Below are 115,343 nucleotides of genomic sequence, written 5' to 3' on the forward strand. Positions count from 1 at the left end.
GACCAGGGAGACGTGCTGCTCGCCGAGCCGGACGGTCACCTCGACGCTGCGGCCGAGCACTTCGGTGACGTAGACGGTGCCGGTGAGCTCGTGCCCGGGTCCGCCCAGCGCGATGTCCCGGGGGCGCATGCCGACCAGGACGTCCGTGCCGGCCGGCGCCTGCGCGCGCACCGGCAACTCCACCTTCCCGTCCCCCGACCGGAAGCTCCCGTCCTCGGTCACCGTCCCCGGCAGCAGATTGATCCGCGGCCGCCCGAAGGCCCGCGCGACCTCCGTGTCGTGCGGCCGGTACCAGATCTCCTCCCGCGTCCCCGTCTGCACGATCCGCCCGTCCCGGATCACCCCGATCCGGTCGCCGAGTGCCAGGGCCTCGACGGAGTCGTGGGTGACGTAGAGGGTGGTCGTGTTCTGCACGGCTCCGATCGCCTTCAGTTCGGCGCGCATCTGCTGGCGCAGTTTGGCGTCGAGGTGGGAGAGGGGCTCGTCGAGGAGGAAGGCACGGGCCGGGCGGACCAGGACCCGGCCGAGGGCGACGCGCTGCCGCTGGCCGTTGGAGAGCTGGCCCACCGGGCGGTCCAACAGGCCGCCGATACCGAGGAGTTCGGCGATGGCCCCGATGCGGTCGCGGGCCTCGGCGGCGGGCAGCCGGTGGCGGGGCGAGCGGAGCGGGGAGGCGAGGTTGTCGTACGCCGAGCGGTGCGGGTAGAGGGCGTAGCTCTCGAAGCACATCGCGACGCCCCGGTCGTACGGCTCGACGCCGGCCATGTCCCTGCCGTCGAGCTCGACCGTGCCGGAGTCGGGCTGCTCGAGCCCGGCGACGGTCTTCAGCGTGGTCGTCTTGCCCGCGCCGGAAGGGCCGAGCAGGCAGAAGAACTCGCCCTCCCGGATGTCCAGTTCGAGCCCGTCCAGGGCCGTGACCCTGCCGTAGGTCTTCCGGATCCCGCGCAGCCCGATCGCGGTCGTGGACTGGTTCAAGACTTCACCGCCCCGAACGACAGCCCCCGCACCAGATAGCGCTGGATGGTGAGGGCCAGCAGCAGCGGCGGTACGACGGACACCAGCGCCGCCGCGGCCGTGAGGTTGTACTTGGGCCGGTCGCCGCCGAGGAAGGACAGCGCGCCCACGGTCACGGTCTGCGCCTCGTTGGAGGTGAGGATGAGCGGGAAGACGAAGTTGTTCCAGGCGAAGATGAAGGCCAGCAGCGACACCGCCGCGATGCCCGGCTTGACCAGCGGCAGGGCGACCTTGAAGAAGGCCTGCTTGCGCGTGTAGCCGTCCAGCAGGGCCGCCTGCTCCAACTCCGGTGTCAGGTCGGCGAAGTAGGACCGCATGATCCACACGATCAGCGGCAGCGTGACGAGCTGCAGCACCCAGATCATGCCGACGTACGTGTCGAACAGACCGAGCTTCTGGTAGAGCACGAACAGCGGGATGATCACGGTGAGTTCGGGCGCGAACCGGAACGACAGCAGCGTGAACATCAGGTTCTCGGAGCCCTTGAACCGCCACCGCGCCGACGCGTACGCGGCAGGCAGCCCGACCACCAGCGACAGCACGACCGCCCCCACCGACACCACCAGGCTGTTCACGAAGAACCGCACGAACGGGATGCCCTCGCTGTCGCCGAGGACGGTCCGGTAGGCACCGAGGGTCGGTGTGAAGGAGAAGTACGTGCTGAAGAGCTGGTTCGCGGGCTTCAGTGAAAGGATCATCATCCAGGCGATGGGGAACAGCGCGAAGACGAAGTAGAGGATGAGCGCGGCATCCGCCAGCCACCCCGACAGGCGCTTTCTGACCTTCACTTGGTCACCTCCGCGGCCTTGTGCTGGATCTTGCCCAGGTGGCGGACGAGCACCATCGCGGCCAGGTACACCACGGCCCACAGCACGATCGTGTAGCTGATCCCGAAGCTGTAGCGCTGGAAGCGGATCGCCTCCAGATAGGCGCGGATCTGCAGGACGACGGTCGAATCACCCGGCCCGCCCTCCGTCAGGGCGTAGATGATGTCGAAGACCTTCAGCGAGTCCATGAACCGGAAGATCACCGCGACCAGCACATACGGCCACAGCATCGGCAGCATCAGCCGCCGGAAGGTGTACCACCAGCCCGCGCCGTCAACGGCCGCCGCCTCGAAGGGAGATGTGGGGAGCGAGCGCAGTCCGGCGAGCGCGAGGATGGCGACGAAGGGGGTGTAGACCCAGACGTCGACGGCGATGGACGACAGGAGCGCGCCCGTCGGGGTGTCGGTCCACTGAACTCCCCCCAGCCCGAAGGGTTTCAGCAGGTGGTTGATGACCCCCACCGACGGCTGGAGCATCAGTTTCCACATGATCGCGGCGATCACCGGGGCGATCATCAGCGGCAGGATCAGGATCTTCTCCAGCACCCGGCCGACGATCGACGACCGGTGCAGCAGCAGGGCGACGGCGACCCCGAGCACGGTCTCGAAGGCGGCTGCCCCCACCGCGTAGAGCACCGTCACCCAGGCCGAGTCCCAGAAGGCCTGCTGGGTGAAGACGGTCCGGTAGTTGTCGAAGCCCACCATGTCCGGCTGCGGCTTGCTCGCCGAGAAGTCGAACAGCGTGTAGTAGAGGCCGAGCCCGAACGGGTACAGGATCCCGCCGGTGAGCAGCAGAGCGGGCACGATCAGCAGGTACGGGCGCAGTCCGCGCCGCCAGCGCGGAACGGCCCGTACCTGCCGTGCCCCCTCCTCGTGTGAGGCCGCCCCGTGGTCGGTCTCCGTGAACGAGGTCGTCTCTGCCATGGGGGCTCAACTCACCTTGGAGGCGAGGTCACTCGCGAGGCCGTTCAGCACCGACTTCGCGTTCTTCCCGCCGTAGATCTCCTGGAGGGACGCGGCCCAGCTGGTGGTCGCGTCGAAGAACTGCGCCTGCGGAGTGAACTGGATCTTCGTCTGGTCGACGACCGTCTCGAAGGTCTCGATGAAGCCCGGCAGGTGCTTCATCTTGTCCTTGTAGGCCGCGTCCTGGCTGATCGACTTCCGCACCGGGTCGATGTGGTTGTCGGTGATGGCCGCCCTGCGCAGGTGCTCCTTGCCGGTGGCCCACTGCAGGAACAGCCAACTGGCGCTCTTCTTCTTGCTCTTGGCGTTCATGCCGAGCGACCAGATCCACATGTTGGTGGCGAGGGAACCGTCCGGACCCTTCGGCCCGGGGTGGAAGGCGATCTTCCCGGAGGCGGGACTCGCCCCCTGCACGGCCTGGAAGTAGGCGGCCGTGTCCGCGTCGAAGAGCATGCCCGCCTTCTTCGCGCCCAGGTCGCTGGAGCACTGGTACCAGGTGTACGACGTCCAGGACGGCGGCCCGCCCTGCTTGACCATGCCGGCCCAGTCCTGGGTGAAGGCGATCGCCTCGGGGGTGTTCATGGCGGGCTTGAGCTTGCCGCCGTTCACGGTGAAGTCGTGCAGGCCGTTGCGGGCGTACATGGTCATGAAGCCGGGGTGGATGGTGGCCCAGCTCCGGGACCCGCGCACGGCGATCCCGTACATGCCGTCGTAACCGGCCCCGGGCGCCTTCCTCTTGATGGCCCCGGCGATCTCGCGCAACTCGTCGAAGGTCTCGGCCGGTTTGAGGCCGAGCTTCTTGAAGACCTCGGTGTTGTAGGCGACGACGTTCGTCTCCCAGCCCCACGGCAGCGCGTACTGTCCGCCCTGCCCGAGCGGCGCGCCCGCCTTGAGCGACCACTGGTCGGCCTGGAGGAGGTTGGGGAAGAAGTCGGCCTGGTCCCATTCGGCGCCGGTGGCCGAGGAACTGCGCATCCAGGGGCCGAGGTCCTCCAGCCACCCGGGCGGCCCGTACTGCCACACCATGTACGCGCCGAGCATGAAGACGTCGTAGGAGGCCCGCCCGCTGGACAGGTCCACGGTGAGCTTGTCGAAGTAGTTGTCCTCGGGGAAGACGTCGTACTCGACCTTGATGCCGGTCTTCGCGGTGAAGGACTTCAGGTCGGCGATCAGGGCGTCCGTGTACGGGTGCTTGTTGAGCAGCGCCTTGACGGTCTTGCCCTTCTCCCGTTTCCAGTCGAAGGAGCCGGTGACGTCGTCCGCGGCCGACCCGTCGCTCTTCTTGTCGTCCCCGCCGAAACCGGCCCCGCAGGCCGCGAGTAACGGGGTCGCGGCGGCCCCCGCGGTGAGAGCGAGGAAGCGTCGCCGGTCGTGCACGTGCGTGTCCATCCGTGACCTCCAGGTGGGGGCTCGGTCCGTCCGGTCCGGTGCTGGGCGCCTTGGGGTAACACGTTGAGTCGACTCGCTAACAGAGGGTGTAACGGCGGAAGTTGCGCGTCAATCCCTCGCGCAAGGGAAATACTCGGGTCAATATCGGGGGAGGGTGTGAAGTTCACAGCCTTGGGTGCGATGCCGCGTGGGCGAGAGCAGGGAGGCCGGGATGGTGGACGAGCGTGAGGCATGGCTCGGGATCGACCTGGGCACGCAGAGCGTCCGGGTGCTGGTGGTCACCGGCGACGGAACGGTCCTCGGCGCCGGCTCGGCCCCGATCGGCGGGCACCGGGAACGGGAGCGGCACGAACAGGATCCGGGTGAGTGGTGGGAAGGGGTGTGCGCGGCCTCGCGGGCGGCGCTCGGTTCCCTGCCGGGCGTACGCATCGGCGGGCTCGCCGTGTGCGGCACCTCCGGGACCGTGCTGCTGACGGACGAGGAGGGGCAGCCCCTGAGCCCCGGGCTCATGTACGACGACGGGCGGGCGGCGGCGGAGGGGGCGCGGGCGCGGGCGGCGGGGCTCGCGGTGCAGGACACCTGGGCGCTGCCGAAGGCGCGGTGGCTCATCGAGAAGTACGGGCGGGGACGGATCACCCACCAGCCCGACGTGATCACCGCACGGCTCGTCGGCAAACCGGTGCCCACCGATTCCAGCCACGCCCTCAAGACGGCCTACGACGTGCGCCGGGAGGCCTGGCCGGACGTCATGGGCCTGCCCCGGGGCGTCCTCCCCGACGTCGTCCGCCCCGGCGCCCTCCTCGGCGAGGTCTGCCCGGCCGCCGCCGAAGCCACCGGCATTCCCGCCGGCACCCCGGTGATCGCCGGGATGACCGACGGCTGCGCGGCCCAGATCGCGTCCGGGGCCCTGCGTCCCGGTTCCTGGAACTCGGTGCTCGGCACGACACTCGTCCTGAAGGGAGCCTCCGCGACCCCCGTCCACGACCCCACCGGCGTGGTCTACAACCACCGTGCACCGGACGGGAGTTGGCTGCCCGGCGGGGCGTCGAGCGTGGGAGCGGGCGTGCTGAGCGCCGCCTTCGCGGGCGCCGACCCGGCGGCCATGGACGCACAGGCCGCCGCCCACGAGCCCTCGGGCGCGGTGGCCTACCCGCTGGTGTCGCCGGGCGAACGGTTCCCGTTCCTCGCGCCGGACGCCACCGCCCTGGTCCTGGGCGAACCGCAGGGCGACGCCGACCTGTGGGCCGCGCTGCTGCAGGGCGTCGCCTTCGCCGAACGGCTCTGCCTGGACTACCTGAACTACCTGGGCGCCCCGCTCGACGGCCCGCTCACCTTCACCGGCGGCGGCGCCCGCAGCCCGTACTGGAACCAACTGCGCGCCGACGTCCTCGGCCGCCCGGCCCGCGTACCGAAACAGACCGAACCCGCCCTGGGCATGGCCGCACTGGCCGCCCACGGAACGGGCTCCGGCCCGCTGGTGGACGTGACCGACCGCATGGTCCGCATCCACACCACCCTCGCCCCCCGCCCCGACCGCACCGCCCTGTTCGCCGAGCCGTACGCCCGCCTGGTCGACGAACTGACCGCACGGGGCTGGCTCCCGGCCTCCGTGGCGGCACACGCACACACCCGGCTCACCCTGGATACTTCCGACTCGTGAGGGACGCATGAGCACGACCCTGCTGCTGGCCCGCCATGGGCAGACCGTCTGGCACGCCGAGAACCGTTACGCGGGGGTGAGCGACGTGGCGCTCACCGACACGGGCCGCGCCCAGGCCGAGACCCTCGGTCGCTGGGCCGCCGCCCATCCCGTCGACGCGATCTGGACGTCCCCGGTGTCCCGGGCCGTCATCACGGCCGAGCCCGCCTGCCGCGCCCTCGGCCTCACTCCGTTCCACGAACCCGACCTGCGCGAATGCGACTTCGGGGTGGTGGAGGGCCGCACGCTCGCCGAGTTCGCGTCCGAGGACCCGAAGGCGGCGGAGGCCTTCCGCGCCGACCCGGTGAACCACCCCTTCCCCGGCGCCGAGGATCCGAAGACCGCGGCCGCCCGGGGTGCCACCGCCCTGCACCGCATCGCCGCCGCGCACGACGGCGAACGCGTCCTGGTCGTCGCCCACAACACCCTGCTGCGCCTGGTCCTGTGCGAACTCCTGTCGATCCCGCTGCGCGACTACCGCCGCGTCTTCCCGCAGTTGCGCAACGCGGCGGTGAGTGAACTCCGCACGCACCGAAGGTCGGTGGGGCTGATCTCGCTGAACGTGCCGTGCGAGACGGATGTGCCGTAGGAGGATGACCGCATGACGGAGATCGACACCTCGGTACCGCATTCGGCCCGCATCTGGAACCACTGGCTGGGCGGCAAGGACAACCGCCCGGAGCCGGACGCGGCGACCACACCGATCGGCCAGCACGGCGGCCTCGGCCGCAAGCCCTGAGCGCCACCGGTCACGGTCGGGCGCATCGGACACAGGGGAAGCCCCCGCGAGTCACGTCCTCGCGGGGGCTTCCGTCATTCCGCCTGCCGGGTGAAGGGTGAGAAGACGATCACGAGGCAGGACGCTTCACCGGATGCTCGGGGTTCTCGGAGCGCTCCGGGGTGCTCAGGGTGCGAGCAGCAGGACGTCCGCGCGGGACTTCGCGGCCTCGTAACGCCGGGCCACGTCCTGCCAGTTGACGACGGCCCACATGGCGTCGATGAAGTCGACCTTCTGATTCCTGTACTGCAGGTAGAAGGCGTGCTCCCAGGCGTCGAAGACCAGGATCGGGGTGGAGCCCTGGCCGACGTTGCCCTGGTGGTCGTAGACCTGCTCGACGACGAGGCGGCCGCTGAGCGGCTCGTGGGCGAGGACGCCCCAGCCCGAACCCTGGGTCGTCGCGGCGGCCTTGGTCAGCTGGGCCTTGAATCCGGCGAACGACCCGAAGGAGTCGACGATCGCGTCCGCGAGGTCGCCCACACCGTCGGCGGCCAGGGGCTCGCCACCGCCGTCACCGGTCATGTTCTGCCAGTAGATGCTGTGCAGGATGTGCCCGGAGAGATGGAACGCGAGGTTCTTCTCCAGCCCGTTGACCGACCCCCACGACTCCTTGTCCCGCGCCTCCGCGAGCTGCTCCAGCGTGTCGTTCGCCCCTTTCACATAGGCCGCGTGGTGCTTGTCGTGGTGCAGCTCGACGATCTCGGGGCTGATCACGGGGGCGAGCGCGGAGTAGTCGTAGGGCAGTTCAGGAAGCGTGTAGACGGGCATGGCGGGTTCCCCTCCGAACCTCTTATTGCAAAAAGCTTGCAACTACAGGTTAGCAACAATAAGGATCTCGGAGGCAACAATCGGAGGCAACAAGAAGGCCCCCACGCGTGTCACGTGAGGGCCTTCCGGCGACGGAGGGGGTGTCAGCGCTCGGCGCGCGCCTTCTGCCAGGCGTAGCCGACCGCGGCCAGGACCGCGGTCATGCCGCCGGTCCAGTAGAGCTGGACCCGCGTCCCCGGCTCCCGGGCCATCAGCACGAAGATCGCCGCCATGCCCGCCAGGGCGACCCACGTCAGCCACGGGAACGCCCACATCCGCACCGCGAGGTTCTGAGGCGATTCGCGCTCCAGGCGCCTGCGCAGGCGCAGTTGGGACACCGCGATGAGGATCCAGACGACCAGGACGACCGCGCCGATCATGTTGAGCAGCCACGGGAAGACGTCGTCCGGGCGCCAGTAGCTGAGCGCGACGCAGACGAAGCCGAAGACGGAGGAGGCGAGGACGGCGGTTCGGGGGACGCCGCCCGACACCCGGCCCAGCACCTTCGGGCCCTGGCCGCGCTCGACCAGGGAGTAGGCGATGCGCGAGGAGCCGTAGATGTTGGCGTTCATCGCGGACAGGAGGGCGACGAGGATGACCACGTTCATGACTTGGCCGGCGCCGGGGATGCCGATGTGCTGCAGGGCGGCGACGTACGGGCCGTTCGCGACGACCGCCTCGGAGTCCCACGGGACCAGGGTGACGATGACCGCCATGGAGCCGATGTAGAAGAGCGCGATGCGCCACATGGCGGTGCGGACGGCGCCCGCCACCCCGCGCACCGGATCCTCCGACTCGGCCGCCGCGATGGTGACCGTCTCCAGACCGCCGTACGCGAAGACCGAGGCGAGCAGGCCGATGACCAGGCCCTCGCTGCCGTTCGGCAGGAAGCCGCCCTCGCCCGTGAGGTTCGCGGTCCCCGGGGCGTCCGTGCCGGGCAGCACGCCCGCGATCGCCAGCACGCCGAGCACCAGGAACAGGCTGATCGCGCCGACTTTCAGGGCCGCGAACCAGAACTCGAACTCGCCGAAGTTCTTCACCGCGGCGAGGTTGGTGACGCAGAAGACGACCATGAAGAGGGCCACCCAGGCCCACTCGGGCGTCCCCGGCAGCCAGCCCGTCACGATCTTCGCGGCGCCGATGCCCTCCAGGCCCACGGCCGTGCAGAGCAGGACCCAGAACGACCAGCCGGCGGTGAAGCCCGCCCAGGGGCCGATGGCGCGTTCGGCGTGCGCCGAGAAGGAGCCCGACGACGGGTACGCGGCCGACATCTCGCCCAGCATCCGCATCACCAGCATCACGAGGAGGCCGGAGAGCGTGTAGGCGATGACGATGGAGGGTCCGGCGGCGGCGATGCCCGCCCCTGAGCCCACGAACAGGCCCGCCCCGATGACGCCGCCGAGGGCGATCATCGAGAGGTGACGCTGTTTGAGGCCGTGGGACAGGGTGGCGTCGGCCGCTTGTGGCGGCGTCTCGACCGTGGTGGTGCTGTTCGGCATGGGCGCGGCTCGTCCATTGCAATAGATGGGCAAAAACGCCCACAGTCTGGGCAGCCTCTCCGCCGAGAAGGAGAGGCTGCCCATTATCCGGACAACGCCGGTACGTGCAGTGACTACGCCGCTACGGAGGTGTAGTGCGAGGCGTCGCCCTCGATGGAGTAGCTCTCCTTGCCCTCGATGCCGACCGGGATGTCACCGGCGACGGTCACCCGGTGCAGGCGGCGCGACAGGCCGTCGTAGTTGTCGACGGCGTAGTGCTGGGTGATGCGGTTGTCGAAGAGGACGAGCTGGTTCGGGGACCAGCGGTGGCGCAGGATGTTCTCCGGCCGGACGACGTACGCCTGGAGCAGGTCGAGGATCTTGCGGGACTCGGACGGCGACAGGCCCACGATCCGCTGGGCGAAGCCGCCGATGAACAGCCCGCGCTCGCCGGTCAGCGGGTGGACGCGGACCACCGGGTGGACCGTGCGGTACTTGATGGACGTGAACTGGGCGCGCTGGGCGGCATGCTGCTCGTCGAGGTCCTCCTCCGGTACGGCGTAGTCGTAGTCGTTGGTGTGCTCCGCCCACAGCCCGTCCGCCAACTGGCGCAGCGACTCGGGCAGTTGGCGGTAGGCGGCGGCCGAGCTGGCGATCAGGGTCTCGCCGCCGTACGGCGGGAGGGTGATGCTGCGCAGGGTGCTGGCCTGCGGCGGGTTGAGGACGAACGTGACGTCGGTGTGCCAGTGGTTGGCGGCGCGGCCGCGCTCGCTGTCGACGGGCAGGACGTTGGGGGCTCCGTCGATGGAGGAGACCGTCGGGTGGGCGGTGGTGACGTCGCCGAGGTGACGGACGAAGGCCTGCTGGCCCTCGTCGTCCAGGTTCACGTCGTCGAAGACCAGGGCCTTGTGGACGTTGAGGGCCTCGCGGACCGCGACGGCCGTCTCCTCGTCGAGGGGCTTGGAGATGTCGACGCCGGAGATCTGGGCGCCTATGTTCGCGGTGACCTTGCGGATTTCGATGCCGGACATGAGGGGTCCCTTTCAGACGAGAGCGGGCTGGACGGGCTGGGTGGACTCGGCGGGCTGGGCCGGACGGGCGTACTGGTTCGCGGGGCGCGGGAGGCCGTAGCGCTCCCGCAGGGTCTGCCGCGGGCCGTATTCGGTGCGGAGCAGGCCCCGGGTGCGGAGGATCGGGACGACCTGGTCGACGAAGGTCTCGAGGCCGGAGGGCAGCACGGCGGGCATGATGTTGAACCCGTCCGCGGCGCCCTGGGTGAACCACGTCTCGATCGCGTCGGCGACCTGCTCGGGCGTGCCGGCGAAGGTGAGGTGGCCGCGCCCGCCGCCGAGCCGGCCGATCAGCTGCCGGACGGTGAGGCTTTCGCGCCGGGCGAGTTCGACGATGAGCGTGTAGCGGCTCTTGGCGCCCTCGATGGCGCTCTCCGGGGGCAGGTCGGCGGGGAGCCGACCGTCCAACTCCAGTGTTCCTACGGGGAGTTGCAGCAGCCTCTCCAGGCGGTCCAGACCGTGCGTGTACACGATGTGGTCCTCAAGGACCTGCTCGTTCGCCCGCGCCTCGGCCTCCGTCGAGCCGATGACCGGCACGATCCCGGGCAGCACCTTGATGTGCCCGGGGTCCCGACCGGCCGCCGCCGTACGGGACTTGAGGTCGGCGTAGAAGGCCTGTGCGTCGGCGAGGGTCTGCTGCGCGGTGAATACCGCCTCCGCGTAGCGGGCCGCGAACGCCTTGCCGTCCTCGCTCGACCCCGCCTGCACGAGCAGCGGGTAACCCTGCGGTGAGCGGGGCACGTTGAGGGCGCCGTCGACGCTGAAGTACGTCCCCTGGTGCCGGGGCGGGTGGATCTTGCTGTCGTCGCCCCAGACGCCGGACGCCTTGTCGGCGACGATCGCGTCGTCCTCCCAGCTGTCCCAGAGCTTGAGCGCGACATCCAGGAACTCGGCGGCCCGGGCGTACCGGTCGGCGTGCGCGGGCTCGTGCTCAAGACCGAAGTTGCGGGCGGCCTCGGCACCGGCGGTGGTGACGATGTTCCAGCCCGCCCGGCCGCCGCTGATGATGTCCAGGGAGGCGAACTTGCGGGCCAGGTTGTAGGGCGAGTTGTAGGAGGTGGAGGCGGTGGCGATCAGTCCGATGTGCTCGGTGGCCGTCGCCAGCGCGGTCAGCAGGGTGAGCGGTTCCAGGGCACCGGCGGGTCGCTGCCCGACACTGCCCCACAGTTGCGGCCCGTCGGCGAGGAACAGCGAGTCGAAGGTGCCGCGTTCGGCGATCCGGGCGAGTCGGACGTAGTGGTCGAGCTCGACGTGTGCGTACGGGTCGCTCTCCGGGAGCCGCCACGAGGCCTCGTGGTGGCCGGTGCTCATGAGGAAGGCGTTGAGGTGAAGGTGCCGGGTCATGCGGTGTCCTTTGCTTCGGACAGGTGCCAGGGGGACTTGAGAGCGCCGGTGCGGAATCTCGGCCGGTCGGCTGCTTTCGGGCGCCGGTGCGGATTTTCAGCCCGTCCGGCGTTTGAGGACGAGGCCCGTTCAGGGCCGAAGCGGGGGCCCGGGGGCGGCAGCCCCCGGTAAACGGCCACTGCAGCCGACGCTCACCGGACGTCCTCCGTCACGCCCAGCGCGGCAAGCAGCCGCGACCGATACTCGCCGCGCGCATGCGCATCGCGGTCGATGGTCAGGTCGAGACCGATACGGCCGGAGTCGAGGACGAGCACCCGGTCGGCCAGCGCAATCGCCTCGTCCACGTCATGGGTGACGAGCAGCACGGACGGCTGGTGCCGCCTCCACAGCTCCCGCAAAAGGGCGTGCATCTTGATGCGAGTCAGCGCGTCCAGCGCCCCGAACGGCTCGTCGGCCAGCAGGAGTTCGGGCTCCCGCACCAGAGACCGGGCGAGCGCGGCACGCTGGGCCTCACCGCCGGACAGCTCGTTGGGCCAGGCCCGTTCGCGGCCCTTCAGGCCCACCTCGGCGAGCGCCTCGCGGCCCTTCTGCTCCGCGTCCTTGCCGTGCAGGCCGAGCAGCACGTTGTCCAGCACCCGGCGCCAGGGCAGCAGCCGGGAGTCCTGGAAGACCACGGACACCCGTTCCGGAGCGGTCAGTTGACCGCTGCCGACGACGTTGTGGTCGAGGTCGGCGATCGCCCGCAGCAGCGTGCTCTTGCCGGAGCCGCTGTGCCCGAGCAGCGCCGTGAACTGTCCGGCCGGAAGGTCGAGGTCGATGCCGTCGAGGACGGTACGCCCCTCGAACGACCGGGTCAGGCCCCGGAGTTGGACGGCGGGCCGGGTCAGCTGCTCAGTGTGCGGCGCCATGACAGCACCCTCCGTTCGATGAGACGGACCGCGCTGTCGGAGATGAGGCCGAAGACGCCGTAGGCGAGCAGGCCGACCAGGATGACGTCCGACTGGCCGTAGTTCTGGGCCTGGAACATCATGTAGCCGAGGCCGCTGGTGGCGTTGATCTGCTCCAGCACCACCAGGCCCAGCCAGGAGCCGGTCACGCCGAGCCGGAGTCCCACGAAGAATCCGGGCAGTGCGCCGGGAATGACGATCTGGCGGATGAACTGGAACCTCGACAGGCCCTGGACCTCGGCGAGTTCGACGAAGCGGCTGTCGATGCCGGACAGCGCGGCGTGCGTGTTCAGATAGATCGGGATGTAGACGACGATGGCGATGATCGCGATCTTGAAGGTCTCACCGATGCCCAGCCACAGGATGAACAGCGGGATCAGACCGAGGGTCGGGATCGCCCGGTTGAGGTTCACCGTCCCGTCGATGAGGGCCTCGCCGACGCGGCTCAGCCCGGACGCCAGAGCGAGGACGACGCCCGCGGTCAGACCGATCGCGAAGCCGTACGCGGCGCGCTCCAGCGAGGTCAGGATGTCGGTGGGCAGCGTCCCGGCGGTCCACAGATGACCGGCCGTCCTCAGCACCGTCCAGGGGGCCGGGATCGCGCCGGGGTCCAGCTGTCCGGCGGCGGAGGCGGCGGCCCACAGGGCGGCGAACAGGGCGGGGCCGATCAGCCGGGAGGCGGGCAGCCGCTTGCCGGGTGAGAGGCCCCGGCGCCGTCGCCGTACCCGCCGGCCCTCCTCCTGCGCCGACGCTGTCGCGGCACTGCTGGTGCCGGTGCTCGTAGTGGTGCCAGTGCTCGTGGTCGCGGTCGTACTCGTGATCATGGCGGTCACCTCCGGTACTGCGCCGGTACGGCCTTGGCGGCGATGGACTCGAAGCGGTGGTCGAAGAGCGAGGAGACGTCGAACTTCTTCACGAAGCCGCCCTGAGCCAGCAGATCGGCGGTCTCCTGCTCCCACTTGATCGCCTCGTCCCAACTCGGCGGGAACAGAGGCTTGTTGGCGAGCTCGGTGATGCCCCGGGCCTGCGCGAGGGTCAGGTTCTGCGTCTTGACGTAGAACTCCTCGTTCCAGGCGTCGGGGTTCTCGTACGTCCAGATCTGGCCCTTGGCCCAGTACGGGATGTACGCGGCGATCGCGGCGGCCTTCGCGGAGTCGTTGAGCACGGAGGTCGGCGCCCACAGCAGGTTGAGCAGGTCGACGACGTCCGTGGTGATGATGCGGGCGCCCTTGGACTTGTACTTCTCCAGATAGGCGGGCACCTGGGTGTTGGCGAGCGGCGCGATGTCCACCTGGCCGGACTGCAGGGCGGTCAGGAACTGGTTGCTGGTCAGCGGGACGAGCTCGACGTCGTCGTACTTCAGCCCGGCCTTCTTCAACGCCCGCAGGAGAACGACACCTTGGGCCTGGCCCTGCGAGAAGGCGAGCTTCCTGCCCTTGAAGTCGGCGACCGACTCGATGTCGCTGCCGGGCTTGGTGGCGAAGAGGTAGTTGGGCTTGCGGGTGATGTTGATCGCGACGATCTTCGCGTCGAATCCCTGGTAGTGCGCCTGGATCGGCGGAATTCCCGCGTTGTTCCCGAGGTCGAGGGACTTGGCGCGGAAGGCGTTGATGACATCGGGTCCGGCGCCGATGTTGAGCCAGTTCGACACCTTGAAGGGCAGGTCCAACTTGGCGAGCTTGAACTGGAGTTGCTGGGTATTCAGATAGGACGCGATTTTCAGGCTGGTACCGGCCGGGACCTTGTCGGCGAGCGGCGCGGACGAGGCGCCCTGGGTGTCGGCGGCGGCACTGCCGCCCGCGCAGCCGCTCAGTCCGGCGACACCGGCCGCGGCGCCGAGCAGGGAGGTGAGGAAGAGCCGGCGGTCGACACCCGACAGGGGGGAGGAAGGCATGGGAGGACTCCGTGAGTTCAGAAGGCAGGAAAGCATGCGGAATTCCGGGCACGCGGAGGCCCAGGGAAAGGGAATTCACGCAGATGCGCAGATGCGCGCAGATTTACGCAGGAAGAAATGAGCGCTTCACACGCGGCAACGTGTCAGCAACAAAGGGTGCGACAGCTCACGAACGGGCTCATGAGCACAATGTTCCTGGTCACGCGCAACTCCTGTCAATATTCGGAGTTTCTGAATTAAATAGCCTCTGGTGAAGCGGCCAGCGGATCCCGGTAGAGCACGTCGAGCGCCACCGAACCGCCGGCCACGGCGAGTACGGAATCCGGGAAACTCGTCGGCACGACGGCGGCCGCACGTTCGTCGCCGACCCCCTCGCGCAGCGCGCCGAGACAGTCCTCCCGGTGAACGATCCCGACCTCGGTCACGACCACCGTCTCCGGATTGAGCACGTCGAGCAGCAGCCGCGCCGCCCGCCCGATGCCGCGCGCCCGCTCCACCAGCAGCCGTACGGCCTCCCGGTCACCGGCGGCAGCCGCCGCGACCACATGCATGGGGTTCACGGAGTCCACGACGCCCGCCTCCCGCGCCCGCCGGCACAGCGTCCGCTCGCTCAACTCGGCCTGGAGGCAGCCGATACGCCCGCAGTCGCAGGGCTCCGTGCTGCCCGGCACCGGCAGATGGGCGATGGCGCCCGCCTGCGAGCGGGGCCCGTGGTGCACCTCGTCGTGGGTGGCGAACGCCGCGTCGACGACGTTGCCGACGAACAGGTGCAGCACGCTCGCGCTGCCCCGCGCCCGCCCGAACAGCCGCTCGGCGTTGACCAACGCCCGTGCGTGCCCGTCCACATGGACCGGCAGCCCGGTGTGCTCGCTCAGCACGTCCCGCACCGCCACGTCCCGCCAGCCCAGCAGCGGGTGTTCGACGACGGTCCCGGACTCCCGGTCGACCCAGCCGCCGACGGCCACGCCGATCCCGAGCGGTCTGCAACGGGGAGCGTCGGCCAGCAGCGCCCGCAGCCCGTCGGCGGCCCGCGCCAGCACCGCACCGGGATCGGTGCCCTGGTGCTTCAGCTCGCGCCGGGCCGCCATCCGGCCGCGCAGATCGAGCAGCGCGACCGTGGTGTAGGGCACCGCCACATGCACTCCGCCGACCACGAACCGTGAGTCGTCCAGGTCGACGGGGACATGCGGACGGCCCACCCCGTTCGACCGCCGGGGCGCCGACGACTCGCGGATCAGGCCCAGTTCGGCGAACCGGGCGCAGTAGTCCGTCACCGACGCCGGCGACAGACCGGTCAGCCGGGCGATGGTGCTGCGGGCCACGGGACCGTGCTCCAGCACGGACCGCAGCACGACGCTCGCGCTGGTCCTGCGCCGGGAAGAAGGGGCGGGGGAAGAAGGGGCGAGGGAGGAGGGGGAGTGGACAGGGGGTGCCGCGGTACGAGCCATGGCGATCATCCTCGGGAACGGGTCCGACACTGCGCCGTCTCATGTGGGGAGGCGCACCGGATCCGCTCCGGCCGCCCCGCTACCGTCGGCGACAGGCGGCCGTGCTCACGCGTCGCAGGTCGATATGACGACGCGACGAGAAGTTCCGTGACTGGGCGGCCATGCCTCGCAGCGTATGGGCTGTCCGCCGGATCCGGCCAGGGCACCGGGCGCTGTTTGGTGGGAACCGACAGTCGGAGTTCACACTCGACACGTGAGTGAAACGTCCCGGCCTCAGTGACCGGTATCACGCCCTGTCAGGTGTAGCGGACACCTTTTGTCAAGAACCCACCAAGCTGCGGATCCTCCCTTTGTCGAGCGCTGACGGTGATCGCCTCGAGTGCCCTGGGTTAGCGTCACTCCGTATCCGACTGTCCACACCCGCGGAGCCCCCATGAGTACCGTCACCGCCGCCCCCGCCCGCACCGGGCAGGTCCTCGCCGACCTCCTGCCCGCGACCCGCGTCCGCGACGTCGCGCTCGTGCTCGGCGGCGCCGCGTTCACCGGTCTCGCGGCCCAGATCGCCGTCCCCGTCCCGGGCTCCCCGGTGCCGGTGACCGGCCAGACCTTCGCCGCGCTGCTGGTCGGCACGACGCTCGGCGCGAGCCGCGGCCTGACCGCGCTCTTCCTGTACGCGCTGGCCGGGCTCGCCGGTGTGCCGTGGTTCGCGGGCGGCGCCTCCGGTGTCTCCGTCTCCTTCGGCTACATCCTCGGCATGATGCTCGCGTCCACCGTCGTGGGTGCCCTGGCCCGCCGCGGCGCCGACCGCTCCGTGCCGCGCATGGCGGCCACGATGCTGCTGGGCGAGGCGATCATCTACGCCATCGGCGTCCCCTACCTGGCCTACGCCGCCGACATGTCCGCGTCCGCGGCCATCGCGGCCGGCCTCACCCCGTTCCTCATCGGCGACGCCCTCAAGGCCGCCCTGGCGATGGGCGTCATGCCCACCGCCTGGAAGCTCGTCGACAAGCGCTGACGCCGAACCGACGTCAGGCGCCGACGTTGTAGTGGGTGCGGAAGAGGTTCGCCGGGTCGTACTGCGACTTCAGCCCGGCGAGCCTCTTCAGCGTTTCGGCGTCGTACAACCCCTCGGTCCGGTCCCCGGCCCCGAAGGCGAAGTTGAGCGCACGGCCGATGGTCGTGTCCGCGAGCAGCGCGAACGCCGGATCCAGTACGGCCCGTGCCGCGTCCCGGTCGCCCACCGTCAACAGCCGCACCAGGAAACGCCCTTCGCGATACGGCACCGAGTTCGGCGCGGGCTGCGCGAGCGCCCCGCTCAGGTGGTTGATCTGCACGACGCACATCGGCCCGCCCGCGTCCGGGCCGACCCGCGCGAGCAGTTCACCGGCGGCCGCCACGTCCAGCTCGCTCAGGACCGCACTGTCCCCGTAGTACGCGTGCGGGAAGTCCGGGTCGCTGTGGATCGTGCAACTCTCGGCGTACGGCATCGCCCGCAGGGAGTCGGCGAGCAGGGGCCCCAACTCCCGCAGTGGGGCCACGAGTTCCTCGCCGCCGGCGCCGGTGTACGCGACGCGCACGGAGACGACGTACCGGCCACGGAGATGCGGCGGCAACGCCGGGATGTCCGGGTACGGCACGGCGGCGAAGGACGAGGTCAGCGTGTCGGGCACGGTCCGCGTCCACTCCTCGTACGCCCGCAGCAGCGCCGCCGGGTCGACTTCGCGTCCGTCGAACGCGAGCGAACCGCCGTAGAGCGTCTTCACGGGTACGAGGTCGATCTCGAGCGCGGTGACGACGCCGAAGTTGTGGCCGCCGCCGAGGAGGGCCCAGTACAGATCGGGGTCGGACTCCCTTGTCACATAACGGAGTTGACCGTCGGCGGTGACGATCTCCAGGGAGCGCACGTGGTCGGCGGCGTACCCGAACTCCCTGGCGAGGATGCCCAGTCCGCCGCCGAGCGTGTAGGAGACGGCGCCGACGCTCGGGGCGGAGCCGTTGAGCGGAGCCAGGCCGTACGGCTCGGCGGCCGCCACGACCTGACCCCAGCGGACGCCCGCCTCCACGCGGACGGTGCGGGCCCCGGGGTCGATGGTCACCTTGTCCATGCGCTTCGTCGTGACGAGGACGCCGCCCTCCAACGCGCCCGGCAGGCCGTGGCCGGTGGCCTGGACGCCGATCGGCAGGTTCTCGGCGGCCGCGTACCGCACGGCGACGATCACGTCATCGGCCGAGGAGGCGGCGAAGACCACGGCCGGGCGCCGGGCGAACCCGGTCTGGAAACCGGAGAGTTCCTCGTCGTAGCCAAAATCGCCGGGGCGGAGGACGAGCGGGTCTGCGGTGCGGTCGGCGTTCTTCATGGCGCGCATCGTGCCCGCGTAACCTGACACATGCCGTCAGCTTTTCCGCCGGACGAAGGCCGGGGCGCTGGTGCACCCCGGCCATGGACCGCTGTTGCGTTGTGCCGCCCGTCAGCCGCGCAGCCCCCGCGGGGTCGGCCGCCGAGTCGACCACCACAGCCCCGCCGCACCGGCCGCGATCAGGGTCGCGCCCGCCGCACCCAGCGGCAGGACGTCCCGCCCGACGCCGGTCTTCGGCAGCTCCTCGCCGCCCGGCGCCACCGGCTTGTTGTCGGTGCCGAGGAGCAGCGGGGTGGCCGGGGCGTTCGGTGACGGGTTCGTCGAACCGAAGGGAACCGGTCCCTGCTGCCAGTACGTCTTCTTCCCGTCACCGGACTGCACGGGCAGACAGATCTTGCCGGTCTTGCTCACGTCGTATGTGGCGTCGACGGCATACGACTTCGATTTGCCGGCCGCCAGATTGTCGATCGGGCAGGAGAACGCGCTGTTCGAGCCCTCCGGAAGATTCTTTTCGTCAATCTGGGAGCAGCCTTGAACGCTCTTGACTGCGAGGCCGTCGAAACCGACGACCAAAAGCTGGATCTTTCCGCTGTCCTTGGTCCCCTCGTTCTTGACCGTGGCGGTAATCGCCGTCTTTTGCGAGCTGTTGTCGACCGAGATCTTCGACGGCAGGAGCGTGGTCAGCTTTACACCTGCCGGTGCCTCGTCGACGGCCTTTCCCCCCTTGCTGCTGCCGGGCCCCTGGTCGTCCGCGCTGGCAGTGAAGGAAAGGATCATCACCGCCGAAAAAGATGCCGCGACCAGCGATCCTGCGATGGTCGTCGTGCGACGAGAACTCATGTTCACATCCCCCTTGGCTGCGCCTGAATTCGCAACACTTGAAGAGCTACCACAAGATTTCTCCGCACTATGCTGGTGCGGCATGAAGTGTGACCATTGTGTTTCAGTCGGGGCGTAGTTGAGGTAGTTGAGGGGGTGCAGCGGATTGCAGGGGAATACGAGGAGCGGCGGAGTTCCAGGGGTGCTGGTGACGGGGCGCTATCGGTTGGTCGAGAGTATTGGCCAGGGAGGAATGGGGCGGGTGTGGCGAGCCGCCGACGAAATGCTCGATCGCCCGGTCGCCGTCAAGGAGATGCGCATAGACGGCCTCGACGCGGAGGACACGCGCACCCGCCGCGAACGTACGTTGCGCGAGGCCAGGGCCACCGCCCGGATCGACCATCCCAATGTCGTGCGGGTCTACGACGTCGTGGACGAGGGCGAACGCCTGTGGATCGTCATGGAGTTGGTCGTCGGCCGCTCCCTGGAACGGATGATGGTGGAGGAGGGGCCGCTGCGGCCGGGCAAGACGGCACGGATCGGGCTCGGTCTGGTCGCGGCCCTGCGGCAGGTGCACGCACGCGGCGTCCTGCACCGGGACATCAAGCCCGGGAACGTCCTGGTGGAGGGAGTCGGCGAGCGCATCGTGCTCACGGACTTCGGCATCGCCGCGATCCAGGACGCCAAGGCGCTCACCATGGTCGGCATGCTCGTCGGCTCCCCCGACTACATGGCTCCCGAACGCATCTCCGGCCGCAAGCAGGGCCCGCCGTCCGACGTGTGGTCACTGGGCGCGACGCTCTGCGCCGCCCTGGGCGGCCGCTCCCCCTTCTCCCGCGACACGACCCTGGCCACCCTGCACGCCGTTCTGTACGAGGAGCCCGAACTCCCCGCCGCGGCCGGCCCTCTGCGGGACGTCCTGGCCGCCCTCCTCGAGAAGGAACCCTCGGTCCGCCCCGGCCTTGAGGACCTGGAGGAGGCCCTACGACCGATCGCGTTCCCGGCGACCAAGCCGACTCTTCCCGTGGGTGGGGGAGAGGGTGGTGAGGGTGCGGCGGGCGAGGCGCGTGGGGTCGGGGCAGGACCCGACCAACTCATGGCTGTGGATGGGTCGTCGGAGCCTCCGGGTGCACCCGGGACCGGCCCGCCGGAGGCAGCCGAGGCGCGCGGCCCGACGGGTGTGCCCACGGCCCCGGGCACCGCGAGCTCCGAAGCCGAGCCGACCGTCGGGGGCGGATTCGCGCCCGTGGCGAACCCCGAGCCGGCGCCGGAACCCGAGCCCGCGGCAGCTCACGAACCCGCGGGTCACCACGAGCACGGGCAGGCCGCGCGCCCGGAGTCCGAGCCTGCCGCCGAGCCGGAACCCGGACCGTCCGCCGGGACCGACGCCCCCGAACTCCCGGACGCCCCGGGCCAGTCGGAGCCGGCCCCTCCCATCCCTTGGGCCCCGGACGAGTCACCCACTCCGGCCTACCTGGACGCCCGTCTCGTACGCGCCGCACGCGACCCCAGGCAACCGGAACCCGAGACCGAATCCGAGCTCGACTCCATCCAGGACGCGATACCGCAGGAACTGCCGGACACCCACGACTTCCGCCGAGACCGCAGCACCCGCATGGCCTCCGACGGCCGCACGGCGGCACATCAAGTCCCCGCCGCCTCCGCTGCAACGGCACCCCCGTCCTCGGAAGCCCCGCAGGCACCCGCCGAACCGCACGAACCCTCCGCGTACGCGGAATCCGGTGAGTCCGCCGCCTACGCGGGGTCCCACGAGCCCTCCGCGCACCCCGATTCGCACAACGCCTCCACCGAGGTCCCCTCCGAACTGCGCTCGGAGTTCCGCTCCGAGACCCCGTCCGCCGGCTCCGCACCCGCCGCCGCCCATCCCGGGCCCCCCGCCTCCCGACGATCCGGCGTCTCCCTCATCCGCGCCCACGGGGTCACCGAGCAGCGCTCCGCGCAGGCGATCGGCACCGGCTCTGCGGCAGCCGTGCAATCAGGCCCGGGACAGAGCGTGCACCCGGGCCCGGAGCAGGGCGTGCACTCGGGCCCCGAGCAGGGCGCACAGCCAGGCGTCGGACAGCGACCACAGCCCAGCATCGGGCAGCGCCCACAGCCCGACCCTCACCAAGGCGCCCTGCCCGGCCCCCGCCAGGGCCCGCCACCCACCTCCGAGCAAGCCACCCGCCCCGCCCTGGGCCCCCACCCGCTCCGCACCGCCGAGAGCGAACTCCGCGGTCCCGCCGTCCCGGTGGGCACCCGCCGCAACCGTCGCCGTGCCGTACTCGTGGCCGCCGCGGGTGTGGTCGCCGCCGGGACCGTCGTCGTCGTGGTGCTCCTGGCGAACTCCGGGTCGCCCGGCGACAACCGCGCGGGCTCCTCGACGTCACCGACGTCCGCCACCACGCCCGGCGACAGCCCGTCGCCCACGGTGGAAGGCACGTCCAGGCCGCCCAGCCTGCCGCCGGGCACGCACCGGGAGGCCGGCGGGTTCGCGTGGGCGACTCCGAAGGACTGGCGGCGGGACCTGAAGACGGGGGCGGAGGTGCACTACACCTCTCCCGACGGCTCACAGGAGCTCGTGGCCAAGTCGTCCATCGCCCGCGGCGACCTGATGGAGACCTGGGAGAAGTCGGAGGAGAACGCCCACCAGGGCCAGGACTACCGGAAGATCCGCCTGGAGAAGACGACGTTCCGCGGCAACCCCGCGGTGGTCTGGGAGTACACCTTCACGCTGAAGGGCGTCCCCTGGCACGCCCGGCTGCTGGGCTTCAACCAGGAGGGGAAGTCGTACCAGATCAACACCTGGTACCAGCCGGAGATCGAAACCCAGGCCCTCAAGACCTACGACAAGGTCAAGGACGGCTTCATCGTGCTGTGAGCGCACGAGAGGGGCCCGCGGTGGTCGGTCACCGCGGGCCCCTGCAGACATGCACGACGCCGTTGACGTCAGCCGTCGATGTCAGCCGGTCTTGACCTTGTCCTGCGCCGTCTCGGACGACGCGGCGCCGACGGCCGCCCGGCCCCCGCGCACCTTCTCCTTGACGACGGCGATGACGAGCACGACCGCGGCGACGAGCAGCGACAGCAGTACGGTCTCGCGCCCGTCGTGCTCCGTGTCCGTGAGCATGTAGCCCAGCACGAACACGATCAGCGCGGCCGTCGCCCAGGTCAGGTACGGGTACAGCCACATCCGCACGACCAGCTTCTCCGGCGACTCCCGCTGGATGATCTTCCGCATGCGCAGCTGCGAGAAGCAGATGACCAGCCAGACGAACAGGGCCACCGCACCACTGGAGTTGACCAGGAAGAGGAAGACCGAGTCCGGGAACTTGTAGTTGAAGAAGACGGCCACGAAGCCGAACACCACGGACGCGACGATCGCGGCCAGCGGCACACCGCGCGAGGTGGTCTTCGCGAACGCCTTCGGCGCATCGCCCCGCTCACCGAGCGAGAAGGCCATCCGGGAGGCCGTGTAGAGGCCGGAGTTGAGGCAGGACAGCACCGAGGTCAGCACGATGAAGTTCATGATCTGACCGGCGTGCGCGATACCGAGCGAGTCGAGGGCGGCGACGTACGAGCCCTGCGCCTTGATCGACGGGTCGTTCCACGGGATCAGGGACACGACCACGAGGATCGAGCCCAGGTAGAAGACCGCGATACGCCAGATGATGCTGTTCGTGGACTTGGTGACCGCCCGCTGCGGGTCCTCGGACTCACCGGCGGCCAGGGTGGCGATCTCGCTGCCCATGAAGGAGAAGACGACGAGCAGGACACCGGTGAGGATGGCGCCGGGTCCGTGCGGCAGGAAGCCGCCGTGTTCGGTGAGGTTGCCGAGGCCCGCCTTGTCGCTGTCGACGCCCGGCAGCACACCGAAGACCGCGAGCCCGCCGACGACGATGAACGCGCCGATCGCGACGACCTTGATCCCGGCGAACCAGAACTCGAACTCGCCGTAGGAACCGACGGAGACGAGGTTGGTGGCGGTCAGCACCACCATCACGATGAGGGCCCAGCCCCACTGCGGGACGGCCGGCATCCAGCCCTCCAGGATCTTGGCACCGGCGGTGGCCTCCACCGCGAGCACCACGACCCAGAAGAACCAGTAGAGCCAGCCGATGGAGAACCCGGCCCAGCGGCCGAGCGCCCGGTCGGCGTGCGCCGAGAACGATCCGGAGGTCGGATTGGCCGCGGACATCTCACCGAGCATGCGCATCACGAGAACGACGAGCGTGCCGACGAGGGCGTACGACAGGAGGATGCCGGGGCCCGCGGTGGCGATACCGGAGCTGGATCCGACGAAGAGGCCGGCGCCGATGACGCCGCCGATGGCGATCATCGACAGATGCCGGTTCTTGAGTCCGGCCTGGAGACCAGTCATGGGGGGAATTCCTTTACGCCGGGTGAGCGGTTCCCGTACGAGCGGTGTACGGGTCGGTCCAGTGAAACGGAGGTAAAGGAATTCGTGAACCTTTGAATCCAGATCGTTACTTGAGGTTTTCTTGAGGTTCAATGGTCGGGTTCATATTTTTCCTGGTCGACACCCCGGGCTGCTGCCCGGAAACAGCCATGTCACACTCGGAGCCATGCGCGTGTATCTCGGCTCCGACCATGCCGGCTTCGAACTCAAGAACCACCTCGTCGAGTGGCTCAGGGCGGCCGGCCACGACCCCGTCGACTGCGGCCCGCACATCTACGACGCCCAGGACGACTACCCGCCCTTCTGCCTCCGCGCCGCCGAGCGGACGGCCGCGGACCCCGAGGCCCTCGGCGTCGTGATCGGCGGCTCCGGCAACGGCGAGCAGATCGCGGCGAACAAGGTGAAGGGCGTCCGGGCCGCTCTCGCGTGGAGCGAGGAGACCGCGGCGCTGGGCCGCCAGCACAACAACGCCAACGTCGTGGCGGTGGGCGGACGCATGCACACGGAAGAGGAGGCGACGAAGTTCGTCGAGATCTTCCTGGGCACCCCGTTCTCCGGCGACGAGCGCCACATCCGCCGCATCGACATGCTCGCGGACTACGAGACGACGGGCGACCTCCCCCCGATCCCGGCCCACCACCCGCAGCAGGACTGACCGCCCCGCGGGGGGCTGGAAAGGAACAGGCACCGTGCCAGAGGGGCACACGATCCACCGGCTGGCGTCGGACTACGCCGACCGCTTCTCCGGCACGGCACCGCGGGTGACCAGCCCCCAGGGCAAGTTCTCCGACGCCGCGGAACTCCTGAACGGCGCCGAACTCACCCGCACCGAAGCCCACGGCAAACACCTCTTCCTGGGCTTCCGGGACACCGACTGGGTCCACATCCACCTCGGCCTCTTCGGCAAGGTCGACTTCGGTGACGCACCCGCCCCACCGCCCACCGACACGGTCCGCCTCCGCCTCGCGAACGACACGTCGTACGTCGACCTCCGCGGCCCGACGACCTGCGCCCTGATCACGGACGCCGAGAAGCAGGCGATACACGACCGCCTCGGCCCCGACCCCCTGCGCACGGACGCCGACCCGCAGTCGGCGTACCGCAGGATCTCCCGCAGCCGTACGACGATCGCCGCGCTCCTCATGGACCAGAAGGTGATCGCCGGCGTCGGCAACGTCTACCGCGCCGAGGTCCTCTTCCGGCACGGCATCGATCCCTACCGCGCGGGCAGGGACATCACCCCGGCCGAGTGGGACGCCGTCTGGGCCGACCTGGTCGAGCTGATGCGCGAGGGCGTCCGCAACAACCGGATCGACACCGTCCGCCCGGAACACACCCCGGAGGCGATGGGCCGCCCGCCGCGCGTCGACGACCACGGCGGCGAGGTGTACGTCTACCGGCGGGCCACCCAGCCCTGCCACATCTGTGGCGGCGAGATCCGCACCGCCGACCTCGCCGCCCGCAACCTGTTCTGGTGCCCGGCCTGCCAGAGGCACTGACCCCGGCCCGGAATCAAAGACCCCGACACCGACCCGGAATCAAAGACCCTGACGCCGTCGGCCTAGAACCCGTGCGGCAGCCAGGGCACGACCGGTGAGCCGAAGGCGAGCGACGCCTCCGCCAGCGCACCTTGCCGCAGCTCCCGCACCAGCCCGGCCCCGGCCAGCGACGCCAGCGTGACACCGCCCAGATACGCCGCCCCCAACTCCCGTACGGACAGGGCGAGATCGGCGGAGTCCTCCGTACGCGCGCAGGACGCACCCTTCGGGTCGCCGGTCAGCCGCCAACGCCCGCTGTTCCAGGGGCAGAACGCGTCCTCGACCTCCAACACCACATCCACCGGCGCCTGGTAGGTGCGTGCCTCAAGAGCCGCCCCGACGTCCACCAGTCGTACGTGCAGCGAGTCCCGGACCAGCAGTGAGCAGCGCCGGACGTCGGAGACCAGGTACTGCCACGGTTCGTCCAGCGGCCGCCGCCGCGCGTCGATCCTCGACGTCAGGTCGATGTCGAACAGGAACCGCCACAGCGCCGCGTGCGCCGCCGGGTCCAGCGCGTCCACGTCCTGCGCCAGCACCGTGCCCTTGGGCCCCGCGGCCTCCCAGTCACCCTTGATCCGGAACCGGGCGTACCCCACGACCTCGCCGTCCCGCTCCGCCAGCACGCACTGCAGCGGCGACGCACCGTCCCGCTCGCTCTCCGGGTCGAGCACCCACAGCTTCTCCCAGCCCGGAATTCGCGCCACCATGCCCGGCCGCCGTGCGACCAGCCGCGCGTACACCGCCTCGCACGCGCCGAGCGCCCCGGCGGGCGAGGCGTATCGCAGCCGTACGTCATCGGTGCCGGGCGGCACGGACAGCCGGACGCGGGTCGTGTCGATCTCGGCGTTGACGTGGTACGTCCCGATGCCGTACCCGAAGCGCCCGTAGATCACGGGTTCGGAGGCCGTCAGCACGGCCAGCGGCTCGCCCCAGGACCGTACGTCGTCCAACTGGCGCCGCATCATGGACGTCAGCACCCCGCGCCGCCGGTGCGTGGCGGCCACGGAGACCATGGTCACACCCGCGGCGGGCACCGCGGCCCCGCCGGGCACCGTCAGCCGGAAGCTGAACGCTCCCGCCGTCCCCACGCACGCGTCACCGTCCCAGACGCCGAGGGAACGGTCCGTCTCGGTGAGCTCGCGCCACAGCGCCCGCTCCTCGGCCGACTCCGGAACCCCGCCGAAGGCGCGGATCAGGTTGTCGTACCACTTGTCCCAGTCGTCCTGGCGCAGCACGCGCAAGTCAGTCCCCATGAACCATGACTACCAGGGCATTGCGGGACGAGCGAGGGAATTTCGTCTTGGCGGACCCGCAACGGCTTTCTGTGAAGTTCACTGTGAAGTTGAACCTCGGACGGGGGACAAGTGGGACCTCCCGTGCCAAGCAGCTGGTCCGATGGATAGGGTCCCGAACTAATGGCAGCAGGACGAGAGCGGCGCGCGGAAGCCGAGACGTTCACGGCCCGGTTGAAGATGCAGTGGCACCGGGCCCGCGTCGGCCTGCGCAGAAGCGCTGTCGACTACTTCCGCGGGGACGGTTCGGACTGGGTCGCGCTGGCCGGTCTGCTCGTCACCGTCCCGCTGATCGCGGCCGTCACGCTCGCCAACTCGGTGTGGTGCTCCCCGGCCGCCCTGGTCCTGCCGATCGTGGCGGGCGGCCTGCTCCTGCGCCCCGCGAGCCTGCTGGGTCTGTACGCGGCCGCGGCCACGGCACTGATCGTGGAGTCGGTGAAACTGGGGCCCTACACGGAGGGCCCTTCACGTGTCACCCCGGGCGTCGTGCTGGTGGTCGCCGCCTGTGGCTTCTTCGGTCTGCTCATCGCCCAGTTCCGCAGCCGGGTCGGCGTGCCCTGGCGGCGCGGCGGCACGATGCTCTTCGACCTGCGCGAACGCATCCGGGTGCAGAGCAAGCTCCCGCAGCTGCCGGTGGGTTGGCACCGCGAGATGGCGCTGCGCCCGGCGGGCGGCCAGTCCTTCTCGGGCGACTTCGTGGTCGCGGCCCGCACCAACGGCGGCCGCACGCTCGAAGTCGTCCTGACGGACGTGTCCGGCAAGGGTATGGATGCGGGTTCGCGTGCGCTGCTGCTGTCGGGGGCGTTCGGCGGCCTGCTGGGCTCGCTGCCCCCGCACGCGTTCCTCCCGGCGGCCAACGGCTATCTGCTCCGCCAGGACTGGGACGAGGGCTTCGCCACCTCGATCCACCTGGTCCTGGACCTGGACTCCGGCGACTACGAGCTGTACTCCGCGGGCCACCCGCCGGGTCTCCAGCTCAGCGCGGGCAGCGGACGCTGGGAGGAGAAGGCGGCCGAGGGCCCGCTCCTGGGTGTGTACGACGGTGCGCAGTTCGACCCCGTGAAGGGCTCGCTCCGTCCCGGCGACGTGTTGATGCTGTTCACAGACGGTCTGGTGGAAACGTCCGACCGCGACATCGTGGAGGGCATCGACCGCCTGACCGGAGAGGCCGACCGCTATGTCGCCGGCGGCTTCCACGGCGCCGCCTGGCACCTCATCGAGGCGGTCGCGAAGGACGTCAACGACGACAGGGCGCTGCTGCTGATCTGCAGGGAAGGGCCGACGGCGACCGCTCAGCAGCCGCCGGTGCACTGAGTCCCGGACACAGCACGGTGGGGTTTACCCCCACCCCGATCCGCCAGCCGCCCTCATCGCCCGTCAACCCTCCGAATCCGTACGTTCGAGACATCACCGAAACGGTGCTCCACCGAAGCGGTGCTTCCTCGCATACGGACCGGAAGGACATCCCACATGGCAGGCGACTGGGCCGTGGAACTGCACGGAGTGCACCGGCGCTACGGCCGGGGCCGCACCGCCGTGCACGCCCTGCGCGGTATCGACCTCACCCTCTCCCGCCGCAGCTTCACCGCCGTGATGGGCCCCTCCGGCTCCGGCAAGTCCACGTTCCTGCAGTGCGCGGCCGGCCTGGACCGCCCCACCGCCGGCACCGTCGGCCTCGGCGGCACGGAGATCACCGGCATGAAGGAGAACAAGCTCACGGCGCTGCGCCGCACCCGCCTCGGCTTCGTCTTCCAGGCCTTCAACCTGCTCCCGTCCCTCACGGTCGAGCAGAACGTCGCCCTCCCGACGCGCCTGGCCGGGCACCGCCCCGACCGCCGCCGCACCGCCGAGGTCCTCGCTCAGGTGGGCCTGTCCGACAAGGCCCGTCGCCGCCCCGGCCAGCTCTCCGGCGGCCAGCAGCAGCGCGTCGCCATCGCCCGCGCCCTGGTCACCCACCCGGACGTCGTCTTCGCCGACGAGCCCACCGGCGCCCTGGACACGACGACGGCCGCCGAGATCCTCTCCCTTCTCCGCCAGGCCGTGGACGCCCACGACGCCACGGTCGTCATGGTCACCCACGACCCGTCGGCCGCGGCCTGGGCGGACCGCGTCCTGTTCCTGGCGAACGGCGAGATCGTCGACCACCTGGACCGAGGAACCCCCGCCCAGATCGCGACGCGAATGACGACCCTCACGAGTCCGCCCGCATACGCGCAAACGGCAGCGTGAATCCGATGACCACTCCCGCCCCCGCCGACGCCGCTCAGCCGATCACCGCGTCGGCTGCCGCCGCGCCCGCGGACGGTGTTCAGCCGATCACCGCGTCGGTTGCCGCCGCGCCCGCGGACGGTGTTCAGCCGATCACCGGGTCGGCTGCCGCCGCACCCGCGGACGGTGTTCAGCCGATCACCGGGTCGGCTGCCGCCGTGCCCGCGGACGGTGTTCAGCCGATCACCGGGTCGGCTGCCGCCGCACCCGCCGACGGTGTTCAGCCTCCACCGGAGCCACCCGCACCCGACACCAACCGGAAGCCCTGATGCTCACCCCCAACGGCCTGGCCCGCGCAGCACTCCGCTTTCGCCCGTCCGCGTTCGTCGGCACCTTCATCGCCTTCGCGATGGCCGCCATGGTCGTGTCGGCCTGCGGCATCCTCCTGGAGACGGGCTTGCGCGCCACCGTCCCGCCCGCCCGCTACGCCGCCGCCCCGGTAGTGGCCGCCGCCGAGCAGACCGCCCCCTACGGCCACGGCGACGACGCGGACAGCGAGCCGGTCCCCGACCGTGCCCGCCTCGACGCCTCCCTGGTCGCGAAGGCGGCCTCAACCCCCGGTGCCCGTACGGCAGTCGCCGACGTCACGTTCCCCGTAAGCGGCCCGCAGGGCACCCTCACCGCCCACAACTGGGCCTCCACCGCCTTCACCGCCGAGAAACTCACCGCCGGCCGCCCGCCGCACCCCGGGGAGGTCGTTCTCGCCGACAACAAGGGCACGGTCGGCGCCCACGTCACCCTCACCACCCCGCAGGGCTCGCACACCTACCGTGTTTCCGGCACAGCCAACACCCTCCCCCACGCTCGAACAACCTCGCGCGGGGGGACCCCCATCGCCACAGCCTGGTTCGCCGACGACGAGGCCGTACGGATCTCCGGCCACCCCGGCCGTATCGACGCGATCGCCGTACTCCCCGAGCCCGGCGTCGCCACCGGCACTCTCGCGTCCCGGGTCGAGCACGCCCTCAGCACCAAGGCCGAAGTACACACGGGGAACGCCCGTGGCGCCGTGGAGGCCCCCGCCCTCGGCGAGGCCAAGGAGATGCTCACCGGTATCGGCGGTTCCTTCGGCGGCGTCGCCACCATGGTCGCCGTCTTCACCGCCGCCGGCACCGTCGCGCTCGCCGTGGGCCAACGCGCCCGCGAATTCGCCCTGTTGCGCGCCATCGGCACCACCCCCCGCCAGATCCGCCGCACGATCGCCACCGAGACCCTCCTGGTCGCCCCCCTCGCCGCCGCCCTCGGCTGCCTGCCCGGAATCGCCCTGGCCCGCTGGTGGTTCGGACAGCTCCAGGACAAGGGCGCGGTCCCGGAGCCCGTCGACCTCTCCGTCTCCTGGATCCCGCTGGTCTCCGCGATCGGCGCGGTCCTCCTGACCGCCCTCCTCTCCGGATACATGGCCGCCCACCGCAGCTCCCGCATCAAGCCGGGCCAGGCGATCAGCGAGGCGTCCGTGGAGCGGCTGCGCCCCGGCTGGATCCGCACACCGCTCGGTATCGCCGCCGCGGCCGGCGGTTTCGTCTGCGCGGGCCTCTCCGCCTCCCTCACCGGCGACGACGCGGCCAACGCGGCGCTCGGCATCGTCGTCCTCTTCATGCTCTCCGTGGCGCTGCTCGGCCCCTTCATCGCCCGCGCCTGCGCCGCCCTGTTCGGGCTCCCGCTGCGCGGCGCGAGCGCCTCCGCCGTGCTGGCGGCCGCCAACTCCCGTACGAACGCCCGCCGTCTGGCCTCCGCGATCACTCCGATCGTGCTCGCCATGGCGTTCTCCTCCGTGCTGATCTTCATGCAGACCAGCACGGACCACGTCACCGCCGACCAGCAGCACGCCGGCATCACCGCCGACCACATCGTCACCGCGGACCCGGGCCTGACCCCGGACGCCGTACGACGGGCCGAGCGCACCCCCGAAGTCACCGCCGCCGTCGGCCTGTTGAAGACCAGCGTGCTCGTCCCGGGCTCCGGCGGCCTGGAGTCGGTCTCCGCACAGGGCGTCACGGGATCGGCGAGCGCCCTGTCCGCCGTACAGGACCTGGACGTCGGGCACGGCCGGCTCTCCCTGAAGCAGGGCGAGATCGCCGTGGACGCGTCGCTCGCCGACAACGCCCACGTCAAGGTCGGCGACCGCCTCCACCTCCGCCTCCCCGACGGCACCAGGGCCGCGCCGGTGGTCGTGGCGACGTACGGACGAGGCATGGGCCTGTCCGAGGTGACGATGAACCGCACCGCCCTGGCCACCCACGTCACCTCCGCCTACGACACCGAGCTGTGGACGAAGGGCGGAACGGCGGCCGGGCTCAAGGCATTCGGCACCGTCCTCGACCGCGGCGACTACACCACCGCCCAGTCCCTGGACCGCGAGCTCAACGCCTGGGCCAACTCCGTGATGGCCGGCGTCCTCGGCGGCTTCGCGGCCGTCGCCGCCGTCAACACCCTGGTGATGACCGTCCTCGACCGCCGCCGCGAACTCGGCACGCTCCGCCTCATCGGCTCCACCCGCCGCCAGGTGCTGCGCATGATCCGCTGGGAGGCCCTCCTGGTCGCCCTCGCGGGCATCGCCCTCGGCACGGCCATCGCGCTGGCCACGCTGGTGCCGATGATGAAGGGGCTGACCGGGCAGGGGCCGTACATACCCCCGCTGGTGTACGGCTCGTTCGCCGGCGCGATCGTCGTCCTCGGCGTGACGGCGGCGACCGTCCCGGCCCGCGCGGCCCTGCGCAAGGAGACACTGGAGGAGTGACCGGAACCTCCCGTACGCCGATGACCCTGGCCGAAGTCGAGGCCACCGCCCGTGCCGCCCACGAAGGGCAGACCGACAAGGCGGGGCGGCCGTACGCCGAGCACCTCCGGGCCGTCGCCGAGGGCGTATGCGCGCGTGGCGGCGACGAGGAGCAGATCGCGGCGGCCTGGCTGCACGACGCCGTCGAGGACGACGCGCTCTCCGAACAGTGGCTGCACGAGGCCGCGTTGAGCCGCCGTACCAAGGACATCGTGCTCGCGGTCACCAAGCGGGCGGGGGAGGGGCCCCAGGAGTACGCCGGGCGGATCCTCGCCACGCCGGGCGCACTGCTGGTGAAGGAGGCGGACCTGGCGCACAACGCGGACCCGGCCCGCCTCGCCCGCCTGGACGACGAGGCGACCCGCACACGACTGACCGAGAAGTACACGCGGATGCGCACACTTCTCGGTCTGGAACAGCCGTCGCTCTAGGCGGCCGGGCGGACTAGGCGTTGGCCATCTCGCGCTGTTGCTGTTGCTTCTTCTCGCGCTGCTCGCGTTCGCGGGCCAGCTCGGCCGCGTCGCGCTTGAAGGCCCACTTCATCTCGGGCTCCATGGCGAACCTGAACACCCGCTGCACGGGAGGCGTGCACAACACCGTGACTATGGCAGCCGCAGCAACCGTCACCGCGATCTCGCCGAGCGGCTTGCGCATCCACCCGTGGTCGAACCAGCCGTAGAAGTCACCGGCCTTGACCACGAAACCGTGCAGCAGATAGCCGTACAGCGTGCCCGCGCCGAGCGCCGTGAACCACATCCTGCGGCGCGGCACCCAGGCGAAGAAGCAGGCGGTCAGCAGCAGCGAGCAGCCGAACAGGGCGAGCACCATGACCGGCCCGGTCCACCACGGAGCCGCCAACTCCTGGGCGGCGTCACGGTGGTAGAACCACGCGGTGTTCATGCGCGGCACCGCCCACCAGCCGAAGACCAGCGCGGCCGCGACGACCGGCACAGACAGGATCCGCATCCTGCGCGTGCGCACCATCTGGAAGTGCTCGGGCTTCATGCACAGGCCCAGCACGAAGTACGGCAGGAACTGCAGCACGCGCTGAAGGTCGAGGTCGTCGCCGATCTCCGGCGAGACCGCCCCGAACATCGCGACACCGAGCGCGATGGGCAGCGGCCAGCGCACGCACTTCCACAGCGGGGTCGTCAGACGCCAGATGAACAGCGCCATCAGGAACCAGGTGAGGTACCAGGGGTCGAGCAGACTGACCGTCATGCTCGGATCGTGGTCGCCGTAGCGCTTGAAGAGGGAGTACGCGGTCTCGAAGAGGACGTACGGCACGAGCACGCCGGTGACCAGGCGCCGGAGGCGGTCGGGGCGCATGTCGAAACTGCGCGAGAAGTAGCCGGAGATGATGATGAACGCCGGCATGTGGAAGCTGTACACGACGGTGTACACGCCTTCCAGGACGCGGCTGTCACCCTTCAGCGGCTCCCAGGAGTGGCCCATCGCCACCAGCACGATCGCCAGGTACTTCGCGTTGTCGAAGAACGCGTCGCGCTGCTTGCCGGGTTTGCGGGTTTTCGTCTGCTGTTCGTGCGGTGAGCGCGGACTCGGCACTCCCGACGCCGGCGACTGTGCCGGAGGGAGCGGCGCTCTGTTGTGGCCGTGAGGTCGCAACGAGTTCGTCACAGACCCTCCCCCCAGAAACTGGGGGAGACGATCCTGAACCTCGCTGCACGTGCGGGGGACGAGGCAGCGTGAAACATCTGAGGCACCCTAGCGTCGTCTGTGGGTTTTCGTAAAACTCTCCACGTCATTCCTGCTTATACGCTTCGGGTACCCGCCATTTGCCCAAGTTGGCACGCCAGTTGACGTGACGGTCAACACACCATTACATGTCCCGGTTGTCACGACTCGTCCTGACTAAACGGCGCATATGACCAGGGGGCGACTCTGGTGGAATGTCCGCTTCATTAGCCTTTAGTGGGGCCGTTGTTGGTGGCTCGGGTGTGCCCGTACCAACAATTCGAAATGCCTACGAACGCGTTGTGTGGACATGGAAACGATCCCGCCGAATTTCCTGTGCGGGTGCCCTCTCGAATTGCTGTGCGGGGGGCGGGTGTTGGGGCTCTCCCGCGGCACGCGTCCGCATGGTCCGGGCAAAGGTCCGGCACAGGTGTGGCCGACGATGCCCCACCTGCCGCATAGAGGGGCCCTGTTGGTGGCACGATGGTTCTGGCGGGAGTGCGCGGGGCTGGCACCCCCGGGCCGGGAGAGCGGACCGACCGTAGGGTGTGATCAGTTGTGGCCATTTCGCTGTCAGTGGTGCTGCTGTTGGCGATCATCCTGGTGGTGTTGATCCGGGGAGGATCGATCAAGGCCGGCCCCGCCATCGTCGCGGTGCTGTTCGGCTTCTTCCTCGCCTCGACAGGCATGGCCCCGTCGATCAACCGTTTCCTCAACTCGATAGCGGAGACGATCAACTCGATCAGCTTCTGAGCCGGCCGACCCGGCCGGCCCCGCCGGGGTCGTCGTCGGCGCCTTGGAGGCGCCGACGGGCTGCGGCGCGCTGATCCCCGCGGTCGGCGGGATCCGGTATGCGCATGACCGCCGGCTCCTCGCCCGCTGCCTCATGCGAAACGATCAGGGCCGGGCCCGGAGGAACATTCCTCCGGGCCCGGCCCTGATACGTAATGGAGCGGGCGACGGGAATCGAACCCGCGTAGCTAGTTTGGAAGACTAGGGCTCTACCATTGAGCTACGCCCGCACAGCACGCGCCGCAGGTCAGGTGACCGCGGCACACAAGGCATCGTAGCGGGTCGGACGTGCTCGGCGCACACTCCGGCGCCGCCCGCGCCGACGTATCGCAGGCGCTCACGAAATGCGGCAGCCGCACTGCCTGCGGGCATGTACCCTACGTTCGCACCAGACGGGGTGTGGCGCAGCTTGGTAGCGCGTCCGCTTTGGGAGCGGAAGGCCGTGGGTTCAAATCCCGCCACCCCGACCACGACCGGTCAACACCGGCCACCCCGCGATCACCTCGCTTGATCGCCTTTGGGGCGTTCGGCGGCTGCGGTTACTATGCAAGCTGCGCGCTCGTGTGTCTCTTCCGCAGGAATCCACCGGACATCCACTGGTGAACCTCCGGACGTCCTCCGGGCGGCTAAATCCGCCGGGCCATTCTGGCTCCGGCAGAAACCAAGAAGTCAGCCACAAGGAGACCGAACCGTGAAGAGCGCCGTGGAGACCCTGAACCCGACCCGGGTTCGGCTCACTGTCGAGGTGCCCTTCGAGGAGCTCAAGGACAGCCTCGACGCGGCGTACAAGAAGATCAACCAGCAGGTCACGGTGAAGGGCTTCCGGAAGGGCAAGATCCCGGCGCGCGTCATCGACCAGCGGTTCGGCCGCGGTGCGGTCCTGGAGGAGGCGGTCAACGACGCGCTTCCGAAGTTCTACACCGAGGCGGTCAACGAGGCCGAGCTCAACGTCCTGGGCCAGCCCGAGGTCGACATCACGGAGCTGAAGGACGGCGAGACGCTGAACTTCACCGCCGAGGTCGACATCCGCCCCGCCCTCGAGATCCCGGACTACTCCGGCATCGAGGTCGAGGTCGACGCCGTCGAGGTCAGCGAGGAGGACATCGACAAGTCGGTCGAGCAGCTCCGCGAGCGCTTCGCCTCGACCTCCCCGGTCGAGCGCGCCGCCGAGGACGGCGACGTCGTCACGATCGACCTGGAGGCCAAGGTCGAGGGCGAGGTCCTGGAGGACGGCGTCGCCAGCGGCGTCTCCTACACCATCGGCTCCGGTGAGCTGCTGGACGGCATCGACGACGCCGTGAAGGGCCTGGAGGCCGGTGGCGAGGCCACCTTCGCCTCCGAGCTCAAGGGCGGCTCGGCGGCCGGCAAGGAGGCCGAGGTCACCGTCAAGGTCACCCAGGTCGCCGCGCGCGAACTGCCCGAGCTGGACGACGACTTCGCGCAGCTCGCCTCCGAGTTCGACACCCTCGACGAGCTGAAGGCCGACAGCCGCAAGCGCCTCGAGAACATGAAGCAGTACGACCAGGCCACGCAGGCCCAGGAGCGCGTCCTGGAGAAGCTGCTCGAGCTGGTCGAGGTCCCGGTCCCCGAGAAGCTGCTCGAGGACGAGATCAACACCCGTAAGCACAACCTCGAGCACCACCAGCTCGGCCAGATGGGCCTCGACCTCGAGAAGTACCTCGAGATCCAGGGCAAGACGGTCGAGGAGTTCGACACCGAGACCAAGGAAGCCGCGGTCAAGGGCATCAAGACGCAGTTCGTCCTCGACGAGCTGGTCAAGCAGGAGAAGCTGAACGTCAACCAGGAGGAGCTCACCGAGCACCTCATGCGGCGCGCGGCCTCCTCCGGCATGTCCCCCGACGAGTTCGCCCAGGCGGTCGTCGAGGGCGGCCAGGTTCCGCTCCTGGTCGGCGAGGTCGCCCGCGGCAAGGCCCTTGCGGTCGTCGTCGAGGCCGCCACGGTCAAGGACACCAATGGCGAGGTCGTCGACCTCGACGACGAGGACGAGACGGAGACGGCCACCGAGGCCGCCGCCGAGTCCACGGACGACGCTGCCGCCGAGGCGGAGGCGGAGAAGACAGAGGGCTGACGCCCGCGGCGCCTTTGAACGTCGTAGGAAGGGCCCTGGGGACGCACACCCCCGGGGCCCTTCTGCCATACGGCCGGGAACGCACCCGGAAGGGGCGCGGGGAACCGCGCGAACGGCCACGGCGGACCCGCAGTCGTCCACGCACCAAAAGTCACCACGGCGCTACGCCCCCGGCGAACAGCCCCTACTCCGGGATTCCTCGAAGGGACCCGCGCGTTAGGGTCCATGAATACGGGGGCAGAGAACCCGGCGAAACCGCCGGAGGCCCCCCGCAGGGAACACGTGAAGACGGCCCGGCGCCGTCGTAAGACGAGCAGGTGGATACGTGACGAATCTGATGCCCTCCGCCGCCGGCGAGCCTTCCATCGGTGGTGGCCTCGGCGACCAGGTCTACAACCGGCTGCTCAACGAGCGGATCATCTTCCTCGGCCAGCCGGTCGACGACGACATCGCGAACAAGATCACCGCACAGCTTCTGCTCCTTGCCGCGGCCGACCCCGACAAGGACATCAACCTCTACATCAACAGCCCGGGCGGCTCGATCACGGCCGGCATGGCGATCTACGACACCATGCAGTTCATCAAGAACGACGTGATGACGATCGCTATGGGCCTCGCCGCGTCCATGGGCCAGTTCCTGCTCAGCGCGGGCACCCCGGGCAAGCGGTTCGCCCTCCCGAACGCCGAGATCCTGATCCACCAGCCCTCCGCCGGCCTGGCCGGTTCGGCCTCGGACATCAAGATCCACGCCGAGCGGCTGCTGCACACCAAGAAGCGCATGGCCGAGCTCACGTCCCAGCACACGGGCCAGACCGTCGAGCAGGTCACCCGTGACTCGGACCGCGACCGCTGGTTCGACCCCGAGGAGGCCAAGGCGTACGGCCTCATCGACGACGTCATCAGCACAGCTGCCGGCATCCCGGGCGGCGGCGGCACCGGGGCCTGATGCCCCCGCACAGCCCCCAGCCGACCGCCTCAGCCCCTAGGAGAGAGACAGTGAACGACTTCCCCGGCAGCGGCCTGTACGACCGCACAAGCGCCGAGTACACGGGCCCCTCCGCGGAGTCCCGCTATGTGATCCCGCGTTTCGTCGAGCGCACCTCGCAGGGCATCCGCGAGTACGACCCGTACGCGAAGCTCTTCGAGGAGCGCGTGATCTTCCTCGGCGTCCAGATCGACGACGCCTCCGCCAACGACGTCATGGCGCAGCTGCTGTGCCTGGAGTCGATGGACCCCGACCGGGACATCTCGGTCTACATCAACAGCCCCGGCGGCTCCTTCACCGCGCTGACTGCGATCTACGACACGATGCAGTTCGTGAAGCCGGACATCCAGACGGTCTGCATGGGCCAGGCGGCCTCCGCCGCGGCCATCCTGCTGGCCGCCGGTACGCCCGGCAAGCGCATGGCGCTGCCGAACGCCCGCGTGCTGATCCACCAGCCCTACAGCGAGACGGGCCGCGGTCAGGTCTCGGACCTCGAGATCGCCGCCAACGAGATCCTCCGGATGCGCGCGCAGCTGGAGGAGATGCTGGCCAAGCACTCCACCACGCCGATCGAGAAGATCCGCGAGGACATCGAGCGCGACAAGATCCTCACGGCCGAGGACGCGCTGGCGTACGGACTGGTCGACCAGATCATCTCCACCCGGAAGATGAACAACGCGTCCGTCCGCTGACGCGGAGGCTGTAATGTCTGCCGCCCCTTGGCGCACGGTTGACCCGGTTTGACACGCTGCACGTCAAAGTGAACCGCGCCAAGGGGGGCCCGAACGGGGGGCCCGGCAAGGTACCGTCGGATTAAGGCAGCACCAGGAGCCGCTGGATCTAGGCGTCTCCCAGGCGAAGGGGAAGCACACCGTGGCACGCATCGGTGACGGCGGCGATCTGCTCAAGTGCTCGTTCTGTGGCAAGAGCCAGAAGCAGGTCAAGAAGCTCATCGCAGGGCCTGGTGTGTACATCTGCGACGAGTGCATCGATCTCTGCAACGAGATCATCGAGGAAGAGCTCGCGGAGACGAGCGAGGTGCGCTGGGAGGAACTCCCCAAGCCCCGCGAGATCTACGAGTTCCTCGAGGGCTACGTGGTGGGCCAGGAGCCCGCGAAGAAGGCCCTCTCCGTGGCGGTCTACAACCACTACAAGCGCGTCCAGGCCGGCGAGAACGGCGGCGGCAACGGCCGTGACGACGCGATCGAGTTGGCGAAGTCCAACATCCTGCTGCTCGGCCCCACGGGCTCGGGCAAGACCCTCCTGGCCCAGACCCTGGCCCGGATGCTGAACGTCCCGTTCGCCATCGCCGACGCGACGGCGCTGACGGAGGCGGGCTACGTGGGCGAGGACGTCGAGAACATCCTGCTCAAGCTGATCCAGGCGGCGGACTACGACGTCAAGAAGGCCGAGACCGGGATCATCTACATCGACGAGATCGACAAGGTCGCGAGGAAGAGTGAAAACCCTTCCATCACCCGCGACGTGTCGGGCGAGGGCGTGCAGCAGGCCCTGCTGAAGATCCTCGAAGGTACGACGGCCTCGGTCCCGCCGCAGGGTGGTCGCAAGCACCCCCACCAGGAGTTCATCCAGATCGACACGACGAACGTCCTGTTCATCGTGGGCGGCGCGTTCTCGGGCCTGGAGAAGATCATCGAGTCCCGGGCGGGCGCCAAGGGCATCGGCTTCGGGGCGACGATCCGCTCGAAGCGCGAGCTGGAGGCCAAGGACCAGTTCGAGGACGTCATGCCGGAGGACCTGGTCAAGTTCGGCATGATCCCCGAGTTCATCGGTCGCCTCCCCGTCATCACCTCGGTCCACAACCTGGACCGCGAGGCCCTGCTCCAGATCCTGGTGGAGCCGCGCAACGCCCTGGTGAAGCAGTACCAGCGCCTGTTCGAACTCGACGGTGTGGAGCTGGACTTCGAGCGCGAGGCCCTGGAGGCCATCGCCGACCAGGCCATCCTCCGCCAGACCGGCGCCCGCGGCCTGCGCGCCATCATGGAGGAAGTCCTCCAGGGCGTGATGTACGAGATCCCGTCCCGCAAGGACGTGGCCCGCGTCGTCATCACGGCGGACGTCGTCCACTCGAACGTCAACCCGACGCTGATCCCGCGGGACGCGCGCAACGGGCGGGGGCCGGGGGAGCAGAAGACGGCCTGAGTGGTCCCATACATCCGAGAGGTGCCCGGTGCTGAAGGAAGCGCCGGGCACCTCGTCTGTCTCGGACAACGGACGAAAGGATCACGCCAGGTTGACGCCGAGCCCGGGAGCGGCGCCCGGTTGGTGATCTAGTGGACCCGACCGCATCGATTGCCAGTTGAGTGATCGGTGGAATGAAAACGGGAGGGATCCACATGAGGCTGCTGAAGGCCAAGAGACTCTTGGCTGCAGCGAGCGTGGTGGCCGCAGCGGGAGTCGTGCCGCTGGTGATGGCTACGCCGGCGAGTGCCAACCAGAGCACGTGTGTGAACTACATAGGGGACCACGGCTACATAGTTGGTCCGAAGGTCCGGGCGGCGTGCAGTCACGGGCACACCGGCCCTGCTCCGAGCACGCTGTGTGTGACCGGCCTCATCAACGCCGGCGTGCACGACGACGACGCGTTGCCTGCCTGCCGTGTGGCCTGAACGGCCGAAACGCTGAGCAGGAAACAGGGGCGTCCCACGCCATTTCGCGGGACGCCCCTGGTCGGTAGGTACGTTACTGAACAGGGATCAAGCCTTGACGCGGACGTCGTTGCGGAGCTTGGCCGCAATGGACGACGTGTTGTCCACCGAGCCGCCGTTGCCGGAGGCGAAGTCGGCGATGCTGACCGCCGTGACCACGGCGACGGTGCTGTGGTCGCCCCAGACGCACATCGGCATCTTGATGGTCTTGGCGGCGCCGGCGCCCGAGGTCGATGAGTCATTCTGGATCTCGGCCACCTGGCACTTCATGATGCCGTTGGAGAAGCCGGACGGGTGGACCGTCTCGGGGCTGCCGATCATCTTGCCGCCGGACTCGCTGTCCTTCTGGGACTCCGACTTGACCTTGGCGAACATGGCATCGACGACGGCCTCGGGGTCGTCGATGGTGCCGTAAACACCGCTGAAGGAAAGGTTGTTCGCGCTGAGGCCGGTGCCCTTCGCATAGCCCGCGCTGACGTCCTTCGGGTCCTTCACACCCCACTTCTCGAAGTCCGCCTTGTCATCGGCCGTCATCGAGTCTGCGGAGCCGGCGCCGTCCGACTTCTTGTACTCGCCGTTGATCACCGTCGCCGGCGTCGTCAGCTTGTGCGCCCCGTCGTCGGTGATGCCCGAACCGCCGCCGGCGCCGCCACCCCCGCCGATCACGAAGTACGCCCCGACCCCGATCGCGGCCACGACCGCCACCGCGCCGATGATCAGGCCCGTCTTCTTGCCGCCACCACCGCTGGGCACGGGCGGCTGCGGGACCGTGTACTGCTGCTGGCCGTACGGGTCCTGGCCGTAGGGAGGCTGCTGGCCGTACTGCGGGGCCTGCGGCGGCACGCCCTGCGGGGGCTGCTGCGGGTAGCCGTAGCCCGGCTGGGCCGGAGGGGCCTGCTGAGGGTAGCCATAGCCGGGCTGGGGGGCCTGCGGCGGCTGCTGGCCGTAGGGGCCCGGCTGGCCGTACGGCCCGGGCTGCTGAGGCTGCCCGCCGTACGGGCCCGGCTGGTTGTGACTCATTACTGGGTTCCCCTCCAGATGCTTACGTGTTCCCGACATCCTGGCGTAGAGCGGGAGTGCGCGTTCCATCGGGGGGCGCACCGTTACAGAACAAACGCGTTTCGGGACACCCCCGAGACACCCCTAAACTGAGCCCGTGACCGAGAACGCTCAGCAGCAGCCACCAGCGCCCAACACCGAACTGCCGACCCAGTACGCGCCGGCCGACGTAGAGGGCCCGCTGTACGAGCGCTGGGTGGAGCGTGGTTACTTCGAGGCGGACGCGAAGAGCGAGAAGCCGCCGTACACCATCGTCATTCCGCCGCCGAACGTCACCGGCTCGCTGCACCTCGGGCATGCCTTCGAGCACACCCTCATCGACGCAGTCACCCGCCGCAAGCGCATGCAGGGCTACGAGACGCTGTGGCAGCCGGGCATGGACCACGCCGGCATCGCGACGCAGAACGTCGTCGAGCGCGAGCTCGGCAAGGAGGGCAAGTCCCGCCACGACCTGGGCCGTGAGGCGTTCGTCGAGCGCGTCTGGCAGTGGAAGGGCGAGTCCGGCGGGCAGATCTCCGGGCAGATGCGGCGCCTCGGTGACGGTGTCGCCTGGTCCCGCGAGCGCTTCACCATGGACGAAGGGCTGTCCCAGGCCGTTCAGACCATCTTCAAGCGGCTCTACGACGACGAGTTGATCTACCGCGCCGAGCGCATCATCAACTGGTGTCCGCGCTGTCTCACCGCGATCTCCGACATCGAGGTCGAGTACCAGGACGACGACGGCGAGCTCGTCTCGATGAAGTACGGCGAGGGGGACGACACCATCGTCGTCGCCACCACCCGTGCCGAGACCATGCTCGGTGACACCGCCGTCGCCGTTCACCCCGAGGACGAGCGCTACAAGCACCTGGTCGGCAAGCTCATCAAGCTGCCGCTGACCGACCGTTCCATCCCCGTCGTCGCCGACGAGCACGTCGACCCCGAGTTCGGCACCGGCGCCGTCAAGGTCACCCCGGCCCACGACCCGAACGACTTCGAGATCGGGCAGCGGCACGACCTGCCGGCCATCACGGTCATGGACGAGCACGCGGTCATCACCGCGCACGGCCCCTTCCAGGGCCTGGACCGGCTGGAGGCCCGCTCCGCGATCGTCGCCGCGCTGCGCGCCGAGGGCCGGATCGTCGCCGAGAAGCGGCCGTACGTCCACAGCGTCGGCCACTGCTCGCGCTGCAAGACCACCATCGAGCCCCGCCTGTCCATGCAGTGGTGGGTCAAGGTCGGCCCGCTCGCGAAGGCCGCCGGTGACGCGGTCCGCGAGGGCAAGGTCAAGATCCACCCGCAGGAGATGGAGAAGCGGTACTTCGACTGGGTCGACAACCTCCACGACTGGTGTATTTCACGGCAGTTGTGGTGGGGTCACCGCATTCCGGTCTGGTACGGCCCGGAAGGTGAAGTCGTCTGCGTCGGCCCCGACGAGGAGCCGCCGAGCGGCGAGGGCTGGCGTCAGGACACCGACGTCCTCGACACCTGGTTCTCCTCCGGCCTGTGGCCGTTCTCCACGCTCGGCTGGCCCGAACAGACCGAATCGCTCGCCAAGTTCTACCCGAACTCCATCCTGGTCACCGGCTACGACATCCTCTTCTTCTGGGTCGCCCGGATGATGATGTTCGGCCTGTACGCGATGGACGGCACCCCGCCGTTCCACACGATCGCCCTGCACGGCATGGTCCGCGACCAGTTCGGCAAGAAGATGTCGAAGTCCTTCGGCAACGCGGTCAACCCGCTGGACTGGATGGACAAGTACGGCTCCGACGCGCTCCGGTTCACGCTCGCGCGCGGTGCCAACCCCGGCGTCGACGTCCCGATCGGCGAGGACTGGGTCCAGGGCTCCCGCAACTTCGCCAACAAGATCTGGAACGCCACGCGCTTCGCGCTCATGAACGGCGCGACGGTCGACGGCCCGCTGCCGGACGCGTCGGAGATGTCCTCGACCGACCGCTGGATCCTCTCCCGCCTCAACTCGGTCGTCGCCGAAGTCGACGCGCTCTACGAGGACTACCAGTTCGCGAAGTTGTCGGACGCCCTCTTCCACTTCGCGTGGGACGAGGTCTTCGACTGGTACGTCGAGCTGTCCAAGACGACGTTCCAGGCGGGCGGCGAGCCGGCCGAGGTCTCGAAGCGCGTCCTCGGCGAGGTCCTCGACGTCACCCTCAAGCTCCTCCACCCGGTCGTCCCCTTCGTCACGGAGACGCTGTGGACCACCCTCACCGGTGGCGAGTCGGTCGTCATCGCGACCTGGCCGCAGGACAGTGGCTTCCGGGACGCGGCCGCCGAGAAGGAGATCGAGACGCTCCAGTCGGTCATCACCGAGGTGCGCCGCTTCCGCGCCGACCAGGGTCTGCAGCCGGGCCAGCGCGTCCCGGCCCGCCTGACCCTCGACGGCACGGCGCTGGCGCCCCACGAGGCGGCCATCCGCCAGCTGCTGCGCCTGCAGCCGGAGGGCGACTCCTTCACGGCCACGGCGACCCTGCCGGTCGGCGGCGCGGAGGTCGCCCTGGACCTCTCCGGCACGATCGACGTGGCGGCCGAGCGCAAGCGCCTGGCGAAGGACCTAGCGGCCGCCGAGAAGGAGAAGGCCCAGGCGAACGCCAAGCTCGGCAACGAGGCCTTCCTCGCGAAGGCCCCGGACAACGTCGTGGACAAGATCCGCGGCCGCCTGGCGAAGGCGGACGAGGACATCACGCGGATCCTGGCCCAGCTGGAGCGCCTGCCGGAAGCGTGAGTCATTCACGCAGCGGGCGTGAGTCGTTTTGCGCAACTGCAGGCGCCCGGCACTGTCTCAGTGCCGGGCGCCTGCAGTTCCCCGAGGGGTGCGGGGAACTGCGCGATCAGCCACACACAACCCGCACCTGCCCGACCATCCCCAGCCACCCCACTCCGTGGGCACTCTGTCAGTCGCCCTCCGTAGACTGACCCCGTGAGCGACCAGAACCAGCCCGACCCCTTCGACGAGATCGTCGCGACCGAGACCGACCGGGACCCCGACCTCGCGGTCATCGAGGCCGGCAGCCGCACCCTGCGTACCCAGGGCGGCCCGCCGCAGGCAGACGTGCCCGGGCGGCCGGAGGACCCCGAGGTCGACAAGGCCCTGCGCGAGGTCGAGGCGGAGCTGGCCACGCGATGGGGCGAGACCAAGCTGGAGCCGTCGGTCAGCCGTATCGCCGCGCTGATGGACGTGCTGGGGGAGCCGCAGCGGTCGTACCCGTCCATCCACATCACGGGGACCAACGGCAAGACCTCCACCGCCCGCATGATCGAGGCCCTCCTCGGCGCCTTCGAGCTGCGCACCGGGCGCTACACGTCGCCCCACGTCCAGTCGATCACCGAGCGCATCAGCCTGGACGGCGCCCCCATCTCCGCCGAGCGCTTCGTCGAGACGTACGAGGACATCAAGCCGTACATCGAGATGGTCGACGGACAGCAGGAGTACCGGCTGTCCTTCTTCGAGGTGCTGACCGGCATGGCGTACGCCGCCTTCGCGGACGCCCCCGTGGACGTCGCGGTCGTCGAGGTCGGCATGGGCGGCTCCTGGGACGCCACCAACGTCATCGACGGGGACGTCGCGGTCGTCACGCCCATCGACCTGGATCACACCGACCGGCTCGGCGAGACGACCGCCGCGATCGCCACGGAGAAGGCCGGCATCGTCAAGCAGGACGCGACGGTGATCATGGCCCAGCAGCCCGTCGACGCCGCCCAGGTGCTGCTGAAGAAGGCCGTCGAGGTCGACGCCACCGTGGCCAGGGAAGGGCTCGAGTTCGGGGTCGGCGCCCGGCAGGTCGCCGTCGGCGGACAGATGCTCACCCTGCGCGGCCTCGGCGGCGAGTACCCCGAGGTGTTCCTCCCGCTCCACGGCCCCTACCAGGCCCACAACGCCGCCGTCGCGCTCGCCGCGGTGGAGGCGTTCTTCGGGGTCGGCTCCCAGCGGCCCGAACCGCTCGACATCGACACCGTCCGCAAGGCCTTCGCGGCCGTCTCATCGCCGGGCCGGCTCGAAGTCGTACGGCGTTCGCCCACCGTCGTCCTGGACGCCGCCCACAATCCGGCCGGCGCCCGCGCCACCGCCGAGGCGGTCGGCGAGGCCTTCGACTTCAGCCGGCTGATCGGAGTCGTCGGCTCCAGCGGCGACAAGAACGTACGGGGACTCCTGGAGGCCTTCGAGCCGATCTTCGCCGAGGTCGTCGTCACGCAGAACTCCAGCCATCGCGCCATGGACGCGGACGAGCTCGCCGCGATCGCCGTGGAGGTGTTCGGCGACGACCGGGTCCAGGTCGAACCGCGGTTGCCGGACGCCCTGGAGGCCGCGATCACCCTGGCCGAGGAGGAGGGCGAGTTCGCGGGCGGCGGCGTACTCGTCACCGGCTCCGTCATCACGGTCGGCGAGGCCCGACTGCTCCTGGGAAGGGGCTGACAGCCCGTGCGTACGCTCTGTGCATCGACCCTGATCGGCGAGTTCTTCGTGATCGGCTTCGCCGGCCTGGTCGCCATGAAGGACCCCGATCTGGCCACGTCGACGGTGTGGACGGTCAGCGGCATCGCGATGTTCCTGTGCGTGGCGCTGTGCGGCGTGGTGACCCGGCCGACGGGGATCGCCCTCGGCTGGGCCCTCCAGGTCGCCCTAGTCGCCTCCGGTTTCATCGTGTCGTCGATGTTCTTCCTGGGCGCGATCTTCGCGGCGCTGTGGTGGGCCTCGGTGCACTACGGAAGAAAGATCGACGAGGCCAAGGCCCGCTTCGCGGCGCAGGCCGACTCCTCCACACCTGACGCTGCGTAAGTGCCGCTCGGGCCCGCCCGGTAATCTCAGGGCCTGTCGTCACCCCGCACGACCCTTGATCCTTTAGGAGCCCGTAGTGACCCAGCGCACCCTCGTCCTGCTCAAGCCCGACGCGGTTCGCCGTGGCCTGACCGGCGAGATCATCAGCCGTATCGAGCGCAAGGCCGGCTGGCAGATCACCGCGCTGGAGCTGCGCACCCTGGACCAGGACACCCTGGAGCAGCACTACGGCGAGCACAAGGGCAAGCCCTTCTACGAGCCGCTGGTGGAGTTCATGGCCTCCGGTCCGGTCGTCGCGCTGATCGTCGAGGGCGAGCGGGTCATCGAGGGACTGCGCGCGCTCGCCGGCCCGACCGATCCGATCGCCGCCGCCCCCGGTTCCATCCGCGGCGACTACGGCGTGATCGTCCGCGAGAACCTGATCCACGCCTCCGACTCCGAGGAGTCCGCCCAGCGCGAGGTGAAGATCTTCTTCCCGGGCCGCGCCTGAGCGACGGGACGATGAATTTCTGAGTGGCCGTCAAGCCGCTCAAGTGCCTGACCTGGGGCGGCCGAGTTTTTCCGGCCGTCCCCTGGCATATGCGTGCCGATCGGGGGAACGAGTGCCCCCGATGGGCCGTCTCCACAAGCGAGGCGACACTTCATCTGCTGACAATGGCGAAGACCCTCGCGCAGTGTTCGTGCAGGCGCGTCTACGATGGAAGCCTTCACGTCACAGCACCCACTTCGCCGACCTGAAAAGCCCTCAAAAGCTCCCAGGAAGGCCAGACGAATCCTGATGGGGAACTCAATGTCGTTCATCGGCCGTGACATGGCTGTCGACCTCGGGACCGCCAACACGCTGGTGTACGTCAGGGGTCGCGGGATCGTACTCAACGAGCCGTCCGTCGTCGCGATCAACACCAACACCGGTGGCATCCTCGCGGTCGGCGCCGAAGCGAAGAAGATGATCGGGCGGACCCCTGGCAACATCGTTGCCGTACGGCCGCTGAAGGACGGCGTCATCGCCGACTTCGAGATCACCGAGCGGATGCTCCGCTACTTCATCCTGAAGATCCACAAGCGGCGTTATCTGGCTCGTCCGCGGGTCGTCGTCTGTGTGCCCTCGGGCATCACGGGCGTCGAGCGCCGCGCCGTCATCGAGGCGTCGTCCCAGGCCGGCGCCCGTCAGGTGCACATCATCGAGGAGCCCATGGCCGCGGCCATCGGTTCCGGCCTGCCGGTCCACGAGGCCACGGGCAACATGGTGGTGGACATCGGCGGCGGCACCACGGAGGTCGCGGTCATCTCGCTCGGCGGCATCGTCACCGCCCAGTCCATCCGCGTCGCGGGCGACGAACTGGACAACGCGATCATCCAGCACATCAAGAAGGAGTACAGTCTCCTCCTCGGTGAGCGGACGGCCGAGCAGATCAAGATCACGATCGGTTCGGCGTACGACCTAGACGATGACCAGCACACCGAAATCCGCGGCCGGGACCTCGTTTCCGGGCTGCCCAAGACCGTTGTCATCTCCGCCGCCGAAGTGCGCAAGGCGATCGAGGAGCCCGTCAACGCCATCGTCGACGCCGTCAAGACGACCCTCGACAAGTGCCCGCCGGAGCTGTCCGGCGACATCATGGACCGGGGGATCGTGCTGACGGGCGGCGGTGCGCTGCTGCGCGGGCTCGACGAGCGGCTGCGCCGGGAGACCGGCATGCCGATCCACATCGCCGAGGACCCGCTGGACAGCGTGGCGCTCGGTTCGGGCAAGTGCGTCGAGGAGTTCGAGGCGCTCCAGCAGGTGCTGGACGCCAGCCCGCGCAGATGACGTAACTCTTCGATTCCGCCGTACGAGATGATCTCCTCTCGTGCGGCGGATCGTTGATATGGAGGCATAAGCTCGCCCAAAAGCCTCTGAACACCTGAACACCTCAACCTCTGCACATTCCTATGAGGAAGGCACGGCCGCCGCACGTGAGGGACACACGAGAGAGCCGGCTGCTCCTGGTGCTGCTGATCGCGATCGCGTTCGCGCTGATCACGGTGGACATCCGCGGCGGGGAGGACTCACCGGTCGACGGTGCCCGCCAGGCCGCGGCCACGGTGTTCGGCCCGATCGAGGACGGGGTGTCGTCAGCGGTCAACCCGGTCGGCAACGCCGTCTCCGCGGTCCGCGATTCGGGCACCCGGCACGACCGGCTCGCCCGCCTGGAGAAGGAGAACGCGGCCCTCAAGGCCAAGCTCGGCAGCGACGACCGCAACTCCAGCCGCCTCAAGCAGCTCGACAAGATGCTGAAGGTGTCCGCCGAGGGCCAGTACGGCATCAAGGGCGGCCAGGTCATCGCCATAGGAGCGGCCCAGGGCTTCTCCTGGACGATCACCATCGACATCGGTGCCAACGACGGCATCAAGCGGGACATGACCGTGCTGAACGGAGACGGTCTGGTCGGACGGGTCACCACCGTCGGCCCCGACACCTCGACCGTTCTCCTCGCCAACGACCCTGACTTCACCGTCGGCACCCGCATGGAGGGCAGTGACGAACTCGGCTTCGCCACCGGGCAGGGGGACCGCGCGCTGCGCGTCGAACTGCTCAACAGCAAGGCGGACGTGAAGAAGGGCGACCGGCTCGTCACCTTCGGCTCCGAGGCCGACAAGCCCTTCGTGCCGGGCGTCCCGGTCGGCGTGGTCTCCCGCGTCGACCCGTCCGGCGGCGACCTGACCCGCACCCTCTACGTCACGCCGTACGTCAGCTTCACCAAGCTCGACATCGTCGGCGTCGTCGTCGAGGCCCCGAAGAAGGACCCGCGCGACACGGTGCTCCCGAACAAGCCCAAGCCGACCCCCACGCCGACGGTCACCGTCACGGTCACCCCGTCCGCGAACGCGTCCCTCGACGGCCAGACCGAGCAGCAGTAGGAGCTGAATCCCCATGCGCGTCAACCGGATCCTGCTCTCCTCGGCTCTGATCGTCGTAGCCCTGGTGGTCCAGGTCAGCGTCCTAGCCCGGCTCCATCTGCCGGGCGCCGTCCCCGACTTGCTCCTGCTCACCGTCCTCGGCCTCGCCCTGGTGTACGGCCATGTCGGCGGCGCCCTCGTCGGCTTCGGCGCGGGCCTGCTCGCCGACCTCGCCCCGCCCGCCGACCACGCCGCCGGGCGCTACGCCCTGGTGCTGTGCGTCATCGGCTATCTCGCCGGGCTGGTCAAACCGGAGAACGGTCGGCTCAAGTCGGCCACCGGCCCCATGCTCGTCGTGGTCGCCGCCGCCATCGGCTCGACCCTGCTGTACGCCGGTGTCGGCGCCCTCGTCGGCGACACCGCCGCCCGCCATGTCGGCCTGGTCAGCCTGCTGTTCACGGCCGCCGTGTACGACCTGCTGCTCGCCCCGTTCGTGGTCCCCGGGATCATGGCCCTGGCCCGGCGCGCGGACAACGATCCGCTCGCCGAGGCCAACTCCTCGTCCAAGAAGGCGACCGACATCTCCTCCGGCTGGATCTCCGCCGGGACGGGACTCAAGGTCGGCGGTCAGCGCGGCGGCCTCGGCGGCCTGAAGACCAGGGCCCGCACCCGTACCACCCGCGTGGGCCGCATCAAGGGGGTCAAGCGGCTGTGATCGCGCGGGAGTTGACGGCGGGCATTCACAGCTCCGTCGTATATGACACATACACGCACTGAGAGGGGGAGGCAGCCACAGTGACCAATGCCCGCCCGTCTCCCGCCACCACCCTCGAAGGAATGGGCTTCGCCCATGACTAATATTCCGGAGACCGGACGGACCCCACGGGTCCAGATCCGGCTCATCGTCATCCAGATCCTCGTCCTCTCCCTGCTCGGCACCCTCGGCGGCCGGCTGTGGTACCTGCAGATCCGCGAGGGCAACGAGTACGCCAAGGAGGCGTCCGGCAACCACGTCCAGCAGGTCGTCGATCCCGCCGTACGCGGATCGATTCTGGATGCGCGCGGCGTGCCGCTCGCCGACAACGAGACCCGCCTCGTGGTCTCCGCCTCCCGCACCGACCTGCTGAAGATGAAGGACGACGGCAAGGCGGTCCTCACCAAGCTGGCCGGGGTTCTGGGCTTGAAGCCCGCCGAGGTCATGCAGCGGGTCCGGCTGTGCGACGCCAAGACGCCGCAGCCCTGCTGGAACGGCTCGCCCTACCAGCCGATCCCCATCACCGACGAGGCCACGCCCCGCCAGGCCATGCAGATCCGCGAGCGCTCCGAGGACTTCCCCGGCATCACCGCCGAGCCCGAGGCCCTGCGCCGCTACCCCGCGCCCGGCAAGGCCAACACCGCCCAGGTCCTCGGCTACCTCTCGCCCGTCACCGACGACGAGATCCAGCAGGCCAAGGACACCGACTCGCCCTACCTGCGCTCCGACCAGGTCGGCCGCAACGGCCTGGAGCGCGAGTACGACAAGGAACTGCGCGGCAAGGCCGGCGTCACCCGCTACGAGGTCGACAACCTCGGGCGCGTCATCGGCAAGGCCAAGGCGGATGCCGCCCAGCCCGGTTCGAACCTCGTCACCAGCATCGACTCCCGCGTCCAGCGCGTCGCGGAGTACGAGCTGGACGAGGCGATGAAGGGCGCCCGCAAGCAGTTCGACTCGATCACCGGCGAGAACTACAAGGCAGACTCCGGCGCCGTCGTCGTGATGGAGGCCAAGACCGGCCGCATCGTCGCCATGTCGTCCGCGCCCACCTACGACCCGAACGTCTGGGTCGGCGGCATCTCCGCCAAGGACTACAAGAAGCTCACCGGCAAGGGTTCCGACTACCCGCTGCTGAACCGCGCCATACAGGGTCAGTCCGCGCCCGGTTCGACCTTCAAGGTGGTCTCCACGGCCGCCGCGGTCGAGGCCGGCTACGAATGGGACGGCGGCTACCCCTGCACCAGCTCGTACTCGGTGGGCGGTCAGGTCTTCAAGAACTTCGAGGGAGAGAGCTTCGGCCCCATCTCGCTCGGCCGGGCGCTCGAGGTCTCCTGCGACACCGTCTTCTACGGCCTCGCCGACCGCGAGTGGAAGAAGGACGGCGGCATCAACCCGAAGAAGGGTGAGCCCAAGGACTACTTCTACAAGGCCGCCCACCAGTTCGGCCTCGGCAAGGAGACCGGCGTCGACCTGCCCAACGAGGTCACCGGCCGCGTCCCGGACCGCCAGTGGAAGCTCGACTACTGGAAGGCCAACAAGGTCGCCTGGTGCAAGAGCGGCAAGAAGGACGGTTCCTACGTCGAGAAGATCGCGTACGAGAACTGCCTCGAGGGCAACAAGATGCGCGAGGGCGACTCGATCAACTACTCCATCGGCCAGGGCGACACCCTCGTCACGCCGATCCAGGAGGCCATGATCTACGGGGCGCTCGCCAACGGCGGCACCGAGTACGTCCCGACCATCGGCAAGGCGATCATCAGCGCCGACGGCAAGACCGTCAAGGAGATCAAGCCCAAGGTCAAGGCCAAGCTCCCGGTCAGCCAGGCCACGCTCAAGGGCATGAACAAGGCCCTCGCCGGCGTCGTCACCAGCGGTACGGCCGCCTGGAAGTTCCAGGGCTGGCCGCAGGACAAGATCGAGCTGCACGCCAAGACCGGTACCGCGGAGGTCTACGGCAAGCAGACGACCTCCTGGCTGGCCACGTACAGCAAGGACTACACGATCGTCATGACCATCGCCCAGGCCGGTACGGGTTCCGGCGCCTCGGGTGAGGCGGTGCGCAACATCTACAGCGCCCTGTACGGCGTTCAGTCCGACGGCTCGGTCGACAAGAAGAAGGCACTGCTGCCCACCCCGCAGAAGGGCCTGCCCAAGGTCCAGACGGACGGCACGATCGCCTCCCCGAAGGTTGCCAAGGACCCGGCCAAGGACCTGAAGAAGGCCATGGAGAAGGGCGCGACCGCCCCGGACGGGACCCAGCCGCCCGCGACCACCGCCTCGCCGACGTCGACGAACCGGAACACCCGCAGGCGACCTCGTAAGAGGGGAAGCCGGAGGATGCTCACATGACCGGTGCCAACAGCTTCTCCGTCTCCGGGTACGGACCCCGGCGCGCGGGCTGGACGCGGATCCTCGCCCGCGACTCGCTGGCCCGCCGCCTGGACTGGCCGATACTGCTGGCCGGGCTCGCGCTCTCGATGATCGGCTCGGTCCTCGTCTACTCGGCGACCCGCAACCGCACCGAGATCAACCAGGGCGACCCGTACTACTTCCTCATCCGCCACATCATGAACACCGGCATCGGGTTCGCCCTGATGGTCGGCATCGTCTGGGTCGGCCACCGCACCCTGCGCACCGCCGTCCCGCTCCTGTACGGCGCCTCGGTGTTCCTGATCCTGATGGTGCTCACCCCGCTCGGCTCCACCGTCAACGGCGCGCACTCGTGGATCGTGCTCGGCGGCGGCTTCTCCCTCCAGCCCTCGGAGTTCGTGAAGCTCACGATCATCCTGGGCATGGCGATGCTGCTGTCGGCCCGGGTCGACGCGGGCGACAAGAAGTACCCCGACCACCGCACGGTTCTGCAGGCCCTCGGCCTGGCCGCCGTACCGATCCTGATCGTCCTGCTGATGCCGGACCTCGGGTCGGTCATGGTCATGGTCATCATCATCCTCGGCGTGCTGCTGGCCTCCGGCGCCTCCAACCGCTGGGTCTTCGGACTGCTCGGCGCGGGCACGATCGGTGCGATCGCCGTGTGGCAGCTTCACATCCTGGACGAGTACCAGATCGCCCGCTTCGCGGCCTTCGCGAATCCCAGCCTCGACCCCGCAGGCGTCGGCTACAACACCAACCAGGCGCGGATCGCCATCGGTTCGGGCGGGCTGACCGGCGCGGGCCTCTTCCACGGCTCGCAGACCACCGGCCAGTTCGTGCCCGAGCAGCAGACGGACTTCGTCTTCACGGTCGCGGGGGAGGAGCTGGGCTTCGTCGGCGCGGGCCTGATCATCCTCCTCCTCGGTGTGGTCCTGTGGCGCGCCTGCCGGATCGCCCGCGACTCGACCGAGCTGTACGGCACGATCGTCGCCGCCGGGATCGTCGCCTGGCTCGCCTTCCAGACCTTCGAGAACGTCGGCATGACCCTCGGCATCATGCCGGTCACGGGCCTGCCGCTGCCGTTCGTGTCGTACGGCGGCTCGTCGATGTTCGCGGTGTGGATGGCGGTGGGGCTGTTGCAGTCGATCAAGGTGCAGAGGCCCATGTCGGCGTAGGAAACCACCCCTTGCCTCTGGGTTTCCCCGGTATTCATCCCCGGGGGGCCCTGCCGTTCACCGGCGAATCCCACTAGATTCGGGTCATGGCGGACACAAAGCGGGAGATCGAGCGGAAGTACGAATCCGAGGACAGCGGACTGCCCGACCTGACCGGCGTCGCCGGCGTCGAGACCGTCGTGGACAAGGGCGTCGCGCATCTGGACGCCACCTACTACGACACCCCGGACGAACGCCTCGCCGCGGCCGCGATCACCCTGCGCCGCCGCACCGGCGGGTCCGACGCGGGCTGGCACCTGAAGTTCCCGGTCGCCCCCGGCGTCCGCGACGAGATCCAGGCCCCGCTCTCCGACACCCTCCCGCGCAGCCTCGCCGGCCTGATCCGCTCCCGCGTCCGCGACGCCGAGCTGCTGCCCGTCGTCCGCCTGCTCTCCGACCGCGACGTCCGCGACCTCGTCGACTCCGAGGGCCGGCTGCTCGCCGAGGTCAGCGTGGACGCCGTACGCGCCGAACGCCTCACCGTCGACGGGGGCACCGCCCAGTGGACCGAGCTGGAGGTGGAGCTCGCCGACGGCGGCGACCCGGCCTTCCTCGACAAGGTCGACAAGCGGCTACGCAAGGCGGGCGTACGACCGTCCAAGTCGGCGTCGAAACTGGCCCGGGCCCTGGCCGAGACGACCCCGAAGAAGAAGCGCAGGAAGCAGCCCGCCGCCCGGGAACCGGTGACCGCCGGCGACCACGTCCTCGCGTACGTCCGCGAACAGCGGGACGCGATCGTCACCCTCGACCCGGCCGTACGGCAGGACACGTACGACTCCGTGCACCGCATGCGCGTCGCCACCCGCCGCATGCGCAGCGCCTTCCGCTCGTACGGCAAGGTCCTCGACCGGACCGTCACCGACCCCATCGGCGACGAACTGAAGTGGCTGGCCGGCGAGCTCGGCGTGGACCGGGACGCGGAGGTGCTGACCGAGCGCCTGACGGCGGCCCTGGACGAGCTGCCCAGGACGCTGTTCTCCGGCCCGATCCGCACCCGGCTGCGCACGTGGACGCACGCCCGCCGCGGCGGATCGAGGCGTCGGCTGACCGGCGTCCTGGACTCCAAGCGGTACCTGGCGCTGCTCGACGCGCTGGACGCGCTGGTCGACGATCCGCCGCTGCTGGAGGCCGCCGCCGGCCAGCCGGAAAAGGTGATCGCCAAGGCCGTACGGAAGGACTTCCGAAAGCTGTCCGGCCTGGTGGAGCAGGCCGTCGCTCTGGAGCCCGGCCAGGACCGCGACCTCGCCCTGCACGAGGCACGCAAGAAGGCCAAGCGGACTCGGTACTCGGCGGAGGCGGCCGCGCCCGGCCTCGGCAGCCCGGCATCCGCGCTGGCCAAGTCGATGAAGTCCCTGCAGAGCCTGCTGGGCGACCACCAGGACAGCGTCATGACCCGCCAGACCCTGCGCGAGCTGTCCGCCGTGGCACACGCGGCGGGGGAGAGCTCGTTCACGTACGGAGTGCTGTACGGACGCGAGGAGGCGACGGCGGCGGCCGTGGAGAGGGATCTGCCCGGTGCCTGGCAGGAGGTCAAGGGCGGGATGCAGGTCTGAGGGGTCTCGGAGCGGTCCGAACGGTCTCCGAGCGGTTTGGGCGGTCAGGGGGGCCGCGTGGTTCGCGTTAGGCTAGATGGTCACCCCTGTCGGTCCAGTCCATTGAGTCCGTGCAGTCGTTCAGTCCGTTCAGTCCATCCCACGAAGGTTCGCGAGATGTCTGCCGAAGTCGCTGCGGCCGCTGAGTCTGTGTTCCCGCAGCTCGAAGCTCTGCTCCCGCATGTGCAGAAGCCGATCCAGTACGTCGGCGGAGAGCTCAACTCCACGGTCAAGCCGTGGGAGTCCTGTGACGTCCGCTGGGCGCTCATGTACCCGGACGCGTACGAGGTCGGGCTGCCCAACCAGGGCGTCATGATCCTCTACGAGGTACTGAACGAGCAGGAGGGCGTCCTCGCCGAGCGCACCTACAGCGTGTGGCCGGACCTGGAGGCGCTGATGCGGGAGCACGCCGTCCCGCAGTTCACGGTGGACAGCCACCGGCCGGTCGGCGCGTTCGACGTGTTCGGGCTGAGCTTCTCCACGGAGCTCGGCTACACGAACATGCTGACGGCGCTGGACCTCGCGGGCATTCCGCTGGAGTCGCGCGACCGCGGCCTTGACGACCCGATCGTGCTGGCCGGCGGCCACGCGGCCTTCAACCCCGAGCCGATCGCGGACTTCATCGACGCGGCGATCATCGGCGACGGCGAGCAGGCCGTGCTCGACATGACGAAGATCATCCGCGAGTGGAAGGCGGAGGGCCGGCCCGGCGGCCGCGAGGAGGTCCTCTTCCGCCTCGCGAAGACGGGGTCGGTCTACATCCCGGCGTTCTACGACGTCGAGTACCTCCCCGACGGCCGTATCGCCCGCGTGGTCCCCAACAAGTCGGGCGTCCCGTGGCGCGTGTCGAAGCACACGGTCATGGACCTGGACGAATGGCCGTACCCCAAGCAGCCCCTCGTCCCCCTGGCCGAGACGGTCCACGAGCGCATGTCCGTCGAGATCTTCCGCGGCTGCACGCGAGGCTGCCGCTTCTGCCAGGCAGGCATGATCACCCGCCCGGTCCGTGAACGCTCCATCACGGGCATCGGCGACATGGTGGAGAAGGGACTGAAGGCGACGGGCTTCGAGGAGGTGGGTCTGCTGTCGTTGTCGTCGGCCGACCACTCGGAGATCGGCGACATCGCGAAGGGCCTGGCGGACCGGTACGAGGAAGACAAGATCGGCCTGTCCCTCCCCTCCACCCGCGTCGACGCCTTCAACGTGGACCTGGCGAACGAGCTGACCCGCAACGGCCGCCGCTCGGGCCTGACCTTCGCGCCCGAGGGCGGCTCGGAGCGCATGCGCAAGGTCATCAACAAGATGGTCTCGGAAGAGGACCTGATCCGCACGGTCTCCACCGCGTACGGCAACGGCTGGCGCCAGGTGAAGCTGTACTTCATGTGCGGCCTGCCGACGGAGACCGACGACGACGTCCTGCAGATCGCCGACATGGCGATGAACGTGATCGCCGAGGGCCGCAAGGTCTCCGGCCAGAACGACATCCGCTGCACGGTCTCGATCGGCGGCTTCGTCCCCAAGCCCCACACCCCGTTCCAGTGGGCGCCCCAGCTGTCGGCGGAGGAGACGGACGCCCGTCTCACCAAGCTCCGCGACAAGATCCGCGGCGACAAGAAGTACGGCCGCTCGATCGGCTTCCGCTACCACGACGGCAAGCCCGGCATCGTCGAGGGCCTCCTCTCCCGCGGCGACCGCCGCATCGGCGCCGTCATCCGCGCGGTCTACGAGGACGGCGGCCGCTTCGACGGCTGGCGCGAACACTTCTCCTACGACCGGTGGATGAGCTGCGCCGACAAGACGCTGCCCGCCTTCGGCGTGGACGTCGACTGGTACACGACGCGCGAGAAGACGTACGAGGAGGTCCTCCCCTGGGACCACCTCGACTCGGGCCTCGACAAGGACTGGCTCTGGGAGGACTGGCAGGACGCCCTCGACGAGACGGAGGTCGAGGACTGCCGGTGGACGCCCTGCTTCGACTGCGGGGTGTGTCCGGCCATGCAGACCGAGATCCAAGTCGGGCCTACGGGTAAGAAGTTGCTGCCGCTGACGGTCAAGAAGGGTGCTCCGACCAGCGGTCACGCTCACTGACGTGAGCGAGGCGTTGCGGCGCATCGTGGAGGCCTGGGGACGGCAGCGAGGAAGAGGCGGCTGCCGTCCTGCGGGCGCTCGGGGCTCAGCGTGGGCGCCGGGCGGGCGCGCGGGAGACGCCGAGAACGCCTCTGCCGTCGCCTGGGGTCCCTTTGCTCGTCCACTCGGAAGTGGAGTGGGTCTGAGGGCTGGAAGCCCTTGGAGCCCATGGTTGGTGGGCCTGATGACTATGGACGGGGTGAGCTGTCCGCCGTGACGCGGAGACGTCGACATGTCGTTCCGGAGCGAGCTGGACCACGTCGACCCAGGATATTCGCTGGTCAGACGCCCTACCTTCTGGCTTCCCGGTCATGCTTGAGACGGATGATGCTGCCCGGGATTTAGCGGGCTTCGTGCTGTCAGAGACTGGAGCACTGATCGAGACGGCGGACCGCTGCGGCCATGCGTCAGGCTCGACGTGGAAGGCGCCATGGTCGCCCCTGGTAGAGACTTCACGGACCTCCAACGTCTCCCTCTAGACCGAGCTCGGACCGTCTCGCATCCCTTGACGGCCACCGTCGACTATCGGACCAATATGGATAAAACGCTCACGAAATGACGTTTTTGCGTGGTTCGCTCTGGCAGAGTCGCTGCGTGTTCAGGGGTGCGTAAAGCAAGGTGCCCCAAGCGCCCAGTGACCAGGGAAATGCCATGAGCGACACAGGAGGCTCCTCCGGCCGGAACGCAGACCGGAGTACGGACCGTAGTACCGGGGACGGTCCTGCGTCGCCGGCGCCCCCGGCCCCGGGCGCGGTGAGTCCGGCTCAGTCGGCCCCGGGTGGGCCGGGCGGAGGGCACGCCGCGTCCGCGGGGCCGGACGAGGGGCCGAGGCCGCCGTCCTGGCGGGCGCTGATCACCGGCCTGCTGATGGCCCTCGTCATGGCCACCATCATGGTCACGACCTACGTGTCGGCGCAGCATGCCGTGGTCGCGCGCGATCTTCCGTGGGGTGTGACGGGCAGCTCACCGCTGACCACAAACGTCCAGGAACACGTCTCGCTGAAGATCCACCACTACAAGGACCAGGCCGCCCTGGAGGACGCCGCCAACCGCACCGAGATCTACGGCGGCTTCGTGACACAGAGCAACACCGTGGTGATCGCCGAGGCCGCGAGCCTGGTCGCCCCCGGCCAGATGCCCGCTCTCTACGAGAAGGCCGCCAAGGCCCAGGGCCGGCATCTCGCCTTCAAGGTGACCAACAAACTTCCCAAGGAGGACCCGCTCGGCGTGGTCCCGGGCATCGCCGTGTTCGTGCTGCTCGTGGCCGGCTACCTGGGCTCCACCCTCGCCATGCAACGCACCGGCGCTGCGGCAGCCCGCCGCCGCGTCCTCAGCCTCATCGGCTACGCGATCATCGCCGGCCTGGTCTTCGACGTGATCATCGGTCCGATCCTTGACGCCTACCCGGACGTCGGCACCAACTTCTGGCCCCTGTGGGGAGAGTTCACCCTCATGTGCCTGGCCGTCGCGCTCTTCGCCGCAGCCCTGCAGAGTCTGATCGGCCCGATCGGCACCCTTCTCACCGTCGTCATCGTCGTCTTCTTCGGCAACCCCTCCACCGGCGGAGTCAACGGAACCGCCTACCTGCCGGCCTTCTGGCAATACCTCGGCCCCGTCCTGCCCCCGTGGAACGGGGCAACCCTGGTCCGCAACACCCTCTACTTCGACGGCAACGCCATCACCCAGCAGCTCATCGTCCTGAGCATCTACGCCGTCGTCGGAGCCGCACTCGTCACCATCTCCACCTACGGCCACCTGCTGTGGTGGCGCGGCACCAAACGACGCCCGCCCATCAGCCCCGAAGAAGAGGGCGGCATCGCCGCCATCCCACCCGCATGAACCGGCCGCGCCCCGCATCCCGCCGCCCAGACCGGGCCGGCCAGGTACCAGGCCACACCCCCGCAGGCTGCAGCGACGGCTCGGACCGACGGCGTCTCGCCCGTCTTCCCCTCCCGCCTGAATATCCAGGCTCGGCCCGTGGGACAGCCTGAGCAGCGCGCCGAGGGCGCGGGACCGTTCACCACCCGGCTCACCTGGCACCCTCCCGGCGGCGGCACCGCCGTGTGGGACTCCCGGCTCGCGCGCCGACGCGGCGTACTCGCCGTCCGTCCCCACGGTGCGGCGGCAACCCGGCACATCCGTGCGGACGCTGTCGCCATCGCCCGCCTGCGCCGACTCAACGCCATCGCGGCGATCGCCTTCGTCATCGGCGGGGCCCTCTTCGCCGCCGGCGCGGCCGTCGCCCAGTTCGGCTCCGGCGACGCCACCGAGTGCGCCTCGATCTACTTCGCGGGCGGCCTGTTCTTCAGCACCGGCGGGTACGTGTCACTGCTCCAGGTGATCAACGCGCCCCGCCACGAAGGCGGCGGCGAAGGCCGGCTGGTCACCGGCCGCTGGCGGTGGTGGAGTTACGAGCCGATGCGGGTGGACTGGCTGAGCACCTTCGTCCTCTTCGCGGGCACCCTCGTCTTCGCCGTCGACCTGCTGGACTCCTTCCTGCAGGGCCTGAAGGTCCACCAGGTCAACCGGCTGATCTGGGTGCCCGACGTGATCGGCTGCGCCCTCTTCCTGGTCTCCGGCCACCTGGGCTTCGTCGAGATCTGCCACGGCCGGCCCTGTCTCCGCCCGCACAACCTCGGCTGGCGGATCGTCGCCGTGAACCAGCTCGGCTCCGCCCTCTTCATGGTCTCCGCGCTCGCCGCCTACACCCGCCCCGCTACCGACAGCCTTGTCAACGCCGACATCGCAAACTGGGGCACCCTCACCGGCGCCCTGTGCTTCTCCCTCGCCGGCCTCCTCCAACTCGGCGAACACCCATAGAGGTCGCAGGCGAGGCGACGCCGAGCTCTGCCTCACCGTCGCAGGCGCATGGTGCTTCGCGAAGCTGGTCAGCAGCCATAGTTCAGAGAGGAGTGCTGGTGCCGTAGGTGTCGTGGTCGGTCATCGGTGCCTGACCCTAGGCGACTGGAGCTTCCAGCCCCGTTGCGTGGGGCGGTGTGTCCGGCCATGCAGACCGAGATCCAAGTCGGGCCTACGGGTAAGAAGTTGCTGCCGCTGACGGTCAAGAAGGACGCTCCGACCAGCGGTCACGCTCACTGAGGTGAGTGAGGCGCTGGCGCGGATTGTTGATGCCCTGGCGGGGGCGAGCGAGGACGACGTAGCCGCTGCCCTGGCTGCTGTCGGCGTCTCCGGGCGTCAGCAGTCGACACCGCAGCCCAGGCCTCAAACGCCCTTGCCGGGGCCTGGAGGCTCTTCGGACATCCACTCAGCGGTGGAATGGGTCTGAGCCCGCTACGGGCCTACGTACGGCGATGTGACCTTCTGAGTCCCTTTCCTGATCGGAGGGGGCTCAGTGGTTTTGGGCCCTCGACAGTGACTGAAGTACGGCCTTCTCTGCTGATACGAGGCCCGCGCATGGCGCGGGCACACGTCGCCTCAGCGGCGCGGCCTGCGCGCGCGAGCCGCTCGGGAGCCGGGTTGACCCTCGACCTTGTTCAGGGACCAGAGTGCTGGGTGTGGAGAACGACATGCGCAGCATTGGCGAGATGGCCCGCGAGAGCGGGCTGGGCGTGAGCGCCCTGCGGTTCTACGACCGTGCCGGTGTGTTGGTCCCGGCCTGGGTGGATCCGGTGAGCGGTTACCGCTGGTACGAACCCGAGCAGCTCGAAGAGGCCCGGCTGCTGGCCCGCTTGCGCCGGGCCGGGATGCCGCTGGCGGACATCCGGCTGGTGCTGGCCAGCTGGTCCGGCGCGGACACCGATCTGGTCCGGAAACTGCTCGAGGCGCACCTGCGCCGTCTCGAACAGGGGCTGTCAGATGCCCGCAGCGAGTTCTCCGCGCTCCGAGGACTACTCGATCACAGGGAGAATGTCATGACTTCGCTCCGCATCGCCCCCGTCCGGCTGTCCATCGCCGCTCCCGAGCTGGCAGCCGCGTTGGATACGGTTCGGTTCGCGGCGAGTACCGACCCGGAGCTGCCGATGCTCGGCGGGGTCCTGTTCGATATCGAGGGCGAGACCCTCCATGTCGTGGCCACCGACCGGTACCGAATGGCTGTCGCACATGCCGGTATCGGCGGGCACGACGGAAGCCGAGTGCAGGTCATCGTGCCCACCCCGCTCGCCGACGCGATGCGGGCACTGTTGGACAGCGAGGGACCCGTGCGGCTCTCTGTCGACGGTGACCGCGTGACACTGGAGGCCGGGGACAGGCAGGCGGCTGGTCAGTGCCTCGGCCACGACTTCCCCGACTACCGTCGTCTCCTCCCCGTGGCCGGCGGACGCCGCACCCTCGTCGAGGTGGCGGACTTCCGCAAGGCCCTGGAGACCGGTCCTGTCCGTTCCGGCGAGGCCGGAGCCCATGACCTCAGCGTGCTCAGCGTGGACGACGGCGGCACGATGACCCTCTGCACCGATGGTGACGACGCCCCGAACCGCGTCGCAGTCAACCGTGAGTTCCTGCTGGACGCGCTGGCCGCCGGGGCCCGGGACCGACTGATTCTGGAGCTCGGCGCCCCCACGGCGCCGATCGCGATCCGCCAGCCCGACAACGAGGGCACCTTCTCGCTCCTGATGCCGGTCCGCCTGGAGGACTGACGGTACGTTCACCCTGATCCGGCCCTCCCCGGCCGACCGGACGGAGCCGAATCAGGGTGTCGGGGAACCCGCAGATGGACACCCACATCCAGATCGGCCCGACCGGGAAGCAGCTGCTGCCGCTCACGGTCAAGAACGCGGCTCCTGCGGCCGGCGGGCACTCGCACTGAGGTGGAGTCGTGCGGGCTTGTGAGCCCCCTCCCGGAGGAGGAAGGGGCTCAGCCGTACGTCATCCGTAGTCAGGTCGGGGCAGATCGGAGCAGATGAGGTCAGATGCCGGCGGAGCCCGTGCCATAGAGCGCCGCGATGTCCTTGGATGCCGCCCAGCGGCTGTAGGTGGGTGACTGGGGCCAGTCCTCGGGTGAGTCCTGCCATTCCTCCTGGCGTCCGTACGGCAGGAGATCGATCAGGGCGAAGGTGTGGCTGAGTTGCTCGGTGCCCCGGCCGTTGGTGTGCCAGGTGCGGTAGACGGTGTCGCCGTCGCGGAGGAACACGTTGACCGCGAATCCTCCGTCGGGTGGTGCGCCGACGTCCGTCCCGAATGAGCTGTCGGCGGTCGAGTACCACGCCATCCGGTTGCCGACCCGCTGCTTGTAGGCGAGGGCCTCCTTGATCGGGCCCTGGGTGACGATGACGAAGCGCGCATCGTAGTTGTCCAGGAACTCCAGGCGGGTGTACTGCGAGGTGAACCCCGTGCAGCCCGGGCACTGCCATTCCTGGCCGGCGAACCACATGTGGTTGTAGACGATCAGTTGGCTCCTGCCGTCGAAGATGTCCGCCAGCCGAACGGGGCCGTCCTCGCCCTCGAGGGTGTAGTCGGGCATCTCGACCATCGGCAGCCGGCGGCGCTCGGCGGCGATTGCGTCGAGCTCCCGCGTCGCGGCCTTCTCCCGGGCACGCAGTGCCTCGAGCCGGTGCTCCCACGTGGCGGCGTCAACGACGGGTGGTAGTGCGTGGTCGTGGTCGGTCATGGTCCCCTCACAGAGCTCGTGCGCGACTTTCGCTTGTGCAGAGGCAGACCGCCGACGGCTCCGGAACTCATCGGTCGGCGCCGTCGCCTGACCGGCTGCTCTCGGCTCGCGGGGGTTCCTACGGCTTCCTAACGTGGCGATAGCCGCTACGGAGGAGGCAGATGTGCCGGCGAGTGAGCCGCCTGGAGGGGGTCCGTCCGTGGCGGTCCTCCTGGTGATCGCGCTGGGGGACGGCGGCGAGAGCACCACTTCTGCGACCCAGTGCGGCCACCACCGGGAAGGCATCACAGGGAGAGAAGCACGCATCCTGAACTGGAGACCGACGTGCGCCCCGGCCAGACCGCCCAGGGTGAGTCCCCGACGACGCTCAAGAGCGCGACGGGCCGACTGCCGCGGTATGTGTCCTACGCTCACCACATCGCACGGTTTCTCCCGCCTGTGCAACTCCCCGACGGAGGGCCAATGGCAGAGTCGAGCAGTCTCCTCGCAACGGCACTGCAGGAGCACCTGAAGTACTACCGGGCGCTGAGCGAGCACCTCCCTGATCTGGAGGGCGAAGTGATTGCCGCAGCGCACGAGGCCATCCGTGACCTGACCTCGCCCGTCGCATACGAGGACGTGCCGTCCTCGGCGTACGCGCCGGTGCTGGAGGCTGTCGCAGCCGCCATCGAGTATTGCGAGTTCACGGGGCACCCGGAGGGTGTCCAGTACTACACGTACTGGCACGCGCTGTTGCTGGCCGACCAAGAGCTCCGCACGAAGATCTGAGTGCGGCGCGGCCGTTCACCGGACAAGCACCCCGTGCTGTCCCGGCCGGTACTCCGCGCGGAGCACGGCGCGGGCCGTCGCGAGGATTTCCTCGTCCGTTTCCACGCCGGAGCCCGTCAGCACCTGAAGCAGCCGGGTCCACCACACATCGGGGTCCGTCTCGTACGCGTCGAGTACGCGTACGCCGTAGCCTCCCCTGCTGTTGCCGCCGTTCTCGCCCAGGCATCGGCGGACCTCCTCCCTGAGCCCGGTGTAGAGGCCGTGGACGGTTCCGCGCGCGGAATCCGTGAGTCCGGCCGCCGCCCCTGTGGCCAGCGCGACGGCCACCAATTCCACTTCGGTCACGGGGACCCTCTCAGTTGTGCGGGTTGTGCGATGTCGTGTCCGTCACCCTGGCCGGGGGTGCTGCAATGCCGATGAATTTCCGATGATGTGCGGAAGCGGAGGCTTCGGGTGGACGGCGGATCTCCTCAGCTGCTTCGGATCGAGGTGCTCGGGCCGTTACGGGCGTGGCGGGGCCGGACACCACTCGATCCGGGGCCCGTCAAACGGCAGGCCGTGCTGGCCGCGTTGCTGCTCCGCCAGGGGGCCGTGGCCAGCCATGCGCAACTGCTCGACGCGGTGTGGGGGACCGAGCCGCCCGCAGGCGGTCGCAAGGTGCTGCCCACGCACGTCAACTCGCTGCGCAGGGTGCTCGACACTCAGGGCACCCAGCCGGCGAACTCGCTGATCCGCAGCGGCAAGGGCTGGTACCGCTTCGTCGTCGAGCAGGTCCGGCTCGATACGGCGGACCTGGCCCAGCGGAGCGACGAGGCGATGCGCACCCTGGCGTCCGGCGACCTGGCCACCGCGGCGGATCAGCTGTCGGCGGCGCTCGGACTGTTCCAGGGCGAGCCCTTGGCCAACCTGCCGGGACCGTTCGCGCAGGACGAGCGGCAGCGGCTGTGGGAGCGCCGCCGAACCCTTCGGCTGGAGCGGCTCAAGTGCCTCGTACTGCTGCGTCGGTTCGGCGACGCCCTCGACGACCTGGCCGGCCCCTCCGGCCCGTCTTCGTCCGACCGCTACGACGAGTCGCTGCTGGCGCTGCGCATGCGCGCCCTGTACGGCTGCGAACGTCAGGCGGAGGCTCTGAACGCCTACGAGGACATGCGTGTGCGACTGCGTGACGACCTCGGAGTCGATCCCGGCGAGGAACTCCGCCGGGTGTACGAGGCGGTGCTCCGTCAGGACGACGCCTTCCTCCTGCCAGCGCCGGCTCCCCCCGCGCACACGCGCTCCCACCTCGTCCTGCGCAACGATCGGGCGGCTGCCGAGCCGACGGGACCAGGGTCGCCGGGGCGGCCGGCTCGCCCACCACGCGACAGCGCCCCGGCGGAACTGCCGCACGATGCCGCGGGATTCGCCGGCCGTGACGACGAACTCGCCAGACTGCACGCGCTCCTCCCGCCCGAGCAGGGCCAGGGGCCGGCGAACACCGTGGTCATCTCCGCCATCGGCGGCGCCGCGGGCATCGGCAAGACCGCGCTGGCGGTGCACTGGGCGCACCAGGTACGGGATCGCTTCCCGGACGGGCAGCTGTATGTGAACCTGCACGGGTTCGATCACGATCGGGAGCCGCTCGAGTCGGGGGAAGCGCTTGAGTTGCTGCTGCGGAGCCTGGGGCTCGCGGCGGCGGAGACCCCTGCCAATGACGAGGCGCAGGCACGTCTGTACCGGACGCTGCTGGCCGACCGGCGCCTGCTGGTTCTGCTGGACAACGCTGCTTCGGCGGAGCAGGTCAGGCCGCTGCTGCCGGGCAGCCCCTCCTGCTGTGTCGTCGTCACCAGCCGCAACCGGCTCGGCGGCCTCGTGGCACGTGACGGGGCGCACGCCCTGCCGTTGGACCTTCTCCTGCCGGCCGAGGCCCGCGCAGTGCTGAGCAAGGCACTCGGCGCGGATCGCGTCTCCGCCGAACCGCTCGTGGCGGACGAGTTGATCCGGCTGTGCGGCAGCCTTCCGCTGGCGCTGCGCGTGGCTGCGGCCAGGCTGACGGGCGATCCGGGCCTGCGCCTGGCAGATCTGGTCACCGAGATGTCAGAGGGCAACCGGCTGGAGGCGCTCGATCAGGACGGCGACGACAACTCCCCTTTGCGGACGGCCTTTTCCGCGTCGTACCGAGTCCTGGCGCCTGTCGCGCGCCGGTTGTTCCGACTGCTCGGCCTGTTCCCCGGTCCGGAGTTGACCGCCGACATCGCTGCCGCCCTCCTGGACGTACCGCTGCCGCAGGCCCGACGTCTGCTCGGCACCCTGGCCGCCGCCCACCTGATCGAACCCGTGACGGTGGGCCGGTATCGCTTCCATGACCTCCTTCGCGAGTACGCGCGGGAGAGTGCGCAGGTGGAGGAGACGGCGGCCGATCGCGGCGCTGCTCTCGAACGCGTCCTGATCTGGTACCTGCACGCCGCTCGCACCGTCGGGGGAACCTGGCTCCTCCCGGAGCTGCCGCGCGACCTCGGCCAAGGCGATCAGCAGGGCCTGCCGTCCGCCGCCGAAGCCACACAGTGGCTGCAGGCCGAGGGGGCAAATCTGCTCGCCCTCATCAACCAGGCCGCCCGCCACGGCCCGCGCGCCGTCTCCTGGCATCTGGCGAACGCACTGTTCGGGTACTTCTGGCTTCATCTGCCGCGCGCGACGTGGCAGGCCACCGCACAGACGGCGCTGGACGCGGCCACGGCCGAAGGCGACCTGTTCGGCCAGGCAGTCATGCACAGCAGCCTCGGGCTGGTCCAGTCGGACTGGGGGCATGGCAGGCAAGCGCTGGAGCATCACGCGCGCGTACGGGACATCAGTCGGGAGCTCGGATGGGCGACAGGCGAGGCAGCGGCTCTCGGTGGCAGAAGCCTTGCGGAATGGAGCATGGCGCGCCTCAACAGTGCGCATGAGCATGTCACCACCGGCCTGCGGATCACCCGTGAAGCCGGAAACCGCCACCTTGAAGCACTGGGGTTGGTCGTCCTCGGTGTGGTCTGCCGGGATCTGGGCCGACTGCACGAGGCCGCCGATCACCTCGAACTGGCCATCATCCGCAATCAAGAGATCAGCTGGTGGGACAACAGCCTGGCTCTGCAGAATCTGGGCTGGGCGTACTGGGAACTCGGTCGTCTGGCCGACGGCCTTGACGTCCTCGGTGCCGAAGTGACCGCTGACGAGAGGCGTGGATACCGCAACGGGCGCGCCATGATGCTCGACGCCGTTGCCAAGATCAATATTGAGTTCGGCCGTCACGACGAGGCGCTGGAACACGCTGAGCGTGCGTTTGCCTTGGCCAAGGACAGAGGACGGCGCTGGATTCAGGCCAGCATCCTCAACACCGTCGCCGCCGCCCACCGACAACTGACACATTTCGACCGATCGGTTCAGGCCGACAGTCAGGCCCTTGCCCTCGCACGCGAGGCGAGGTTCCGACGCCCCGAGGTGGACAGCCTCCTGGGCCTCTCCCTCACCCACCAACAACTGGGCCTCCCCGACCAGGCCCGCAGCCACGCCGAGCAGGCGCTGAGCCTGGCCCGCGACCACTCGTTCCGTGTGGTGGAAGGCCAGGCCCTGACAGCACTGGCCCGGATCGCGGAATCCGAGACCGCCTACGCCACAGCCGTCGCACTCGGCCAACAAGCCCTGGCCATACACCGTCAGACCGGCCACCGACTCGGCGAAGCCCGCACCCTGCTGGTCCTCGGCCGCTCCCTCGAAAAATGCCAGGACGCTTCCGCCGGCTCAATGAGGCAGCAGGCACGGGACATCTTCTCGGCCGTCGGCGTGCCGGTGAACGAGTGCGATGGCCTCGCCCGGTGACGTTCGTACAACGGTGGGCGGGGGCGCGCCCCGTGCGGGATCCGTACGGGCGGCCCCGGCGTCTACGTGGATATGGACCTGCAGAAGCCGCCCGCCGGGCCACCGGAACAGCAGCCCGAGCAGCAGTCGCCCGAAGGATGTCTCGTCGTCGCGATCCGCCTGCCCGTGCGGATCGTCGTGCTCGTGCTGGTTGTGCCGGTGCGGATGGTGTGGGACGCGCTCGTCGTGGCGGGGCGGTTTCTGAGGGACACGGTGCTCCGGCCGGTGGGGCGGGCGCTGCTGTGGGTCGCGCGGGCGGCGTTCGTGTGGCCGATCGTGGGGCTCTGGCGGTACGTCGTCGTACCCCTCGCGAAGGGACTTGCCTGGCTCGGGAACGTGCTCGTCGTCGTGCCCGTGGTGTGGCTGTACCGGCACGTGCTGACGCCCCTGGGGCACGGCCTCGTCCGGCTGGTGCTGGGGATCGGGGCCGGATTGGCGTGGACGTACGCGCGCGTGCTGACGCCGCTCGGACACGCCCTGATGTGGGTGCTCAAGGGGCTCGGCGCGGTGCTCGTCGCGATCGGGACCGGTGCGTACGCCGCTGTGGCCTGGCTTGTGCGGTACCTCCTCGTCGTACCGGCTCTGTGGGTGTACGAGTGGGTGCTCGCGCCCGTCGGACGCGTGATCGCGTGGTGTGCGCAGGGGCTCGTGCGGGGTGTGAGTCTGGTCGTCACCGGTGTCGGTCTGGCGCTGTACTGGATTACCCGGGTGTTGTTCGTGCTGCCTGCTCTTGCTCTGTGGCGATGGGTGCTTGTGCCCGTCGGACGCGTGATCGCGTGGTGTGCGCAGGGGCTCGTGCGGGGTATGAGCCTGGTCGTCACCGGTGTCGGTCTGGCGCTGTACTGGATTACCCGGGTGTTGTTCGTGCTGCCTGCTCTCGCCCTGTGGCGTTGGGTGCTCGTGCCCGTCGGGCGCTTCCTCGCCGTCGTCGCGCGCGAGGTGGGGGAGGCGCTCGGGCATGCCTGGCGGGTCGCCGGGCGGATCTCGCTGGCCGTGGGGCGGGCTGTCGGGACCCTCTTCCGGTGGATCTTCGTGGAGCCGGTGCGGTGGGCCTACAGGACCGTTCTCACTCCTGTCGGGCATGTCGTGCGGGATGTCGTCCTGCGGCCCGCTGCCGAGGCCGCGCGCAGTGTGGGACGGGCCACTCGGCTGGCGCTGGCCTCCGCCCGGGAGACCGCGCGGCAGGCGCGGGCCGACTTCCGGCGGATGCTCTTCGGGGAGCCCGAGCGGATCGAGGCTGTGGACCGGCGGGAACCTCTGGGCCACGAGACACGTACTCTTGGTAGCAGTACGACCGCTCTCACGAAGGACTGAACGACACTGGGCAAGCGACAGCCCGAAGGCCCGCCGCCCGCACCCGCGGTGCAGCGCATCCGACTGCGCTACACCAAGCGCGGCCGCCTCCGGTTCACCAGCCACCGTGACTTCCAGCGCGCCTTCGAGCGTGCGCTGCGCCGTGCCGAGGTGCCGATGGCGTACTCGGCGGGGTTCACGCCGCATCCGAAGGTGTCGTACGCCAATGCCGCACCCACCGGCACGGGCAGTGAGGCGGAGTATCTGGAGATCGCCCTCACCGAGGCGCGGGATCCGGACAAGCTCAGGGCGCTGCTCGACGAGTCGATGCCCGCCGGGCTCGATGTCATCGACGCGGTCGAGGCCCGGACCTCCGGGCTCGCCGACCGGCTCACGGCTTCCGTGTGGGAGTTGCGGCTGGACGGTGTGGATCCGGCGGAGGCGGAGCGGGCCGTCGCGGCCTTCACCGCCGCCGACGCCGTCGAGGTCCAGCGCAGGACCAAGAATGGCCTGCGGACCTTCGACGCCCGCCCCGCGGTCGTAGATCTTGAAACGCATTGTGAACAGGCTGATAGGCCGACCGACCAGCCCTGTGCGATACTGCGGCTGGTTGTTCGGCACGTGACGCCTGCCGTACGACCCGACGACGTCCTGTCCGGTCTCCGCGCCGTGGCCGACCTGGCGCCGCCGGTCCCCGCAGCGGTGACCAGGCTGGCGCAGGGGCTGTTCGATGAAGAGACCGGCACGGTGACCGACCCGCTCGCGCCCGACCGCGAGGCAGCGACGGCCCCAACCATGGCCGATCCCGCTGCCGCCGCGAAGGCGCCGGCGTAAGGAAGGTCCTGCGAAGGACGTACGTCGAAGCGCCGCCCTCGTACTCGGGAGCCACCTGGGTCGGGCAGCGCACCCGACCAGAAGACTTTCGCCAGGCCGTACGCATTCGGTGTACGGAACCGGCGAGACAGGACACAGAAAGCTCCCGTGCGGCGCCCGCGCCCCGGACGGCGGCACCGCGCATCGCGCGAGCCGCGGACGTCACCGGCGATCAACGCCGGACCAGGTGCGGCGCCCGGGAGCCTGACGGGAGAAATGCCCGCATGCTCGAACCGACCGAACCCACTGAGGGTTCCGAACTGAACACTCCCAGCGACACCTTGCCGCCGCGTCGTCGGCGCCGTGCCGCTTCACGCCCGGCGGGACCCCCCGTCGCGGCCGCCTCCGAAACCCCGGAGGACATCGTCGCGCCGGCCATACCGGCCGACAGCGACGACAAGGCCGACGAGGACGAGGCTGCCGAGGTTGCGGTCACGGCCGAGGTCGAAGAGGCCGAAGTGGTCGAGGAGACCGAAGAGGTCGCCGAGGAGGCCGCGCCTGCCGGGCGTACGCGTCGACGTGCGACCCGTCGTGCGTCCGCGCCTGCCGGAGCTCCCGCGGCCGCCGAGACGGTCGAGACCGTTGTGCCCGCCGCCGCTCCCGCAGAGACCGCCGCGGTCCAGGAGAGCGCCGAAGTGGCCGGTGAGTCCGCCGAGGACGCCGCTCCGCGCCGTGCCCGTCGTCGGGCCACGCGTCGCGTGTCCGCGCCGGTCGGGACGCCCGCCACTGCCGAGGACACCGAGACACCCGCCGTGGCCGAGGTGCCTGCCGCTGAGGCCGGCGTGCCCGCCGAGACCGTTGAGGCTGCCGAGGACGCCGGCCCGCGCCGTGCCCGTCGTCGTGCCACGCGTCGCGTGTCCGCACCGGTCGAGGAGACGGCCGTGACCGACGTGGAGCCCGTCGCCGAGCCGGTTGCCGAAGAGGCGCCGGCGCCCGCTGCCGAGGCGCCCGTCACCGCCCCTGTCGCCGAGCCGGCCGATGAGGACGCCGCCCCGCGGCGCGCGCGTCGACGTGCCTCGCGCAAGGCCGCGACCGGGTTCTCCGAGCCCGCGCGGACCGCAGGTGCCGCTGAGGACACCGAGAACGAGGAGGGCGAGGAGCCGCGTCGGCCGGCGCGGCCTGCCGTCGCCGTGTTCCAGGCGCCCGTGTTCACCGAGCCGAAGTTCCAGACGCCGGAGCGGGCCGCCGCCGAGGCAGCTGCCGTGGCCGTGGCCGCCGAGCCGGAGGAGCTTCCGGAGGAGCCGGCCGGGACGCGGCGCCGTCGCCGTCGTCGTGGACCCGCCTTCGAGGAGACCGAGACGCAGGTCGTCGAGACCGTCGTGGAGGACGAGCCGGAGGAGGCCGAGGAGTCGGCCGAGGACTCCGCCGAGGGCGACGACTCCGAGGACACCGGTTCGCGCCGCCGCCGTCGCAGGGGTGGCCGTCGCCGCCGTCGTGGCGAGTCCGCCGAGGCGGGTGGCGAGGACGAGTCGGAGGAGTCCGACGAGGCCGCCGCGCAGTCCGGCGAGGACACCGCCGACCAGGTCGAGGACGACGAGGACGACGACGAGAACGGCGGCTCGAGCTCCAGCAGCCGTCGGCGTCGTCGCCGGCGCCGTCGGTCCGGTGACACCTCCGTGGACACGGAGCCCGGCGAGGGCGACCCCGAGCGCACCGTCGTGAAGGTCCGCGAGCCGCGCAAGCCCTCCGACCCGTCCGACGAGGTGCAGTCCATCAAGGGCTCCACGCGTCTGGAGGCCAAGAAGCAGCGCCGTCGCGAAGGCCGCGAGCAGGGTCGCAGGCGCGTCCCGATCATCACCGAGGCCGAGTTCCTGGCCCGCCGTGAGGCCGTCGAGCGCGTGATGGTGGTCCGGCAGAGCGGTGAGCGCACCCAGATCGGCGTCCTCGAGGACGGCGTGCTCGTCGAGCACTACGTCAACAAGGAGCAGTCGACCTCGTACGTCGGCAACGTGTACCTGGGCAAGGTCCAGAACGTGCTGCCGTCGATGGAGGCCGCCTTCATCGACATCGGCAAGGGCCGCAACGCCGTCCTGTACGCCGGTGAGGTCAACTTCGAGGCGCTGGGCATGGCCAACGGCCCGCGGCGCATCGAGTCCGCCCTCAAGTCCGGCCAGTCCGTGCTCGTCCAGGTCACGAAGGACCCGATCGGGCACAAGGGCGCGCGGCTCACCAGCCAGGTGTCCCTGCCCGGCCGCTACCTGGTCTACGTGCCCGAGGGCTCGATGACCGGCATCAGCCGCAAGCTGCCCGACACCGAGCGGGCCCGCCTGAAGACCATCCTCAAGAAGATCGTCCCCGAGGACGCGGGCGTCATCGTGCGCACCGCCGCCGAGGGCGCGAGCGAGGACGAGCTGCGCCGCGACGTCGAGCGACTGCAGGCGCAGTGGGAGGACATCCAGAAGAAGTCGAAGAACGGCAACGCCCCGACGCTGCTGTACGGCGAGCCGGACATGACCGTCCGGGTCGTCCGCGACATCTTCAACGAGGACTTCACCAAGGTCGTCGTCAGCGGTGACGAGGCCTGGGAGACCATCCACGGCTACGTCTCGCACGTCGCCCCCGACCTCGCCGACCGGCTGTCGAAGTGGACCTCCGAGGTCGACGTCTTCGCGACGTACCGGATCGACGAGCAGCTCGCCAAGGCCCTGGACCGCAAGGTCTGGCTGCCCAGCGGCGGTTCGCTGGTGATCGACCGGACCGAGGCGATGGTCGTCGTCGACGTCAACACCGGCAAGTTCACCGGTCAGGGCGGCAACCTCGAGGAGACCGTCACCAGGAACAACCTGGAGGCGGCCGAGGAGATCGTCCGTCAGCTGCGGCTGCGCGACCTCGGCGGCATCATCGTCATCGACTTCATCGACATGGTCCTGGAGTCCAACCGGGACCTGGTGCTGCGGCGCCTGCTCGAGTGCCTGGGACGCGACCGTACGAAGCACCAGGTCGCCGAAGTCACCTCGCTGGGGCTCGTGCAGATGACCCGTAAGCGGGTCGGCCAGGGGCTGCTGGAGTCCTTCTCCGAGACCTGCGTCCACTGCAACGGCCGCGGTGTCATCGTGCACATGGAGCAGCCGACCTCCGCCGGTGGCGGCGGCAAGCGCAAGAAGCGCGGGCGTGGCGGCGACGGACACGTGCACGAGCACGAGGCCGCCGTAGAGGCTCCCGAGGAGACCGAGGCCGAGGTCGCTGCCGAGGTCGCGGCGCCGGTCGCGCTGTCCGAGCCGGCCTTCGAGCCGGACGAGGAGCTGTACAGCAGCGTCGCCGAGGCGGAGGCCGCGGTCGGCCGTGGCCGTTCGCGGCGCCGGGCGAGCCGTCGGGCCTCGGCTCCGGCGGGTGCGCCGAGGCGCGAGGAGCACCAGCGCGAAGAGGCGCGGCGCGAGGAGACGAAGGCCGAGGCTCCGACGGCTCAGGCCGTGACGGCCGAGGCGGAGGTGGAGCGTCCGGTGCAGCCGGAGCGCGCCGCCGAGGCGCTCGCCGAGCCCGCGGCCGTGGAGGACGCGGTGGTCGAGTCCCCGGCCGAGGCCGCCGAAGAGGCCGCGCCCAAGGGGCGTGCGCGCCGTCGTGCCACCCGCAAGGTGTCCGCGCCGGCCGGGTCGCCCGCGGGGGCCGAGGCCGCCGTGGTGACGGTCACCGAGACCGCGCCGACGGCTGCGACGCCCGAACCACAGGCAGCGGAGCAGGCTCCGGCGGAGGCGCCCGTCGAGGGTGCCGCTCCGGCCCGCCCGCGGCGCCGTGCCGTGCGCAAGGCCACCGCGCCGACCGCGTCCGAGGAGACGGCCGTGGTGGTCGTCCCGTCGGGTGCGGAGGAGTCGGCGACCGCGCAGGAGAGCGCCGAGGAGGCTGCTCCGGCCAAGAAGACGGCCCGTAAGACGGCCAAGAAGGCCACCGCGAAGAAGGCCGCCACCAAGAAGACCGCGGCCAAGAAGACGGCCACGAAGAAGGCCACGGCCACGAAGGCGGCGAAGACCGCCAAGTCGGCCACGGCTGCCAAGTCGGCGTCGAAGAAGACCGCGGCGGCACAGCAGACGCTGTCCTCCGTCTCGGCCGCCGCCGACGAGAGCTGATCCGAAGGGTGTGCGGCCGGTCCACGTGACCGGCTGCACACCCTTGGGGCCCGGCCCGGTTTGACCCCCTCGCCCACGGCCCCGTAACCTTGACCGTCGGCGTGTCCGCAGGTACAGACACGCCACATCCCCGTAAACCTTCTTCCTCCAGAGCACCGGGTGTTACCGCACTGGGTGCTGCGGAGAGGCCGCTCGCGTTCCGGGCGGCTGGACTGCGGGGGTGCCGTTCCCCGAGCGAGAGAGTGAGATCCGCGTGTACGCCATCGTGCGCAGCGGTGGTCGCCAGCACAAGGTTGCTGTCGGCGACATCGTTGAGGTTGACAAGATTTCCACTGCCAAGGTTGGCGACACGGTCGAGCTCTCGACCCTGCTCGTTGTCGACGGCGACGCTGTGACCAGCGACCCGTGGGTCCTGGCCGGCATCAAGGTCCAGGCCGAGGTCGTGGACCACCACAAGGGCGTCAAGATCGACATCCTTCGCTACAAGAACAAGACCGGTTACCGCCGTCGTCAGGGCCACCGCCAGCAGTACACGGCGATCAAGGTCACTGAGATCCCCGCGGCTGCGAAGTAAGGGACTGAGGAGAGATGGCACACAAGAAGGGCGCATCGTCCACCCGTAACGGTCGTGACTCCAACGCTCAGCGCCTCGGCGTGAAGCGCTTCGGCGGTCAGGTCGTCAACGCGGGTGAGATCCTGGTCCGCCAGCGCGGCACCCACTTCCACCCGGGTTCGGGCGTCGGCCGTGGCGGCGACGACACGCTGTTCGCGCTGAACGCCGGTGCGGTGGAGTTCGGTACCCACCGTGGCCGCAAGGTCGTGAACATCGTTCCGGTCGCCTGATCGGAAGCTTTTCGCGAGGCGGACCTCACTTCCCGGTCGGGAAGGCGGGTCCGCCTTTCGCGTGTTACGCAAGAGATAGATCCGTACGTTTTTGAAGTGCTGGAGGCACCCAAGATGACCACCTTCGTGGACCGCGTCGAGCTGCACGTCGCCGCGGGTAACGGAGGCCACGGCTGTGCCTCCGTCCACCGTGAGAAGTTCAAGCCGCTCGGCGGCCCGGACGGCGGCAACGGCGGCCGTGGCGGTGATGTGATCCTGGTCGTCGACCAGTCGATCACCACACTCCTCGACTATCACCACAAGCCGCACCGCAGCGCCACCAACGGCAAGCCCGGTGAGGGCGGCAACCGCTCCGGCAAGGACGGCGAGGACCTGGTCCTGCCCGTGCCGGACGGCACCGTCGTGCTGGACAGGGCGGGTAACGTGCTGGCCGACCTGGTCGGCCACGGCACCTCGTACATCGCCGCGCAGGGCGGCCGCGGCGGGCTCGGCAACGCGGCGCTGGCGTCGGCGCGACGCAAGGCGCCCGGCTTCGCGCTGCTCGGTGTGCCCGGCGATCTGCAGGACATCGTCCTGGAGTTGAAGACCGTCGCCGACGTGGCGCTGGTCGGCTACCCGAGCGCAGGCAAGTCCTCGCTGATCTCGGTGCTGAGCGCGGCGAAGCCGAAGATCGCGGACTACCCCTTCACGACGCTCGTCCCGAACCTGGGTGTGGTGACGGCGGGTTCGACCGTGTACACCATCGCGGACGTGCCGGGACTGATCCCGGGCGCCAGCCAGGGCAAGGGGCTGGGGCTGGAGTTCCTGCGGCACGTGGAGCGGTGCAGTGTGCTGGTGCACGTGCTGGACACCGCGACGCTGGAGTCCGAGCGTGACCCCGTCTCCGACCTCGACGTCATCGAGGAGGAGCTGAAGCAGTACGGCGGGCTCGACCGGCGGCCGCGGATCGTCGTCCTCAACAAGATCGACGTACCGGACGGCAAGGACCTCGCCGAGATGGTGCGGCCGGATCTGGAGGCGCGGGGGTACCGGGTCTTCGAGGTGTCCGCCGTCGCTCATCTCGGCCTGAAGGAGCTGTCGTTCGCACTCGCCGACCTGGTGGGGAAGGCGCGGGCCGCGAAGCCGAAGGAAGAGGCGACGCGGATCGTCATCCGGCCCAAGGCCGTCGACGACGCGGGCTTCACGGTGACGCTCGAGGACGACGGGCTGTTCCGGGTGCGGGGCGAGAAGCCCGAGCGCTGGGTGCGGCAGACCGACTTCAGCAACGACGAGGCCGTCGGATACCTCGCCGACCGGCTCAACCGGCTCGGTGTGGAAGAGCAGTTGATGAAGGCGGGGGCCCGGTCGGGCGACGGTGTCGCCATCGGTCCCGAGGAGAACGCCGTCGTCTTCGACTGGGAGCCGACGGTGATGGCCGGGGCGGAGATGCTGGGCCGGCGTGGCGAGGACCACCGGTTCGAGGCGCCGAGGCCTGCGGCTCAGCGACGCCGGGACCGGGACGCCGAGCGGGATGAAGTACAGCGGGGCTACGACGACTTCGAGCCCTTCTCCGAGTAGGGCGGGCGGCGTCGGTGACGCCGTGACCGGGGGCTGCCGCCCCCGGACCTCCGCTTCGGCCCTCAAGGGGCCTTGTCCTCAACGCCGGACGGCTGACTGATGCCGTCCGGCGTTGAGTGGGTTGGGCCTGTTGCGAAAGTCCCGTCGTCCGCCCGTAGGGCGGGCTCTGCGGCGTCCGGTGCGTGCTCTCGGCGTGCCGGGTGCAAGCCCTCGTACTGGATGTACTTGGGCTTGTGCCCGGTGCGGCGAGAGTGCGTGCCGGGCGTCGCGGGGCAGGCGGGACTTTCGCAACAGGCCCTAACGGCAGGGGAAAACGCGACGGACTGCAGGGCAACCAACCTGTGAGCCGGTGAGTCGTACTGGGCAACGCGGATGAGGATCTTGGATCCCGCCGCCGTCAACTGCCCTTCCCCTCCCCGGAGTCGATGTGTCCGAGCCCGTTGTCGTGCCCAGATCGCGGCGTGCCCTGGTGGTCGCGATCGCCCTGCTCGCCGGGACGGCCGTCGTGTCGCCGGTCGCCCATGCGCAGTCCTCGGCCGTGAAGAGCGTGCGGCAGGACTTCAACGGGGACGGGTACGAGGACCTTGCCACCGGGGCGCCGTACGCCACGGTCGGTGGCAAGAAGGGCGCCGGTTACGTCGCCGTCGTGTACGGCTCGGCGCACGGGCTGAACCTCGCGAGCAAGAGGGTCTTCACGCAGGCGACCTCGGGTGTGCCCGGCACTCCCGAGGCGGGCGACTCCTTCGGTGCCCATCTCACCGCCGGTGATCTGGACGGCGACGGCTACACCGACCTGGTGGTCCCGGCGGCCGGGGAGGAGTGGACGCAGGGCGGGGCGGCCCGGCACGGCAGTGTGACCGTGCTGTGGGGCGGGAAGAGTGGGCTGTCCGGCGGAACGATCCTGCCGCCGACCACCATCCCGTACACGTCCCGGATCACCGCGGGCGACTTCGACGGCGACGGCCATGTCGACCTGGCGTTGGCCGAGGGCGTCAGGTTCGGCCCCTTCACCCGTGGCGGCGCGGCCGCCCGGACCCAGGACATCTCCGTCACCGACGGCGACCGGGAGCTGCTGGATCTGGCGGCCGGGGACGTCGACGGCGACGGCATCACCGATCTCGTGTCACTGACCAGGCCGTTCGACTTCGACGACCCGGACGACATCAACGTCGACCACGACCTCCACTACCTGCGCGGCACCCGGGACGGTCTGGCCCCGCTCACCACGCTGAAGGACAGCCGGGGCGTGGACATCGAGGGCGGCGAGAGCATCGCGCTCGCCGACCTCGACGGAGACGGCCGCGACGACGTCGTCTTCGGCCGCCCCCGGCCCGCCAACTCGGGTGACGAGCCTGCCGACCCGAGCGAGTACGGCTCACGGGTCGGCATCGTCTTCGGTACGGCGCAGGGCCCACAGGCCGGGGATCCACGCATGATCGACCAGGACACACCCGGCGTGCCCGGCGTCGGCGAGCCGGGCGACCTCTTCGGCGCGGACGTCGCGGCCGGCGACGTGAACGGCGACGGCTACGTCGACATCGCGGTCGGCATCCCCGGTGAGGACTTCTCCGGGGTGCAGGACGCGGGCACCGTCGCCGTCGTACCCGGCAGCGCGTCCGGGCCGACCGGTGCCGGTACGAAGGTGTTCAGCCAGAACACGGCAGGCGTTCCAGGCACCGCCGAGCGTGCCGACGGCTTCGGGGAAGCCGTCACCTTCCTCGACGGGGACCACGACGGACGTACGGATCTCGTCGTCGGCGCCCCCGGCGAGAACGCCGATGCCGGCTCGGTCTGGGGCTTCCGGTCCAACGCCTCCGGCGTCACCACCACGGGCTCCGTCTCCTTCGGCGCGACGGCCCTCGGTACGAATCCTCAACTCGCCCGTCTCGGCGGGGAGTTCACGCACTGATTTGCTCAGTACCCCCCACAACGACAGGAGCACCATGAGCAAGCGCACGTTCGGCCGCGGTATCGGACTCGCGGCCGCGATAGCCGTCGCCGGAGCCGTCGTCACCCCCGTGACCGCGTCCGCCGCCGACGCCTCGACGGCCACGGCGAAGGCATCCACCGACTTCAACGGCGACGGCTACGCGGACGTCGCCGTCGCCGCCCCCGGGGCCAAGGTCAACGGCCATGCCCGTGCCGGATACGTGGCGGTGGTGTACGGCTCCGCGAAGGGCGCAGCCCCCTCGCACAAGCAGGTCATCAGCCAGGACACCGCCGGCATCCCGGGCGCCGCCGAGGCCGACGACCGCTACGGCGACAGCCTCGCCGCGGGTGACCTGAACGGCGACGGCTACGCGGACCTGGTGATCGGCGCGCCCGGCGAGGGCGTCGGCGACGTCACCTACGCGGGCACCCTGGCCGTGGTGTGGGGGAGTGCCGAGGGCCTGTCCGGCGGCACCGCCGTCGCCACCGGCACCACCGACCACCACCTCGACGTGACCACTGCGCTCGGCGACTTCGACGGCGACGGTCACCTGGACATCGCGACCGGGGACCGGATCCTGTACGGGCCGTTCGACCGCACCACCGGCGCCGCGCGTACGAGCGGCCTCGCGCTCGACTCCGACTACTTCATGGACGATCTGGCCGCCGGTGACGTCGACCACGACGGCATCACCGACCTGATCGGGCTCATCCACGACCACAACAACGACGACACGGCCGACCCGGACGCCAAGCACCGCCGCGCGGTCTACCTGCACGGCACGGAGGACGGCCCGGCCGCCCCGGTCACCCTGAAGAACTCCGACGGCACGCTGTTCCGCGGCGGCGAGAGCCTCGGCCTCGGCGACGTGAACAAGGACGGGTACGCCGACCTCGTCATCGGCCGCCCCAACGACGGTTCCGGCGAGTCCACGTCGGTCGACCCGCTGCTGAAGGGCGGTCAGGTGGGCGTCGTGTACGGCTCGGCCGCCGGCCCCGACACCTCGCGTACGACGAACGTCACGCAGGACACCCCGGGCGTGCCCGGCGCGTCCGAGTGGGGCGACGGATTCGGCCGGGGCATCTCGGTCGCGGACGTCAACGGCGACGGATACGCGGACGTCGCCGCCGGGTCTCCGACCGAGGGCCTCGGCGGCGTGTACGGGGCGGGCCAGGTCACCGTCCTGCGCGGCGGTGCCTCGGGCCTCACCGGCACCGGTGCCGTGTCCTTCAACCAGGACACCGCGAACGTCCCGGGCACGGCCGAGCGGAACGACTTCTTCGGCAGCAGCACCGCCCTGGTCGACACCAACCACGACGGCCGCGCCGAGCTCTACGTCGGCGCCTCGGGCGAGAACACCTTCGACGGCGCCGTCTGGACCTTCCGCAACCCCGGCACGGGTCCCGTCGCCTCCGGCTCGACGAGCTTCGGCGCGGGCACTCTCGGCACCGTCGCGGACGACGCCGGCCTCGGCTCGACCTTCGCCCGCTGACCCGCTTTCGGGGCCGACGGCGACCACCTCCTCGTAACGACCGGAACAGGAGAGCGGCATGAGCAGACACAGGGGGGCATGGCGTACGGGTCTCGCCGTCGTCATGGCCACGGGCGCCGTCGCCCTGCCCGCGGCCCACGCGGTGGCCGACAGCAAGCCCGCCACCGCCCAGCTGCGGGACGACTTCAACGGCGACGGCTACGCCGACCTCGCCGTGGCGGCGCCCTCGGCGACCGTCGGCGGAAAGACGCAGGCCGGGTTCGTCGCCGTCCGCTACGGCACCGAGCACGGCTGGGTCACCGGCGCCAAGAAGGTGTTCACGCAGAACAGCGCGGGCGTGCCCGGCACCGCCGAGAAGGACGACCAGTTCGGCAGCGCGCTCACCACGGCCGACCTCGACAAGGACGGGTACGCCGACCTGATCGTCGGCGTCGGCGGCGAGGACACGGACTCCGGAGGCACCAACTCCGGCTATGTCGAGGTCCTTTGGGGCAGCGCCAAGGGGTTGTCCGGCGCCTCCTCCTTGGCCACCGGAAAGAGCGCCTACGACCGCCTCGGCACCCAGGGCCGTCTCGCGGTCGCCGACGTCGACGGCGACGGGGCGACCGACGTGGTGACCGTGCAGAACGAGCACGACCTGCGCCTCCTCAAGGGGCCCTTCGGGCGGGACGGTTCGTACGGGAGCGAGCAGGTCGTGAAGGACCAGTACTCCAGCCGCGTACTGGACCTGGCGGCCGGCGACGTCAACGGCGACGGCATCACCGACGTCGCCGCCACCGAGAACGACGAGGACGAGTACGACTCCCGCCGGGTCGTCTACTGGCTCGGCACGCAGCAGGGCCTGACGCCGTACACCCTGGTCTACGACATCGACGGCGCCGGCCTGCAGGGCGGCGAGAACCTCGACATCGGCGACATCAACCGGGACGGCTACGACGACATCGTCGTGGGCCGTGCCGTCGACGGCTACGACAGCGACCTCGACAACCCGTACGTCAAGGGCGGCCGTATCGCCTGGATCCCGGGCACCCCGGACGGACCCGACGGCGTCAAGGCGGTCTTCCTCAACCAGGACAGCGCCGGAGTGCCCGGCACCGCCGAGCAGGGCGACCACTTCGGCACCGACGTCCAGATCGGCGACGTAGACGGCGACGGGTACCCCGACGTGCTCACCGGTGTGCCCGGCGAGGACCTGGGTTCGGTCGCCGAGGCGGGCGCCGCCGTCCTCCTACACGGCAGCGCGAGCGGACTGACCGGCACCGGCGCCCAGGTCGTCACGCAGAGCACCGGCAACGTGCCCGGGACCGCAGAAAAGGGCGACTTCTTCGGCAAGGCCGTGCACCTCGGCGACTCGAATGACGACGGGCTGGCCGATGTCGCCGTCGGCGCACCGGGGGAGAACGCCAACTCCGGATTCGTCTGGGTCTTCCGCTCCGGCCCGACCACGCTCGTGACGCCGAACGGGACGGGCCTCGTCGGCAACACCCAGCTCGGCACCGACGGCACGAACGCGAAGTTCGGCTCGAACTTCTCGTACTGAACATCCCTGCGGTACGCGTCAATTGGTGAGACGCCAGACCCGTTGTGACCGGACCACGTTCATCCCGTTGTTCCTGTGTCGCAACGGGTCTTCTGTTGTCTGCCCATTTGTCATGCACGCGAAGGCTCTCGTTCAGCCGGTGGACCGCCCGGTTGCATGAGCCTTGCACGTGTCCAAGAGGCTTGAGAGGCAAGGGAGTTCGCCGATGACCGGAGCAGTCTCGCCCGACCGACGCCGCTTTCTGACCGCCGGTGCCGCCGTCCTCGGCGCCGCGGCCTCCGCCCAGCTGTGGCTGCCGGGCACCGCCCGAGCAGCCGAAAGTACGCTGCCCGACGGTGTGTTCAGCCTCGGCATCGCCTCGGGCGACCCGCTGCCCGACGGCATCGTGCTGTGGACCCGGCTCGCCCCCGACCCGCTGAACGGCGGTGGGATGCCCGACCGCGTGGTCCCGGTGGAGTGGGAGATCGCCGAGGACGACCGGCTCAGAAAGCCGGTGCGCCGGGGCATCGCCCAGGCCCGCCCCGAGTACGGGCACAGCGTTCACGTGGACGTACGCGGTCTGCGCCCGGACCGCTCGTACTGGTACCGCTTCCGGGTCGGCGGCCAGATCTCGCCCACCGGCCGCACCCGCACCGCGCCCCACCCGCACAGCAAGGGCGGTTCGCTGCGCGTCGCGCTCGCCTCCTGCCAGAACTGGCAGCACGGCTACTTCACGCCGTACGCCGACATGCTCCAGCAGGACCCCGACTTCGTCCTGTTCGTCGGCGACTACATCTACGAGTCCACGCCGGCCTCGACGGGTCCGCGGCGGCACGAGGGCACGGGAGAGCCGTTCACCCTGGTCCAGTACCGCAACCGGTACGCCCAGTACCGCACCGACCCCGATCTCGCGGCGATGCATGCGAACGCCCCCTGGGTGGTCACCTTCGACGACCACGAGGTCGACAACGACTGGGCGGGGGAGATCCCGCAGGACCCCGCCAAACAGTCGCACGACGCGTTCGTGGCCCGGCTGACCGCGGCCTTCCAGGCGTACTACGAGCACATGCCGGTCCGCGCCTCCGCGATCCCGACCGGCCCGCACATCCAGATGTACCGCCGCCTGGAGTTCGGCCGCCTCGCGCGCCTCAACGTTCTCGACACCCGGCAGTTCCGCAGCGACCAGGTGACCAGCCAGGCGGACGCCGAGAACCCGTCGCTCACCATGCTCGGCGCCGAGCAGAAGGAATGGCTGCTGGACGGGCTGCACGACTCGCCCGCCCGCTGGAACCTCGTCGCCTCGCAGATCATGATGGCCGAGACCGACCTGCTGCTCGGCGAGGGCAAGCTCTGGTACTACGACGCCTGGGACGGCTACCAGGTCGAACGCAACGCCCTGCTCGACGAGTTCGCCGACATCCGCAACCCGGTCGTGCTCAGCGGCGACCGCCACCTCACGATGATCAGCGACCTCAAGACGGACTACGCCGACCCGGACTCCGAGGTCGTCGGCGCCGAGTTCGTCGGTACGTCCATCTCCAGCAACGGCGACCAGGACCAGGCCGCCTTCCACGCCCAGTGGGACCCGCTGAAGGCGGACAACCCGCACTGGAAGCTGATCGACGCCCACCGCGGCTACCACCTCTTCGACATCGACCGGCACGGCATCGACGCGCAGGTGAGGGTGGTCGACACGGTCGTGCAACCGACGGCGACGCCGAGCACGCTGGCGCGACTGCGGGTGGAGAACGGCCACCCCGGAGTCGAACTCGCGTGACGCCCGCGCCCGACGGTGTCTGAGGGTGTCTTCGTGAAGTCTGTGTGACGGGAGCCTGGGACTCATCTGTGTCCCAGGTCTCTCTCAGGTAAGTCTCAGGTGTGACTCTTACCGTCCCTTAACCATGGAGACGGACTGTACGAAAGATGAAGCCCGGGTGGAGGGTCCCGCCCCGCTCCCCGCCGGCACCCGGCTGTTGCACATCGGCCCGCACAAGACCGGGACGACCTCGATCCAGGGCGCGCTGTTCGCCGCGAAGGACCAACTGCCCGCGCACGGCGTGGAGTTCCCCGGCGACACCCGGCACCCCATGGAAGCGGCACTGGCCGCCTGCGCCCGGCCCGCGATGATCGGCGACACCGTGCCCACCGACCGGCACTGGACGAAGCTGCTGCAGCAGGTTCGCGCGAGCGGCAGGCGCACGTCCGTGATCAGCAGCGAGTTCTTCGCCGACGCGGAGGACGACGCGACGATCGGGCGGATCGTCGAGCAGCTCGGCGGCGACCGCGTGCACATCCTGATCACCCTGCGCCCGCTGGCCAGGATCATGCCCTCGCAGTGGCAGCAGTACGTGCAGAACGGGCTGCGCATGGGCTACGAGGACTGGCTCACGCACATGCTCGAGAAGGCGCCGTACGAGCAGCCCAACCCCAGCTTCTGGCGCCGGCACCGGCACGACCGGCTGGTCGAGCGCTGGGCGCGGGTGGTCGGCCCGGAGCGGATCACCGTCGTCGTGGTCGACGACCGGGACCGGGACGGACTGATGCGCACCTTCGAGGCGCTGCTCGGACTGCCCGGGAATCTCCTGCAGCCCGTTCCGGACACGGCCAATCGCTCCCTTACCCTCGCCGAGACCGAAATGCTGCGGAATCTTAATAAGGAATTCCGCGGCAATGGACTGCCGGACGAGCTGTATTCCAAGCTCGTTCGCAACGGCGCGGTCATGCATATGAAGAACGCGTGCAGCCCCACCCCGCAGGACGTGAAGATCGTGACCCCCCGGTGGGCCGTCGAGGCCGCGGCCCGGATCGCCGCCGAGATGATTGACCACATCGCCCGTATGGGGGTACGCGTCCTCGGTGAGCCCGCGCTGCTGTCCGCCGTACCGAAGCCCGTCGGCCAGGAGCCGCAGGAACCGCGCATCGCTCCCGAGGTGGCCGCCCACGCCCTCTACGGGGCACTCGCCGCGGCCGCCGCGGCCCCCGTGCGGCACACGGCTGCCGCGAAGGCGCGTACGGTTCACCAGACCTCTTCCAAGGAACTCGTGAAGGTGCTCGGTCACCGGTGCCTGAAGAAGCTGCGGCGGCACTGACTCGCTGTGCAGTTACTCACAGCAATTCCACGGGTGCTCGCGGAGGGGGCCACACCGTCACCAGCAGTGCAAGGTGAATGACAGATGGCGCGCACATATGCAGCGAACGGCGCTCACCTTGCACAGCGGTAACCGCAAGTGGGACCATTTCCCCGTTCCCTGTCGCCCCAAGGTAGGTCCTCTGTGTCCCAGCACATAGCCAAGCCCCGTACCACCGCAGTGATCCTGGCCGGTGGTACCGGTCAGCGGGTGGGTCTTTCGATCCCCAAGCAGCTGCTGAAGATCGCCGGCAAGGCAGTCATCGAGCACACCCTGACCACCTTCGAGAACGCCGACTCGATCGACGACATCATCGTGCTGATGGCGCCGGGGTACGTGCCCGACATCGAGAAGATCGTCGCCAAGGCCGGGTTCAAGAAGGTCAAGAAGATCATCGAGGGCGGCTCGACCCGGAACGAGACCACCGAGCGCGCCATCGAGGCACTCGGCGAGGGCCTGGCCGAGGGCGAGGACCTCAACGTCCTGTTCCACGACGCCGTGCGCCCCCTGCTCGCGCAGCGCGTGATCGACGACTGCGTGGTCGCGCTGGAGCGCTACCAGGCCGTCGACGTCGCCATCCCGTCCGCGGACACCATCATCGTCACGCGCACGCACGGCGAGGACGGCGAGTTCATCACCGAGATCCCGGACCGCTCCCGGCTGCGCCGCGGCCAGACGCCCCAGGCGTTCAAGCTGTCCACGATCAAGCGGGCCTACGAGGTCGCCGCCGGCGACCCCAACTTCCAGGCCACGGACGACTGTTCCGTCGTACTCAAGTACCTGCCGGACGTGCCGATCCACGTCGTCGCGGGCGACGAGTACAACATGAAGGTCACCCAGCCCGTCGACGTCTTCATCGCCGACAAGCTGTTCCAGCTGGCCTCCACGGCCGCGCCGGAACAGGTCAGCGAGGAGGCCTACCGCGAGCTGCTGACCGGCAAGACGATCGTGATCTTCGGCGGCTCGTACGGCATCGGCAAGGACATCGCCGAACTCGCCGGGTCCTACGGCTCCAAGGTCTACGCGCTCGGCCGCTCCACCACCGGCACGCACGTGGAGAACCCGGAGGAGGTCGACGACGCGCTGTCCAAGGCGTACGCGGAGACCGGCCGGATCGACTACGTCGTCAACACCGCGGGCGTGCTGCGCATCGGCAAGCTGGCCGAGACCGACAACGCGACCATCGAGGAAGCGCTGAAGGTCAACTACCTCGCGCCGGTGCAGATCGCCCGTTCGGCCTACAAGTACCTGGCGGAAACCAAGGGCCAGTTGCTGCTGTACACCTCCAGCAGCTACACCCGCGGCCGCGCCGAGTACAGCCTCTACTCCTCGACCAAGGCCGCCATGGTGAACCTCACCCAGGCCCTGTCCGACGAGTGGGCCGGCGATGGCATCCGGGTCAACTGCATCAACCCGGAGCGCACCGCGACGCCCATGCGCACCAAGGCTTTCGGCCAGGAGCCCGCGGGCTCCCTGCTCTCCTCCGAGGCGGTGGCCGGCACCTCGCTCGACGTGCTGCTGTCCGAGCTGACCGGGCACGTCATCGACGTCCGCCAGCAGGACCCGACGGCGGGCGCGGCGAAGGCCTCCGGCTTCGAGGCGGCGCTGGCCTCGGTTCTGGACCGCCAGGACGGCGTGTAATAATCGACCGTAATTAGTCTTCGGTAATTCAGGCCTCTGCTTCCCGGTGTTAATGCAGTGCATTGACCGGGCGCTCGCAGAGGCCTGAATCCGTACATCCGACGAATTACCACAAACCCTGCGCACTCAAGAACAAAACCGGCACTCCCCCTCCCAGAGCAGGTTCTCAGTGATAACCACCGCTATTCGCGTCGCCCGGGTGGGCAGCGCGGCCGAGCTGGCCGCGGCGGCCCTCATGATGCTGGGCTTCCCGGCACTCATGCTGGCCGCGCTCATTCCGAGCGTTTACGCCTTCGCGGCAGCGGCCGCCGTGACGTACCTGGCGGACCACTATCTGCACCGCAAGGGCAGCTATCTCGTCAACCGGCTCAGCAAGGTCCGCGCCGGCCTGTCGATCCGCTTCCTGATCCGACAGCTGCTGCTGATCCTGCTGCTGGCCCGGCTGTCCCTCGCGGACAACCTGATCTACTACGGCGCCGTCGCCTGCTTCATCGCGTTCTACGGCCTCCAGGCCCCGCACGGGGCCCTGGTCACCCTGATCCGCAACCGCCGCCGGATGCCGGTCGCCACCCGCAACGTCGACCTGAAGTCGCGGATCCGTATCCCGGACGCCCCGCCGCGCGGGCTGCTGAACCGCTCGGCCGAGAAGATGCTCCACCTCGACCTCGCGGCCGTCGCCGGCATCCTGGTCGCCGCGGAGGTGGAGTCGTCCCTGCCGGGCTTCATCGGTATCGGCGTCACCGTGTTCCTGGGCTGCCTGTACGTCCTCGCGCTGATCCCGTACGTCCGCGGGAAGAAGATCCCGCCGAACGCGGAGAAGGTGCTGGAGGCCGTCGACAACTGGCTGCGGGAGTACAAGCCGGAGACGGTGCTGTACTTCTCGGGCTCCAAGGACTCGGCGTACCAGGTCAACATGTGGCTGGAGACGATGGAGCAGCTGGACTCCAAGCCGCTGGTCGTCCTGCGCGAGCGCGCCCTCCTGACCAACCTGGCGCCCACCACGGTCCCCGTCATCTGCGTGCCCGGCGGTGTGCACCTGATGAACATGGACCTCTCGAACGTGCGCGTCGCGCTGTACGCGGCGAACGTCGGCAAGAACATCCACCTGCTGCGCGTCCCCACCATGAAGCACGTCTTCATCGGCCACGGCGACAGCGACAAGCTGGCCAGCGTCAATCCGTTCAGCAAGGTGTACGACGAGGTGTGGACCGCCGGGCGCGCGGGCCGCGACCGCTACGCCATAGCCGATGTCGGCGTCCGCGACGACGACATCGTGGAGGTCGGCCGCCCGCAGCTGGCGCCGATCGAGACCCAGCAGAACGTGCCCGAGGGTCCCCGCGGCGCAGCCGCCGACGGACGCTGCCCCACGGTGTTGTACGCGCCCACCTGGGAGGGATGGGACGGCGACCCGGGCAACACCTCACTCGTGCTCGCCGGCGAGAACATCGTGAAGAAGCTGCTCAAGGCCGACCCGCCGGTCCGCGTCCTGTACAAGGCGCACCCGTTCACCGGCACCGTCAGCAAGGAGACCGGCGCCGCGCACCTGCGCATCGTCGCGCTGATCGAGAAGGCCGCGGCCGAGCGCGCCGCCGACTCCCGCTTCACCGCGGACGCGGACGTGGCGAAGGCCAAGGACGAACTGTCCCGTATCGAGGCACGTCTGGCCGAGCTGACCGGCGCCGCGAGCGACAAGGGCGACGAGGCCGAGGCCACGCGTGACGGCGTCGTCGACCTCAAGAAGTACGAGGAGGTCGCCCGGCTGCGCGGCGAGTGGAACGACGCGTACTGGCGTTCCTTCGCCGGCTTCGAGCACCGTGTCATCTCGGGCGCCGAGCCGCGTCTGTTCGACTGCTTCAACGTCTCCGATGCGATGGTCTCCGACATCTCCTCCGTGGTCTCCGACTTCATCGCGAGCGGCAAGCCGTACGCGGTCACGGACTCCGCCGAGCTGGGCGTCGAGGAGTTCAAGCGGCAGAACACCGCCGTGCGCGCCGCCACGATCCTGTCCAACAGCGCCGCCGAGCTGGGCGAGTTGCTCAGCGCGGTCCGCGACCCCGCCGCCGACCCGCAGGCGGAGGACCGCAAGGAGCTGAAGCAGTATCTGCTCGGCCCGGACGAGCCCACGTCCATCGAGCAGTTCAACGCCGCCGTGGCGGACCTGGCGCTCAAGGCCCAGACGCGCAACCTCGGGCAGGAGTCCCGGGCCACCGCGGCCGGTGCCGCCGGGGCCGACGAGTTGTCGGACGCGTTGTCTGCGCAGCCACCCACTGTGTGAAAACGGTGAGAACGGCCCGGTTTTCGAGGAGTGATCCTCGAAAACCGGGCCGTTCTACGTATGTCTCGGTATCCGTACCACCTGTCCGTTCACCATGTGACCTGAGTCACGAAAGGCCGTCTTTGAGGCAACCGCTTGCCCGGGTCGTCCGTCTTTCTAAGTAGCGAATGAGGCGATACGGGGGAAATATCCCGTTGATGAGGGGGAAACACGTGACCGTGGCGCAACCTGACGTGAGCGTCGTCATCGGTGCGTACGAAGCGATGCCGTACCTGGTCGAGTGCCTGGCGTCAGTCGAGGCACAGACCATCGACCCGGGGCGCATCGAGGTCATAGCGGTGGACGACGGGTCCACGGACGGGACGGGGGAGTACCTGGAGGAGTTCGCGCAGCGCGTGCCCATGCCGGTCACGGTGATCCGGCAGGACAACTCGGGCGGCCCCAGCGGCCCGCGCAACGTCGGCCTGGGCAAGGCCGCCGGGCGCTACGTCTTCTTCCTGGACGCCGACGACCGGCTCGGGCCCGAGGCGCTGGAGCGCATGGTCGAGATGGGCGACCGCAACGGCACGGACGTGATCCTCGGCCGTGTCGAGGGCATCAACCGCAAGCCCCCGCAGTCGATGTGGGGAAAGACGCTCGAGCGTACGGACGTCTTCTCCTCCAACATCAAGTTCACACTGAGCGCGCAGAAGCTGTTCCGCCGCGAGTTCCTCGAGCGGCACGGAATGCGCTTCGACGAGTCGATGTGGACCGGCGAGGACGCGCTGTTCACGATGGAGGCCTATCTGCGGGCGAGCGGCGTCTCCTTGATCGCCGACTACACCTGCTACTACCTGGTGGGCCGCGACGACGGCAAACACGTGACGAAGAGCGGGAGTTACGTCCTGCGCTTCGACTCCGCGCGCGCCCTCATGAACCTGATAGCCGAGCACGTCCCCGCCGGGGAGCGCCGCGACGGGCTGCTCATCAGGCCCTTCCTGGTGACGCTGCTGCCGCAGTTCGGCCCCAAGTACCTCAAGGACAGCGAGAAGACGCGGCGGCACAAGTTCGAGCTGGCGAAGCCGCTGATGGAGGAGTACTGGAGCGAGGGCGTCGCCCGCCGCCTCAAGGTCGAGGAGCGGCTGCGGCTGCACCTGGTCGCCGAGGAGCGGCCCGAACTCCTCAAGGAGGTCGTGGAGTTCGTCAGGGCGAAGAAGCAGGCGGCCGCCCTCCTGGAGAAGAAGGGCCACCACGTCTACCTCGTCTACCCGTTCTTCCGCGACGCGGCGGCCGGCATCCCGGACTCGGTCTACCTCGCCGCACCCCGCGAGGCCCGCGCCTTCCCCGGCTACCGCGAACACTCCGCGGCCTCACTGCTGCGCAGGGCGGCCCGCAAGGCCCGCCGGATGCTCACGGCTCCCGGCGGGACGGCTGTGGCGGCCTGACGGCGCGCCAGGAGCGGGGAGTCGGGCGCGGGCGGTCAGAAGCGGCCGGGGCGGTGCTACTGCCGCCCCGACTGCAGCGCCCGGCGGATCGGGCGGCCCACGACCCGCCTGGCGCGGCGGTAGACGGACGCCGACGCCGCCGTACCGGACGTGGCGGCGCCCCGCTCCAGCTCCCGCTTCAACTGGGCGTTGTCCAGCGACAGTTCGGCGATACGGCTGTGCATCCAGCCGAACCGTGAGGTGAGCGAGGCCAGGTCGGCGTCGTTCCAGGGGCGGACGCCGGCCGGGAAGGTCAGCTCCTTCATGCGGGCCTCGAAGGCCGCGCCGCCGTCGCCGTGCGTGAACGTGTTCTCCAGGCCGTTGCGGTCCAGGAACGCCGTGAACCGCTCGAAGCGCTCCAGATGACCGCCGGAGAAGCCGGTGAAGTCGGCCTCCTCGTAGAGCTGAGCGGGGTCGAGCTCCGCCGTCAGCTTGTCGATGCGGCGGTGCGGGATGTCGAAGTAGCGGCACAGCTCCAGGGTCCGCGAGTCGCCGCACAGCACGGTGGCGGGCGTGCCCGCGAGCAGCGCCGCGATGTTGCCGTGGATGCGGGAGCCGAAGGAGAAGTCGTACCCGCGCAGGTCGTCGATCCAGGTCACCGGGTCGACGTAGACCCGGACCTTGTCCTCCCGGTACATCGGGTGGTCGGGGTGTGTCGGGATCGCTGTCACCCGGGCGTTCGGATGGGACAGGTCCCGCCAGTGCAACTGGCGCGCGTCGCTGAGGTTCTGGCCGATGAACGTCAGGTGCGGATAGCGGGCGTGGGCGCGGGCGATGACCTTGTCCAGGCCCTGCTTCTGCACCGCGCTGTGCGAGCCGTTGACCGCGATCCGGGAGTCGCCGCTCAGGGCCGACGCCCGCTTGGTCACGGCGAGTTCCTTGCCGTACATGAACAGCGAGGGGCAGCCGATCACCTCGACGTCGCGGAACCCGAGGTCCTTCAGGTACTTCTCGGTGAACTCGCCCCGCACCCCGATCGAGGCGCTGCGGTCGAGCACCGCGGAGACGAACTCGCGCACCGACGGCTCCATCGGCTTCAGCCGCGCCGCGTTGTAGCTCAGCCCGGCCTGCGCGCCGATGCCCAGCACCACGACCGGGATCCGCAGCCTGCTGATCAGCCGCGTCAACCGCTTCAGCTGGGGCTCGAACGACGGCCGGAACGCGTTGGCCAGCGGAACGACGAAGGCGTCGTACTCCTCGTTGATCCGGTCGGCCGCCGCCACCTCGGTCCGCACGCCGTTCGAGACGACCTCGGTGCCGGGTGTCTCGAGGATCTTGTGGGAGGCGTCACTGAAGATCAGATTGCCGGAGTTGGTGGCGATGACGTCCTGATGGAGGGCCTCCTCCACGGGAAAGACGTCGTAGGGGCTCTTCCCCGAGCGGAGGAGGATGCGCTTTTCGCGGTTAGGTGTGGGTGGCACAGAGTTCAAATTAGATTTACCTGCGCTTTGATTTCTACAGGCAACCAGTGCAACCTTTTTGCCGTATGCGACGCGTGAGCAAACGGTTACGTGGCGCCTGTCCGGGGACTGGACCGGCGCGCAGGACCCGGTCCCCTTCGCGTAGATTGCCGGGCGGGGAAGCCCGGGTGTGCGAGGGAACGGAAGAACAAGGTGGCAGGGGCAAGGCAGGCCGTGCGCGAGGCCCGCAGGATCGTCGTCAAGGTGGGTTCCTCGTCGCTGACCACCGCGTCCGGCGGCCTGGACGCCGACCGGGTCGACGCGCTCGTCGACGTCCTGGCCAAGAGCCGCAGCGGGGGAGAGAAGGAGATCGTCCTGGTCTCCTCCGGTGCCATCGCCGCGGGCCTCGCGCCGCTGGGCCTGCGCCGCCGGCCCCGGGACCTCGCCCGCCAGCAGGCCGCCGCCAGCGTCGGCCAGGGCCTGCTCGTCGCGCGCTACGCCGCCTCCTTCGCGCGCTACGGCGTCCGCGTCGGCCAGGTCCTGCTCACCTCCGACGACATGAGCCGCCGCGCCCACCACCGCAACGCCTCCCGCACCCTCGACAAGCTGCTCGCGATGGGCGCGTTCCCGATCGTCAACGAGAACGACACCGTCGCCACCGACGAGATCCGCTTCGGCGACAACGACCGCCTCGCCGCCCTCGTCGCCCACCTCGTCCACGCCGACCTGCTGGTGCTGCTGTCCGACGTCGACGGCGTGTACGACGGTGACCCCAGCAAGCCCGGTACCTCGCGGATAGCGGAGGTCCGCGGGGCCGAGGATCTCGCGCACGTCGAGATCGGCAGCGCCGGAAAGGCCGGCGTCGGCACCGGCGGCATGGTCACCAAGGTCGAGGCGGCCCGGATCGCGGCCGCCGCCGGCATCCCCGTGGTGCTGACCAGCGCGATCCACGCCGCCGACGGGCTGCACGGTGGCGACACCGGCACCTACTTCCACCCCGCCGGCAAGCGCTCCGCCGACCGGATGCTGTGGCTCCAGCACGCGTCCACCCCACAGGGCTCCCTCACGCTCGACGACGGTGCGGTGCGGGCGGTCGTCGAGCGGCGCAAGTCGCTGCTGCCGGCCGGAATCGCCGCCGTGGAGGGCGAGTTCAGCGCAGGGGACCCGGTGGAGCTGCGCGACACCGAGGGGCACGCGGTGGCCCGTGGGCTCGTCAACTTCGACGCCAAGGAGATCCCCCAGCTGCTCGGCCGCTCGACCCGGGAACTGGCACGCGAGCTGGGCCCGGCGTACGAGCGCGAGGTCGTGCACCGGGACGACCTGGTGATCCTGCATCCCTGACGCCCGTCAGCAGCGGAGCAGGGGGAACGCCTTGCTGAGCGGCCCGCCCCTGGGTGGACGTTCCGCGCCGTCTTCCCGGAGGCCGACCCCGGGACCCCCGGCCGAAAACGGGGGGAACGCCCGTTTCACACGTCGCCCTGAGGTGGACGTTCCGCAAAACCGCCCCACGAACCCTTGCGGCCTGCTCAACTTTGTCTCAGGGACACATTCCGCGCGAGCATCGCTCGACCGTTGCGTAAGGAGGCCGTCGTGAGACGAGTGCGCCCTGGGGCGGCGGCGTCCCGCGATGGCGCCGCCTCCCGCGCGGTCGGCGAGGAGCGCGCCCTGACCAGCGTCTCGGCCGGCGACCGGTACGAGGAGCCGGCCGAGCTGCCGCGCCTGTGGCATGTCACCCTCAGCGTCTCCGGCGAGGAGGCCCCCCTGAACGAGGTGCGGCGCGGCCTCGAGCAGCTCGCCCACGACCACCCCTTTCTGCTGACCAGCAGATATGCGGGCGACCACGCGGAGATCCGGTACTGGGAGGAGGCCCGCGACCTGCACGACGCGGCCGCCGTCGCCCTGCGCCTGTGGGGCGAGCACCGCCAGACCGCCAAACTGCCGCCCTGGGAGATCGTCGGCCTGGAGGTCATCGACCGCGAGACCTACCACCAGCGGATCGCCGAGGGCTACGGCCCGCCGCCCGCGAGCCCGGTGGGCGTCCACCCCTACTGAAATCGGCGCATGTCCTTTTCGGTGGTTCGGTGCGGTCCGCGAGGTCTGCGAGGTCCGCGAGGTCTGCGGGGCTTGTCTCGGTGTTTGGAATGCCCGCTGGACGCGCCCGTCCGGCGCACTAGGCTTCCCTCATGACCACGCTCTCGCCGTACGACTCCATGTCCCCGGTCACCCGGGCCGCCTACCGTGCCAAGGCCGCCGCCGCCGACCTCGCCCCGCTGCCGCGCGCGGTGAAGGACGACGCGCTGCTCGCCATCGCGGACGCGCTGGAGGTCCGTACGAGCGAGATCGTCGAGGCCAACGCCAAGGACATCGCCAAGGCCCGCGAGGCCGGTACCAGCGAGTCCATCGTCGACCGGCTGACGCTCACCCCCGAGCGGGTGCGCGCCATCGCCTCCGACGTCCGCGACGTCGTCGCGCTGCCCGACCCGGTCGGCGAGGTCATCCGCGGCTCGACCCTCCCCAACGGCATCGACCTGCGCCAGGTCCGCGTCCCCCTCGGCGTGGTCGGCATCATCTACGAGGCCCGCCCGAACGTCACCGTCGACGCCGCCGCCCTCTGCCTGAAGTCCGGCAACGCGGTGCTGCTGCGCGGCTCGGCCTCCGCGTACGAGTCGAACACCGCCCTGGTGAGGGTCATCCGGGACGCCGTGGGCGGCGCCGGGCTGCCCGCCGACGCCGTGCAGCTCGTCCCCGGAGAGAGCCGCGAGAGCGTGCGCGAGCTGATGCGCGCCCGCGGCCTGGTCGACGTCCTGATCCCGCGCGGCGGCGCCTCGCTGATCCAGACGGTCGTCTCGGAGTCCATCGTCCCCGTCATCGAGACCGGCACCGGCAACTGCCACGTCTACGTCGACGGCCAGGCCGACCTCGACATGGCGATCGACATCCTGATCAACTCCAAGGCCCAGCGGCCCAGCGTCTGCAACGCCGCCGAGACCCTCCTCGTCCACCAGGACATCGCCCCCGAGTTCGTGCCGCGCGCTCTGGACGCCCTCGCGGAGGCCGGGGTGACCGTCCACGCCGACCCGCGCGTGCTGGCATATGCCAAGGGCTCCAAGGCCACCGTCGTCGAGGCCACCCCGGAGGACTGGGACACCGAGTACCTCTCGTACGACATCGCCGCCGCGGTCGTGGACTCGCTGGACAAGGCCGTCGAGCACATCCGGCTGTGGACCTCCGGCCACACCGAGGCGATCGTCACCACCTCCCAGCAGGCCGCCCGCCGCTTCACCCAGCTGGTCGACTCCACCACGGTCGCGGTCAACGCCTCCACCCGCTTCACCGACGGCGGCCAGTTCGGCTTCGGCGCGGAGATCGGCATCTCCACGCAGAAGCTGCACGCGCGCGGCCCGATGGGGCTGCCGGAGCTGACGAGCACCAAGTACATCGTCACCGGCGACGGGCACATCCGGCGCTGAGCCGATGCGCCCCTGCGGGAGCCGGCGAGCGGGCCGGTGGGGGCGCATATGCGTCGGGCACGCGCGCCCGGTACGCGCCCGTGCGGCACGAGAGATGTCTCAGCAGGCAGATGAATTTCCATACCGTCTGCCCAAATTGACCCCCCAGGTCTACTCTGGATGCGTGCCGGAGGACGTGGGGGGCACGCCGTTCCCTGACGGCTGGGAGCCCGACGACGACCACGACCGCGGGGTGTCGGACGAAGAGTTCGCCTCCGTGGTCTTCGACGAGGCCTTCGTACGGGCGGCCGTGGTGCACGAGCCGACCGCCGTCGAACGCCTCCTTGCCGCCGCCCGGGCGAGAGCCGAGGCCTCCGAGGCGGAAGCCCGCCGGGCCCACGGCAGGCGCGAGCGCTACGAGGACGGGTACGGCCGCGAGAACCGCACCGGTTTCGGCCATGATCCCGATCTCGACGACCTGGACGACACCGACGTCCTCGAAGGCCGCTACGGCGCCCCGGGGACGTACGGAAAACAGGTCCGCTGGCACCGCCCCGTCGCCTGGATGCTCGCCCTCGTGATGGGCATCGGCATGGTCGCGCTGGCCTTCGCGGCGGTCTACCGGGGCGCCTCCGCGGGCAGCCGGGACCAGGTGCCGCCGCCCGCCTCGACCGGCCTGGAACAGGGCAGCGCGGCGCCTCCCTCCGCCTCCGCCGACTACTCTCAGCCAGCCGTCTCGGTGATCCCGCGCAATCCCTGAGCGGCGCCCGGAGCGCCCCCTGCGCGCTCACTTCCGGTCCTGGTGAGAACCTGTCAGAACTTGTCGTGTACCAGGGCGTTTACCGGGGCTCCCGGAGACCTACTCTGAAGATATGGGAGGGCCTGGAGACCCACCCGAGGGGACACCCGAGGGCGCCCCCGGGGGTGGTGGAGAGGACGAGTACCGATCCGTCGTCTTCGACGAGTCGTTCGTTCGCGCTGCCCGCCTCCAGGAGTTCTCCGCGCAGGAGCGCATGGCCGACCACGCGCCCGCCGTACGCCGCCGCCCGCCTCTTCGCCGGGGCCTGTCCCGGCAGGCGCTGATCCTGGTCCTGCTGATCGCTGTGGCCTTCGGGACCGCCATCTACATGGGTGTACGGCACCCCTACCAGACCCCCGCCGCCCGGCAGCCCGTCGAGCCTCTGCGGATGACCGTCATCCCGCTCTCCCCGCAGGGCAAGGTGCCCGGGGCGGTCGATGCCGAGTATCTGTACGCGCACAGCCCCGCCGCGCAGTTCCGCATCGGCGCCGAGGGCATACCGCTGCCCGCCTCGCGGCGCACCGCGCACTTCTCGGACAGCCAGGTCGTGGCCGCGCTGACCACGGCCAAGGACTACATCGTCCGCTCCTCGCTCTACCCCGAGGTCATCACTGGCCAGGAGGTCCGCCCCGTGCGCGTCATGCTCGACGGCGACCAACTCGACCAGTTCGACCAGAGTTTCGAGCATCCGACGGCCGACGGCCGGCACCAGCCCACCGGATGGCTGGTTCGCTTCGACCAGACCCGCGCCGAGCTCGCCGACCGCAAGATCCGGGTCCAGGGCACGCTGCAGGCCGCCGAGACCGACTCCGCCACCCTCGAGGTCACCGCGGACCACACCTTCGTCTACGCGCTGAAGCCGACCGGCGCCGACGCCAAGGCCCAGGTCTCCCTGTTCACCGTCCGGCGCGAGCTGCACTTCCGCTTCGACCGCGACGACCTCCGCCTGCACCAGGCCCAGCTCGTCGTCTCCTACGTCCAGGCCGGCCCGCTGTCCTGCGCCGAGGACTCGACCAACCACCTCCACCCGCTGCTGGCCGGCCAGACGGCCAGGGCGGGGGGCCCGGCGGGCACCGACCCGTATGCGACGGGCGGCGCCACAGCCCTGTGCGGTTCACTGGCGACGAGCGCGCAGCCGAGGGTGTGACCGGCCGGCCCGAGGCGTGAGGTGCAGCCCCCGAGGTGTTGAGTGACCGGTTGTGACTGCGGCTGTGACCGACCGGCGGGCGCTCCTGTCCCGCCGGTCGGTCACAGCCGGTCATGAACCGTCCGCGTCAGGCGCCGTCGCGCGGCGGAGTGTCCGTGGGCGGCTCGTCCTCCGTGTCCGTGTCCGTCGACGGCCGGTCCTGCGCCGGAGCCGAGCCAGCGAAGCCGCCGAAGCCGCGCCGCACCCGCCCGCCCAGGTCCCCGGCCCCACCGGTGATGTCGCTGACCAGCTTCATCAGCGGGTCCTTGGAGCTCTTCACATTGCTCGCGTAGCTCGCCGCCGACTCGCGGAACGAGTCCGAGACCGAGGTGTCCTTGTCCTCGTCGCGCCGCGGGTAGTGGCCGTCCATGATCCGCTGGTAGTCCCGGGACTCGGCCCACTTCTTCAGCTCGGCCGCGCGGATGGTGGTGAACGGGTGGGACCGCGGCAGCAGGTTCAGGATCTTCAGCACCGAGTCGCGCAGGTCGCCGCCCGCCTCGTACTCCTCGGCCTGCTGGAGGAACGCGTCCACGTTCATCTCGTGCAGGTGGTTGCCGCCCGCGATCTTCATCAGCCCGCGCATCGAGGCCTTCAGGTCCTGGCCCACCAGCAGGCCCGCCCGGTCCGCGGACAGTTCCGACTTGCGGAACCACTCGCGCAGGGCCGTCACGATCGCCATGATCGCCAGGGTGCCCAGCGGGATCCAGGCGACCCGGATCGCCAGGTTGGTCAGGAAGAGCAGGATCGTGCGGTACACGGCGTGGCCGGAGAGGGCGTGGCCCACCTCGTGGCCGATGACCGCCCGCATCTCCTCCTCGTCGAGCAGCTCGACGAGCCCCGTGGTGACGACGATGATCGGCTCGTCCAGGCCGATGCACATCGCGTTCGGCTGCGGGTCCTGATTGACGTACATCGGCGGGACCTTCTCCAGGTCCAGGATGTAACAGGCGTCCCGCAGCATGTCGTTGAGATGTGTGAACTGCTGGTCCGAGACCCGCACCGAGTCGGACAGGAACAGCAGCCTGAGACTGCGTTCGGGCAGCAGGCCGCTGAGCGCCTTGAAGACCGTGTCGAAACCGCTCAGCTTGCGCAGCGCCACCAGTGCGCTGCGGTCGGCCGGGTGCTCGTACGCACGCGAGGAGATCCCCGGGAAGCGCCGGCGCTGCCTGCTCGGTACGTTCTCGTGTCCGTTGTGCTCGTGGCCGTCGTCGGACATGTCTTCCCCCATGTGCGTGTGAGTGGCCCTTTGCGGACCTTTGTGCGGCCCTTTGCGCCCCCGAAGCAAGCCCCAGCCTAGGCGGAGTTACCGTGGACGGGCACTACACCGAAGGAGTCCATCACCATGGAGCACAACCCCGCAGCCGCCTGGCTCGTCGAGGCCACGAGCGCCGCCCAGCACCAGGGGCCGGGGGATCTGCTCCGGGTCGTACTGATCGTGATGATGGTGGGTTGCGCGCTGACCGGGTGGTTCCTGTTGCGGGGTTACAAGCAGAAGGACGACTGAGAACCGGTCCGAGTTCCCCAACGGCGGAGTCGGCGTGATGGCCGGTGAGGCGCCCGCTTACGATGGGCCGACATCTTTATCCCGCCCACACCGGATAGGTACTGCCGAAGATGAGCTTCCACAGCACCGCTGCCCAGTTGGTCACCCTCGCTGCCGAGGGCGAGGAGCACGGCGGCAACCACGAGAGCCTCAGCCCCTATGTCACCGGTGGCGGCGCCCTGTTCATCCTGCTGCTCCTGCTGTGGATCACGACCCGTTTCAACCGCGACCGCTGAGCCCCTCCCGGGTCGCCCCGGGGACCGGCCCTGCCGGACCTCCCAGGCCGGGCCGGTAGGGTCTGCACGCATGGGAGAGCAGGACATGCCTACCGGTCCGGCGAACGACACGGCCAACGGCACGGAGAACCGCCCGGAGAGCGCCACCGGCGCACAGCCGCGTCTGGCGAGCGGCTCCGGCAACGGCCCGTCGAATCCGGGCAAGCGCCGCCTGGGTGTCATGGGCGGAACGTTCGACCCGATCCACCACGGGCACCTCGTGGCGGCCAGCGAGGTCGCCGCGCAGTTCCACCTGGACGAGGTGGTGTTCGTCCCGACCGGCCAGCCGTGGCAGAAGACCCACCGCCATGTCTCCCCGGCCGAGGACCGCTACCTGATGACGGTCATCGCGACCGCCGAGAACCCGCAGTTCTCGGTGAGCCGCATCGACATCGACCGCGGCGGTCCGACCTACACCGTCGACACCCTGCGCGACCTCCGTGCGCTCAACCCCGACGCGGACCTCTTCTTCATCACCGGCGCCGACGCCCTCGCCCAGCTCCTGACCTGGCGCGACAGCGTCGAACTGTTCTCCCTCGCGCACTTCATCGGGGTCACCCGCCCCGGCCACCACCTGACCGACCGCGGTCTCCCGGAGGGCGGCGTCTCGCTGGTCGAGGTTCCCGCACTGGCCATCTCCTCCACGGACTGCCGTGCGAGAGTCGCCAAGGGAGACCCCATCTGGTACATGGTGCCGGACGGGGTCGTGCGCTACATCGACAAGCGCGAGCTGTACCGCGGCGAGTGAGCCGAGAGGGGCACCGGTGAACGACCGATACGACGCGGGATACAACGGCGACCACGACGACCGGTACGAACTCGTCGGCTACGACGAGTACGGCCGGCCCGTGTACCGGCAGTCCCCGCCGCAGCAGGCTCCCCAGCAGCCGTACGACCCGTACGCGCAGCAACAGGGCTACGGATACGACCCGTACGCGACCGGTCAACAGCAGCCGGTCCCGCAGCAGTACGACCCCTACGGCACCGGCCAGCAGCCCCCCGCGCCCTCCTACGACCCCTACGGCACCGGTGCGCCCCAGGGCGGCCAGGCCGGAGCGCCGTACGACCCCTACGGGCGGGCCGCGGCCAGTGGTCAGCAGCCCCGTGTCGCCGAGCAGACCGCCTACATCCCGCAGCAGGCCGGCCCGGCAGAGCCGGCGCAGGACGCGAGGACCCCGGAGCGGCCCGAACGGGACTACCGCACCGAGCAGTTCGCCTTCGTCGAGGATCCCGACGCCGAGTCCGAGGACGTCATCGACTGGCTGAACTTCACCGAGAACCGCACCGAGCGCCGCGAGGAGGCCAAGCGCCGCGCCCGCAGCCGCCTCGTCGCCCTCGTCGTGGTCCTGGCCCTGGTCGCGGTCGGCGGGGTGGGCTATCTCTGGTACGCGGGGAAGCTGCCGGGCCTGTCGTCGTCCAAGTCCAAGACCGGCACCGCGACGGCTGCGGGCGCCCAGAAGCGCGACGTGATCGTCGTCCACCTGCACAACACCACGAAGGGCGGCACCTCCACGGCGCTGCTCGTCGACAACACCACCACCAAGCAGGGCACCACCGTCCTGCTGCCCAACTCCCTTGCCGTGACGGACGACGACGGCAACACGTCCACCCTCGCCAAGTCGGTCCAGGACGACGGCTCCTCCGGCACCCGCGAGGCCCTCGACACGGTCCTCGGCACCGACATCGAGGGCACCTGGCGGCTGGACACCCCCTACCTGCAGAACCTCGTCGACCTCGTCGGCAACATCGACGTCGACACCAACGCCGACGTACCGGACCCGGCCGCCACGAAGAAGGGCGGCGCAGCCCTCGTCCACAAGGGCAAGGACCAGACGCTCAGCGGCAAGATGGCCGTCGCCTACGCCACCTACCGCGCCTCCGGCGAGGCCCAGAACGCCCAGCTGCAGCGCTTCGGACAGGTCATGCAGGGCGTGCTGCGCAAACTGTCCTCCGACCCGACGGGCGCGACCACCACCGTGCAGACGCTGGCGCAGATCCTGGACCCGTCCCTGACCGACAAGGACCTCGGCACCTTCCTCGCCAAGCTCGCCGACCTCGCCAAGGGCGGCGACTACAAGACCGCCCTGCTGCCCGTCCAGACCGACGGCACGCTGAGCGCGCAGGCCAGCGGCAGCGTGGTCAAGGACGTCCTCGGCGGCACCGCCAAGAGCCCCGACGAGGGCGCCGCGACCCGGGTCTCCGTACAGAACGCCAGCGGTGTGAAGGACAACACAGAGAAGGCCCGCGTCGTCCTCCTCAACGGCGGCTTCACCTTCCTGGAGGGCGGCACGGCCCCCGCCACCTCGGCCTCGTCCAAGGTCGTCTACACCGACACCGCCGACAAGGAGAACGCCACCGAGGTCGCCAAGACCCTGGGCCTCCCCGCAAGCTCGGTCACCAAGGGCAAGGTCACCTCGAACGCGGACGTCTCGGTCGTCCTCGGCCAGAACTACAAGCCGTCCTCGTCCTAGGCCGTCGGCCCGGGATGCAGCAGGAGACGACAGGAGACACAGGGGCCGCCCCACGTGATCCCCTAATCACGTGGGGTGCGCCCGGCGGTCCGTGAGACCCTTGGTGTCAAGTGACCGCCGACCGAAAGCCTCGTAGTGACCGCGACTGACCGTTCCATCGAGCTCATCACCACCGCCGCTCAGGCGGCCGCCGACAAGCTCGCGCACGACATCATCGCCTACGACGTCAGCGACGTCCTGTCGATCACGGACGCCTTCCTGCTGGCCTCCGCGCCCAACGACCGCCAGGTCAAGTCGATCGTCGACGAGATCGAGGAGCGGCTCCAGAAGGAACTCGGCGCCAAGCCGGTGCGCCGCGAGGGCGACCGCGAGGCCCGCTGGGTCCTGCTCGACTACGTCGACATCGTCGTCCACGTCCAGCACAGCGAGGAGCGAGTCTTCTATGCCCTGGAGCGGCTGTGGAAGGACTGCCCCGAGCTGGAGCTGCCCGCCGACGCGAAGGCCACCCGGGGCAAGGCCGAGGAGCACGCGAAGCTGCGTGCTGCCGAGGAGGCGGCCGACCTGGGCGGTGAGTGGTGATGAGCGCCACCGGTGAGGTCTCCGGCGGCAGGCCCGGCCGGGGACGCCGCGTCATCCTGTGGCGGCACGGCCAGACCTCCTGGAACGTGGAGCGCCGCTTCCAGGGCACCACGGACGTCGCGCTGACCGAGGAGGGCGTGGCACAGGCCCGCCGCGCCGCCCGGCTGCTCGTCTCCCTCAAGCCCGACGCGATCGTCGCCTCCGACCTCCAGCGGGCCGCGAACACCGCGGCCGAGCTCGCGGGGCTCACCGGCCTCGAGGTCACCCACGACGAGGGGCTGCGCGAGACCTACGCGGGCGTCTGGCAGGGGCTGACGCACCAGGAGATCATCGGGCGGCACGGCGAGGAGTACGCCGCGTGGAAGCGCGGTGAGCCGGTCCGCCGCGGCGGCGGCGAGCTGGAGACCGAGGTGGCCGAGCGCGCCGCCCCCGTCGTGCTGAAGCACGCCGAGAAGCTCCCCGACGACGGCACCCTCGTCGTGGTCAGCCACGGCGGGACGATCCGCACCACCATCGGACGCCTCCTGGGTCTGGAGGCCCACCACTGGGAGAGCCTCGGCGGTCTCTCCAACTGCTGCTGGTCCGTCCTCGGCGAGGGCGCTCGCGGCTGGCGCCTGCTGGAGCACAACGCCGGCACGCTGCCCGAGCCGGTGCTCGGCGACGACGACTGACCCCTCTGTGGCCTGCTCGCACCGGATTTCACTTTCCGGCAGGTCGCAGGCTAAAGTTCTTCTTGTTCGCCCCGCGGAGCGGGAAGAACCAAGGGGCTATAGCTCAGTTGGTAGAGCGCCTGCATGGCATGCAGGAGGTCAGGAGTTCAATTCTCCTTAGCTCCACAGATCGACACTCTGTTGAGTTGTCAAAGATCGATTGATGAGGATCCCATCCCTTCAGGGGTGGGATTTTTCATTGCGCCCAGGACTCACTGGACGGCGGCCACAACTGCTCCCTTCGCTCCCTCAGCAGTGCCGTGCGCTGTGCGGTCTCCTCGTCGTCCGGTGTATAGACGACGATCCGGCACTCCGGCATGCCGTTGACCGACAGGGACACCGACGTCATCCGCAGCTCGCCCCCGCTCGCGTGCCGGAAGACCTTCACTCGCCGCCCCGGCTCCGCCACGTCGCCGCTGTCCCACAGCCGGGCGAACAACGGGCTCACCGCCGACAGCCGCCGTATGAACTCCTCCCAGACCGGCTCCCCGGCATGCAGTCCGTACGCGGCGCGCAGGGTCGCCACCATGACCGGCAGCTCGGTCTCGCGGAACGCCAGCGGGCAGTCGTCCTCCGGCACCGTGAACAGCTTCCACAGCACGTTGGCGGGGCGGCCCGACGGTATTGGCTCCGTGAAGAACAGGTCGCGGTAGACGGAGTTGGCGGCCAGGATGTCGTAACGCGAGTTGTAGACCACCGCCGGGCGCGGGTCGAGGGCGTCGATGATGCCCTGGATCTCCGGGCCCACCCGCTGCGCGAGGGACTCCGGCGCGGACGCGTACGGCACCTCGGCCAGATGGTAGAGATGCTCCCGCTCCGGCGGATCCAGCCGCAGCGTGCGCGCCACGGCGTCCAGGACCTGCGCGGAGGCGTTGATCGGTCTGCCCTGCTCCAGCCACGTGTACCAGGTGACGCCCACGCCCGAGAGCTGGGCGACCTCCTCGCGGCGCAGTCCCGGTGTGCGGCGGCGCAGGCCCGGCGGCATGCCCACGTCCGCGGGTGTCACCCGGGCCCGCCTGCTGCGCAGGAACGCGGCCAGCTCGGGCCGCCGTCGGTGTGTGGTCGTCATCGTCACGTCCCCCCTCGTCACGACCATCCTCGATGCCGGACTTGTCCCCTGCCAGGTGCTGTCAGTACCAGCATCGGTGGGCTCTCGGCACCCGTACCGGGGTGTCGTCACGCTCAATGGCATGACGACCACACCCAGGACGGAGCCGGATCCCGCACCGGCTTCAAGTCCTGCATTCAGTAAAGACCCTGCCACTGACAATCGGCCCCGGCGGCTGCTCGCGCTCGTGCTCGCCGCCCAGTTTATGGCGCTGCTCGACGTGTTCATCGTGAACGTCGCGGCCCCCACTATCGGCACCGAACTCCACGCCTCGGGCGCCGACTTGCAGCTGGTGATCGCCGGATACGCCATCACCTACTCGGTGCTGCTGATCACCGGCGCCCGGCTCGGCGACCGGCTCGGCCACGGCCGCGTCCACCTGGCCGGGCTCGCCCTGTTCACGGTTGCCTCGCTCGCCTGCGGCCTGGCCCAGGGATCCACTGAACTCATCGTGTTCCGGCTGGTGCAGGGCGCCGGCTCGGCCGCGATGATCCCGCAGGTGCTCAGCCTGATCCAGCGCAACTTCACCGGCGAGGCCAGGGCGAAGGCCCTCGGCGCTTACTCGGCGGTGATCGCGGTCGGCGCGGCTGCCGGGCAGGTGGTCGGCGGAGTCCTGGTCAGCGCCGACCTGTTCGGCACCGGCTGGCGGCCCGTGTTCCTCGTCAACGTCCCGGTGGGCGTCGTACTGCTGGTCGTCGGCAGGCGCGTCCTGCCGCGGGACGGAGCGGGGGAGCGGGGCCGCGGCCTCGACCTGCCCGGCCTGGTGCTGCTCGGCGCGGCCGTGTCCCTCTTCACGGTGCCGCTGGTGCTCGGGCAGGAGGAGGGCTGGCCGCTGTGGTCCTGGCTGTCGCTGGGCGCCGCCGCGGTCCTGTTCGCGCTGTTCTGGGGCTACGAGTCGCGGCTCGCCCGGCGCGGCGGCGCCCCGCTCATCGCGCCCCGCGTCCTGCACCACCCCGGCATGGGCCTCGCGGTGTTCCGCATCCTGGCGGTCATGGCCGTCAACGGCGGCTTCCTGTTCGCGCTCACGCTGCACATCCAGGGCGGCCTCGGCTACAGCGCCCTGCGGGCGGGCCTCACGTTCGCACCGACCGCGGTCGTCTTCGGCGTGGTGGGTCTGACCTGGCGCCGGTGGCCCGCGTCCTGGCAGCGCCTGCTGACCCCCGCCGGGTTCGTGCTCACCGCGCTGTCCGTGGCGGGAGTCGGACTGGTACTGAAGGGCGGAGACGAGGGAGGCGCGCTGCTGTACGTGGCGTACGCCGGTGTCGGCATGGGGCTCGCGCTCGGCTTCAGCCCGACCCTGACCCGGGCCCTGGCCACGGTCCGGCCCGAGGACGCTGCCGACGCCAGCGGCCTGCTCGCCACGGTCGCACAGCTCGGGCAGCTGACCGGAGTCGCCGCATTCGGCACACTGTTCCTGAACCGGCTTGAGTCACTTGGGGCCCCGGAGGCGTATACCTCTGCGGAGGCGCTTTTGGCGTGCATGTTCGCGCTGGCCGGGACGGCCGCGGTGGGTGCCGTGTCCGGACTGGTACTGAGGCGTCGCTGACCGTATTGGTCTGGCCGTGGCAGAATCAAACGGCCGGAAGGGGGCGCGGCCCGACGGGAGGGAGCAGTGATGCCTGCGAGCATCCTCGAGGAGGTCGGCCACCTCCTCGAAGCGGCGTCGACACGGGATACGGTCACCCGTCTGAGCTGCCCTTCCTGCGGTTCCGTCCATGTCGCCCAAGTCCTCGGCGACAACGGCGGAATCTCCTACGTGTGCACGGCCTGCGGCCACAGCTGGAGCTGATCGATGGGTGCGCACAGGCGAAAGTGCGATTGGTGTGGCAGCGGTACGCCGATCGTCCGTGACATGGAACCGGTCAACCCCGACTACCAGTACTGGTGCGAGGAGTGCGCGCGGGCGCTGATCATAAAGGGCGACCCGATCGAGACGTACCGCGAACTGGAGGGCGAGCCGATCTACGGCCGCCTCCTGGAGGAGCACTGCACGCTCAAGCGGTTCTATTCGTTCGTCACGGCTTGACCCCGGCCGGGGCACCGAAACGATTTGGTGGTGGGCGGGGTCCACCGTGTAATGTTGGCGTCGCCGCCGGGGGAAACCCCCGGAAGCACCGCAAGGGGCTATAGCTCAGTTGGTAGAGCGCCTGCATGGCATGCAGGAGGTCAGGAGTTCAATTCTCCTTAGCTCCACAGAAGTTGAAGGCGGGTCATCCGATCGGATGACCCGCCTTCTTCGTGTGCTCAGCGGCCCAGTGCGCGCCGGCCGCGTCGCTCGGACAGGACCGGCAGGTTGCGGGCCGGGGCGCGGTCGCGCGGGGATTCCTCCTCGAGGCGCAGGGCGAGCGCCGGGCAGCGGCGCACCGCGCGCACGGCCTTGGCCTCCGCGTAGCGCGGCACCTGGGCCTGGGCGACGGTCGGGAAGCCGTCGGCGCCGAGTTCGAACACCTCGGGGAGGATGTCCGCGCACAGACCGTGGCCGCGGCACAGGGTCCAGTCGACGTAGATCTTCTGGCGGCTGGGGCCGTTCTCCTCGGCCTCTGGGCCACCCGAGATGCCCGCAGGCATCTGGCCGCCCTCGAAGAGCGGCAGAACGCCCTCCACGGGCCGTCCGCAGCCGTTTCCGAGGACGTGCGCGGCCAGGTCGTCGGTGAACGCCTTGATGGTCGACTCCAGGAACATCGCGGAGCCGTCCGGGTGCGAGCACGCACCGCGCCGCTTCACGTTCTTGGCGACCTGCTTGAGCGCTTCCAGGGCGGCCGGGCCGCCGCCGCCCAGGATGTCGGCCATGCCGCGCGCGGCGGCGGGCAGACCGAGGTAGCAGGGACCGCACTGTCCCGCGCTCTCCTCGGCCAGCCACTGCGCCACGCGCAGCGACTCGCCCAGCGGACAGGTCTCCTGGGTGATCGGCAGGATCGCGCCGGCGCCGAGCGCACCGCCCACCGCGTCCAGGGAGTCGCGGGAGACGATCGCCTCGTTGACTGTCGCCGCGTCGATCCACTTGCCGTGGTAGCCACCGGTCAGCACGCCCTGCGGGACCGGCGGGGCGCCTGCGAGCTGCAGGACGTAGCGCAGCGGCACGCCGGTGGGGACCTCGATCACCATGGGGCGGGCTACCGCGCCGGAGACCGTCAGCATGACGGTGCCCGGCTCGTCGTAGAGACCGGTGTTGCCGTAGCGCTCCGGGCCGATGCGGGCGGCGATCGCCAGTTGGGCGAAGGTCTCGGCGTTGGACAGCAGGGTGGGCGCGCCGCCGACGCCGCTCTGCGAGGCGCTGATCTTGCGGCCGGGCGGGATCGCCGGGCCGCCGTCGATGGACCGGATCAGCGACGCTGCCGCTCCGGTGACCATGCGGACGGGGTTGCGCTGCACGCGCGCGCGTAGAGCCGATCGGCGCCCGTTGCTCAGGCCGCGTTCGGCGAGCGCGGCCTCCATGGAGCGCTGCGTCGACTCACGGGTGACCCCCACCACGAGCGTGCGGGCACCCAGCGCCTCCGCGACCAGCAGCGCGCCGTCCAGGATGAGGTGCGGGGCACGGTTGATCAGCACCGTGTCCTTGCGGCAGGCCGGCTCGTCCTCGCTTCCGTTGACGACGACGACCGGTCGTACGCCGCGCTTGATCGCTGCTTCGGCGACCGAGCGCAGCTTCTTGTGGAAGGGGAAGCCCGCGCCGCCGCGGCCCTTCAGGTTGATGTTCTCGGCGAGCTTCGCGAGCTGCTCGCCGCCCAGGGGTTCGAGCGGCCCGTGCACCTTGAGGTGCATGGGCAGGTCGAGCCTTTCGACAAGGTCGAAGCCAGACGTGAGTTGCGGAAGACCGACTACGCGGACTTCTGGAACGTCGGGCAGGGCCTCGTTCACCTATAGCCTCCGGAAGGCGTGTTCCAAGGTTCGCCCGAACCCGGTGCGTCGAAGGAATCACCGGGCGATGGTTCATTGGCGGGACCGCTGTTGTACGTGTCGTTCGGGTTGTACGTGCCGTAGAGGTTGTTCGTCTCACCGGTGTCGTACACGTCACTTCCGCCGTACCCGCCGGCGCCCGGATTGCCATAGGTCGGGATGTTGTATCCGGTGTCCTGCATGGGGTCGTAGGCCGACGGGGGCGCCTCGCCGACCGGCGGGGGCGAGGGGACCGGCCAGCTGCCCGAGGTGCTGCCGTCGACGCGCGGGATCGCCTCGGTGGCCTGCATGTCCAGGGGCACGTCCATGCGCGCGGTCTGGTCGGCGTAGGGCTGCTGGCCGTGCTGCTGGGGTGTGACGGCCCGGTAGGCGGCCGCGAAGCCGCCGGTGGACTCCGGGGTCATGGTGCGCGACGAGGGGGCGTCGTAGAAGCCGGCTCCGGTGGAGGTCATCGGGTCTGCGGGCGACTGCTTCGGCACCCGCGCGTTCTCGTAGCCCGGCAGCGCTGAAGGGCTCTCGCTCGCCCGCGCGCGGCTCGCGTCGAGTTCCTCGGCGCGGGCGGTCACCGGGTCATTGCCCAGGAGCGCGGCGAGCCGGGCGGCGACCCTGCGCTTGAACGGCCGGGGAGCCGCCCGCAGGGCGAGGGCGCCGGCCACCGCGACCAGGCACAGCTCGTACGAGATCATGAAGAACGGCTTCGCCGCGCGGCCCGCGAACAGGCCGTGGACCAGCGCCGCGCACCAGGCCGGGTAGGCCAGCATGTGCATGGCACGCCAGCGCGCCGCGACCGGCGCGGGGGAGGCGAACTTGTTGCGGAGGGCGCCGGTGACGCCCACGAAGATCATGAGCAGTCCGGCCAGCGAGCCCAGGCCGATGAGTCCCGCGGTGCCCTTGACGCCGAGGCTGAAGGGGATCAGCGCGGCGATCAGCACGGTGTGGTCCAGCGCCAGTTTGACGGTGATGTGCACCAGCAGGAACGCGATCGAGGCGACGGCGGTCACCCGGTGGATGCCCTGCGCCACGATCCGCTGACGCGTGTTCAGGATGAGCCGGTCCTGGGCCACCAGGCCCCAGATCACGGAGCAGCTGAGGGACACGAGCGACAGGACGCCCGCGCCGAAGTTGAGGAAGTCCTGCAGCCAGCTGCCTCCGAGCAGCACGACGACGGGTATGAGCAGCAGTACGACAGCCGACGCCACCCCATAGGCCGACCGGCCCGGTTTGGGGAGCGAGGCGTTACTACGACGAGGGTTCATGGGGGCAACTCCGAGCAGTTCGGGAAGGCGGTCCCGCTGCCGCACTCTAAGCGGCGCCATACCGGCGGGTACGACGTTTGAGTTATTGCGTTGTTATCAAAGGGCAGTGAGCTTGTTGTGATGTCCCGGTGTTGGGCGTTACGCGAAGTAACCTTTGGCCTTGGTTCAGTTTTTGTCGGGTGGGACCCGTGCCAAGGAGCCATACGGAAGCGCGTCGCATCGTGCTCAAGCGCTGCGGTACCCTAACGCCATGCGTGCCGTACGCCTTCTGCTTAGCGGGCCGCGCTGATCAGTCCCCGACCACCGGTGATCGGATGGTTCGGAATCGGCGCGGCGTCCCCTCCTGTGCGAGGGGATTTTTCATTTCCGCTGGCAGAGACGATCGATGGAGCTTAAGGATCATGAGCGAGACGAACCCCGCTGCCACCGCCGAAGTGGCCGCGCCGCACCGCTACACGGCCGTCGTCGCGGCCGAGATCGAGGCACGCTGGCAGGACTTCTGGGACGCCGAGGGCACGTATGCCGCGCCGAACCCCAAGGGCGACCTGGCGGGTGACCCCGCGGTCGTCGCGCGGCCCAAGAAGTTCATCATGGACATGTTCCCGTACCCCTCGGGTGCCGGCCTGCACGTCGGCCACCCCCTGGGGTACATCGCCACCGACGTCTTCGCGCGCTTCCAGCGCATGACGGGCCACAACGTCCTGCACACCCTGGGCTTCGACGCCTTCGGCCTGCCCGCCGAGCAGTACGCCGTGCAGACCGGCACGCACCCGCGTGTGTCCACCGAGTCCAACATCGAGAACATGAAGGCCCAGCTGCGCCGGCTGGGCCTGGGCCACGACAAGCGCCGGTCGTTCGCCACGATCGACCCGGACTACTACAAGTGGACCCAGTGGATCTTCCTGCAGATCTTCAACTCCTGGTACGACGACGAGGCCGACAAGGCCCGCCCGATCTCCGAGCTGATCGCCCAGTTCGAGACCGGTGAGCGTGCCGTACCGGGGCACACGCGCGCGTGGCACGAGCTGACCGCTGTGGAGCGCGCCGACGTCCTGGGCGAGTTCCGCCTGGCGTACGCCTCCGACGCGCCGGTCAACTGGTGTCCCGGCCTGGGCACCGTGCTGGCCAACGAGGAGGTCACCGCCGAGGGCCGCTCCGAGCGCGGCAACTTCCCGGTCTTCAAGGCCAAGCTGCGCCAGTGGAACATGCGCATCACCGCGTACGCCGACCGCCTGCTGCAGGACCTGGAGGCGCTGGACTGGCCCGAGGCCATCAAGCTGCAGCAGCGCAACTGGATCGGCCGCTCCGAGGGCGCCCGCGTCGACTTCCCGATCGACGGCGAGCGCATCACGGTCTTCACCACGCGTCCCGACACCCTGTTCGGCGCGACCTACATGGTGCTGGCGCCCGAGCACCCGCTGGTCGAGAAGTTCACCCCGGCCGCCTGGCCCGAGGGCACGCACGACGTGTGGACCGGCGGTCACGCGACCCCGGGGGAGGCCGTCGCCGCGTACCGCGCGCAGGCCGCCTCCAAGTCCGACGTCGAGCGGCAGGCCGAGGCCAAGGACAAGACCGGCGTCTTCATCGGCGCGTACGCGACCAACCCGGTCAACGGCGACCAGGTCCCCGTCTTCATCGCCGACTACGTCCTGATGGGCTACGGCACCGGCGCGATCATGGCCGTACCGTGCGGCGACCAGCGCGACTTCGAGTTCGCGCGCGCCTTCGAGCTGCCGATCCACGCCATCGTCGAGCCGACGGACGGCCGGGGCACGGACACGTCGACGTGGGAGGACGCCTTCGGGTCGTACGACGCGAAGATCATCAACTCGTCCAACGACGACATCTCCCTGGACGGCCTGGGCGTCGTCGACGCCAAGGCGCGCATCACCGAATGGCTGGCGCGCAAGGGCATCGGCGAAGGCACCGTCAACTTCCGCCTGCGCGACTGGCTGTTCAGCCGCCAGCGCTACTGGGGTGAGCCCTTCCCGATCGTCTACGACGAGGACGGCACCGCCCACTCCCTGCCCGAGTCGATGCTGCCGCTGGAGCTGCCGGAGGTCGAGGACTACTCGCCGCGCACCTTCGACCCGGACGACGCGCACACGTCCCCGGAGACCCCGCTGTCCCGCAACGCGGACTGGGTCAACGTCACGCTGGACCTGGGCGACGGTCCGAAGCGGTACCGCCGCGAGACCAACACCATGCCCAACTGGGCCGGTTCCTGCTGGTACGAGCTGCGCTACCTGGACCCGCACAACAGCGAGAAGCTGGTCGACCCGGAGATCGAGCAGTACTGGATGGGCCCGCGCGAGGGCCAGCCGCACGGCGGCGTCGACCTGTACGTCGGCGGCGCCGAGCACGCCGTGCTGCACCTGCTGTACGCGCGCTTCTGGTCCAAGGTCCTGTTCGACCTGGGGCACGTCTCCTCCGCGGAGCCGTTCCACAAGCTGTTCAACCAGGGCATGATCCAGGCCTACGTCTACCGCGACAGCCGCGGCATCGCGGTGTCGGCCGCCGAGGTGGAGGAGCGCGACGGCGCGTACTACTACGAGGGCGAAAAGGTCTCCCGGCTGCTGGGCAAGATGGGTAAGTCCCTGAAGAACGCGGTCACTCCGGACGAGATCTGCGCCGAGTACGGGGCGGACACGCTGCGCCTGTACGAGATGGCGATGGGCCCGCTGGACGTGTCGCGGCCGTGGGACACGCGCGCGGTGGTGGGACAGTTCCGGCTGCTGCAGCGGCTGTGGCGCAACATCGTCGACGAGGCGACCGGCGAGGTCACCGTCGTCGACGCCGAGGCCGACGAGGACACGCTGCGTGCCCTGCACAAGGCGATCGACGGGGTGCGCCAGGACCTGGAGGGACTGCGGTTCAACACCGCCATCGCCAAGGTCACGGAGCTGAACAACCACCTGACCAAGGCGGGCGGCGCGCTGCCGCGCTCCGTCGCCGAACCGCTGGTGCTGCTGGCCGCTCCGCTGGCCCCGCACATCGCGGAGGAGCTGTGGCGCAAGCTGGGCCACACCGGCTCGGTCGTCCACCAGGACTTCCCGGTTGCCGACCCGGCGTACGTCGTCGACGAGAGCGTGACCTGCGTGGTGCAGATCAAGGGCAAGGTCAAGGCGCGGCTGGAGGTCTCGCCGGCCATCTCCGAGGAGGAGCTGGAGAAGGTCGCGCTGGCCGACGAGAAGGTCGTCGCGGCGCTGGACGGCGCGGGGATCCGGAAGGTGATCGTGCGGGCGCCGAAGCTGGTGAACATCGTTCCGGCGTAGGCGCCGGCGGGCCGGGGCCTGAGCGCCTCGGGGTAGTCCCCTACGGGCAGGTTCGGGGTTCTTCTGGAACTCCGGGCCTGCTCGTCTCGTTTACCTTTGAAGAGCGGCGCGCCGCGTGTCGTGACGGTCGGAGGAGGAGCGACGTGGAAGCAGTGATCGCAGTGTTCGCCCTGCTTTTCGTCCTCTTCCTGGCACTCGGCGTCTATGCCACGGTGAAGGTGGTCGGCGCCGCCAAGCGCGGCGTGGACCGCACGATCACCCAGGCCCGCCGCACGGTCGAGGACCACACCCTGCGGGCCAAGTCCTTCGCCCAGCCGGGAGCGGCGGGCGAGCTGGCCCAACTGCGGCTGAAGCTGCGCACGTCGATGCGCGCGACCCAGGACGCGCTGCACGCGGGCGTGAATGACGACGAGTCCCTCAAGGAGTCCCTGGGCCTCTTCGAGCGGCTCAGCGCGCACGGGCGCGAGCTGGACGGTGAGCTCAAGCGCCTGGAGGCCGAACCGGACCGGACGACGCTCGCCGAGCGGCTGCCCGGCCTGCGGGAGCGCACCGAGCGCATCACTCAGTCGGCGGACTCACTGCGCTGGGCGGCCCGCGACCGGGCCCGCCGCTTCGCCGACGACGACCTGGACTCGCTGAGCACGCAGATAGACGTCGAGGCCGGTGCCCTGCGGCACTGGACGTCGGCGGAGCCCGCGTCGCCCACGTCGCCCACGCCGCCGTGGCCCGAGGCGTCGGCCGCCGACGGCGCCACATCCCAGCAGACCTGGCCGGAGACACCCCGCTCACGCACGGCCGAGGAGCCGACGCGAGCCGCCATCACCCCGCCGGTGCGGCGTCCCGCCTACCCCTGGCAGAAGAAGACCCGCCCCGAGAGCACTACTTGATCCGGTCAAGGGCATACCAGGTGAGAGGGGCCGGGCTGCCGCCCGGGCGCTACGGCAGGTAACCTCCAGCTCATGTCCCGCCATGTCGCGATCGTCACCGATTCAACGGCCTACCTGCCGCCGCGGACGATGGAGCGCCACGGCATCACAGCGGTGCCCCTGACCGTGGTCCTCGGCGACCAGGCGCTGGACGAGGGCACGGAGATCTCGACGCGTTCCCTGGCCCAGGCACTCCAGAAGCGGCGCCCTGTCACCACCTCGCGGCCCAGCCCCCAGCTCTTCGCCGAGACCTATCGCAAGGTCGCCGAGTCCGGTGCGACCGGCATTGTCTCCCTCCATCTGTCGGCCGAGCTGTCGGGCACGTACGACGCGGCGGTCCTGGCAGCGCGCGAGGCGCCGGTGCCGGTGCGGGTGGTGGACACCGGGACGGTCGCGATGGCACTCGGGTTCTGCGCGCTCGCCGCGGCGGAGGTGGCGGAGTCGGGCGGCACGGTCGACGAGGCCGTCACGGCCGCTGAGAAGCGGGCCTCCGGCACGTCCGCGTACTTCTACGTCGACACCCTCGACTATCTGCGCCGCGGCGGCCGGATCGGCGCCGCCCAGGCCCTGTTGGGTTCCGCGCTGGCCGTGAAGCCGCTGCTGCAGCTGGACGGCGGCCGGATCGAACTGCTGGAGAAGGTCCGCACGGCGTCGAGGGCGATCGCCCGCCTCGAGGAGATCGTGGTCGACCGGGCCGGCGGCGCACAGGTCGACATCGCCGTGCACCATCTCGCCGCCCCCGAGCGGGCCTCGGCCCTCGCGGACCGGTTGCGGGCGCGGGTGCCCGGGCTGGCCGACCTGCATGTGAGTGAGGTGGGGGCCGTGATCGGGGCGCATACCGGCCCTGGGCTGCTGGGGGTCGTGGTTTCGCCGCGCTGACGGCGCCCCTGCGATGGCCTGCCGTGTTCTGCTGGAACGTCGCGTCGTTCTGGCGGGTTACCTCACCCGTGCGGGTGGCGGAGTTATCCACAACTGGTCGGTAATCCCCGGGAATTGAGCAAGATCATCGCGAAGTTGCGAAGTGCCCGATCCTCGTCGCATGGCACTTCGATCACGTTCACGTACAGCGACTGCGACCAGTGGCCCGGGGCGCGGCCCTGCCTCCGACGGCCGGATCCGTCACCGCCACCCCGTGGCCCGGAGCCGATCCCGGCACCGGCCCCTGAACCGGCATGCGTCGGCGGAGGAGCTCCGGCGGCGTGCGGAGGTGCTGTTCCCCGAACGGGCCGGTGAGTGGCGGGAGTCGGGGGCTGGGCCGCCGTTCGACCCGGTGACGGAGGAGGAAGACGAGGAGTTCGACTTTCCTCCGGACGTCCCCCGCGGCGGCATGCCCGTAGATCCTGTAGATCCCGTAGAACCCCTGGATCTCCTGGAACCCGTAGAACCGGTAAATCTCGTAGATCCCGTCGATCCCGACTGCGGGGGAGATCGTGCCGGAAAGGTCTGGCGGGCGCGGGCCGGGCTTGCTCTGCGGGAGCGGATGCCGCTGTGGCTGCAGGCGCGGTGTGGGCTGGAGCGGCGGAGTGTGATCGCGCTCGCGGCGCTGCTTGTCGTTGCCGCCGTCTTCGCCGTTCAGCACTTCTGGGTCGGGCGGACGCAGTCCGTGCGGGCGCCCGAAGTGGTGCGGGCGGTGGCTCCGTTCGGTGAGCGGAAGGGGAGTGGGGAGTCCGAGCCGGACGGTTCGGCCGGGGCGCCGAATGCCGCGGGCACGGCCGGGGCGGAGATCGTCGTGGACGTCAGCGGCAAGGTCCGCGAACCCGGGATTCATCGCCTGCCCGCCGGTTCGCGTGTCGTCGACGCCCTGCGCGCGGCTGGTGGGGTGCGTCCCGGCACGAGCACGGACGGGCTGAACCGGGCCCGCTTTCTTGTGGACGGAGAGCAGGTCGTCGTGGGCGGTCCCGCCGCCGCGGCGCCGGGTTCGGCTGGTGCGGTCGTCGGGGGCTCGTCCGGTTCGGTGGCGGGAGCTGCTCCCGCGGCTCCGGTTGCGCTCAACACCGCCACGGTGGACCAGCTGGACACCCTGCCGGGCGTCGGCCCTGTGCTGGCCCAGCACATCATCGACTACCGCACGCAGCACGGCGGCTTCCGCTCGGTGGACGAGCTGCGCGAGGTCAACGGCATCGGAGACCGCCGTTTCTCCGATCTCCGAAATCTCGTACGGCCATGAGGCGCGCACCCGGTCTTCCGACCCCGCGCGCGGCCGTCCACGCCGCCTCCGGAGGGCGGCTCGGAGTGGCCCACCCCCGGCAGGAAGGACCGACGGACCTGCGACTCGTGCCGCCCGCGCTCGCGACCTGGGCGACGGCTGCGGTGATGCTGGACGCGACGTCCGGGTGGGTCACGCTTGTCGCGGCCGTGTGCCTGACCGTGGCGGTGGTTCTGCTGGCGGTACGGCGGCGACGGCGAGTGCGAGCGGGTTCGCTGAGTCCAAGCCCAAGTCCAAGCCCAAGCCCGGGTCCGAGCCCGGGTCCGAGTCCGAGCCCGGGTCCGAGTCCGAGCCCAAGTCCAGGCCCGAGTCCAAGTCCAGGCCCGAGTCCAAGTCCAGGCCCGAGTCCAAGTCCGGGGTCAGGGCCATGGCCGCGGGTCTCGGTTGCCGCCGTGCTGCTCTGTGTCGCCGCGGCTGCCGTCTCCGCGGGGCTGCACGGAGCCGATGTGCGGCGGGGGCCCGTGCCCGGGCTGGCGCGGCAGTACGCCACCGTGACCGCCGAGGTCGAGGTCACCTCCGACCCTCGGCTCACCCGGCCCCGGATCAGAGGGGACCATGCCGCTCCGGCCTCCGTGCTGATGGACGGGGAGGTGCGGCGCGTGGAGCAGGCGGACGGGACGGCGGTGGTGACGCGGGCACCCGTGCTGGTGATCGCCGACGTGGGGGCACGTGGGGCTGGAACGGAGACCTCCGCCGAGGGGGCACCACGGTCGCCCTGGCTCGAGCTTTTGCCCTCCACGCGAGTGCGGGTCGTCGCGCGGTTGGCGCCCGCGGCGGTGGGCGGTGATCGGGTCGCCGGCGTACTGCGGGTGCGGGGGAAGGCCGCGCCGGTCGTGGTGGGAGGGCCGTCGGGGGCGCAGCGGTTCGCGGGGCGGTTGCGGGCCGGGCTGCGGGAGGCGACCGACGGGCTGCCGGCGGACGCCAGGGCACTGCTGCCGGGGCTGGTCGTCGGGGACACCTCGCGGATCACCCCGGAGCTGGACGAGGCTTTCAAGGAGACCGACCTCGCGCACACGCTCGCGGTGTCCGGGAGCAACCTCACGATCATTCTCGCTCTGCTCATCGGGCCGCCGGGCATGGCGCAGCTGGTGGAGCGCCGTGGGCTCGCGCCCCGGCTCGGCATCCCGCTGCGGACGACCGCGCTGCTCGGGGGAGCACTCACGCTCGGGTTCGTGATCGTGTGCAGACCGGATCCGAGTGTGCTGCGGGCCGCGGCCTGTGGGGTCGTCGTGCTGCTGGCCCTGGCGACCGGACGCCGCAGGTCGCTCGTCCCGGCGCTGGCGACGGCGGTCCTGCTGCTCGTGCTGTACGACCCCTGGCTGGCCCGGAGTTACGGCTTCCTGCTGTCCGTGCTGGCCACCGGCGCCCTGCTCACGCTCGCTCCGCGCTGGAGCGAGGCGCTGCGGCGACGGCGGGTCCCGCCGAGGCTGGCCGAGGGGCTGGCCGCGGCGGCCGCGGCGCAGGCGCTGTGCGCGCCGGTCGTCGCCGTGCTGTCGGCGCGGGTGAGTCTGGTGGCGGTGCCGTGCAATCTGCTCGCGGAGATCGCGGTGGCGCCTGCCACGGTGCTGGGCTTCGCGGCGCTGGCGACGGCGCCGGTGCTGATGCCGGTGGCCAAGGCGTTGGCCTGGTGCGCGAGTTGGCCCGCGGGCTGGATCGCTGACATCGCCCGGACGGGGGCCGCCCTGCCCGGCGGGGGAGTGGACTGGCCGGGCAGCTGGGGCGGGGCGGGGCTGCTCGCCCTGGTCACGGTGGCCGTTCTGCTGCTCGGCCGGCGGATGCTGGGACATCCCTGGGTGTGTGGCGTCTGCGGGGTGCTGCTGGTGCTCGTCGTCGTGCAGCCGCCGCCGTTGACCAGGG

The 115,343-nt window shown here is 69.9% G+C and carries 92 protein-coding genes, 4 tRNA genes and 1 pseudogene (2 of these 97 cut by a window edge); 70 read left to right on the forward strand and 27 right to left on the reverse strand.

All coding sequences use genetic code 11. The annotated features are described in order from the left end of the window. The 4 genes in view from OG303_RS31930 to OG303_RS31945 are tightly spaced (at most 6 nt apart) and all read right to left on the reverse strand, a layout consistent with a single transcriptional unit that may run on beyond the window. Positions 1-975, reverse strand: the 5' portion of a protein-coding gene (locus tag OG303_RS31930) for an ABC transporter ATP-binding protein (protein ID WP_405872728.1). It extends 135 nt beyond the left edge of the window; the window shows 975 of its 1,110 coding nt (coding positions 1-975); its start codon is at positions 973-975; its stop codon lies off the left edge, out of view. Further along, complete coding sequence (locus OG303_RS31935) at positions 972-1,802, reverse strand: carbohydrate ABC transporter permease (RefSeq protein ID WP_405872729.1); 831 nt, start codon at positions 1,800-1,802, stop codon at positions 972-974. Before OG303_RS31935 ends, OG303_RS31930 begins: the two co-directional genes overlap by 4 nt. Beyond that, entirely contained in the window at positions 1,799-2,764 is a 966-nt protein-coding gene (locus OG303_RS31940) for a carbohydrate ABC transporter permease (RefSeq protein ID WP_405872731.1), read from the reverse strand. The genes OG303_RS31935 and OG303_RS31940 overlap by 4 nt, the downstream gene beginning before the upstream one ends. 6 nt (positions 2,765-2,770) lie before the next feature. Further along, positions 2,771-4,192, reverse strand: coding sequence for an ABC transporter substrate-binding protein (locus OG303_RS31945; protein ID WP_405872732.1), 1,422 nt, complete (start codon positions 4,190-4,192; stop codon positions 2,771-2,773). Between the two features lie 211 nt (positions 4,193-4,403). On the opposite strand from OG303_RS31945, the gene OG303_RS31950 reads away from it, so the two are divergent. The 3 genes and pseudogenes from OG303_RS31950 to OG303_RS31960 form a co-directional block, all read left to right on the forward strand. Continuing rightward, complete coding sequence (locus tag OG303_RS31950; RefSeq protein WP_405872733.1) at positions 4,404-5,852, forward strand: FGGY-family carbohydrate kinase; 1,449 nt, start codon at positions 4,404-4,406, stop codon at positions 5,850-5,852. 7 nt (positions 5,853-5,859) lie between these two features. Beyond that, positions 5,860-6,480: a histidine phosphatase family protein gene (locus tag OG303_RS31955; protein ID WP_405872734.1), complete on the forward strand. Its 621-nt coding sequence runs from the start codon at positions 5,860-5,862 to the stop codon at positions 6,478-6,480. 12 nt (positions 6,481-6,492) lie between these two features. Further along, positions 6,493-6,585, forward strand: a pseudogene (locus OG303_RS31960) (SAM-dependent methyltransferase); the annotation flags it as partial. Positions 6,586-6,795: 210 nt separating this feature from the next. Here the strand turns inward: OG303_RS31960 and OG303_RS31965 are convergent. The 9 genes from OG303_RS31965 to OG303_RS32005 all read right to left on the reverse strand — a co-directional run bounded on the left by OG303_RS31965 (position 6,796) and on the right by OG303_RS32005 (position 15,820). Continuing rightward, positions 6,796-7,437 carry a superoxide dismutase gene (locus OG303_RS31965; protein WP_405872735.1) on the reverse strand — a complete coding sequence of 214 codons (642 nt, stop codon included), beginning with the start codon at positions 7,435-7,437 and terminating at the stop codon, positions 6,796-6,798. Between the two features lie 143 nt (positions 7,438-7,580). Further along, entirely contained in the window at positions 7,581-8,975 is a 1,395-nt protein-coding gene (locus OG303_RS31970; RefSeq protein ID WP_405872736.1) for an amino acid permease, read from the reverse strand. A 113-nt stretch (positions 8,976-9,088) separates the two neighbouring features. Next, positions 9,089-9,985 (reverse strand): TauD/TfdA dioxygenase family protein, encoded by an 897-nt coding sequence (locus OG303_RS31975; RefSeq protein ID WP_405872737.1) that lies wholly within the window; start codon positions 9,983-9,985, stop codon positions 9,089-9,091. A 12-nt stretch (positions 9,986-9,997) separates the two neighbouring features. Then, entirely contained in the window at positions 9,998-11,368 is a 1,371-nt protein-coding gene (locus OG303_RS31980; RefSeq protein WP_405872738.1) for an LLM class flavin-dependent oxidoreductase, read from the reverse strand. Positions 11,369-11,559: 191 nt separating this feature from the next. Beyond that, positions 11,560-12,276, reverse strand: coding sequence for an ABC transporter ATP-binding protein (locus tag OG303_RS31985; RefSeq protein ID WP_405872739.1), 717 nt, complete (start codon positions 12,274-12,276; stop codon positions 11,560-11,562). Then, a complete protein-coding gene (locus OG303_RS31990) occupies positions 12,252-13,139 on the reverse strand; it encodes an ABC transporter permease (RefSeq protein ID WP_405872741.1) in 888 nt (295 codons plus the stop codon). The genes OG303_RS31985 and OG303_RS31990 overlap by 25 nt, the downstream gene beginning before the upstream one ends. 5 nt (positions 13,140-13,144) lie before the next feature. Then, positions 13,145-14,209, reverse strand: a complete 1,065-nt coding sequence (locus tag OG303_RS31995) for an ABC transporter substrate-binding protein (RefSeq protein WP_405872742.1) — start codon at positions 14,207-14,209, stop codon at positions 13,145-13,147. 236 nt (positions 14,210-14,445) lie between these two features. Then, positions 14,446-15,657, reverse strand: a complete 1,212-nt coding sequence (locus tag OG303_RS32000; protein ID WP_405872744.1) for an ROK family protein — start codon at positions 15,655-15,657, stop codon at positions 14,446-14,448. A gap of 79 nt (positions 15,658-15,736) precedes the next feature. Continuing rightward, positions 15,737-15,820, reverse strand: a complete 84-nt coding sequence (locus OG303_RS32005; protein ID WP_405877590.1) for a putative leader peptide — start codon at positions 15,818-15,820, stop codon at positions 15,737-15,739. A 270-nt stretch (positions 15,821-16,090) separates the two neighbouring features. Here OG303_RS32005 and OG303_RS32010 point away from each other — a divergent pair, with 270 nt between their 5' ends. Next, positions 16,091-16,672, forward strand: coding sequence for a biotin transporter BioY (locus tag OG303_RS32010; protein ID WP_405872746.1), 582 nt, complete (start codon positions 16,091-16,093; stop codon positions 16,670-16,672). 13 nt (positions 16,673-16,685) lie between these two features. Here OG303_RS32010 and OG303_RS32015 read toward each other — a convergent pair whose 3' ends face one another. Then, positions 16,686-18,014 carry an FAD-binding oxidoreductase gene (locus OG303_RS32015; protein ID WP_405872748.1) on the reverse strand — a complete coding sequence of 443 codons (1,329 nt, stop codon included), beginning with the start codon at positions 18,012-18,014 and terminating at the stop codon, positions 16,686-16,688. A gap of 111 nt (positions 18,015-18,125) precedes the next feature. Beyond that, positions 18,126-18,854: an LPXTG cell wall anchor domain-containing protein gene (locus tag OG303_RS32020; protein WP_405877592.1), complete on the reverse strand. Its 729-nt coding sequence runs from the start codon at positions 18,852-18,854 to the stop codon at positions 18,126-18,128. A 232-nt stretch (positions 18,855-19,086) separates the two neighbouring features. On the opposite strand from OG303_RS32020, the gene OG303_RS32025 reads away from it, so the two are divergent. Beyond that, positions 19,087-21,714 (forward strand): protein kinase domain-containing protein, encoded by a 2,628-nt coding sequence (locus OG303_RS32025; protein ID WP_405872749.1) that lies wholly within the window; start codon positions 19,087-19,089, stop codon positions 21,712-21,714. Between the two features lie 81 nt (positions 21,715-21,795). Here OG303_RS32025 and OG303_RS32030 read toward each other — a convergent pair whose 3' ends face one another. Next, positions 21,796-23,214 carry an amino acid permease gene (locus OG303_RS32030; protein ID WP_405872751.1) on the reverse strand — a complete coding sequence of 473 codons (1,419 nt, stop codon included), beginning with the start codon at positions 23,212-23,214 and terminating at the stop codon, positions 21,796-21,798. Positions 23,215-23,419: 205 nt separating this feature from the next. Here OG303_RS32030 and OG303_RS32035 point away from each other — a divergent pair, with 205 nt between their 5' ends. Then, a complete protein-coding gene (locus OG303_RS32035; protein WP_405872752.1) occupies positions 23,420-23,908 on the forward strand; it encodes a ribose-5-phosphate isomerase in 489 nt (162 codons plus the stop codon). Positions 23,909-23,942: 34 nt separating this feature from the next. Beyond that, on the forward strand, positions 23,943-24,752 hold the full coding sequence (locus tag OG303_RS32040) for an Fpg/Nei family DNA glycosylase (RefSeq protein ID WP_405872753.1): 810 nt from the start codon (positions 23,943-23,945) through the stop codon (positions 24,750-24,752). 62 nt (positions 24,753-24,814) lie between these two features. Here the strand turns inward: OG303_RS32040 and OG303_RS32045 are convergent, their stop codons facing one another. After that, positions 24,815-26,044, reverse strand: coding sequence for a GNAT family N-acetyltransferase (locus OG303_RS32045; RefSeq protein WP_405872754.1), 1,230 nt, complete (start codon positions 26,042-26,044; stop codon positions 24,815-24,817). A gap of 162 nt (positions 26,045-26,206) precedes the next feature. Between OG303_RS32045 and OG303_RS32050 the strand changes: the two genes are divergently transcribed. The 5 genes from OG303_RS32050 to OG303_RS32070 all read left to right on the forward strand — a co-directional run bounded on the left by OG303_RS32050 (position 26,207) and on the right by OG303_RS32070 (position 31,558). Beyond that, positions 26,207-27,397: a PP2C family protein-serine/threonine phosphatase gene (locus OG303_RS32050; protein WP_405872755.1), complete on the forward strand. Its 1,191-nt coding sequence runs from the start codon at positions 26,207-26,209 to the stop codon at positions 27,395-27,397. 156 nt (positions 27,398-27,553) lie between these two features. Further along, complete coding sequence (locus tag OG303_RS32055) at positions 27,554-28,312, forward strand: ABC transporter ATP-binding protein (RefSeq protein ID WP_405872757.1); 759 nt, start codon at positions 27,554-27,556, stop codon at positions 28,310-28,312. 5 nt (positions 28,313-28,317) lie between these two features. Then, on the forward strand, positions 28,318-28,620 hold the full coding sequence (locus OG303_RS32060; protein ID WP_405872759.1) for a hypothetical protein: 303 nt from the start codon (positions 28,318-28,320) through the stop codon (positions 28,618-28,620). After that, positions 28,620-31,088 (forward strand): FtsX-like permease family protein, encoded by a 2,469-nt coding sequence (locus OG303_RS32065; protein ID WP_405872760.1) that lies wholly within the window; start codon positions 28,620-28,622, stop codon positions 31,086-31,088. The genes OG303_RS32060 and OG303_RS32065 overlap by 1 nt, the downstream gene beginning before the upstream one ends. 20 nt (positions 31,089-31,108) lie before the next feature. Beyond that, complete coding sequence (locus OG303_RS32070; protein WP_405877594.1) at positions 31,109-31,558, forward strand: HD domain-containing protein; 450 nt, start codon at positions 31,109-31,111, stop codon at positions 31,556-31,558. A 13-nt stretch (positions 31,559-31,571) separates the two neighbouring features. On the opposite strand, the gene OG303_RS32075 is transcribed toward OG303_RS32070, so the two are convergent. Beyond that, the gene (locus tag OG303_RS32075) at positions 31,572-32,765 is read right to left on the reverse strand and encodes an acyltransferase family protein (protein WP_405872762.1); all 1,194 of its coding nucleotides are present in this window, start codon (positions 32,763-32,765) and stop codon (positions 31,572-31,574) included. Between the two features lie 615 nt (positions 32,766-33,380). Here OG303_RS32075 and OG303_RS32080 point away from each other — a divergent pair. Beyond that, the gene (locus tag OG303_RS32080; protein ID WP_016435177.1) at positions 33,381-33,575 is read left to right on the forward strand and encodes a hypothetical protein; all 195 of its coding nucleotides are present in this window, start codon (positions 33,381-33,383) and stop codon (positions 33,573-33,575) included. Positions 33,576-33,770: 195 nt separating this feature from the next. Here OG303_RS32080 and OG303_RS32085 read toward each other — a convergent pair. Continuing rightward, positions 33,771-33,844: transfer RNA gene (locus OG303_RS32085), tRNA-Gly, on the reverse strand. Between the two features lie 163 nt (positions 33,845-34,007). Here OG303_RS32085 and OG303_RS32090 point away from each other — a divergent pair. From OG303_RS32090 to OG303_RS32115, 6 genes are all read left to right on the forward strand, one after another. Continuing rightward, positions 34,008-34,084, forward strand: a tRNA-Pro gene (locus OG303_RS32090). Between the two features lie 221 nt (positions 34,085-34,305). After that, entirely contained in the window at positions 34,306-35,703 is a 1,398-nt protein-coding gene (gene tig, locus OG303_RS32095; RefSeq protein WP_405872764.1) for a trigger factor, read from the forward strand. Positions 35,704-36,040: 337 nt separating this feature from the next. Then, positions 36,041-36,649 carry an ATP-dependent Clp protease proteolytic subunit gene (locus OG303_RS32100; RefSeq protein ID WP_405877596.1) on the forward strand — a complete coding sequence of 203 codons (609 nt, stop codon included), beginning with the start codon at positions 36,041-36,043 and terminating at the stop codon, positions 36,647-36,649. A gap of 50 nt (positions 36,650-36,699) precedes the next feature. After that, positions 36,700-37,380, forward strand: coding sequence for an ATP-dependent Clp protease proteolytic subunit (locus tag OG303_RS32105; RefSeq protein ID WP_405872766.1), 681 nt, complete (start codon positions 36,700-36,702; stop codon positions 37,378-37,380). A 181-nt stretch (positions 37,381-37,561) separates the two neighbouring features. Beyond that, positions 37,562-38,851, forward strand: a complete 1,290-nt coding sequence (gene clpX, locus OG303_RS32110) for an ATP-dependent Clp protease ATP-binding subunit ClpX (RefSeq protein WP_405872768.1) — start codon at positions 37,562-37,564, stop codon at positions 38,849-38,851. A 194-nt stretch (positions 38,852-39,045) separates the two neighbouring features. Further along, positions 39,046-39,318, forward strand: a complete 273-nt coding sequence (locus OG303_RS32115) for a hypothetical protein (RefSeq protein WP_405872770.1) — start codon at positions 39,046-39,048, stop codon at positions 39,316-39,318. A gap of 87 nt (positions 39,319-39,405) precedes the next feature. Here the strand turns inward: OG303_RS32115 and OG303_RS32120 are convergent, their stop codons facing one another. After that, entirely contained in the window at positions 39,406-40,377 is a 972-nt protein-coding gene (locus OG303_RS32120; RefSeq protein ID WP_405872772.1) for a hypothetical protein, read from the reverse strand. 136 nt (positions 40,378-40,513) lie between these two features. Here OG303_RS32120 and OG303_RS32125 point away from each other — a divergent pair, with 136 nt between their 5' ends. The 14 genes from OG303_RS32125 to OG303_RS32190 all read left to right on the forward strand — a co-directional run bounded on the left by OG303_RS32125 (position 40,514) and on the right by OG303_RS32190 (position 60,722). Next, on the forward strand, positions 40,514-43,138 hold the full coding sequence (locus tag OG303_RS32125; RefSeq protein WP_405872774.1) for a valine--tRNA ligase: 2,625 nt from the start codon (positions 40,514-40,516) through the stop codon (positions 43,136-43,138). 195 nt (positions 43,139-43,333) lie between these two features. Further along, on the forward strand, positions 43,334-44,827 hold the full coding sequence (locus tag OG303_RS32130) for a bifunctional folylpolyglutamate synthase/dihydrofolate synthase (protein WP_405872776.1): 1,494 nt from the start codon (positions 43,334-43,336) through the stop codon (positions 44,825-44,827). Positions 44,828-44,833: 6 nt separating this feature from the next. Continuing rightward, entirely contained in the window at positions 44,834-45,190 is a 357-nt protein-coding gene (locus OG303_RS32135; protein ID WP_405872778.1) for a DUF4233 domain-containing protein, read from the forward strand. Positions 45,191-45,266: 76 nt separating this feature from the next. Then, positions 45,267-45,680, forward strand: coding sequence for a nucleoside-diphosphate kinase (gene ndk / locus OG303_RS32140; RefSeq protein ID WP_405872780.1), 414 nt, complete (start codon positions 45,267-45,269; stop codon positions 45,678-45,680). A 300-nt stretch (positions 45,681-45,980) separates the two neighbouring features. Next, positions 45,981-47,000, forward strand: a complete 1,020-nt coding sequence (locus tag OG303_RS32145; RefSeq protein WP_405872782.1) for a rod shape-determining protein — start codon at positions 45,981-45,983, stop codon at positions 46,998-47,000. Positions 47,001-47,146: 146 nt separating this feature from the next. Then, positions 47,147-48,091 carry a rod shape-determining protein MreC gene (mreC, locus tag OG303_RS32150; protein ID WP_405872784.1) on the forward strand — a complete coding sequence of 315 codons (945 nt, stop codon included), beginning with the start codon at positions 47,147-47,149 and terminating at the stop codon, positions 48,089-48,091. Positions 48,092-48,104: 13 nt separating this feature from the next. Then, a complete protein-coding gene (gene mreD / locus OG303_RS32155) occupies positions 48,105-48,785 on the forward strand; it encodes a rod shape-determining protein MreD (protein WP_405872786.1) in 681 nt (226 codons plus the stop codon). A gap of 135 nt (positions 48,786-48,920) precedes the next feature. Continuing rightward, positions 48,921-51,173: a penicillin-binding protein 2 gene (gene mrdA / locus OG303_RS32160; RefSeq protein ID WP_405872788.1), complete on the forward strand. Its 2,253-nt coding sequence runs from the start codon at positions 48,921-48,923 to the stop codon at positions 51,171-51,173. Beyond that, complete coding sequence (rodA, locus tag OG303_RS32165; RefSeq protein ID WP_405872790.1) at positions 51,170-52,369, forward strand: rod shape-determining protein RodA; 1,200 nt, start codon at positions 51,170-51,172, stop codon at positions 52,367-52,369. The genes mrdA and rodA overlap by 4 nt, the downstream gene beginning before the upstream one ends. 86 nt (positions 52,370-52,455) lie before the next feature. Continuing rightward, positions 52,456-53,961 (forward strand): CHAD domain-containing protein, encoded by a 1,506-nt coding sequence (locus tag OG303_RS32170; protein WP_405872792.1) that lies wholly within the window; start codon positions 52,456-52,458, stop codon positions 53,959-53,961. A 156-nt stretch (positions 53,962-54,117) separates the two neighbouring features. Beyond that, entirely contained in the window at positions 54,118-56,088 is a 1,971-nt protein-coding gene (locus OG303_RS32175; RefSeq protein ID WP_405872794.1) for a TIGR03960 family B12-binding radical SAM protein, read from the forward strand. A gap of 792 nt (positions 56,089-56,880) precedes the next feature. Beyond that, the gene (locus tag OG303_RS32180) at positions 56,881-57,966 is read left to right on the forward strand and encodes a hypothetical protein (protein ID WP_405872796.1); all 1,086 of its coding nucleotides are present in this window, start codon (positions 56,881-56,883) and stop codon (positions 57,964-57,966) included. Between the two features lie 138 nt (positions 57,967-58,104). Continuing rightward, positions 58,105-58,947 (forward strand): hypothetical protein, encoded by an 843-nt coding sequence (locus OG303_RS32185; protein ID WP_405872798.1) that lies wholly within the window; start codon positions 58,105-58,107, stop codon positions 58,945-58,947. A gap of 707 nt (positions 58,948-59,654) precedes the next feature. Beyond that, positions 59,655-60,722, forward strand: coding sequence for a MerR family transcriptional regulator (locus tag OG303_RS32190; protein WP_405872800.1), 1,068 nt, complete (start codon positions 59,655-59,657; stop codon positions 60,720-60,722). A 269-nt stretch (positions 60,723-60,991) separates the two neighbouring features. On the opposite strand, the gene OG303_RS32195 is transcribed toward OG303_RS32190, so the two are convergent. Continuing rightward, on the reverse strand, positions 60,992-61,693 hold the full coding sequence (locus OG303_RS32195; protein ID WP_405872802.1) for a DUF899 domain-containing protein: 702 nt from the start codon (positions 61,691-61,693) through the stop codon (positions 60,992-60,994). 462 nt (positions 61,694-62,155) lie between these two features. Between OG303_RS32195 and OG303_RS32200 the strand changes: the two genes are divergently transcribed. Beyond that, complete coding sequence (locus tag OG303_RS32200) at positions 62,156-62,461, forward strand: hypothetical protein (protein ID WP_405872804.1); 306 nt, start codon at positions 62,156-62,158, stop codon at positions 62,459-62,461. A gap of 15 nt (positions 62,462-62,476) precedes the next feature. Here OG303_RS32200 and OG303_RS32205 read toward each other — a convergent pair whose 3' ends face one another. Further along, positions 62,477-62,806, reverse strand: coding sequence for a hypothetical protein (locus OG303_RS32205; protein ID WP_405872806.1), 330 nt, complete (start codon positions 62,804-62,806; stop codon positions 62,477-62,479). A gap of 213 nt (positions 62,807-63,019) precedes the next feature. Here OG303_RS32205 and OG303_RS32210 point away from each other — a divergent pair, with 213 nt between their 5' ends. The 15 genes from OG303_RS32210 to OG303_RS32280 all read left to right on the forward strand — a co-directional run bounded on the left by OG303_RS32210 (position 63,020) and on the right by OG303_RS32280 (position 88,367). Beyond that, the gene (locus OG303_RS32210) at positions 63,020-66,292 is read left to right on the forward strand and encodes an AfsR/SARP family transcriptional regulator (protein ID WP_405872808.1); all 3,273 of its coding nucleotides are present in this window, start codon (positions 63,020-63,022) and stop codon (positions 66,290-66,292) included. A 72-nt stretch (positions 66,293-66,364) separates the two neighbouring features. Continuing rightward, a complete protein-coding gene (locus OG303_RS32215; RefSeq protein ID WP_405872810.1) occupies positions 66,365-67,645 on the forward strand; it encodes a hypothetical protein in 1,281 nt (426 codons plus the stop codon). A 48-nt stretch (positions 67,646-67,693) separates the two neighbouring features. Further along, the gene (locus OG303_RS32220; RefSeq protein ID WP_405872812.1) at positions 67,694-68,458 is read left to right on the forward strand and encodes a TIGR03936 family radical SAM-associated protein; all 765 of its coding nucleotides are present in this window, start codon (positions 67,694-67,696) and stop codon (positions 68,456-68,458) included. A 263-nt stretch (positions 68,459-68,721) separates the two neighbouring features. Next, on the forward strand, positions 68,722-72,558 hold the full coding sequence (locus OG303_RS32225; protein WP_405872814.1) for a ribonuclease E/G: 3,837 nt from the start codon (positions 68,722-68,724) through the stop codon (positions 72,556-72,558). A 253-nt stretch (positions 72,559-72,811) separates the two neighbouring features. Then, a complete protein-coding gene (rplU, locus tag OG303_RS32230; RefSeq protein WP_007381993.1) occupies positions 72,812-73,132 on the forward strand; it encodes a 50S ribosomal protein L21 in 321 nt (106 codons plus the stop codon). Positions 73,133-73,146: 14 nt separating this feature from the next. After that, positions 73,147-73,401, forward strand: coding sequence for a 50S ribosomal protein L27 (rpmA, locus tag OG303_RS32235; RefSeq protein WP_019063244.1), 255 nt, complete (start codon positions 73,147-73,149; stop codon positions 73,399-73,401). A 114-nt stretch (positions 73,402-73,515) separates the two neighbouring features. Beyond that, positions 73,516-74,958 carry a GTPase ObgE gene (gene obgE, locus OG303_RS32240; protein ID WP_405877598.1) on the forward strand — a complete coding sequence of 481 codons (1,443 nt, stop codon included), beginning with the start codon at positions 73,516-73,518 and terminating at the stop codon, positions 74,956-74,958. A 427-nt stretch (positions 74,959-75,385) separates the two neighbouring features. Then, complete coding sequence (locus OG303_RS32245; protein ID WP_405872816.1) at positions 75,386-76,867, forward strand: VCBS repeat-containing protein; 1,482 nt, start codon at positions 75,386-75,388, stop codon at positions 76,865-76,867. Positions 76,868-76,901: 34 nt separating this feature from the next. Beyond that, a complete protein-coding gene (locus OG303_RS32250) occupies positions 76,902-78,380 on the forward strand; it encodes an FG-GAP-like repeat-containing protein (RefSeq protein WP_405872817.1) in 1,479 nt (492 codons plus the stop codon). 58 nt (positions 78,381-78,438) lie between these two features. Further along, positions 78,439-79,920 (forward strand): FG-GAP-like repeat-containing protein, encoded by a 1,482-nt coding sequence (locus OG303_RS32255; protein WP_405872818.1) that lies wholly within the window; start codon positions 78,439-78,441, stop codon positions 79,918-79,920. A gap of 205 nt (positions 79,921-80,125) precedes the next feature. Further along, the gene (locus tag OG303_RS32260) at positions 80,126-81,676 is read left to right on the forward strand and encodes an alkaline phosphatase D family protein (protein WP_405872819.1); all 1,551 of its coding nucleotides are present in this window, start codon (positions 80,126-80,128) and stop codon (positions 81,674-81,676) included. Between the two features lie 124 nt (positions 81,677-81,800). Next, positions 81,801-82,988 (forward strand): hypothetical protein, encoded by a 1,188-nt coding sequence (locus tag OG303_RS32265; RefSeq protein ID WP_405872821.1) that lies wholly within the window; start codon positions 81,801-81,803, stop codon positions 82,986-82,988. A 183-nt stretch (positions 82,989-83,171) separates the two neighbouring features. Next, positions 83,172-84,668 (forward strand): D-ribitol-5-phosphate cytidylyltransferase, encoded by a 1,497-nt coding sequence (locus OG303_RS32270; protein WP_405872822.1) that lies wholly within the window; start codon positions 83,172-83,174, stop codon positions 84,666-84,668. A gap of 169 nt (positions 84,669-84,837) precedes the next feature. Beyond that, positions 84,838-86,943 carry a hypothetical protein gene (locus OG303_RS32275; RefSeq protein ID WP_405872824.1) on the forward strand — a complete coding sequence of 702 codons (2,106 nt, stop codon included), beginning with the start codon at positions 84,838-84,840 and terminating at the stop codon, positions 86,941-86,943. Positions 86,944-87,155: 212 nt separating this feature from the next. Beyond that, positions 87,156-88,367, forward strand: coding sequence for a glycosyltransferase family 2 protein (locus OG303_RS32280; protein WP_405872825.1), 1,212 nt, complete (start codon positions 87,156-87,158; stop codon positions 88,365-88,367). A 56-nt stretch (positions 88,368-88,423) separates the two neighbouring features. On the opposite strand, the gene OG303_RS32285 is transcribed toward OG303_RS32280, so the two are convergent. Next, positions 88,424-89,827: a polysaccharide pyruvyl transferase family protein gene (locus tag OG303_RS32285; RefSeq protein ID WP_405872827.1), complete on the reverse strand. Its 1,404-nt coding sequence runs from the start codon at positions 89,825-89,827 to the stop codon at positions 88,424-88,426. A gap of 213 nt (positions 89,828-90,040) precedes the next feature. On the opposite strand from OG303_RS32285, the gene proB reads away from it, so the two are divergent. The 5 genes from proB to OG303_RS32310 all read left to right on the forward strand — a co-directional run bounded on the left by proB (position 90,041) and on the right by OG303_RS32310 (position 95,201). Further along, on the forward strand, positions 90,041-91,147 hold the full coding sequence (proB, locus tag OG303_RS32290; RefSeq protein ID WP_405877600.1) for a glutamate 5-kinase: 1,107 nt from the start codon (positions 90,041-90,043) through the stop codon (positions 91,145-91,147). Positions 91,148-91,405: 258 nt separating this feature from the next. Next, entirely contained in the window at positions 91,406-91,858 is a 453-nt protein-coding gene (locus OG303_RS32295; protein ID WP_405877602.1) for a hypothetical protein, read from the forward strand. A gap of 131 nt (positions 91,859-91,989) precedes the next feature. After that, positions 91,990-93,276: a glutamate-5-semialdehyde dehydrogenase gene (locus OG303_RS32300; RefSeq protein ID WP_405872828.1), complete on the forward strand. Its 1,287-nt coding sequence runs from the start codon at positions 91,990-91,992 to the stop codon at positions 93,274-93,276. A 163-nt stretch (positions 93,277-93,439) separates the two neighbouring features. Beyond that, the gene (locus OG303_RS32305; protein ID WP_405872829.1) at positions 93,440-94,015 is read left to right on the forward strand and encodes a hypothetical protein; all 576 of its coding nucleotides are present in this window, start codon (positions 93,440-93,442) and stop codon (positions 94,013-94,015) included. A 112-nt stretch (positions 94,016-94,127) separates the two neighbouring features. Further along, a complete protein-coding gene (locus tag OG303_RS32310; RefSeq protein ID WP_405872831.1) occupies positions 94,128-95,201 on the forward strand; it encodes a hypothetical protein in 1,074 nt (357 codons plus the stop codon). A gap of 127 nt (positions 95,202-95,328) precedes the next feature. On the opposite strand, the gene OG303_RS32315 is transcribed toward OG303_RS32310, so the two are convergent. Further along, the gene (locus OG303_RS32315) at positions 95,329-96,456 is read right to left on the reverse strand and encodes a M48 family metalloprotease (RefSeq protein ID WP_405872833.1); all 1,128 of its coding nucleotides are present in this window, start codon (positions 96,454-96,456) and stop codon (positions 95,329-95,331) included. 126 nt (positions 96,457-96,582) lie between these two features. Between OG303_RS32315 and OG303_RS32320 the strand changes: the two genes are divergently transcribed. From OG303_RS32320 to OG303_RS32350, 7 genes are all read left to right on the forward strand, one after another. Beyond that, positions 96,583-96,744: a hypothetical protein gene (locus OG303_RS32320; protein ID WP_405872834.1), complete on the forward strand. Its 162-nt coding sequence runs from the start codon at positions 96,583-96,585 to the stop codon at positions 96,742-96,744. A 110-nt stretch (positions 96,745-96,854) separates the two neighbouring features. Continuing rightward, positions 96,855-97,019, forward strand: coding sequence for a hypothetical protein (locus OG303_RS32325; RefSeq protein ID WP_361258049.1), 165 nt, complete (start codon positions 96,855-96,857; stop codon positions 97,017-97,019). 70 nt (positions 97,020-97,089) lie between these two features. Then, entirely contained in the window at positions 97,090-97,806 is a 717-nt protein-coding gene (gene nadD / locus OG303_RS32330) for a nicotinate-nucleotide adenylyltransferase (RefSeq protein WP_405872836.1), read from the forward strand. Positions 97,807-97,822: 16 nt separating this feature from the next. Further along, entirely contained in the window at positions 97,823-99,529 is a 1,707-nt protein-coding gene (locus OG303_RS32335; RefSeq protein ID WP_405872837.1) for a LytR C-terminal domain-containing protein, read from the forward strand. A gap of 135 nt (positions 99,530-99,664) precedes the next feature. Next, complete coding sequence (gene rsfS / locus OG303_RS32340) at positions 99,665-100,108, forward strand: ribosome silencing factor (RefSeq protein WP_405872838.1); 444 nt, start codon at positions 99,665-99,667, stop codon at positions 100,106-100,108. After that, positions 100,108-100,779: a histidine phosphatase family protein gene (locus tag OG303_RS32345; RefSeq protein ID WP_405872839.1), complete on the forward strand. Its 672-nt coding sequence runs from the start codon at positions 100,108-100,110 to the stop codon at positions 100,777-100,779. The genes rsfS and OG303_RS32345 overlap by 1 nt, the downstream gene beginning before the upstream one ends. A gap of 92 nt (positions 100,780-100,871) precedes the next feature. Next, positions 100,872-100,944, forward strand: a tRNA-Ala gene (locus OG303_RS32350). Between the two features lie 70 nt (positions 100,945-101,014). On the opposite strand, the gene OG303_RS32355 is transcribed toward OG303_RS32350, so the two are convergent. Beyond that, positions 101,015-101,887, reverse strand: a complete 873-nt coding sequence (locus OG303_RS32355) for a helix-turn-helix transcriptional regulator (protein ID WP_405872840.1) — start codon at positions 101,885-101,887, stop codon at positions 101,015-101,017. Between the two features lie 226 nt (positions 101,888-102,113). Between OG303_RS32355 and OG303_RS32360 the strand changes: the two genes are divergently transcribed. The 4 genes from OG303_RS32360 to OG303_RS32375 all read left to right on the forward strand — a co-directional run bounded on the left by OG303_RS32360 (position 102,114) and on the right by OG303_RS32375 (position 104,119). After that, a complete protein-coding gene (locus OG303_RS32360) occupies positions 102,114-103,472 on the forward strand; it encodes an MFS transporter (RefSeq protein ID WP_405877604.1) in 1,359 nt (452 codons plus the stop codon). A 69-nt stretch (positions 103,473-103,541) separates the two neighbouring features. After that, on the forward strand, positions 103,542-103,715 hold the full coding sequence (locus OG303_RS32365) for a hypothetical protein (RefSeq protein WP_107057459.1): 174 nt from the start codon (positions 103,542-103,544) through the stop codon (positions 103,713-103,715). Positions 103,716-103,718: 3 nt separating this feature from the next. Next, positions 103,719-103,952: a hypothetical protein gene (locus OG303_RS32370; RefSeq protein WP_003976229.1), complete on the forward strand. Its 234-nt coding sequence runs from the start codon at positions 103,719-103,721 to the stop codon at positions 103,950-103,952. 94 nt (positions 103,953-104,046) lie between these two features. Then, a tRNA-Ala gene (locus OG303_RS32375) sits at positions 104,047-104,119 on the forward strand. A 51-nt stretch (positions 104,120-104,170) separates the two neighbouring features. On the opposite strand, the gene OG303_RS32380 is transcribed toward OG303_RS32375, so the two are convergent. Beyond that, entirely contained in the window at positions 104,171-105,784 is a 1,614-nt protein-coding gene (locus OG303_RS32380; RefSeq protein WP_405872843.1) for an NADH-ubiquinone oxidoreductase-F iron-sulfur binding region domain-containing protein, read from the reverse strand. After that, on the reverse strand, positions 105,781-107,079 hold the full coding sequence (locus OG303_RS32385) for a cytochrome b/b6 domain-containing protein (RefSeq protein WP_405872844.1): 1,299 nt from the start codon (positions 107,077-107,079) through the stop codon (positions 105,781-105,783). Before OG303_RS32385 ends, OG303_RS32380 begins: the two co-directional genes overlap by 4 nt. 401 nt (positions 107,080-107,480) lie before the next feature. Here OG303_RS32385 and leuS point away from each other — a divergent pair, with 401 nt between their 5' ends. The 5 genes from leuS to OG303_RS32410 form a co-directional block, all read left to right on the forward strand. After that, complete coding sequence (gene leuS / locus OG303_RS32390) at positions 107,481-110,354, forward strand: leucine--tRNA ligase (protein WP_405872846.1); 2,874 nt, start codon at positions 107,481-107,483, stop codon at positions 110,352-110,354. A gap of 143 nt (positions 110,355-110,497) precedes the next feature. Further along, positions 110,498-111,241, forward strand: a complete 744-nt coding sequence (locus OG303_RS32395; RefSeq protein WP_405872847.1) for a hypothetical protein — start codon at positions 110,498-110,500, stop codon at positions 111,239-111,241. Between the two features lie 72 nt (positions 111,242-111,313). Continuing rightward, positions 111,314-112,159, forward strand: coding sequence for a DegV family protein (locus tag OG303_RS32400; RefSeq protein WP_405872848.1), 846 nt, complete (start codon positions 111,314-111,316; stop codon positions 112,157-112,159). A gap of 160 nt (positions 112,160-112,319) precedes the next feature. Beyond that, complete coding sequence (locus tag OG303_RS32405) at positions 112,320-113,447, forward strand: helix-hairpin-helix domain-containing protein (RefSeq protein WP_405872850.1); 1,128 nt, start codon at positions 112,320-112,322, stop codon at positions 113,445-113,447. Further along, a protein-coding gene (locus tag OG303_RS32410; RefSeq protein ID WP_405872852.1) for a ComEC/Rec2 family competence protein crosses the window boundary here: on the forward strand, positions 113,444-115,343 show its 5' portion. It continues 785 nt past the right edge of the window; only the first 1,900 of its 2,685 coding nucleotides appear in the window; its start codon is at positions 113,444-113,446; the stop codon falls past the right edge of the window. Before OG303_RS32405 ends, OG303_RS32410 begins: the two co-directional genes overlap by 4 nt.

The sequence above is a fragment of the Streptomyces sp. NBC_00005 genome (assembly GCF_045160215.1).
Lineage (GTDB): Bacteria > Actinomycetota > Actinomycetes > Streptomycetales > Streptomycetaceae > Streptomyces.

Excerpts from the sequence above, each read along its gene's own strand:
- OG303_RS31940 (WP_405872731.1), bottom strand. The coding sequence starts at position 2,764 with ATGGCAGAGACGACCTCGTTCACGGAGACCGACCACGGGGCGGCCTCA.
- OG303_RS31945 (WP_405872732.1), bottom strand. The coding sequence starts at position 4,192 with ATGGACACGCACGTGCACGACCGGCGACGCTTCCTCGCTCTCACCGCG.
- OG303_RS31950 (WP_405872733.1), top strand. The coding sequence starts at position 4,404 with ATGGTGGACGAGCGTGAGGCATGGCTCGGGATCGACCTGGGCACGCAG.
- OG303_RS31955 (WP_405872734.1), top strand. The coding sequence starts at position 5,860 with ATGAGCACGACCCTGCTGCTGGCCCGCCATGGGCAGACCGTCTGGCAC.
- OG303_RS31965 (WP_405872735.1), bottom strand. The coding sequence starts at position 7,437 with ATGCCCGTCTACACGCTTCCTGAACTGCCCTACGACTACTCCGCGCTC.
- OG303_RS31970 (WP_405872736.1), bottom strand. The coding sequence starts at position 8,975 with ATGCCGAACAGCACCACCACGGTCGAGACGCCGCCACAAGCGGCCGAC.
- OG303_RS31975 (WP_405872737.1), bottom strand. The coding sequence starts at position 9,985 with ATGTCCGGCATCGAAATCCGCAAGGTCACCGCGAACATAGGCGCCCAG.
- OG303_RS31980 (WP_405872738.1), bottom strand. The coding sequence starts at position 11,368 with ATGACCCGGCACCTTCACCTCAACGCCTTCCTCATGAGCACCGGCCAC.
- OG303_RS31985 (WP_405872739.1), bottom strand. The coding sequence starts at position 12,276 with ATGGCGCCGCACACTGAGCAGCTGACCCGGCCCGCCGTCCAACTCCGG.
- OG303_RS31990 (WP_405872741.1), bottom strand. The coding sequence starts at position 13,139 with ATGATCACGAGTACGACCGCGACCACGAGCACTGGCACCACTACGAGC.
- OG303_RS31995 (WP_405872742.1), bottom strand. The coding sequence starts at position 14,209 with ATGCCTTCCTCCCCCCTGTCGGGTGTCGACCGCCGGCTCTTCCTCACC.
- OG303_RS32000 (WP_405872744.1), bottom strand. The coding sequence starts at position 15,657 with ATGGCTCGTACCGCGGCACCCCCTGTCCACTCCCCCTCCTCCCTCGCC.
- OG303_RS32005 (WP_405877590.1), bottom strand. The coding sequence starts at position 15,820 with ATGGCCGCCCAGTCACGGAACTTCTCGTCGCGTCGTCATATCGACCTG.
- OG303_RS32010 (WP_405872746.1), top strand. The coding sequence starts at position 16,091 with ATGAGTACCGTCACCGCCGCCCCCGCCCGCACCGGGCAGGTCCTCGCC.
- OG303_RS32015 (WP_405872748.1), bottom strand. The coding sequence starts at position 18,014 with ATGAAGAACGCCGACCGCACCGCAGACCCGCTCGTCCTCCGCCCCGGC.
- OG303_RS32020 (WP_405877592.1), bottom strand. The coding sequence starts at position 18,854 with ATGAGTTCTCGTCGCACGACGACCATCGCAGGATCGCTGGTCGCGGCA.
- OG303_RS32025 (WP_405872749.1), top strand. The coding sequence starts at position 19,087 with ATGGGGCGGGTGTGGCGAGCCGCCGACGAAATGCTCGATCGCCCGGTC.
- OG303_RS32030 (WP_405872751.1), bottom strand. The coding sequence starts at position 23,214 with ATGACTGGTCTCCAGGCCGGACTCAAGAACCGGCATCTGTCGATGATC.
- OG303_RS32035 (WP_405872752.1), top strand. The coding sequence starts at position 23,420 with ATGCGCGTGTATCTCGGCTCCGACCATGCCGGCTTCGAACTCAAGAAC.
- OG303_RS32045 (WP_405872754.1), bottom strand. The coding sequence starts at position 26,044 with ATGGGGACTGACTTGCGCGTGCTGCGCCAGGACGACTGGGACAAGTGG.
- OG303_RS32050 (WP_405872755.1), top strand. The coding sequence starts at position 26,207 with ATGGCAGCAGGACGAGAGCGGCGCGCGGAAGCCGAGACGTTCACGGCC.
- OG303_RS32055 (WP_405872757.1), top strand. The coding sequence starts at position 27,554 with ATGGCAGGCGACTGGGCCGTGGAACTGCACGGAGTGCACCGGCGCTAC.
- OG303_RS32060 (WP_405872759.1), top strand. The coding sequence starts at position 28,318 with ATGACCACTCCCGCCCCCGCCGACGCCGCTCAGCCGATCACCGCGTCG.
- OG303_RS32065 (WP_405872760.1), top strand. The coding sequence starts at position 28,620 with ATGCTCACCCCCAACGGCCTGGCCCGCGCAGCACTCCGCTTTCGCCCG.
- OG303_RS32070 (WP_405877594.1), top strand. The coding sequence starts at position 31,109 with ATGACCCTGGCCGAAGTCGAGGCCACCGCCCGTGCCGCCCACGAAGGG.
- OG303_RS32100 (WP_405877596.1), top strand. The coding sequence starts at position 36,041 with ATGCCCTCCGCCGCCGGCGAGCCTTCCATCGGTGGTGGCCTCGGCGAC.
- OG303_RS32115 (WP_405872770.1), top strand. The coding sequence starts at position 39,046 with ATGAGGCTGCTGAAGGCCAAGAGACTCTTGGCTGCAGCGAGCGTGGTG.
- OG303_RS32120 (WP_405872772.1), bottom strand. The coding sequence starts at position 40,377 with ATGAGTCACAACCAGCCGGGCCCGTACGGCGGGCAGCCTCAGCAGCCC.
- OG303_RS32145 (WP_405872782.1), top strand. The coding sequence starts at position 45,981 with ATGTCGTTCATCGGCCGTGACATGGCTGTCGACCTCGGGACCGCCAAC.
- mreD (WP_405872786.1), top strand. The coding sequence starts at position 48,105 with ATGCGCGTCAACCGGATCCTGCTCTCCTCGGCTCTGATCGTCGTAGCC.
- mrdA (WP_405872788.1), top strand. The coding sequence starts at position 48,921 with ATGACTAATATTCCGGAGACCGGACGGACCCCACGGGTCCAGATCCGG.
- rodA (WP_405872790.1), top strand. The coding sequence starts at position 51,170 with ATGACCGGTGCCAACAGCTTCTCCGTCTCCGGGTACGGACCCCGGCGC.
- OG303_RS32170 (WP_405872792.1), top strand. The coding sequence starts at position 52,456 with ATGGCGGACACAAAGCGGGAGATCGAGCGGAAGTACGAATCCGAGGAC.
- OG303_RS32175 (WP_405872794.1), top strand. The coding sequence starts at position 54,118 with ATGTCTGCCGAAGTCGCTGCGGCCGCTGAGTCTGTGTTCCCGCAGCTC.
- OG303_RS32190 (WP_405872800.1), top strand. The coding sequence starts at position 59,655 with ATGCGCAGCATTGGCGAGATGGCCCGCGAGAGCGGGCTGGGCGTGAGC.
- OG303_RS32195 (WP_405872802.1), bottom strand. The coding sequence starts at position 61,693 with ATGACCGACCACGACCACGCACTACCACCCGTCGTTGACGCCGCCACG.
- OG303_RS32200 (WP_405872804.1), top strand. The coding sequence starts at position 62,156 with ATGGCAGAGTCGAGCAGTCTCCTCGCAACGGCACTGCAGGAGCACCTG.
- OG303_RS32215 (WP_405872810.1), top strand. The coding sequence starts at position 66,365 with ATGGACCTGCAGAAGCCGCCCGCCGGGCCACCGGAACAGCAGCCCGAG.
- OG303_RS32225 (WP_405872814.1), top strand. The coding sequence starts at position 68,722 with ATGCTCGAACCGACCGAACCCACTGAGGGTTCCGAACTGAACACTCCC.
- rpmA (WP_019063244.1), top strand. The coding sequence starts at position 73,147 with ATGGCACACAAGAAGGGCGCATCGTCCACCCGTAACGGTCGTGACTCC.
- obgE (WP_405877598.1), top strand. The coding sequence starts at position 73,516 with ATGACCACCTTCGTGGACCGCGTCGAGCTGCACGTCGCCGCGGGTAAC.
- OG303_RS32250 (WP_405872817.1), top strand. The coding sequence starts at position 76,902 with ATGAGCAAGCGCACGTTCGGCCGCGGTATCGGACTCGCGGCCGCGATA.
- OG303_RS32255 (WP_405872818.1), top strand. The coding sequence starts at position 78,439 with ATGAGCAGACACAGGGGGGCATGGCGTACGGGTCTCGCCGTCGTCATG.
- OG303_RS32260 (WP_405872819.1), top strand. The coding sequence starts at position 80,126 with ATGACCGGAGCAGTCTCGCCCGACCGACGCCGCTTTCTGACCGCCGGT.
- OG303_RS32265 (WP_405872821.1), top strand. The coding sequence starts at position 81,801 with ATGGAGACGGACTGTACGAAAGATGAAGCCCGGGTGGAGGGTCCCGCC.
- OG303_RS32300 (WP_405872828.1), top strand. The coding sequence starts at position 91,990 with ATGACCACGCTCTCGCCGTACGACTCCATGTCCCCGGTCACCCGGGCC.
- OG303_RS32310 (WP_405872831.1), top strand. The coding sequence starts at position 94,128 with ATGGGAGGGCCTGGAGACCCACCCGAGGGGACACCCGAGGGCGCCCCC.
- OG303_RS32315 (WP_405872833.1), bottom strand. The coding sequence starts at position 96,456 with ATGTCCGACGACGGCCACGAGCACAACGGACACGAGAACGTACCGAGC.
- OG303_RS32320 (WP_405872834.1), top strand. The coding sequence starts at position 96,583 with ATGGAGCACAACCCCGCAGCCGCCTGGCTCGTCGAGGCCACGAGCGCC.
- OG303_RS32325 (WP_361258049.1), top strand. The coding sequence starts at position 96,855 with ATGAGCTTCCACAGCACCGCTGCCCAGTTGGTCACCCTCGCTGCCGAG.
- nadD (WP_405872836.1), top strand. The coding sequence starts at position 97,090 with ATGGGAGAGCAGGACATGCCTACCGGTCCGGCGAACGACACGGCCAAC.
- OG303_RS32345 (WP_405872839.1), top strand. The coding sequence starts at position 100,108 with ATGAGCGCCACCGGTGAGGTCTCCGGCGGCAGGCCCGGCCGGGGACGC.
- OG303_RS32355 (WP_405872840.1), bottom strand. The coding sequence starts at position 101,887 with ATGACGACCACACACCGACGGCGGCCCGAGCTGGCCGCGTTCCTGCGC.
- OG303_RS32365 (WP_107057459.1), top strand. The coding sequence starts at position 103,542 with ATGCCTGCGAGCATCCTCGAGGAGGTCGGCCACCTCCTCGAAGCGGCG.
- OG303_RS32370 (WP_003976229.1), top strand. The coding sequence starts at position 103,719 with ATGGGTGCGCACAGGCGAAAGTGCGATTGGTGTGGCAGCGGTACGCCG.
- OG303_RS32385 (WP_405872844.1), bottom strand. The coding sequence starts at position 107,079 with ATGAACCCTCGTCGTAGTAACGCCTCGCTCCCCAAACCGGGCCGGTCG.
- leuS (WP_405872846.1), top strand. The coding sequence starts at position 107,481 with ATGAGCGAGACGAACCCCGCTGCCACCGCCGAAGTGGCCGCGCCGCAC.
- OG303_RS32400 (WP_405872848.1), top strand. The coding sequence starts at position 111,314 with ATGTCCCGCCATGTCGCGATCGTCACCGATTCAACGGCCTACCTGCCG.
- OG303_RS32405 (WP_405872850.1), top strand. The coding sequence starts at position 112,320 with ATGGCACTTCGATCACGTTCACGTACAGCGACTGCGACCAGTGGCCCG.